At 53.4% G+C, this 115343-nt stretch carries 114 protein-coding genes, 1 tRNA gene and 1 riboswitch (2 of these 116 only partly in view); of the genes, 57 read left to right on the forward strand and 58 right to left on the reverse strand.

The genetic code is table 11. From position 1 onward, the window contains the following. Positions 1-514 carry the end of a sodium-potassium/proton antiporter ChaA gene (chaA, locus tag AOY24_RS05060; protein ID WP_043000486.1) on the forward strand. It extends 587 nt beyond the left edge of the window, so the window shows 514 of its 1101 coding nt (coding positions 588-1101); the start codon falls outside the window, past its left edge; it ends in the stop codon at positions 512-514. 53 nt (positions 515-567) lie between these two features. Here chaA and kdsA read toward each other — a convergent pair whose 3' ends face one another. From kdsA to hemA, 6 genes are read right to left on the reverse strand one after another with little or no spacing between them, the layout of a single operon-like run. Next, entirely contained in the window at positions 568-1422 is an 855-nt protein-coding gene (gene kdsA, locus AOY24_RS05065; RefSeq protein ID WP_043000485.1) for a 3-deoxy-8-phosphooctulonate synthase, read from the reverse strand. Between the two features lie 36 nt (positions 1423-1458). Beyond that, entirely contained in the window at positions 1459-2268 is an 810-nt protein-coding gene (gene sirB1 / locus AOY24_RS05070; RefSeq protein ID WP_043000484.1) for an invasion regulator SirB1, read from the reverse strand. A gap of 3 nt (positions 2269-2271) precedes the next feature. Then, the gene (gene sirB2, locus AOY24_RS05075; protein WP_054176258.1) at positions 2272-2664 is read right to left on the reverse strand and encodes an invasion regulator SirB2; all 393 of its coding nucleotides are present in this window, start codon (positions 2662-2664) and stop codon (positions 2272-2274) included. Continuing rightward, positions 2661-3494, reverse strand: coding sequence for a peptide chain release factor N(5)-glutamine methyltransferase (gene prmC / locus AOY24_RS05080; RefSeq protein ID WP_054176259.1), 834 nt, complete (start codon positions 3492-3494; stop codon positions 2661-2663). The genes sirB2 and prmC overlap by 4 nt, the downstream gene beginning before the upstream one ends. Next, positions 3494-4576 carry a peptide chain release factor 1 gene (gene prfA, locus AOY24_RS05085; protein ID WP_054176260.1) on the reverse strand — a complete coding sequence of 361 codons (1083 nt, stop codon included), beginning with the start codon at positions 4574-4576 and terminating at the stop codon, positions 3494-3496. The genes prmC and prfA overlap by 1 nt, the downstream gene beginning before the upstream one ends. 37 nt (positions 4577-4613) lie before the next feature. Then, a complete protein-coding gene (hemA, locus tag AOY24_RS05090; RefSeq protein WP_054176261.1) occupies positions 4614-5870 on the reverse strand; it encodes a glutamyl-tRNA reductase in 1257 nt (418 codons plus the stop codon). 201 nt (positions 5871-6071) lie between these two features. Between hemA and lolB the strand changes: the two genes are divergently transcribed. The 12 genes from lolB (at position 6072) to AOY24_RS05150 (ending at position 17805) form a co-directional block, all read left to right on the forward strand. After that, entirely contained in the window at positions 6072-6695 is a 624-nt protein-coding gene (lolB, locus tag AOY24_RS05095; RefSeq protein ID WP_054176262.1) for a lipoprotein insertase outer membrane protein LolB, read from the forward strand. Continuing rightward, positions 6692-7543: a 4-(cytidine 5'-diphospho)-2-C-methyl-D-erythritol kinase gene (gene ispE / locus AOY24_RS05100; protein WP_043000478.1), complete on the forward strand. Its 852-nt coding sequence runs from the start codon at positions 6692-6694 to the stop codon at positions 7541-7543. The genes lolB and ispE overlap by 4 nt, the downstream gene beginning before the upstream one ends. Before the next feature lie 266 nt (positions 7544-7809). Further along, a complete protein-coding gene (prs, locus tag AOY24_RS05105) occupies positions 7810-8757 on the forward strand; it encodes a ribose-phosphate diphosphokinase (RefSeq protein ID WP_001518537.1) in 948 nt (315 codons plus the stop codon). A 137-nt stretch (positions 8758-8894) separates the two neighbouring features. After that, on the forward strand, positions 8895-10574 hold the full coding sequence (gene dauA, locus AOY24_RS05110; RefSeq protein ID WP_071888393.1) for a C4-dicarboxylic acid transporter DauA: 1680 nt from the start codon (positions 8895-8897) through the stop codon (positions 10572-10574). Between the two features lie 147 nt (positions 10575-10721). Further along, a complete protein-coding gene (locus AOY24_RS05115; protein WP_043001918.1) occupies positions 10722-11231 on the forward strand; it encodes an N-acetyltransferase in 510 nt (169 codons plus the stop codon). 161 nt (positions 11232-11392) lie between these two features. Then, positions 11393-11621, forward strand: a riboswitch (cobalamin riboswitch). A gap of 219 nt (positions 11622-11840) precedes the next feature. Continuing rightward, positions 11841-12893, forward strand: coding sequence for an ABC transporter substrate-binding protein (locus AOY24_RS05120; RefSeq protein WP_054176263.1), 1053 nt, complete (start codon positions 11841-11843; stop codon positions 12891-12893). 65 nt (positions 12894-12958) lie between these two features. Beyond that, entirely contained in the window at positions 12959-14026 is a 1068-nt protein-coding gene (locus tag AOY24_RS05125) for an iron ABC transporter permease (RefSeq protein WP_054176351.1), read from the forward strand. After that, the gene (locus AOY24_RS05130) at positions 14023-14838 is read left to right on the forward strand and encodes an ABC transporter ATP-binding protein (RefSeq protein ID WP_054176264.1); all 816 of its coding nucleotides are present in this window, start codon (positions 14023-14025) and stop codon (positions 14836-14838) included. The genes AOY24_RS05125 and AOY24_RS05130 overlap by 4 nt, the downstream gene beginning before the upstream one ends. A 10-nt stretch (positions 14839-14848) precedes the next feature. Then, positions 14849-15289 carry a pseudoazurin gene (locus tag AOY24_RS05135; protein ID WP_043000473.1) on the forward strand — a complete coding sequence of 147 codons (441 nt, stop codon included), beginning with the start codon at positions 14849-14851 and terminating at the stop codon, positions 15287-15289. A 14-nt stretch (positions 15290-15303) separates the two neighbouring features. Then, positions 15304-15855, forward strand: coding sequence for a ubiquinol-cytochrome c reductase iron-sulfur subunit (gene petA / locus AOY24_RS05140; RefSeq protein ID WP_054176352.1), 552 nt, complete (start codon positions 15304-15306; stop codon positions 15853-15855). 1 nt (position 15856) lies between these two features. Beyond that, positions 15857-16996, forward strand: a complete 1140-nt coding sequence (locus AOY24_RS05145) for a cytochrome b N-terminal domain-containing protein (RefSeq protein WP_054176265.1) — start codon at positions 15857-15859, stop codon at positions 16994-16996. Between the two features lie 5 nt (positions 16997-17001). Further along, positions 17002-17805, forward strand: coding sequence for a cytochrome c1 (locus tag AOY24_RS05150; protein WP_044267231.1), 804 nt, complete (start codon positions 17002-17004; stop codon positions 17803-17805). A 69-nt stretch (positions 17806-17874) separates the two neighbouring features. On the opposite strand, the gene ychH is transcribed toward AOY24_RS05150, so the two are convergent. Further along, positions 17875-18153 (reverse strand): stress-induced protein YchH, encoded by a 279-nt coding sequence (gene ychH, locus AOY24_RS05155; protein WP_012132144.1) that lies wholly within the window; start codon positions 18151-18153, stop codon positions 17875-17877. 274 nt (positions 18154-18427) lie between these two features. Between ychH and pth the strand changes: the two genes are divergently transcribed. Next, positions 18428-19012 (forward strand): aminoacyl-tRNA hydrolase, encoded by a 585-nt coding sequence (pth, locus tag AOY24_RS05160; RefSeq protein ID WP_043000471.1) that lies wholly within the window; start codon positions 18428-18430, stop codon positions 19010-19012. A gap of 116 nt (positions 19013-19128) precedes the next feature. Next, the gene (gene ychF / locus AOY24_RS05165) at positions 19129-20220 is read left to right on the forward strand and encodes a redox-regulated ATPase YchF (protein ID WP_043000470.1); all 1092 of its coding nucleotides are present in this window, start codon (positions 19129-19131) and stop codon (positions 20218-20220) included. A 98-nt stretch (positions 20221-20318) separates the two neighbouring features. Here the strand turns inward: ychF and AOY24_RS05170 are convergent, their stop codons facing one another. After that, entirely contained in the window at positions 20319-21992 is a 1674-nt protein-coding gene (locus tag AOY24_RS05170) for a methyl-accepting chemotaxis protein (protein ID WP_054176266.1), read from the reverse strand. An 887-nt stretch (positions 21993-22879) separates the two neighbouring features. On the opposite strand from AOY24_RS05170, the gene AOY24_RS05175 reads away from it, so the two are divergent. Continuing rightward, complete coding sequence (locus tag AOY24_RS05175; RefSeq protein WP_044257678.1) at positions 22880-23359, forward strand: Rrf2 family transcriptional regulator; 480 nt, start codon at positions 22880-22882, stop codon at positions 23357-23359. Between the two features lie 64 nt (positions 23360-23423). Here AOY24_RS05175 and oqxB read toward each other — a convergent pair whose 3' ends face one another. Together oqxB and AOY24_RS05185 are read right to left on the reverse strand one after the other, a co-directional pair. Continuing rightward, on the reverse strand, positions 23424-26579 hold the full coding sequence (gene oqxB / locus AOY24_RS05180) for a multidrug efflux RND transporter permease subunit OqxB (protein ID WP_054176267.1): 3156 nt from the start codon (positions 26577-26579) through the stop codon (positions 23424-23426). Positions 26580-26603: 24 nt separating this feature from the next. Continuing rightward, positions 26604-27779, reverse strand: a complete 1176-nt coding sequence (locus AOY24_RS05185) for an efflux RND transporter periplasmic adaptor subunit (RefSeq protein WP_044263763.1) — start codon at positions 27777-27779, stop codon at positions 26604-26606. A gap of 336 nt (positions 27780-28115) precedes the next feature. On the opposite strand from AOY24_RS05185, the gene AOY24_RS05190 reads away from it, so the two are divergent. The 3 genes from AOY24_RS05190 to gap all read left to right on the forward strand — a co-directional run bounded on the left by AOY24_RS05190 (position 28116) and on the right by gap (position 30744). Then, a complete protein-coding gene (locus tag AOY24_RS05190; protein ID WP_043001911.1) occupies positions 28116-28469 on the forward strand; it encodes a helix-turn-helix domain-containing protein in 354 nt (117 codons plus the stop codon). A gap of 205 nt (positions 28470-28674) precedes the next feature. Further along, on the forward strand, positions 28675-29655 hold the full coding sequence (locus tag AOY24_RS05195) for a GlxA family transcriptional regulator (protein WP_054176268.1): 981 nt from the start codon (positions 28675-28677) through the stop codon (positions 29653-29655). Positions 29656-29733: 78 nt separating this feature from the next. Continuing rightward, entirely contained in the window at positions 29734-30744 is a 1011-nt protein-coding gene (gene gap / locus AOY24_RS05200) for a type I glyceraldehyde-3-phosphate dehydrogenase (protein WP_043000460.1), read from the forward strand. A gap of 387 nt (positions 30745-31131) precedes the next feature. Here the strand turns inward: gap and AOY24_RS05205 are convergent, their stop codons facing one another. Continuing rightward, on the reverse strand, positions 31132-31443 hold the full coding sequence (locus AOY24_RS05205; protein ID WP_043000459.1) for a hypothetical protein: 312 nt from the start codon (positions 31441-31443) through the stop codon (positions 31132-31134). Between the two features lie 614 nt (positions 31444-32057). Between AOY24_RS05205 and AOY24_RS05210 the strand changes: the two genes are divergently transcribed. Further along, entirely contained in the window at positions 32058-32774 is a 717-nt protein-coding gene (locus tag AOY24_RS05210; protein ID WP_043000457.1) for a YebC/PmpR family DNA-binding transcriptional regulator, read from the forward strand. 236 nt (positions 32775-33010) lie between these two features. On the opposite strand, the gene dhaR is transcribed toward AOY24_RS05210, so the two are convergent. Continuing rightward, positions 33011-34915, reverse strand: a complete 1905-nt coding sequence (dhaR, locus tag AOY24_RS05215; protein ID WP_054176353.1) for a dihydroxyacetone kinase operon transcriptional regulator DhaR — start codon at positions 34913-34915, stop codon at positions 33011-33013. Between the two features lie 240 nt (positions 34916-35155). Here dhaR and dhaK point away from each other — a divergent pair, with 240 nt between their 5' ends. The 4 genes from dhaK to AOY24_RS05235 all read left to right on the forward strand — a co-directional run bounded on the left by dhaK (position 35156) and on the right by AOY24_RS05235 (position 40122). Next, positions 35156-36226: a dihydroxyacetone kinase subunit DhaK gene (gene dhaK, locus AOY24_RS05220; RefSeq protein ID WP_054176269.1), complete on the forward strand. Its 1071-nt coding sequence runs from the start codon at positions 35156-35158 to the stop codon at positions 36224-36226. Between the two features lie 10 nt (positions 36227-36236). Next, positions 36237-36869 (forward strand): dihydroxyacetone kinase subunit DhaL, encoded by a 633-nt coding sequence (gene dhaL / locus AOY24_RS05225; protein ID WP_044257671.1) that lies wholly within the window; start codon positions 36237-36239, stop codon positions 36867-36869. Positions 36870-36879: 10 nt separating this feature from the next. Beyond that, positions 36880-38313 (forward strand): dihydroxyacetone kinase phosphoryl donor subunit DhaM, encoded by a 1434-nt coding sequence (gene dhaM / locus AOY24_RS05230; protein ID WP_054176270.1) that lies wholly within the window; start codon positions 36880-36882, stop codon positions 38311-38313. A 102-nt stretch (positions 38314-38415) separates the two neighbouring features. Continuing rightward, positions 38416-40122 (forward strand): alpha,alpha-trehalase, encoded by a 1707-nt coding sequence (locus AOY24_RS05235; RefSeq protein ID WP_054176271.1) that lies wholly within the window; start codon positions 38416-38418, stop codon positions 40120-40122. Positions 40123-40175: 53 nt separating this feature from the next. Here AOY24_RS05235 and AOY24_RS05240 read toward each other — a convergent pair whose 3' ends face one another. Together AOY24_RS05240 and AOY24_RS05245 are read right to left on the reverse strand one after the other, a co-directional pair. Then, positions 40176-42287 (reverse strand): TonB-dependent siderophore receptor, encoded by a 2112-nt coding sequence (locus tag AOY24_RS05240; RefSeq protein WP_054176354.1) that lies wholly within the window; start codon positions 42285-42287, stop codon positions 40176-40178. 122 nt (positions 42288-42409) lie between these two features. Further along, the gene (locus AOY24_RS05245; RefSeq protein WP_054176272.1) at positions 42410-42664 is read right to left on the reverse strand and encodes a GlsB/YeaQ/YmgE family stress response membrane protein; all 255 of its coding nucleotides are present in this window, start codon (positions 42662-42664) and stop codon (positions 42410-42412) included. 203 nt (positions 42665-42867) lie between these two features. Here AOY24_RS05245 and AOY24_RS05250 point away from each other — a divergent pair, with 203 nt between their 5' ends. Continuing rightward, the gene (locus tag AOY24_RS05250; RefSeq protein WP_054176273.1) at positions 42868-43602 is read left to right on the forward strand and encodes a flagellar brake protein; all 735 of its coding nucleotides are present in this window, start codon (positions 42868-42870) and stop codon (positions 43600-43602) included. Here the strand turns inward: AOY24_RS05250 and emtA are convergent, their stop codons facing one another. Next, positions 43603-44214 carry a membrane-bound lytic murein transglycosylase EmtA gene (gene emtA, locus AOY24_RS05255; protein ID WP_042318553.1) on the reverse strand — a complete coding sequence of 204 codons (612 nt, stop codon included), beginning with the start codon at positions 44212-44214 and terminating at the stop codon, positions 43603-43605. 138 nt (positions 44215-44352) lie between these two features. Here emtA and ldcA point away from each other — a divergent pair, with 138 nt between their 5' ends. Then, complete coding sequence (ldcA, locus tag AOY24_RS05260) at positions 44353-45267, forward strand: muramoyltetrapeptide carboxypeptidase (RefSeq protein ID WP_043000447.1); 915 nt, start codon at positions 44353-44355, stop codon at positions 45265-45267. A gap of 97 nt (positions 45268-45364) precedes the next feature. Then, positions 45365-47101, forward strand: a complete 1737-nt coding sequence (locus tag AOY24_RS05265; RefSeq protein WP_043000446.1) for a potassium/proton antiporter — start codon at positions 45365-45367, stop codon at positions 47099-47101. Between the two features lie 100 nt (positions 47102-47201). Here the strand turns inward: AOY24_RS05265 and dadX are convergent, their stop codons facing one another. Together dadX and AOY24_RS05275 are read right to left on the reverse strand one after the other, a co-directional pair. Continuing rightward, positions 47202-48272 carry a catabolic alanine racemase DadX gene (dadX, locus tag AOY24_RS05270; protein ID WP_054176274.1) on the reverse strand — a complete coding sequence of 357 codons (1071 nt, stop codon included), beginning with the start codon at positions 48270-48272 and terminating at the stop codon, positions 47202-47204. Between the two features lie 12 nt (positions 48273-48284). Further along, positions 48285-49583, reverse strand: a complete 1299-nt coding sequence (locus AOY24_RS05275; RefSeq protein WP_044257663.1) for a D-amino acid dehydrogenase — start codon at positions 49581-49583, stop codon at positions 48285-48287. 328 nt (positions 49584-49911) lie between these two features. Between AOY24_RS05275 and AOY24_RS05280 the strand changes: the two genes are divergently transcribed. Continuing rightward, a complete protein-coding gene (locus AOY24_RS05280; protein ID WP_043000443.1) occupies positions 49912-51444 on the forward strand; it encodes a SpoVR family protein in 1533 nt (510 codons plus the stop codon). A 33-nt stretch (positions 51445-51477) separates the two neighbouring features. Here AOY24_RS05280 and fadR read toward each other — a convergent pair whose 3' ends face one another. After that, complete coding sequence (fadR, locus tag AOY24_RS05285; protein WP_042318544.1) at positions 51478-52197, reverse strand: fatty acid metabolism transcriptional regulator FadR; 720 nt, start codon at positions 52195-52197, stop codon at positions 51478-51480. A 222-nt stretch (positions 52198-52419) separates the two neighbouring features. On the opposite strand from fadR, the gene nhaB reads away from it, so the two are divergent. Both nhaB and dsbB read left to right on the forward strand, forming a co-directional pair. After that, positions 52420-53964, forward strand: coding sequence for a Na(+)/H(+) antiporter NhaB (gene nhaB / locus AOY24_RS05290; protein WP_043000442.1), 1545 nt, complete (start codon positions 52420-52422; stop codon positions 53962-53964). Between the two features lie 141 nt (positions 53965-54105). Beyond that, a complete protein-coding gene (dsbB, locus tag AOY24_RS05295) occupies positions 54106-54636 on the forward strand; it encodes a disulfide bond formation protein DsbB (protein ID WP_043000441.1) in 531 nt (176 codons plus the stop codon). Between the two features lie 222 nt (positions 54637-54858). On the opposite strand, the gene AOY24_RS05300 is transcribed toward dsbB, so the two are convergent. The 3 genes from AOY24_RS05300 to AOY24_RS05310 form a co-directional block, all read right to left on the reverse strand. Further along, positions 54859-55305: a YcgN family cysteine cluster protein gene (locus AOY24_RS05300; protein ID WP_042318693.1), complete on the reverse strand. Its 447-nt coding sequence runs from the start codon at positions 55303-55305 to the stop codon at positions 54859-54861. Between the two features lie 92 nt (positions 55306-55397). After that, on the reverse strand, positions 55398-56057 hold the full coding sequence (locus AOY24_RS05305; protein WP_044257661.1) for a fumarylacetoacetate hydrolase family protein: 660 nt from the start codon (positions 56055-56057) through the stop codon (positions 55398-55400). Positions 56058-56125: 68 nt separating this feature from the next. Beyond that, a complete protein-coding gene (locus AOY24_RS05310) occupies positions 56126-56419 on the reverse strand; it encodes a YcgL domain-containing protein (RefSeq protein ID WP_043000439.1) in 294 nt (97 codons plus the stop codon). Between the two features lie 126 nt (positions 56420-56545). Between AOY24_RS05310 and minC the strand changes: the two genes are divergently transcribed. Genes minC through minE form a run of 3 tightly spaced genes read left to right on the forward strand, consistent with a single transcriptional unit; the run spans position 56546 to position 58359 of the window. Further along, positions 56546-57253 (forward strand): septum site-determining protein MinC, encoded by a 708-nt coding sequence (gene minC, locus AOY24_RS05315; RefSeq protein ID WP_043000438.1) that lies wholly within the window; start codon positions 56546-56548, stop codon positions 57251-57253. Positions 57254-57276: 23 nt separating this feature from the next. Next, positions 57277-58089 (forward strand): septum site-determining protein MinD, encoded by an 813-nt coding sequence (gene minD, locus AOY24_RS05320; protein WP_043000437.1) that lies wholly within the window; start codon positions 57277-57279, stop codon positions 58087-58089. A gap of 3 nt (positions 58090-58092) precedes the next feature. Then, positions 58093-58359, forward strand: a complete 267-nt coding sequence (gene minE, locus AOY24_RS05325) for a cell division topological specificity factor MinE (protein ID WP_043000436.1) — start codon at positions 58093-58095, stop codon at positions 58357-58359. A gap of 103 nt (positions 58360-58462) precedes the next feature. Here the strand turns inward: minE and AOY24_RS05330 are convergent, their stop codons facing one another. Both AOY24_RS05330 and zinT read right to left on the reverse strand, forming a co-directional pair. Further along, on the reverse strand, positions 58463-59263 hold the full coding sequence (locus AOY24_RS05330) for an aminoglycoside adenylyltransferase family protein (RefSeq protein WP_054176275.1): 801 nt from the start codon (positions 59261-59263) through the stop codon (positions 58463-58465). Positions 59264-59340: 77 nt separating this feature from the next. Further along, positions 59341-59991 carry a metal-binding protein ZinT gene (gene zinT, locus AOY24_RS05335; protein WP_043000434.1) on the reverse strand — a complete coding sequence of 217 codons (651 nt, stop codon included), beginning with the start codon at positions 59989-59991 and terminating at the stop codon, positions 59341-59343. Positions 59992-60156: 165 nt separating this feature from the next. Here zinT and uspF point away from each other — a divergent pair, with 165 nt between their 5' ends. Then, complete coding sequence (gene uspF, locus AOY24_RS05340; protein ID WP_054176276.1) at positions 60157-60585, forward strand: universal stress protein UspF; 429 nt, start codon at positions 60157-60159, stop codon at positions 60583-60585. 29 nt (positions 60586-60614) lie between these two features. On the opposite strand, the gene AOY24_RS05345 is transcribed toward uspF, so the two are convergent. Continuing rightward, a complete protein-coding gene (locus AOY24_RS05345; protein WP_054176277.1) occupies positions 60615-61475 on the reverse strand; it encodes a LysR family transcriptional regulator in 861 nt (286 codons plus the stop codon). Positions 61476-61666: 191 nt separating this feature from the next. On the opposite strand from AOY24_RS05345, the gene blaSED reads away from it, so the two are divergent. Then, the gene (blaSED, locus tag AOY24_RS05350; protein WP_054176278.1) at positions 61667-62557 is read left to right on the forward strand and encodes an SED family class A beta-lactamase; all 891 of its coding nucleotides are present in this window, start codon (positions 61667-61669) and stop codon (positions 62555-62557) included. Positions 62558-62616: 59 nt separating this feature from the next. Here blaSED and AOY24_RS05355 read toward each other — a convergent pair. The 4 genes from AOY24_RS05355 to AOY24_RS05370 all read right to left on the reverse strand — a co-directional run bounded on the left by AOY24_RS05355 (position 62617) and on the right by AOY24_RS05370 (position 64953). Continuing rightward, positions 62617-62691 (reverse strand) — tRNA-OTHER (locus tag AOY24_RS05355). A gap of 178 nt (positions 62692-62869) precedes the next feature. Continuing rightward, entirely contained in the window at positions 62870-63499 is a 630-nt protein-coding gene (locus AOY24_RS05360) for a transcriptional regulator (protein WP_043000430.1), read from the reverse strand. Positions 63500-63551: 52 nt separating this feature from the next. After that, positions 63552-64532 (reverse strand): threo-3-hydroxy-L-aspartate ammonia-lyase, encoded by a 981-nt coding sequence (locus tag AOY24_RS05365; RefSeq protein ID WP_043000429.1) that lies wholly within the window; start codon positions 64530-64532, stop codon positions 63552-63554. Positions 64533-64563: 31 nt separating this feature from the next. Further along, positions 64564-64953, reverse strand: coding sequence for a RidA family protein (locus AOY24_RS05370; protein ID WP_043000428.1), 390 nt, complete (start codon positions 64951-64953; stop codon positions 64564-64566). Positions 64954-65181: 228 nt separating this feature from the next. Between AOY24_RS05370 and AOY24_RS05375 the strand changes: the two genes are divergently transcribed. Further along, positions 65182-66018, forward strand: a complete 837-nt coding sequence (locus tag AOY24_RS05375; RefSeq protein ID WP_044257654.1) for an MBL fold metallo-hydrolase — start codon at positions 65182-65184, stop codon at positions 66016-66018. Between the two features lie 64 nt (positions 66019-66082). Here AOY24_RS05375 and AOY24_RS05380 read toward each other — a convergent pair whose 3' ends face one another. From AOY24_RS05380 to AOY24_RS05410, 7 genes are all read right to left on the reverse strand, one after another. Beyond that, entirely contained in the window at positions 66083-67348 is a 1266-nt protein-coding gene (locus AOY24_RS05380; protein WP_044263724.1) for a Y-family DNA polymerase, read from the reverse strand. Between the two features lie 390 nt (positions 67349-67738). Further along, positions 67739-68158, reverse strand: a complete 420-nt coding sequence (locus AOY24_RS05385) for a translesion error-prone DNA polymerase V autoproteolytic subunit (RefSeq protein ID WP_043000425.1) — start codon at positions 68156-68158, stop codon at positions 67739-67741. 253 nt (positions 68159-68411) lie between these two features. Continuing rightward, entirely contained in the window at positions 68412-68594 is a 183-nt protein-coding gene (locus tag AOY24_RS05390; protein WP_012132688.1) for a DUF1869 domain-containing protein, read from the reverse strand. A gap of 2 nt (positions 68595-68596) precedes the next feature. Further along, positions 68597-68959 carry a DUF1971 domain-containing protein YeaR gene (gene yeaR / locus AOY24_RS05395; protein WP_054176279.1) on the reverse strand — a complete coding sequence of 121 codons (363 nt, stop codon included), beginning with the start codon at positions 68957-68959 and terminating at the stop codon, positions 68597-68599. Positions 68960-69126: 167 nt separating this feature from the next. Beyond that, positions 69127-71103 carry an acyltransferase family protein gene (locus tag AOY24_RS05400; protein WP_054176280.1) on the reverse strand — a complete coding sequence of 659 codons (1977 nt, stop codon included), beginning with the start codon at positions 71101-71103 and terminating at the stop codon, positions 69127-69129. Positions 71104-71232: 129 nt separating this feature from the next. Further along, a complete protein-coding gene (leuE, locus tag AOY24_RS05405; protein ID WP_043000422.1) occupies positions 71233-71871 on the reverse strand; it encodes a leucine efflux protein LeuE in 639 nt (212 codons plus the stop codon). A gap of 94 nt (positions 71872-71965) precedes the next feature. Continuing rightward, positions 71966-72883 (reverse strand): LysR substrate-binding domain-containing protein, encoded by a 918-nt coding sequence (locus AOY24_RS05410; protein ID WP_054176281.1) that lies wholly within the window; start codon positions 72881-72883, stop codon positions 71966-71968. A gap of 103 nt (positions 72884-72986) precedes the next feature. On the opposite strand from AOY24_RS05410, the gene AOY24_RS05415 reads away from it, so the two are divergent. Then, positions 72987-74072 carry a tartrate dehydrogenase gene (locus tag AOY24_RS05415; RefSeq protein WP_043000420.1) on the forward strand — a complete coding sequence of 362 codons (1086 nt, stop codon included), beginning with the start codon at positions 72987-72989 and terminating at the stop codon, positions 74070-74072. A 44-nt stretch (positions 74073-74116) separates the two neighbouring features. Here AOY24_RS05415 and rnd read toward each other — a convergent pair whose 3' ends face one another. From rnd to AOY24_RS05440, 5 genes are all read right to left on the reverse strand, one after another. Then, the gene (rnd, locus tag AOY24_RS05420; RefSeq protein WP_082010091.1) at positions 74117-75244 is read right to left on the reverse strand and encodes a ribonuclease D; all 1128 of its coding nucleotides are present in this window, start codon (positions 75242-75244) and stop codon (positions 74117-74119) included. A 231-nt stretch (positions 75245-75475) separates the two neighbouring features. Next, entirely contained in the window at positions 75476-77161 is a 1686-nt protein-coding gene (gene fadD / locus AOY24_RS05425; protein WP_061070023.1) for a long-chain-fatty-acid--CoA ligase FadD, read from the reverse strand. A 204-nt stretch (positions 77162-77365) separates the two neighbouring features. Next, positions 77366-77947 (reverse strand): Slp family lipoprotein, encoded by a 582-nt coding sequence (locus AOY24_RS05430; RefSeq protein ID WP_044264737.1) that lies wholly within the window; start codon positions 77945-77947, stop codon positions 77366-77368. A gap of 59 nt (positions 77948-78006) precedes the next feature. Continuing rightward, complete coding sequence (gene tsaB, locus AOY24_RS05435; protein WP_044257648.1) at positions 78007-78702, reverse strand: tRNA (adenosine(37)-N6)-threonylcarbamoyltransferase complex dimerization subunit type 1 TsaB; 696 nt, start codon at positions 78700-78702, stop codon at positions 78007-78009. Positions 78703-78759: 57 nt separating this feature from the next. Further along, entirely contained in the window at positions 78760-80670 is a 1911-nt protein-coding gene (locus AOY24_RS05440) for an ATP-dependent DNA helicase (RefSeq protein ID WP_044257647.1), read from the reverse strand. A 129-nt stretch (positions 80671-80799) separates the two neighbouring features. Between AOY24_RS05440 and AOY24_RS05445 the strand changes: the two genes are divergently transcribed. Continuing rightward, a complete protein-coding gene (locus AOY24_RS05445; protein WP_043000414.1) occupies positions 80800-81144 on the forward strand; it encodes a RidA family protein in 345 nt (114 codons plus the stop codon). Between the two features lie 7 nt (positions 81145-81151). On the opposite strand, the gene AOY24_RS05450 is transcribed toward AOY24_RS05445, so the two are convergent. Continuing rightward, positions 81152-81331 (reverse strand): YoaH family protein, encoded by a 180-nt coding sequence (locus AOY24_RS05450; RefSeq protein WP_043000413.1) that lies wholly within the window; start codon positions 81329-81331, stop codon positions 81152-81154. Between the two features lie 73 nt (positions 81332-81404). Here AOY24_RS05450 and pabB point away from each other — a divergent pair, with 73 nt between their 5' ends. From pabB to AOY24_RS05470, 4 genes are all read left to right on the forward strand, one after another. Continuing rightward, positions 81405-82766, forward strand: coding sequence for an aminodeoxychorismate synthase component 1 (pabB, locus tag AOY24_RS05455; RefSeq protein ID WP_054176282.1), 1362 nt, complete (start codon positions 81405-81407; stop codon positions 82764-82766). Between the two features lie 3 nt (positions 82767-82769). Then, on the forward strand, positions 82770-83348 hold the full coding sequence (locus AOY24_RS05460) for a CoA pyrophosphatase (protein ID WP_043000411.1): 579 nt from the start codon (positions 82770-82772) through the stop codon (positions 83346-83348). Positions 83349-83533: 185 nt separating this feature from the next. After that, entirely contained in the window at positions 83534-84898 is a 1365-nt protein-coding gene (sdaA, locus tag AOY24_RS05465) for an L-serine ammonia-lyase (RefSeq protein ID WP_044327141.1), read from the forward strand. Between the two features lie 151 nt (positions 84899-85049). Continuing rightward, the gene (locus AOY24_RS05470; protein ID WP_054176283.1) at positions 85050-86648 is read left to right on the forward strand and encodes an EAL domain-containing protein; all 1599 of its coding nucleotides are present in this window, start codon (positions 85050-85052) and stop codon (positions 86646-86648) included. Between the two features lie 6 nt (positions 86649-86654). On the opposite strand, the gene yoaE is transcribed toward AOY24_RS05470, so the two are convergent. Continuing rightward, a complete protein-coding gene (gene yoaE / locus AOY24_RS05475) occupies positions 86655-88214 on the reverse strand; it encodes a CNNM family cation transport protein YoaE (RefSeq protein WP_043000408.1) in 1560 nt (519 codons plus the stop codon). Positions 88215-88656: 442 nt separating this feature from the next. On the opposite strand from yoaE, the gene manX reads away from it, so the two are divergent. The 5 genes from manX (at position 88657) to mntP (ending at position 92852) form a co-directional block, all read left to right on the forward strand. Further along, positions 88657-89625: a PTS mannose transporter subunit IIAB gene (gene manX / locus AOY24_RS05480; protein WP_043000406.1), complete on the forward strand. Its 969-nt coding sequence runs from the start codon at positions 88657-88659 to the stop codon at positions 89623-89625. 58 nt (positions 89626-89683) lie between these two features. After that, a complete protein-coding gene (locus AOY24_RS05485) occupies positions 89684-90484 on the forward strand; it encodes a PTS mannose/fructose/sorbose transporter subunit IIC (RefSeq protein WP_042318487.1) in 801 nt (266 codons plus the stop codon). Positions 90485-90496: 12 nt separating this feature from the next. Next, entirely contained in the window at positions 90497-91348 is an 852-nt protein-coding gene (locus AOY24_RS05490) for a PTS mannose transporter subunit IID (RefSeq protein WP_043000405.1), read from the forward strand. Positions 91349-91409: 61 nt separating this feature from the next. Next, positions 91410-91868 carry a DUF986 family protein gene (locus AOY24_RS05495; RefSeq protein ID WP_043000404.1) on the forward strand — a complete coding sequence of 153 codons (459 nt, stop codon included), beginning with the start codon at positions 91410-91412 and terminating at the stop codon, positions 91866-91868. A 417-nt stretch (positions 91869-92285) separates the two neighbouring features. Beyond that, on the forward strand, positions 92286-92852 hold the full coding sequence (gene mntP, locus AOY24_RS05500; protein WP_043001909.1) for a manganese efflux pump MntP: 567 nt from the start codon (positions 92286-92288) through the stop codon (positions 92850-92852). On the opposite strand, the gene rlmA is transcribed toward mntP, so the two are convergent. The 6 genes from rlmA to mgrB form a co-directional block, all read right to left on the reverse strand. After that, the gene (rlmA, locus tag AOY24_RS05505) at positions 92849-93658 is read right to left on the reverse strand and encodes a 23S rRNA (guanine(745)-N(1))-methyltransferase (RefSeq protein ID WP_044326810.1); all 810 of its coding nucleotides are present in this window, start codon (positions 93656-93658) and stop codon (positions 92849-92851) included. The genes mntP and rlmA overlap by 4 nt on opposite strands. Positions 93659-93721: 63 nt before the next feature. Then, positions 93722-95467, reverse strand: coding sequence for a peptidoglycan glycosyltransferase FtsI (ftsI, locus tag AOY24_RS05510; protein ID WP_044264810.1), 1746 nt, complete (start codon positions 95465-95467; stop codon positions 93722-93724). Positions 95468-95687: 220 nt separating this feature from the next. Continuing rightward, on the reverse strand, positions 95688-95897 hold the full coding sequence (cspE, locus tag AOY24_RS05515; protein ID WP_001062678.1) for a transcription antiterminator/RNA stability regulator CspE: 210 nt from the start codon (positions 95895-95897) through the stop codon (positions 95688-95690). 12 nt (positions 95898-95909) lie between these two features. Further along, on the reverse strand, positions 95910-96053 hold the full coding sequence (locus AOY24_RS23545; RefSeq protein WP_043000402.1) for a DUF2627 domain-containing protein: 144 nt from the start codon (positions 96051-96053) through the stop codon (positions 95910-95912). Positions 96054-96709: 656 nt separating this feature from the next. Next, positions 96710-96997 carry a YebO family protein gene (locus AOY24_RS05520; RefSeq protein WP_043000401.1) on the reverse strand — a complete coding sequence of 96 codons (288 nt, stop codon included), beginning with the start codon at positions 96995-96997 and terminating at the stop codon, positions 96710-96712. A 74-nt stretch (positions 96998-97071) separates the two neighbouring features. Beyond that, positions 97072-97215: a PhoP/PhoQ regulator MgrB gene (gene mgrB / locus AOY24_RS23555; protein WP_042318479.1), complete on the reverse strand. Its 144-nt coding sequence runs from the start codon at positions 97213-97215 to the stop codon at positions 97072-97074. A 160-nt stretch (positions 97216-97375) separates the two neighbouring features. Between mgrB and AOY24_RS05530 the strand changes: the two genes are divergently transcribed. Continuing rightward, a complete protein-coding gene (locus AOY24_RS05530; RefSeq protein WP_043001907.1) occupies positions 97376-97615 on the forward strand; it encodes a YobH family protein in 240 nt (79 codons plus the stop codon). Positions 97616-97726: 111 nt separating this feature from the next. Here AOY24_RS05530 and kdgR read toward each other — a convergent pair whose 3' ends face one another. Beyond that, on the reverse strand, positions 97727-98518 hold the full coding sequence (gene kdgR / locus AOY24_RS05535; RefSeq protein ID WP_043000400.1) for a DNA-binding transcriptional regulator KdgR: 792 nt from the start codon (positions 98516-98518) through the stop codon (positions 97727-97729). A gap of 176 nt (positions 98519-98694) precedes the next feature. Between kdgR and AOY24_RS05540 the strand changes: the two genes are divergently transcribed. Then, the gene (locus AOY24_RS05540; RefSeq protein WP_043000399.1) at positions 98695-100068 is read left to right on the forward strand and encodes an MFS transporter; all 1374 of its coding nucleotides are present in this window, start codon (positions 98695-98697) and stop codon (positions 100066-100068) included. 45 nt (positions 100069-100113) lie between these two features. Here the strand turns inward: AOY24_RS05540 and htpX are convergent, their stop codons facing one another. The 4 genes from htpX to AOY24_RS05560 form a co-directional block, all read right to left on the reverse strand. Next, complete coding sequence (gene htpX, locus AOY24_RS05545) at positions 100114-100995, reverse strand: protease HtpX (RefSeq protein WP_042318474.1); 882 nt, start codon at positions 100993-100995, stop codon at positions 100114-100116. A 192-nt stretch (positions 100996-101187) separates the two neighbouring features. Then, on the reverse strand, positions 101188-103236 hold the full coding sequence (gene prc, locus AOY24_RS05550) for a carboxy terminal-processing peptidase (RefSeq protein ID WP_054176285.1): 2049 nt from the start codon (positions 103234-103236) through the stop codon (positions 101188-101190). A 19-nt stretch (positions 103237-103255) separates the two neighbouring features. Continuing rightward, positions 103256-103942 carry an RNA chaperone ProQ gene (gene proQ / locus AOY24_RS05555; RefSeq protein WP_054176286.1) on the reverse strand — a complete coding sequence of 229 codons (687 nt, stop codon included), beginning with the start codon at positions 103940-103942 and terminating at the stop codon, positions 103256-103258. A 97-nt stretch (positions 103943-104039) separates the two neighbouring features. Further along, a complete protein-coding gene (locus AOY24_RS05560) occupies positions 104040-104537 on the reverse strand; it encodes a GAF domain-containing protein (protein ID WP_043000396.1) in 498 nt (165 codons plus the stop codon). 130 nt (positions 104538-104667) lie between these two features. On the opposite strand from AOY24_RS05560, the gene yebS reads away from it, so the two are divergent. The 5 genes from yebS to AOY24_RS05585 all read left to right on the forward strand — a co-directional run bounded on the left by yebS (position 104668) and on the right by AOY24_RS05585 (position 110714). Beyond that, the gene (yebS, locus tag AOY24_RS05565; RefSeq protein ID WP_043000395.1) at positions 104668-105951 is read left to right on the forward strand and encodes a membrane integrity lipid transport subunit YebS; all 1284 of its coding nucleotides are present in this window, start codon (positions 104668-104670) and stop codon (positions 105949-105951) included. Beyond that, the gene (locus tag AOY24_RS05570) at positions 105920-108553 is read left to right on the forward strand and encodes a PqiB family protein (protein WP_054176287.1); all 2634 of its coding nucleotides are present in this window, start codon (positions 105920-105922) and stop codon (positions 108551-108553) included. The genes yebS and AOY24_RS05570 overlap by 32 nt, the downstream gene beginning before the upstream one ends. Positions 108554-108630: 77 nt before the next feature. Next, positions 108631-110070, forward strand: a complete 1440-nt coding sequence (rsmF, locus tag AOY24_RS05575) for a 16S rRNA (cytosine(1407)-C(5))-methyltransferase RsmF (protein WP_082366170.1) — start codon at positions 108631-108633, stop codon at positions 110068-110070. A 114-nt stretch (positions 110071-110184) separates the two neighbouring features. Then, positions 110185-110421, forward strand: a complete 237-nt coding sequence (locus AOY24_RS05580) for a YebV family protein (RefSeq protein WP_161215572.1) — start codon at positions 110185-110187, stop codon at positions 110419-110421. Positions 110422-110522: 101 nt separating this feature from the next. Beyond that, entirely contained in the window at positions 110523-110714 is a 192-nt protein-coding gene (locus AOY24_RS05585; protein WP_043000391.1) for a YebW family protein, read from the forward strand. On the opposite strand, the gene pphA is transcribed toward AOY24_RS05585, so the two are convergent. From pphA to yobA, 4 genes are all read right to left on the reverse strand, one after another. Further along, positions 110715-111377: a protein-serine/threonine phosphatase gene (gene pphA, locus AOY24_RS05590; RefSeq protein ID WP_043000390.1), complete on the reverse strand. Its 663-nt coding sequence runs from the start codon at positions 111375-111377 to the stop codon at positions 110715-110717. It lies immediately after the preceding gene. Positions 111378-111786: 409 nt separating this feature from the next. Next, the gene (locus AOY24_RS05595; RefSeq protein WP_043000379.1) at positions 111787-112125 is read right to left on the reverse strand and encodes a YebY family protein; all 339 of its coding nucleotides are present in this window, start codon (positions 112123-112125) and stop codon (positions 111787-111789) included. Between the two features lie 16 nt (positions 112126-112141). Next, positions 112142-113014 carry a copper homeostasis membrane protein CopD gene (gene copD, locus AOY24_RS05600; RefSeq protein ID WP_054176289.1) on the reverse strand — a complete coding sequence of 291 codons (873 nt, stop codon included), beginning with the start codon at positions 113012-113014 and terminating at the stop codon, positions 112142-112144. A 2-nt stretch (positions 113015-113016) separates the two neighbouring features. Then, positions 113017-113391: a CopC domain-containing protein YobA gene (yobA, locus tag AOY24_RS05605; protein WP_044326804.1), complete on the reverse strand. Its 375-nt coding sequence runs from the start codon at positions 113389-113391 to the stop codon at positions 113017-113019. 137 nt (positions 113392-113528) lie between these two features. Here yobA and AOY24_RS05610 point away from each other — a divergent pair, with 137 nt between their 5' ends. From AOY24_RS05610 to exoX, 3 genes are all read left to right on the forward strand, one after another. Then, positions 113529-113759: a DNA polymerase III subunit theta gene (locus AOY24_RS05610; protein ID WP_042318454.1), complete on the forward strand. Its 231-nt coding sequence runs from the start codon at positions 113529-113531 to the stop codon at positions 113757-113759. Between the two features lie 108 nt (positions 113760-113867). Next, entirely contained in the window at positions 113868-114530 is a 663-nt protein-coding gene (locus tag AOY24_RS05615) for a carbon-nitrogen hydrolase family protein (RefSeq protein WP_054176290.1), read from the forward strand. A 23-nt stretch (positions 114531-114553) separates the two neighbouring features. Beyond that, positions 114554-115216 (forward strand): exodeoxyribonuclease X, encoded by a 663-nt coding sequence (gene exoX, locus AOY24_RS05620; RefSeq protein WP_043000375.1) that lies wholly within the window; start codon positions 114554-114556, stop codon positions 115214-115216. Here exoX and ptrB read toward each other — a convergent pair. After that, on the reverse strand, positions 115198-115343 hold the final stretch of the coding sequence (gene ptrB / locus AOY24_RS05625) for an oligopeptidase B (RefSeq protein ID WP_054176291.1). The gene runs 1930 nt beyond the window's last position; 146 of the gene's 2076 nt are visible here — the last part of the coding sequence; the start codon falls outside the window, past its right edge — the gene reads right to left on this strand; it ends in the stop codon at positions 115198-115200. The two genes, exoX and ptrB, sit on opposite strands and share 19 nt — an antisense overlap.

The following is a 115343-nucleotide window of genomic DNA, read 5'->3' on the forward strand; positions in this document are numbered from 1 at the left end:
GTTTGTTTATGAGCACGAAGATGACAGCGACGACGACGACCCGCATCACGGTAAGCCCTCTGCGCACAGTAATGTGTGGCATGCCGTCTGGCTGGTGATTCATCTGATTGCGGTCATTGCCGTCACCAAGATGAACGCAAACCCGCTGGAGACACTGCTGACCGAACTGAACGCCCCGGTCGCCTTTACCGGCTTCCTGGTCGCGCTGCTGATCCTCTCTCCGGAAGGGCTTGGGGCGCTGAAAGCAGTGCTGAATAACCAGGTGCAGCGCGCCATGAATCTGTTCTTCGGTTCAGTGCTGGCCACTATCTCTCTGACGGTACCGGTGGTAACGCTGATTGCGTGGGCGACGGGGAATGACCTGGTGTTCGGCTTAGACGCACCAGAAATGGTGGTGATGGTAGCGTCACTGGTGCTGTGCCATATCTCGTTCTCAACGGGGCGCACTAACGTACTGAACGGTGCGGCGCATCTGGCGCTGTTTGCCGCCTATCTGATGACGATCTTTGCCTGATCCCTCAGACGAAAAAAACCCCGCTGCGGCGGGGTTTTCTGTTTCTGCGTGACTTAGTTCTCAGTGTCGAGCTCGTCGAAGCTTTTCACCAGATCGTCAACCGCTTTCATCTGCACCAGGAACTGTTCCAGCTTCGCCAGCGGTAGCGCGGATGGGCCGTCGCATTTCGCGTTGTCCGGATCCGGATGCGCTTCAATGAACAGACCGGCCAGACCGACCGCCATACCGGCACGCGCCAGCTCAGTCACCTGACCACGACGGCCACCAGACGCTGCGCCAAACGGGTCGCGGCACTGCAGCGCGTGGGTCACGTCGAAAATCACCGGGCTGTTGCCAGAAACTTTCTTCATCACGCTGAAGCCCAGCATATCGACAACGAGGTTGTCATAACCGAAGTTTGCCCCACGGTCACACAGGATCACCTTGTCGTTACCACCTTCATGGAATTTATCCACGATGTTGCCCATCTGACCCGGGCTCACGAACTGCGGTTTCTTCACGTTGATGACCGCGCCGGTTTTCGCCATCGCTTCCACCAGATCGGTCTGACGCGCGAGGAACGCCGGTAACTGAATCACATCTACAACGTCAGCGACAGGCTGCGCCTGGCTGGCTTCATGAACGTCGGTGATCACTTTTACGCCAAAGGTCTGCTTCAGTTCCTGGAAGATTTTCATCCCTTCTTCCAGGCCCGGTCCACGGTAGGAGTGGATAGAGGAACGGTTGGCTTTATCAAAAGAGGCCTTGAACACGTAAGGGATACCCAGTTTCTGGGTAACGGTCACGTAGTGCTCACAAATGCGCATCGCCAGATCGCGCGATTCCAGCACGTTCATCCCGCCAAACAGCACGAACGGCAGATCGTTTGCTACCTTGATGTCGCCAATGCTAACCACTTTTTGTTTCATAGGATCGCCTTAATGATGAGTAAGAATGTCGATAAATTAATGCAGGACAATTTGCTTATGCGAGATGTTATTAATCTGCGCACGAATCATTTCGCTGATCGGGTCTTCCGGACACTGCTCAACGAAATAGCTTAAATCGGTCAGCGCGACATGTTCACATTCCAGTTGCGCATAAATTAAGCCCCGGTCACGTATTTCATACGGATCTTCCGGGTTAAATTGCAGTAACGCTTCGCTCGCTCGCAGCGCCAGCTCCATCTGTTGTTCTTCCATTAAGGAAGATTTCAGCGTGTCCAGCAGCTTGCGAATCACTTCCGCGTTATCCGCTTCATCCAGGTCCTCGTTAAATAACTCAGCGACCGGACTGATATTCCCCTTCAGCCACACTTCCAGCGTATGCTCATTCAACGTTTCCCCGTTAAACGGGTTGATGAGCCACATCTCGCCTTCCAGCGACTCGATACGCAAAATAAGCTGCGTCGGGAATATCACCGGCACCAGTGGTAATGACAATCGGTTGGCAATCCACAGTAAAATTGCCCCCAGTGACACCGCACTGCCCTGGCGGTTCTTCAGTACCTGGTCAAGCCATAGCGCGTCGGACAAGCGGTAAACGCCGCGGGTGTCAGTAAAGCCCCACTCGCCGTAGAAAAGTGCCAGCAATTTTTCCAGTTGCTCATCCTGAGACAAAAGCTGGCTAATTTCTTCTTGCGCCAGGCTGACCAGACGTTCCAGCTCGTCATAGACAGTTTGCGAAGGGAAATCCAGGCGGATCGATTCCGATGCCAGGATCATCCCGTCGCACAATGGCGCTTTGTTAAATTCGAAATCAGCTAACGACCTCATGACTTACCCCAGTAACGGTATTTTTGTGGTGGCGAGTTTAATGATGATGTACAGCACCACCAGCGCCAGCGGGAACGCGATTAATCGCGCCTGCCGACTGCGCGCCCGACGGTAATCGAGCGCAATAAAACCCAAAACGATGTAAATGATAACTCCAAACAGCTTCTCAGTCAGCCATGTCCCCTGCTCCGTGAATGGCAGGATGTGCGTTTTAGCGATCAACCCCATACCAGTGAGCAACAAAACGGTGTCAACAATCGGCGGTACGACGCGCGTCCAGCGCGCGTGAGCCCGCGCAGAATGACATTCACTCCACCCATAACGCAGCACAAACAGACTAACGGAAAGCGCAATGCTAGCGAGGTGAACCCCTAACAGGAGCGTAACGCTGTTCATACGGGCTTGCATCCGAGCGTAAGACGCTCGTTGTCGCCATAATCGCGACAGGTTTCTACCGCCTGGTAGCCCGCGCGATTAAAGGCGTCACGCACCACGGCGCCCTGCTGCCAGCCATGCTCGATCAACAGAAAACCGCCCGCTTCCAGCCGCGTGCGAGATTGCTCGATGATGTGCACAATGTCGGCCATTCCGCAGTCACCGGCGACCAGGGCGCTCAGCGGTTCGAAGCGGACATCGCCCTGCGCCAGATGCGGATCCTGCTCGTCAATGTACGGCGGATTGCTGACAATCATCGCAAACTGCTGCCCCGGCAAGGCGCTAAACCAGTCGCTTTGCAGAATATGGACATTGTTGATAGCCAGATGAGCCGCATTACGCTGCGCCAGCGCAACGGCATCCGGCATTCTGTCAACCGCCGTGACCTCGCAGTCAGGGCGCTCAGACGCCAGCGCCAGCGCAATCGCACCGGTGCCAGTACCCAGATCGAGAATGCGGCACGGGGTTGTTGGCAGTCGCGCCAGCGCCTGCTCCACCAGACATTCGGTATCCGGACGCGGGATCAACGTGGCCGGTGAAACAAACAGCGGCAACGACCAGAATTCCCGCACGCCAGTTAAATGTGCGATCGGTTCCCCCCGTTGACGGCGAGCCAGCAGCGTCGCCAGTTGCGCCTGCTGGGCGTCGGTCAACGTCGTTTCGCCAAACGCCAGTATCCAGGTGCGCCCTTTTCCGGTCACGAATTCGAGTAAGATCTCGGCATCGCGACGCGGGCTTTCACTCTCCTGTAGCTGGCTTATCGCCTCACGTAACCAGTGCTGAAAATCCATTATTCCTGCTCGGACAGCGCCGCCAGCTGATCGGCCTGGTATTCCTGCACGATCGGCTCAATCAGCATATCCAGTTTGCCTTCCATTGCTTCATCCAGACGGTAGAGCGTCAGGTTGATGCGGTGATCGGTCACACGCCCCTGCGGAAAGTTGTAGGTCCGGTTGCGATCGCTGCGGTCGCCGCTGCCCAGCAGGTTACGACGCGTTGACGCTTCGGCCTGCTGACGCTTCGCCACTTCTGCCGCGCGAATACGCGCGCCGAGCACCGAGAGCGCTTTGGCTTTGTTCTTGTGCTGCGAACGTTCGTCCTGACACTCCACCACAATGCCGGTCGGCAGGTGAGTAATACGGATCGCGGAGTCGGTGGTGTTAACGTGCTGACCACCCGCCCCGGAGGAACGGAAGGTATCAATACGGAGATCGGCCGGGTTGATATCCGGCAGTTCGGCTTCCGGCAGCTCCGGCATCACCGCCACGGTACAGGCAGAGGTGTGGATTCGGCCCTGCGATTCCGTTGCCGGTACGCGCTGCACACGATGCCCGCCGGACTCAAACTTCAGTCGACCATAGACGCCGTCGCCGCTGATCTTGGCGATAATCTCTTTATAGCCGCCGTGCTCGCCTTCGCTGGCGCTCATGATCTCCACGCGCCAGCGGCGTGTTTCGGCATAGCGGCAGTACATGCGGAACAGATCGCCGGCAAATAAGGCCGCTTCATCACCGCCAGTCCCGGCGCGAACTTCCAGAAACGCATTGCGTTCATCGTCCGGATCTTTCGGCAGTAACAATACCTGTAGCTGCTGTTCCAGTTGTTCACTCTTGTCTTTCGCTTCGCGCAGTTCTTCCTGCGCCATTTCACGCATTTCAGGATCGTCGAGCATCATTTGTGCTGTTTCGATATCGTCCTGAATCTGTTGCCAGTCCGTAAAACAGCGAGAAACATCGCTTAGCTGTGCATACTCGCGCGACAGTGCGCGAAAACGTTCCTGGTCTGCGATGGTTCCCGCATCACCCAGCAGCGCCTGAACTTCTTCATGGCGTTCATGCAGGGCTTCCAGTTTGGCAACGATAGAAGGCTTCATAGGCGTAAATGCACCTTGTAAAAAGAAGGGTGTGTTGCTACTCCAGCCCGAGGCTGTCGCGCAAGATATTCAGGCGTTCGTCATCCCCGTCACGGGCGGCCTGCTGAAGAGATTTGGTTGGTGCATGGATCAGGCGGTTGGTCAGTTTCCATGCCAGATCCTGCATAATGGCCTGCGCGTCACCGCCCTGTTCCAGAGCAGCAAGCGCTTTTGCAGTCAGTTCATCCCGTACATGCTCAGCCTGACTCCGGTATTCACGAATGGTTTCACTGGCGCCCTGAGCACGCAGCCAGGCCATAAACTCGCTGGTTTCCTGCGCGACAATCGTTTCGGCTTCCACTGCCGCAGCTTTGCGCTGCGCCAGGTTGTGCGAAATGATGCTTTGCAGATCGTCAACGCTATAGAGATAAGCGTTCGCCAGTTTACCGACTTCCGGTTCGACATCGCGCGGAACGGCGATATCCACCAGCAACATCGGCTGATTGCGGCGGCTTTTCAGCGCACGCTCCACCATCCCTTTACCAATGATAGGCAGCGGGCTGGCGGTTGAACTGATGATAATGTCAGCTTCCCGCAGACGTTCATCGATGTCGCTGAGTGCGATCACTTCAGCACCCACTTCATCGGCCAGAACCTGCGCCCGCTCACGGGTGCGGTTGGCGATAATCATCTTCTGCACTTTGTGTTCGCGCAGATGGCGCGCCACCAGTTCGATGGTTTCGCCCGCGCCGACCAACAGCACAGTGACCGTGGAAAGTGATTCAAAGATTTGGCGCGCCAGCGTACAGGCGGCAAACGCAACGGACACGGCGCTGGCGCCGATATCGGTTTCGGTACGAACCCGTTTGGCAACGGAGAACGATTTCTGGAACATACGTTCCAGCGCGCTGGCGTTCAGGTGGCCTTTTTGTGAATCCGCAAACGCTTTTTTCACCTGGCCGAGGATCTGTGGTTCACCGAGTACCAGCGAATCCAGACCACTGGCGACACGCATCAGATGGCTGACTGCATCGTTATCCTGGTGCCAGTAGAGACTGCTGCGCAGATCGTCTTCATCAAGATTGTGGAAATCACATAACCAACGAATCAGCGCTTCCTGCAGGTTATCCTGCTCTTCCACGCTCAGATACAGCTCCGTGCGATTACACGTCGACAAGACCACGCCGCCCTGCACCATTGGCTGCGCAAGCAGGCTTTCCAGCGCCTGATCGAGCGTATCTGGCGAAAACGTTACGCGTTCTCGCAGCGATACAGGTGCCGTCTTATGGTTAATGCCGAGCGCTAAAAGGGTCATGTCTGCGGGAGTAGTACCAGCGTTGATATGGTTAGTCTGCTCGCATCATACAGGATGCGCGGAATCAATAAAAGAGAGTGCCCCCTTTTGGAGTAATCGCTTATTGCTTAAATTAAGATAACGTGAACGTAGACGATATACCCGCGCGGCGCTAGCATTAAGGGTTATTATTGCAACGTATCACAAGGATTCGTCATCATTATGACCCTGCCTGATTTTCGCCTGATCCGCCTGCTTCCGCTGGCAACCCTGTTTCTGACCGCCTGTACGATCAACGCGCCGAAAGGCCCGGGGAAAAGTCCGGACTCTCCTCAATGGCGGCAACATCAGCAGGAGGTTCGCCAGTTAAATCAGTATCAAACGCGCGGCGCGTTTGCCTATATTTCCGACGAGCAGAAGGTCTATGCGCGCTTTTTCTGGCAGCAGACCGGCCAGGATCGCTATCGCCTGCTGCTGACCAACCCGCTTGGCAGCACCGAGCTTGAACTGAACGCGCAGCCGGGTAACGTGCAATTGATGGACAATAAAGGCCAGCGCTATATCGCTGACGATGCCGAAGAGATGATCGGCAAGCTGACCGGTATGCCTATCCCGCTAAACAGCCTGCGTCAGTGGATCCTTGGCCTGCCGGGCGACGCGACCGACTATAAACTCGACGACCAGTACCGCCTGAGCGAAGTGAACTACAGCCAGGACGGAAAAAACTGGAAAGTGGTCTATAGCGCGTACGACAGCAAAACCTCCCCGGCAATGCCGGCCAATATGGAACTCTCCGACGGTGCTCAGCGTATCAAGCTGAAAATGGATAACTGGATTGTAAAATGATGACCCAGTGGCCCTCTCCGGCAAAACTGAATCTGTTTTTATACATCACCGGACGACGTGCGGACGGTTATCACACGCTGCAAACGCTGTTTCAGTTCCTCGATTATGGCGACACCCTCAGCCTGGAACCGCGTCGCGACGGCGAAATTCATCTCCTGACGCCGGTTGACGGCGTGGCACATGAAGACAACCTGATCGTCCGTGCCGCGCGACTGCTGATGAAAACAGCCGCAGAGCGCGGTCGGCTGCCAGCCGGTAGCGGTGCGGATATCCGTATCGAAAAGCGTCTGCCGATGGGCGGAGGCCTGGGCGGCGGATCGTCGAACGCGGCAACTGTGCTGGTCGCGCTAAACCATCTCTGGCAGTGTGGTCTGTCGCTGGACGAACTGGCCGAGCTCGGTTTAACGCTCGGGGCTGACGTGCCGGTGTTTGTCCGCGGACACGCCGCCTTTGCCGAAGGCGTCGGAGAGATCCTGACCCCGGTGGAACCGGCCGAAAAATGGTACCTGGTGGCTCATCCTGGCGTCAGTATTCCAACGCCGATGATTTTTAACGATCCCGACCTCCCCCGTAATACGCCAAAAAGGTCAATAGAAACGTTATTAAAATGTGAATTCAGCAATGATTGCGAGGTTATCGCAAGAAAACGTTTTCGCGAGGTTGATGCGGCGCTTTCCTGGCTGTTAGAATACGCGCCGTCGCGCCTGACTGGTACAGGAGCCTGTGTCTTTGCTGAATTCGATACAGAGTCTCGTGCCCGGCAGGTGCTTGAGCAAGCCCCGGAATGGCTCAATGCCTTTGTGGCGAAGGGTGTCAACCTCTCTCCACTGCATAGAGCGTTACTCTAACTCATTGAAGTTTCAGTACGTTGGCGAGATGACGAATTGCCAGACGCATACATCAGTATGTGACTGGTGTGAGGCCTTGAACCCAGCGCGCATAAAACATAAATGATGACGGGTAAGCCGGGCAAGCTGAGTTTCGGTGACAACGTCACCCTGTTCCAGACGTTGCATCGCGCTCGTTAATACACCGCATGGAGAGAGTCCTGCCTGGCCCGCACAGTTTTTGGCAAACTCTTTCCACCAATGGACGCATGCCTGAGGTTCTTCTCGTGCCTGATATGAAGCTTTTTGCTGGTAACGCCACCCCGGAACTAGCACAACGTATTGCCAACCGCCTGTACACTTCTCTCGGCGACGCCGCTGTAGGTCGCTTTAGCGACGGCGAAGTCAGCGTACAAATTAACGAAAATGTACGCGGTGGTGATATTTTCATCATCCAGTCCACTTGTGCTCCAACGAACGACAACCTGATGGAATTGGTCGTTATGGTTGATGCCCTGCGCCGTGCTTCCGCAGGCCGTATCACCGCCGTTATCCCTTACTTTGGCTATGCGCGCCAGGATCGTCGTGTACGTTCCGCTCGTGTGCCGATTACGGCAAAAGTTGTCGCTGACTTCCTGTCCAGCGTCGGCGTTGACCGCGTTCTGACCGTTGACCTGCATGCTGAACAGATCCAGGGCTTCTTCGACGTACCGGTTGATAACGTATTTGGTAGCCCAATTCTGTTAGAAGATATGCTGCAGCTGAATCTGGATAACCCGATTGTGGTTTCTCCGGACATCGGTGGCGTCGTGCGTGCCCGCGCTATCGCTAAGCTGCTTAATGACACCGATATGGCGATCATCGACAAACGCCGTCCGCGTGCAAACGTCTCTCAGGTGATGCACATCATCGGTGACGTAGCGGGTCGTGACTGCGTGCTGGTTGACGATATGATCGACACCGGTGGTACGCTGTGTAAAGCAGCTGAAGCGCTGAAAGAACGTGGTGCAAAACGCGTATTTGCTTATGCCACTCACCCGATCTTCTCAGGCAATGCGGCAAACAACCTGCGTAACTCTGTGATTGATGAAGTCGTTGTCTGCGATACCATTCCGCTGACCGACGAAATCAAAGCACTGCCGAACGTGCGTACGTTGACCCTGTCGGGTATGCTGGCCGAAGCGATTCGTCGTATCAGCAACGAAGAATCGATTTCTGCTATGTTCGAGCATTAATCGAACCCGGCTCAAAGACCCGCTGCGGCGGGTTTTTTTGTCTGTAACCTTTATTTGTATGACTTATGCCTCCTTCACCTGCCAACCCGCCATTTCATTGAGTTGACAGATGATGCGCTCATGGATGAAACATTATTGTGAACAGAATTTTTTCCTCACATGTGATGCCTTTCCGCGCCCTCATCGACGCTTGTTGGAAAGAAAAATATACCGCCTCACGGTTTACCCGTGATGTGATTGCCGGGATCACCGTCGGGATTATTGCTATCCCGCTGGCGATGGCACTGGCTATCGGGAGTGGTGTCGCGCCGCAGTACGGACTTTATACCTCCGCTGTGGCCGGGATTGTTATTGCCTTAACCGGGGGCTCGCGTTTTAGCGTCTCAGGCCCGACCGCCGCGTTTGTGGTGATCCTCTACCCCGTTTCACAACAGTTTGGGCTGGCAGGCCTGCTTGTCGCGACGCTGATGTCCGGGGTCTTCCTGATCCTCTTTGGCCTGGCCCGCTTTGGCCGCCTGATTGAGTACATCCCGGTCTCAGTTACCTTAGGTTTTACCTCAGGGATTGGTATCACCATTGGTACCATGCAAATCAAAGATTTCCTCGGTTTGCAGATGGCCCACGTTCCGGAACACTATCTGCAAAAAGTCGGCGCGCTATTTATGGCTCTGCCGAGCATTAACCTGGGCGATGCCGCCATCGGGGTGGTCACGCTGGGCACGCTGATGATGTGGCCGCGTTTGGGCATTCGCCTGCCGGGCCACCTGCCCGCCCTACTCGCCGGCTGTGCTGTCATGGGGATCGTCAACCTGCTGGGCGGCCACGTTGCCACCATTGGTTCTCAGTTCCACTATATTCTGGCCGACGGCTCACAGGGCAACGGGATACCGCAACTGCTGCCGCAACTGGTGCTGCCGTGGAACCTGCCGGATTCTGATTTCACGTTGAGTTGGGATTCCCTGCGCGCCCTGCTTCCGGCGGCCTTCTCAATGGCCATGCTGGGGGCAATCGAGTCCCTGCTCTGCGCCGTGGTACTCGACGGAATGACCGGCACGAAACACAAAGCCAACAGCGAGCTGATTGGTCAGGGCCTGGGTAATATTGTCGCCCCCTTCTTTGGTGGGATTACCGCAACGGCGGCGATTGCCCGTTCGGCGGCAAACGTCCGCGCTGGCGCAACATCCCCTATTTCCGCCGTGATCCACGCGCTGCTGGTGATCATGGCGCTGCTGGCGCTGGCACCGCTGCTCTCATGGCTGCCGCTGTCGGCGATGGCGGCCCTGCTGCTGATGGTGGCCTGGAACATGAGTGAAGCGCACAAAGTTGTGGATTTGCTGCGTCATGCACCCAAAGACGACATCATTGTGATGATGATGTGTATGTCACTGACAGTGCTGTTTGACATGGTCATTGCCATCAGCGTCGGGATTGTACTGGCCTCGTTACTGTTTATGCGCCGTATTGCACGCATGACGCGACTGGCAGCGGTTAACGTCGAGGTCCCCGATGATGTACTGGTGCTGCGCGTGATCGGCCCACTGTTCTTTGCAGCCGCTGAAGGATTGTTTACCGATCTGGAGTCACGCATCGAAGGAAAACGCATTGTCGTACTGAAATGGGACGCGGTACCGGTGCTGGACGCAGGTGGTCTGGATGCCTTCCAGCGCTTTGTGAAAAGATTGCCAGAAGGCTGCGAACTGCGCGTAAGTAACCTTGAGTTCCAGCCGCTGCGCACGATGGCGCGCGCTGGCATTAAGCCGATTCCGGGTCGTCTGGCCTTTTTCCCGAACCGCGACGCGGCGCTGGCTGATTTATAATCTTTTTGCGCTTACCGGTCTGTTCCTGTACAGGCCGGTAACATTTTCCGCTCTGTCCCCTGTTTTTCCCCTCCCGTGTTGTTATTATCAGCTTTCAGTTTCTGCAAATAAGAGTGACAACTCGTGATTTCATTTACGCTACGTGAAATGACCGGAGAAGATATTCCGGCGGTTCAGTTATTTCTGATTCAACATCTGAATGAATTTTTTGCGGCTGACAGACCTGCCCCTACTCCCGGGCAGGATGTTTTTAACCTGCAACAGCAGTATATTCAACAGCAGCGCAATGTATTGCTGTGCGCCTGGAGCGAAAAGCAGGAACTCATTGCGACCCTGGCCGTCTGCCAATATGACGACCGTATAGCCGAACTTCGCGGACGCTATATTTTGACAGAAACGGCAGAAATTTGTCGCTGCTATGTGGACAAACGTTACCGCAGAAAAGGTATTGGACGTCAGTTACTCGCTTTTGCTGAAACATTCTGCGAGCAGCAGCGGTACAACTTATTATACTTACATACCCATCATTTTTTACCGGGAGGTTATTCATTCTGGCGACGTAATCATTTTCAGGTTGTGATGGATATGCACGATGACTGGCAATTAGTGCATATGGAGAGATCACGTAAATCACGCATGAATAAGAATATTACTTGATCAATGTCAATCAATTCTCATTTAGCTTTTCATTATTACATTTCGACATCCGCAATTTCATCCTCAAAAAAAACATAACACATTGATACACAACAACTAAAATTTATCCCACTCAATAAAATTCGTCTTTCCCCTTGCGATTGATCTTGTTAACAAATGCCGATACAGTCTTTTTCGACAGTATTTCATTGCACCAACATTGTAATGAATAGGAACATGGTGCGGATTATTGCAATCCCATTCCATGACTGCCCCCGCAACTGTAGGCGGATACAGAATATCCTCGTGCAGCATATTTTGTTGCAGGTCACTGTAAAGCGAATCTTTATGGGAAGGCCGATATTCTGATTACCGTGAGTCAGGAGACCTGCTGTCAAATTTATACCCCATTGAGTGGACGGGATGGTCCATGTGATGAATTATTTGATATTAGGCACCGTGAAAGAGTGAATCAGATCCTTGACTGAACCGCTGACTTTCTTTATTTGCATAACGTCATGCATAAATTTCACGATGTCCTGTCATCTATCGTCATGAACTCTCCCGATATATGGAACGATATAATCCATGACCAGACGTTCAGATTCTGGCATGAACGGGATGATAATAATGCACGCTAATGTTACCTCTTTACCTTATAAAAAAATGCTTCTGGTTGTTGCTGGTGCCGCACTGTTTCTCACCTCAGGTCTTTCTCATGCAGCCAAAACGGAATATCCATTGACGATAAAAAACTGTGGTCGGGATATGACATTTCACGCAGCGCCAAAACGTGTTGCCACCGTAGGACAAAACAGCACTGAGATCCTGTATGCGCTGGGCCTGGCCGATCGCGTGGTAGGCACATCGCTGTGGTTCGGGCCCGTTCCCGACGCGTATAAGGCGGCAAATGACAAGATTGCGGTTATTGCGCAGAACATCCCCAGCTTCGAAGGCATCATTGCCAAAAAACCGGATCTGGTCGCCAGCCAGTTCGAATGGCAGATCGGCCCTGCGGGCACGGTGGCGTCTTATGAACAGTTCAGCGAACTGAAAGTCCCGGTCTATACCGCACCGGCAGACTGCGCGAAAGATAACGAAGATGGCGGTGACGGCGTGCGCAAAGGCATGTTTGATATCGCAATGGTCTATCAGGAAGTGGCCGACTTAGCGAGGATCTTCGACGTTCAGGATAAGGGCGAAGAACTGATTGCCAGCCTCAAAGCACGTGAAACGGCAGCGAAGAACAAAATCGCCGGGATGGACAACAGCGTCTCCGCCGTTTTCTGGTTCTCCAGCGCCGACCTGCAATTGGATCCGTATGTCGCCGGGAAATTAGGGCCTGCTGCCTGGATTGCGCAGACCCTGGGTATCAAAAACGTCATTGATTCCGCAGAGGAGTGGCCAACGGTCGGTTGGGAAACCATCGCCAAAGCCCAACCGACAGTGATTGTGCTGGGGGAAATGAGTCGTCGACGTTTCCCGGCCGATGACTGGCAGGTGAAAATGGATTATTTGAAATCCGACCCGGTCACCCAGCTGATCCCCGCCGTTAAAGCCGATCATTTACCAGTGATTGATGTACAGACCATGAATGCCGGAATCAGAACGATTGACGGTGTTGAAAAACTGGCTGACGCCCTGGTTGAGTATGGCTTAGCGCATCCACAAGCCGCGCATTAACCCTCGTTTCGCGCCAGTTCCTGACGGGGCCGGCGCGTGTTATGCACTCCGAAACGCAGGTGACTATGAGCGATTTACGCAGGACGCGTCACGCCGTTAGTCGGCTGGCGGTCAATGTTTGCGGCCACGCCCTCTGGGTTAGCGTGCTGATGTGCGGCGTCCTGCTGGCAGGGATCGCCATTGGCGAGACGTTTATTCCCTGCCAGCACGTATTCAACACGCTGGCAAACCATCTGTTTGATACCGATTATCCGGTTGATGCGCTGGATGCCGGGATCGTCTGGAACTATCGCCTGACCCGTGCGCTGGTCTCCGCCAGTTGTGGCGCCTGCCTGGCCGTGTCCGGCGTGGTTTTACAGTCGTTACTGCGCAATGCGCTTGCCGAGCCGTATCTGCTGGGCATTTCCGCAGGCGCATCAACCGGTGCGGTGCTGGTTGCGCTGACCGGACTGGGCGCCGGGATGATCAGCATGTCGTTCGGCGCATTTGTCGGTGCCCTGACTGCCTTTTTGTTTGTGGCCCTTCTGGCGGTAGCGGCAGGCGGCAGACAAGGCGGGGGGGTGACGACGCAAATCATTCTCGCCGGGATTGCCAGTTCCCAGTTATTCAATGCGCTGACCTCGCTGATCATCACCCGTTCAGCTAACGCGGAACAGGCACGCGGCATTATGTTCTGGTTACTCGGGAATCTGAGCGGCGTCCGCTGGCCGGATGTGGTACTGGCGATCCCCACAGCGTTAGTTGGCGTTGCGATATGCTTCTGTTATGCCCGCCATCTGGATGCCTTCTCTTTTGGCGCGGAGTCCGCCGCCTCACTGGGGATTCCGGTAAAACGCACACGTGGCGTGCTGATTGCCGCCGTAACGGGTATGACGGCCATTATGGTCTCCATCGTCGGCGCAATTGGCTTTGTGGGACTGGTGATCCCTCACGCCGCCCGTCTGCTGGTAGGCCATCAGCACCATCGTTTGCTGCCTGTCAGCGCGCTGATCGGCGCCATTTTCCTGATCGTCGCCGATGTTATCTCCCGCACGCTTCTCCCCGGACAAGTTCTGCCTATCGGCGTTATTACGGCCCTGGTCGGTGCGCCCGCGTTCTCCATCATCCTGATCAGAGGAAACCCGACCAAATGACCGTCAATCCTGTACCGACTCCGGTTGCCATCCGCGACGCGATAATTCAGGCGAAAAGTCTGCACTGGCAGGTGAAAGGCAAAGTGATCGTCAATGACGTCTCACTCAGCGTGGCGCCGGGTGAGTTTGTCGGCATTATCGGCCCCAATGGTTCCGGGAAAACGTCGCTGATTTCATTGCTGGCCGGTCTGCTGAAGCCCACCGCCGGTCACATCCTGTTGCAGCAAAAAGCGCTGCATCGCTATTCACGTCGTCAACTGGCGCAGCAGGTCGCGCTGGTTGAGCAGCAGGCAGAAACCAGTGAGCGCCTGACCGCGATACAGGCCGTCTCGCTGGGGCGAACCCCGTGGCTGAGCCTACTGAATCCGTGGTCGGACAACGATGACGATATCGTCCAGACCATGCTGGAGAAAGTCGATCTTCAGCATCTTCGCCATCGCTGCTGGCACACCTTTTCCGGCGGCGAAAAACAACGCCTGCATATTGCCCGCGCGCTCGCTCAGCAGCCACAACTGCTACTGATGGACGAGCCCACTAATCACCTCGACATTCAACATCAGATTGGCCTTCTCAGTCTGGTGAAACGCGAAAAACTGACGGTTGTCGCCGCTCTCCACGATCTCAATCATGCTGCCATGTTCTGCGATCGCATCATCGTGATGAACGCCGGTCGTCTGGAAATGCAGGGCCGTCCCTGCGCCATTTTCACCCGCGAGAATCTCCGCGCCTGGTTTGGCATTGACGCCATCGTCGAGCGCGATCGCCATGGTGCGAACTGTTTTATTCGTTATCAAAGACCTGAAGAAACCTAAGGAAGCCCCCATGAACTCTCTGAAAAAGAGCCTGAACGTATTGTGTTTGCTGGTCCTCACCGCCTCTGCCTTCGCACAAACCCACGAAGTACTGATGAAGAATCGCGGTTCAGCAGGCCCCATGGTCTATGAGCCAGACTACCTGGAGATTCAGCCTGGTGATACGGTGAAATTTATCCGCAAACATAAGAGTCACAACGCAGCCTCGATTGCTGAACTGTCACCTGCGGGCTACCCGGGATTTATCGGCAAAATCGATGAGGAGATCGCAGTGAAGTATGACAACGCGGGCTTCTACGGCATTAAATGCACCCCGCATTATGCGCAAGGGATGGTCATGCTGATTAAAGTCGGCAACGCCACCCTGCCGGACAGCTATCGCGCGTTTACGGCCCCCGGGATCGCTAATAAGCGCTTCCAGGATATCTATTCGCGTATTGATAAACAGTAAGGGAGAGCGCTGTGGTGGTGGAGAACGAACAGCCGGATAAAGACATTCAGCAGCAACGACGCAACTGCCTGTGCAAATTGACAAAATTTGTTGGCGCAGCGGGAGTGACCGCCGCCGTCTGGCCGTTAATTTCCGCATTAGGGCCGGACGAAACAACGCGCGGAGAAAATGAGCCAATAGACGTCTCGCTGGCGGGGATCGCCGCAGGACAAACCCTCAGACGCATCTGGCAAGGGAAGCTGATCCTCATCCATCATCGCACGCCGGAAGAGATCGTCGCGGCCCGCGCGGGTGACCACAGAGCGCTTGTCGATCCGCAATCGGACAGCGAACGGGTCGCGTCTGACTATCCGCAGTGGCTGGTTGTTCAGGGGTATTGTCCGCATGCCGGCTGTGTTCCCAATACCAGACCCGGTGGACAGGGCTGGATTTGCCCGTGTCACGGTTCGGAGTTTGATACGTCCGGACGGGTCACCCGCGGCCCTGCAACCACTAATCTGGCCGTTCCTGAGTTTGCCTTTCATCCTGATGGTCTGACCGTGCGTATAGGCGCTAAGGACGTGTGAGATGATCCGCTGGCGCATTCCTTTCCCGCGCTCCATCGCCGGTGTATGGCTGTTTGCCGTTGGTGCGATCCTGCTGGTGATGCTGGGAATACAGATCCTGACCGGTATCGTGCTGGCGATGTTTTACGTCCCGACGACATCGCTGGCGTTTGATTCCATCATCCACATCATGCGCGCGGTCAGTCACGGAGAGTTGCTGCGCAATATGCACGCCATCGGCGCATCGCTGTTTTTCTTTGCCTGCTATTTGCATATTTTCCGTGGCATGTATTACAGCGTCTACCGCAGACCGTATGTGACGATGTGGATGGTTAGCGTCACGTTGTACGTGCTGCTGATGATCACCGCGTTTCTTGGCTACAGCCTGATTTGGGGGCAAAAGAGCTACTGGGCAGCGACGGTGATCACCAGTTTCGCCCGCGTTATTCCGGTAGTGGGCGACGGGTTGTATACCTTGCTGGTAGGCGGCTATGTGCCTGACACCCCTACGCTTGGGCGCTTTTACGTCCTGCACTTTATTCTTCCCGTTGTGGTCGTGGTGATGACGATTTTCCACGTCCGTACGGTACAGTCGGCCTTTGCTCACGCGATGAAACGGGCCTTCAGCGAGAAAGCGTCTCGTCGTCTGCTCTTCGATTACCGAATCACGGATGCAGATGCTATTAAAATCACGTTATTCCTGATGCTGTTCACCTGGTTTTTGTTCTTCGCGCCGCACTATCTGAGCAGCGCGGATAACTTCATCCCGGCGGATCCCACGGTGACTCCGGCGATTGTTGCCCCGGAGTGGTACTTTCTCCCCTTCTTTTCCATTCTGCGCTGCTTCCCGAACGAACTCGTCGGGCTGGTGGCGATGTGCGGCGCGGTGCTGATCTTCTATTTTCTGCCGTGGCTGGATACCTCCCGCGCACGTTTTCGTCACTACAGCAAATGGGTGAAATGGGGTTTCTGGCTGTGGGTGCTGAACGTCTGTTTTCTTGGGTGGCTGGGATCAAAAGCCCTGGTTGGCCCCGATCTGACGGAGGGCATTCGTAATGAAGAGGGATGGATCCGCGCGGTCTCGCAACTGTCGACAATCGGCTATTTCGCCTGGTTTTTACTGGTGCTGCCCTGTCGTCGTTTTCTGGAAAAGCAGGACTGAAGATGATGAGACAATTACTCAGATGCAGCATGCTGTGGGTGGTACTCTGCGCGATGAGCCCCACATTCGCGCAAGAGCCTGTTCCCACGCGCCAGGAGTGGAGCTTCAGCGGTCTCTCCGGAGAATATGATAAGGCGCAATTGCGACGCGGTTTGCAGGTCTATGAAGAGAAGTGTCGGGCCTGTCACGGCATGAAATACCTGACGTTTCGCACGCTGACCAAACCCGGCGGCCCGGAACTAACGACAGAAGACGCGAAAAATCTCGCCAGCGGCTATGTCTTTCCGATTATTCAGGATGACGGTCAACCCGGTGAGCGGGACGGCACCCTGAACGACAGCTTTATTTCGCCTTATCTCAACGATCAGGAAGCGAGACACCTGAATAACGGCGCCCTGCCCGTGGATTTAAGTTATATCGTTCGCGCCCGAACCTACGATCGCGGCTTTCCGCAATTTCTGCTGGACGCGTTTATTCCCTACACTGAGCAAGGCGCGGATTACCTCTTCGCGCTCTTAACCGGTTATCTGCCTGATGACCCGGAACTGAAGGCGAATCGTTATTATCCTGGTGGGGTGATTAACATGCCAAAACCGCTGGCGGACGGCGAAATCGAATGGCAGTCAGAATCGCATGTCGCGCAAACTGAAGAACAATACGCACGGGATGTCACCGCCTTTCTGACCTGGGCGGCCGATCCCGACCTGACGGCGAGAAAACATCAGGGAATGTACGTCATGGGGTATCTCGCCATCATGCTGGCGTTATTATGGATGATGCTGCGGATGAAAAGACGCGCACAACAATAACGTGATAAAGAAATCGCAAACCGTGACCAGTCAGCCTGATGCTGGCTGGTCATTATCTTGCAGGGAACGTTAACTGTGACGACGATTATCGTTACGGCGGCAACGTTTGTCGTAATGGCGCACCCACCAGTAGCGGTCGCTGACTTGTTCATGCCCCCCTACGCGGGCACCCGCCAGCCACAAAATGGCGCCGACGAAGATACTGAGCACTGCACCATGTGCGAAAAATTGTGGCAGGTTAAATTGCGGCAACTGGTTTAAAATGGAGTAACCCACACCAACCACCATAACCACTAACCCCAAACCCATGAGCACATTACCGAGTAACGAAGCGTTTTTGCGTTTCATGTGTCACCTCCGGAACTTTTGGGTTGCTTCAGGGAATACCCCTAATCCATATGTGTAAAGTATAGACAACGCACCACTTTGGTAGTGCGCCTGCGATCACAATTACACCCCATTATTCAACAAATCTTTACAAATAAGCCTCTGAACACCTTGACTTTCCAATAATCAATACAGGCAATTATTCAGTTTCCGGGTAAAGTGACACGGTGCTTTGTCAAGCGGGGCGACAGACAGTAAACTACGCGCCAGTTATTGAAACACTCAGGATAAAAACGTGACGATTAAACTGATTGTCGGCCTGGCGAACCCCGGCGCTGAATATGCAGCCACCCGACATAATGCGGGCGCATGGTACGTCGATTTACTGGCAGAGCGGTTGCGTGCTCCTCTGCGCGAAGAGCCGAAATTCTTTGGCTACACCTCCAGAGTCAGTCTGGAAGGTGAAGATGTCCGTTTATTAGTTCCCACCACGTTTATGAATCTGAGCGGCAAAGCGGTCGGCGCAATGGCGAGTTTTTATCGCATCAATCCCGACGAAATTTTAGTGGCCCACGATGAACTGGATCTTCCCCCTGGCGTGGCAAAATTTAAACTCGGCGGAGGTCATGGCGGACACAACGGGCTGAAAGACATTATCAGCAAGCTCGGCAATAACCCTAACTTTCATCGCTTACGTGTCGGAATCGGTCATCCGGGCGATAAAAACAAAGTTGTCGGCTTTGTATTAGGCAAACCGCCTGTTTCAGAACAGAAGTTAATTGACGACGCGATTGACGAAGCGGCGCGTTGCACTGAGGTATGGTTCAAAGACGGTTTGACCAAAGCAACGAATCGATTGCACGCCTTTAAAGCGCAATAAGCAGTGATGTGCGGCATTTTTGCCGTACGCTGTGTATAATAGGCAAAGTTATTTCCATTTCTACAATCTGTTTTCTACAACAGGTTGATTATTAAGATATTAAGGTGATTTAAATCATGGGATTCAAATGCGGTATCGTCGGTTTGCCCAACGTCGGGAAATCTACCCTGTTCAACGCGCTGACCAAAGCCGGTATTGAAGCGGCAAACTTCCCATTCTGTACGATTGAGCCGAATACCGGCGTCGTGCCGATGCCCGACCCGCGTCTGGAGCAACTGGCTGAGATCGTTAAACCGCAGCGTATCCTGCCGACCACAATGGAATTTGTTGATATTGCCGGTCTGGTAAAAGGCGCGTCCAAAGGTGAAGGTCTGGGTAACCAGTTCCTGACCAACATTCGTGAAACCGAAGCGATTGGCCACGTGGTGCGCTGCTTTGAAAACGACAACATTATTCACGTTTCGGGCAAAGTGAACCCGGCGGAAGATATCGACGTGATCAACACCGAGCTGGCGCTGGCTGATCTCGATACCTGCGAACGCGCTATTCACCGCGTACAGAAGAAAGCCAAAGGCGGCGATAAAGACGCAAAAGCCGAGCTGGCCGCGCTGGAAAAATGCCTGCCGCAACTCTCTGAAGCTGGCATGCTGCGTTCTCTGGATCTGACTGACGAAGATAAAGCGGCGATCCGCTACCTGAGCTTCCTGACGCTGAAGCCGACCATGTATATCGCCAACGTGAACGAAGACGGTTTCGAAAACAACCCGTATCTCGATCAGGTACGTGAAATTGCCGCGAAGGAAGGTTCCGTCGTGGTTCCGGTGTGCGCCGCCGTTGAAGCGGACATCGCTGAACTCGACGATGACGAGCGCGACGAGTTCATGCAGGAACTGGGGCTGGAAGAACCGGGCCTGAACCGCGTGATCCGTGCTGGCTACAAGCTGCTGAACCTGCAGACCTACTTCACTGCTGGTGTGAAGGAAGTGCGTGCATGGACTATTCCTGTCGGCGCCACCGCACCGCAGGCGGCAGGTAAAATCCATACCGATTTCGAGAAAGGCTTTATCCGCGCACAGACGATCGCGTTTGACGACTTCATCACCTACAAAGGTGAACAAGGCGCGAAAGAAGCCGGTAAAATGCGTGCTGAAGGGAAAGATTACATCGTTAAAGATGGCGATGTGATGAACTTCCTGTTCAACGTCTAAATAAAATTTGTTGTCTCATGAGATTTCGCTGAATCTCATGAGAATCACAAAAAACTATAAAATCCACGCAATTGCGTGGATTTTTCGTATTAGGGTGCTCAGAACGTTTCCCAGTTGTCTGTTTCTGAAGCTATCTTTTTGGACACTACATATTTTTCGCCATTATTCCTCTCCCTCTGGCGACTAACACGTTTTTCTGAGGTCATGTTTACTGGTTGTATCCCTTCCTCATTCAAACTGAACACGCTCACCATATCCTGGAGTACACGAGACTGCTCCTGCATTGAAGAGGCAGCTGCAGCTGACTCTTCAACGAGCGCGGCATTTTGCTGTGTGGTGGTATCAATCTGTCCCATCGCACTGTTGATTTGGGCAATCCCATCACTCTGCTCCCGACTCGCTTGTGCGATTTCCTCAATCAGTTGAGTCATGTTCTGGACGTTGGAAACAATTCCCATCATGCCAGCATCTGCTTTTTCAACCAGATTGCGGCCAGAGGCAATACGGGAGACAGAATCATCGATCAATTCCTTAATTTCACGGGCAGCTGACGCACTGCGTTGTGCCAGTGTTCGGACTTCTCCAGCCACCACAGCAAAACCACGTCCGGATTCACCCGCTCGCGCAGCTTCTACTGCTGCATTCAGCGCCAGAATATTGGTCTGGAAGGCTATACCATCAATAACCTGGATGATGTCCGCCATTTTTGATGAGGAATCGTAAATTTCCTGCATCCGGGAAGACACTTCACTCATAACGGCGCCATTCTGTTTCACGACAGAGGCTGTCTCACTCACGTAACGATGCGCCTGCGCCGTGTTTGCTGCAGTATTGTTAATAGTTGCCGTCAGCTCTTCCAGCGTCGAGGCAGTCTCTTCTACCCCTGCCGCTTGCTCTTCCGTGCGAGAGGCCAGATCGGTGTTACCACTATTAATTTCAGCCGCGGCTAACGCAATGCTGTCAGCCCCTTCACGAACCTTGCGTACCGTATTACGCAGACTCTCTGTCATTTCCCTCAGGGAGAGCATCAGTTGTCCAGGCTGGTCTCGGGATTCCACTTTGACGTCGATACCCAGATTACCGGACGCCACTTCCCGAGCCACATTAACGGCTGACAGCAATGGGCGAGTTATCCCACGTGTGATAAACCACGCTAACAGACTGCCGACGACAATAGCGATGACGCCAAGAACAATCAGAGCCTGAATTGCCGCCGAGCCATTCTCCTGAATGGACCCACTGGCTTCATCAATTTGTGCTTTATCGTAATTTTCCAGTGCTTTTACGCTGCCGGAATAGACCTCCATGGCGGGAATGAGTTTCTGGCGAATAAATGCATTGGTGGCATCACCATTCCCTTGTTCACTGATGCGAATCGCCTCATTGCGGATATCGATGTACAGCTTTCTTTTATCCCCCACGGTCGCCAGGAGTGACTTACCCGTATCAGAGACAATTAATTCTGCCAGTTCCTTCTGAATGGCACTCACCCGCTCTGACATTACCTTCATCTTTGACTGGGCAAATTTTTTAATTCCATCATCAGAGGAAGTCAGTACAGATAGCCCCATCGCACCATTATAGTCAATTGCCGCCCCCCACGCCCCCGTGAGTCGCTCCAGCACCAACAACCTGTCCGTAATAGCATGGGTTTCTTTCAATATGCCATTTAATTTAACGATCCCCGTTACAGCCATAATAACGACAAGGGTGAGAACAATACTGAAGCCAACTCCCATTCGGGTACCAACACCAAAATCATTTATTTTCATTTGCTATCTCATACAAAAAAAGTCACCTTTTCCCTGCCACCCGTTGAAAAAACCAGAACAATGCCGGGAGCGTTCGACTTAAGGGCGGAGTCAAGCTAACATATTGAAATTGATCATGTTTTAAACATGTGCCAGCGTATCTATCGGCAGAAAGGGAGAGGACTTTAACGTGACCATTCTCTTAGAAAAACATTGACATTGTGAAACGAGACAGGAAATCGCGTGTAAAACAAACCGTATCATGTTGTTTTTTAATTGAAAAAGACAACTCAATTTTTATCGCATAATTTCATACCGGAAACAAAAGAATAAAAAAACAACAACCGATTCCATATTAATCTAATGATACACCCTCAACCCACTTCCATTAATTGCATCGAAAATAGTTAACATTGATACTAACGTATTCCGATAAAAAGAAAACACCACTATTCTTAAACGACAGGCTTTAATCCATTGAAAGTTTCAGAAAGGATAGACTGATATTTTTACTCCAAACACCTGAATTGATGATATTTTGCCCCCCTACGTATAGCGTACATTTGGTGTTATAAGTGAACGCAGATTCGGCGATATTGTTCAGGCAAAGAAACTCACCACTAAATATGAGTATGGCTATAACGAATACAAACCACGTTCAGCACTGATTTATCTGACGTCATCTGGGTTTATAACAATGTGTAAAACAGGGTTTCACTCCTTTGGTTCGATAACATCGTTTCAGTGTCTGATTCTCTGGACTGAGATCTCAGGCTGTTCGTCTGGCATGTCAGGTCAAATGTTGACTGCTTCAAAAAAATTACCGTTTTTGTTATATTGATGCTTACTGATTATCCACCTCCGCGGTGCCAAAAAGAACAAGATTCACCGCAACCCAGGACAATAAAATGTTAGATTACCGCTTCCCGACAGCTTTGCAGATGGTTCTCAGCGTAGCGATGGCGGAGCAATCGGGTGAACGTTCGACAAGTGCAATTCTGGCCTATGGTCTGGAAGCAAATCCGAGCTTTATTCGCAAATTAATGGTTCCGCTCACGCGAGACGGTATCATCGTCTCAACGCTTGGCCGCAACGGTTCTATTCATCTTGGTCGCCCGGCGGAAGAGATCACCCTGCGTGATATCTACCTTTCTGTTATTGAAGATAAAAAGCTATGGGCATCGCGTCCTGACGTACCGGCTCGCTGCGTGGTCAGCGCCAACGCTTGCTGGTACTTCAAATCTATCGCCGATGAAGCGGAGCAAGCTTCGTTAGAGGTATTAGCTCGCCATACCGTGGCAAGCGCGCTGGAGAAGGTCAAAAAAGCCGATACCAGCGGGTGCGATCCGGTCCCTGAGATTGATACCCAGTCTAAAAAAGCGCATTAATTATTTCCTTAACCGCAAAAAACCGCCTTAACGGTGAAGGCGGTTTTTTGTTATGTGCAATTCCTTAAGAAACCGGCAAAACATCCCTTATCGGTTTACCGCGCGTAACGAACTTACGCAGCGTCACGTAAAACACCGGCGTCAGGAACAGACCAAACAGCGTCACGCCCAGCATCCCGGAGAAGACCGTGATCCCGGTTACGCCGCGCACTTCTGCGCCCGCGCCATGGCCAAGGATCAGCGGAATGGTCCCGGCAATAAAGGCGATAGAGGTCATCACAATCGGGCGTAAACGCAGGCGGCACGCTTCCAGCGCGGCTTCCATGATGCCTTTGCCCTGAATTTCCAGCTCGCGGGCAAACTCCACGATAAGAATCGCGTTTTTACAGGCCAGCCCCATCAGCACCACCAGCCCCACCTGCACGAACACGTTGTTATCGCCACCGGTCAGCCAGACGCCAAACAGCGCGGAGAGCATGGTCATCGGGACGATAAGGATCACCGCCAGCGGCAGCGTCCAGCTTTCATACAGCGCCGCCAGGACCAGGAACGCCAGCAGCACCGCGACCGGGAAGACGATCAGCGCCGTGTTGCCCTGGGTGGCCTGCTGGAAGCTTAGATCCGTCCATTCAATGTTCATCCCGTTCGGCAGGATCTGCTTAGACATCGCGTCCAGCTGCGTCATCGCCTGCGCAGACGAGAGCACGCGCGGGTCGGCATCGCCAATCAGATCCGCCGCCGGGTAGCCGTTGTAGCGGATTACCGGATCCGGCCCGTAGGTGGTCGTGATTTTCACCATACTGCCAATTGGCACCATTTCGCCCTGGCTATTACGGGTGCGTAAATTGGCTATGTCTTCCACGCTGTCGCGGAACTGCCCGTCAGCCTGCGCCATCACGCGCCAGGTACGGCCGAACTGGTTGAAGTCATTCACGTACGACGAGCCCAGATAGGTTTGCAGCGTACCGAAAAGGTCGGTCAGCAACACGCCCTGCGCTTTCGCTTTATCACGATCGACCTGTACATTCAGCTGCGGAACATTAGCCTGATAAGTTGAGATCGGAAAATGCATTCCCGGCGTCTGCATAATCGCCCCGGACATGGTATTCACCGCGTTTTGCAGCGCGCCATAACCCAGACCTGCGCGATCCTGGATATACAGCGAATACCCGGAGCCCTGCCCCAACCCTAATATCGGCGGCGGCAGAATGGAGAAGCCAAAACCTTCCTGAATTTGCGCAATTTTCGCGTTGATCTCCGCGTTAATTTCCGCCGCGGAATGTTTACGCTGATCGAACGGCTTCAGGCCGAAGAAGACCGTCCCGGTATTCGGCGTGTTGGTGAACTGCAGCGCGTTCAGCCCCGGGAACGCAACCGCATAGTCCACGCCTTCGGTATTCATCCCGATTTCGCTCATTTTGCGGATCACCGCGTCGGTGCGCGCCAGCGACGAACCTTCCGGCATTTTCACGCCGCCAATCAGATACAGCTTATCCTGCGTCGGGATAAACCCGCCGGGCACCGCTTTAAACATGACGCCTGCGGCACAAAGCAGCAGCAGATACACCGCAAATACCGCGCCGCGTCGTCCCAGCGTTTTACCCACCAGCCCCTGATAGCCGTTCGAGCTGCGGTGGAAAAAGCGGTTAAACGGACGGAAAATCCAGCCGAACAGACGATCGATTAGCCGGGTCGGGAAATCTTTCGGCGCGCCGTGCGGTTTTAACAGCAGAGCCGCCAGCGCCGGAGAGAGCGTCAGCGAGTTAATGGCAGAGATGACCGTGGAAATCGCGATCGTCACCGCAAACTGCTTGTAGAACTGCCCGGTGACGCCCGAGAGAAACGCCATCGGCACAAACACCGCACACAGCACCAGCGCAATCGCAATAATCGGCCCGGACACTTCTCGCATCGCCTGATGCGCTGCCGCAAGCGGCGCAAGCCCCTCTTCAATGTTTCGCTCGACGTTTTCCACCACCACGATGGCGTCGTCCACCACGATACCGATGGCTAATACCAACCCGAACAAACTCAGGGTATTCAGCGAGAAGCCCAGCAGGTAGAGTATGCTGAAAGTACCCACCACCGACACCGGCACCGCGATCAGCGGAATAATCGACGCGCGCCAGGTTTGCAGGAACAGGATCACCACCAGCACCACCAGCACCACCGCTTCCAGTAGCGTTTGCACCACCGCACGGATCGAATCACGCACAAAGACCGTCGGATCGTAAGGTGCCGCCCACTTCATATCTGCCGGGAAGCGCGTGGACAGTTCGTCCATTTTCGCGCGTACCGCGTTAGACAAATCAATGGCGTTCGCCCCCGGCGTCTGGAAGATACCAATCCCGACCGCGTCTTTATTGTTCAACTGGGAACGCAGCGCATAGCTGCCGGACCCCATTTCGATACGCGCCACGTCGCGCAGGCGGACGACCGTACCGTCCTGCGTCGTTTTCAGGACAATATTGCCAAACTCTTCTTCCGTATGCAGACGGCCCTGGGCGTTAATGGAGATCAGGAAATCGCTCTCTTTCGGCAGCGGCTCGGCACCAAGCTGCCCGGCGGACACCTGTATGTTTTGCTCCTGCATCGCTGTCACCACATCCGACGCGGTCAGCCCGCGCGCCGCCACCTTGTTGGGATCCAGCCAGATGCGCATCGCGTATTCACCCGAGCCGAAAATCTGGATCTGGCCGACGCCCGGCAGGCGCGCCAGCTCGTCCTTCACCTTCAGTGTGGCGTAGTTACGCATATACAGGGAGTCGTACTTACCGTTGGGCGAAAACAGATGCACCACCAGCGTCAGCGTCGGGGACTGTTTCTGGGTGGTAATGCCCAAACGCCGCACGTCTTCCGGCAGACGCGCTTCGGCCTGCGCAACGCGGTTTTGCACCTGCACTTGCGCCTGATCCGGGTCGGTTCCCGGACGGAAGGTGACGGTGGTCACCAGCACGCCGTCGGAGCCCGCGACGGACTTCATGTACATCATGTTCTCAACGCCGTTGATCGCCTCTTCCAGCGGCGTCGCCACGGTCTCGGCAATCACTTTCGGGTTGGCGCCGGGGTATTCCGCGCGCACCTGCACGCTTGGCGGCACGACGTCAGGATATTCGCTCACCGGCAGCAGCGGGATGGCGATTAACCCGGTGATAAAAATCAGAATCGACAGGACGGCGGCAAAAATCGGCCTGTCGATGAAAAAGCGGGAAAAGTCCATGGGTTGGATTCTCAGGTCAAGGGATCAGTTGAGGGCGCTGCTGGCGGTCATGGCAACGGTTTTGGCGTTAACCGGCATACCCGGCATAAACACTTTTTGTAAGCCCTCGACGATGACTCTGTCGCCAGGGTTCAGTCCCTGCTGCACGATGCGTAAGCCGGCGGCGAGACGCCCCGGCGTAATATCACGACGCTGTGCTTTACCCTCTTTATCCACGATATACACGTACTTACGATCCTGATCGGTCAGCACCGCTTTGTCGTCAATCAGCGTGGCTTTGAATTCCGCGCTACCCGGCAGGCGTACGCGGGCAAAAAGTCCCGGTGTGAACTGACGCTGCGCGTTATCCAGCAGCGCGCGCATACGGATGGTGCCGGTACTCGGCGTCAGCTGGTTATCCAGGAAGTCCACTTTGCCCTGATGGGGATAGCCCTCCTCGCCCGTCAGGCCAATCTCAACCGGCAGCGCCGTGTGATGGCTGGACGCCCCCTGCCCGCTGCGGGCCAGATTTTGATAGTGGAGATAGGTTGACTCGTCCACGTCAAAATAGACGTAAACCGTCTTCTGCGAGACCACCGTGGTGAGGACGCTGGCGCTGTCGCCCGCAGTCACCAGGTTCCCGCTGGTGATCAGCGCCCGGCTGGCGCGACCGTCAATAGGCGCGGTGACTTTGGTGAAGTCCAGATTCAGCTGCGCGGCGTCAACCGCCGCCTGGGCAGCGCGAATATCGGCCTGCGCCTGGGTGGCGGCCGAACGGCGCTGCTCCCACTCTTCGCGGGATACCACATTCGTGTTGACCAGTTTATCGGTGCGGTTCGCCTCACTTCGTGCCAGGCTTGCCTGCGTTTTTGCTCTTGCCAGGTTCGCCTGCGCCTGTTCCAGCGCCGCGCGATAGGTTCGGTCATCAATCGTGAACAGCACCTCGCCCTTTTTCACTTCCTGACCGTCGGTGTAATTCACTTTATCAATGTAACCAGAGACGCGGGGGCGTAGCTGGACGCTCTCCACCGCTTCAATCCGACCGTTAAAGCTATCCCACTGGCTAATGGATTTTACGACCACGTCAGCAGCACTGACGGCGGGCGCAGGCGGCGCGGCGTTTTGCGCGACGCTGTTATCACATCCGACAAGCAACATAGAGAGCAACATCGCCCCCAGCGCGCTCGGATAAACGTTACCCCAGGTTTTTTGCAGGCTCATTATTTTTATTCCGGTATTGGTAGCCGCCGGGCAAGACGCTGCGGGAGACGCCGCGCCACCTCCTTTGTCCGGTAGCTGACTTAAGGCCATTTGTGTCGTTCATCGCCACAAAACTGTAACAGTTGCAAATACACTATCGCGGCGATTGTAGGAAGGCGCTTAACTAAGTGCAAGAATAATTGTTGCACTTTATGTGCTATTTGAGCGGATGTGAAAAGACCTGTTTCAGGCAGGGATTTAAATGTAACAATAAAACTTGCAATTATTTTCAAAAGGAGCCACCTTTAAATGCAACAGATAAAGATGCTTTTTGATACGCAGCCCGGGGGAAGCGAGATGAACACTGGCGCATTTATTCACGATTTACTCGACTGGATCAATAACAACCTTGATAACCGCCTGGACATCGACACCGTTTCCAGACGAGCCGGTTATTCGAAATGGCACCTTCAGCGCATCTTCAAAGAACATACGGGTTATCCCATCGCCGGGTATATTCGCGCGCAAAAGCTGCGAAAATCGGTTGAACGCTTAACCCACAGCGACGAACCGATTTTGAACGTGGCGATCGCGTTGGGCTTTGACTCTCAGCAGTCATTCAACCGCAGCTTCAAGCGTCAGTATGGTCAGGCTCCCGGCGCATGGCGCCGCAATGCCGGTTGCCCGTTGAGTAAACGCCAATGTCAGTAATGCCTCTGTCGGGGGTCAGGACCACCGCGAATGCCTCTACGCCAGCCTGATGAATTGATTGACCCTCTCTTCGCCGCTTATTGTCACGATTCACCGCCCGTTTACTGGCGGTCAGAGGCGGGACAGTCTCTGCGGCAGGGATAAGACCGCTTCCATCTGCGTCTGTGCTGTTGACTTATTCTGTAAAAAGATTACTTTTCAGGACATGAAGAAGATACTCATCATTGTCCCCGATGGCGGTATGCTGTTTGAATCCGCTGGTATTGCCGACATTCTGATGCAGGCCAATCGCCTGCATCCGGAAGGTGCTACGGACATCTGTTACCAGGTGCAGTTAGCAACAACTCAACCGCATCAGGTGATCCATGGTCAGTCTGGTTTAAATTTACTGGCAGATCATCGCCTGCATGAAATTGACCCTCGTGAGCCTCTGGATACCATCATTATCACCGGCAGAGGTCAAAATCCGCAGGAAGGGATTGCAGTGGTTGACTGGCTGCGCCTTGCCGCTCCCCATGCCCGCCGCATTGCATCCATTTGCGGCGGCGCGATGCTGCTGGCGCAAACCGGACTGCTGGACGGCAGACGAGCCACCACCCACTGGAAGCTACTGGAAACCATGCAGGCAGAATTCCCTCAGGTGCGCGTCGAAGGCGGTCCGCTTTATATTCAGGACGAACACATCTGGACGTCAGGCGGAGTCAGTTCCGGCTTTGACCTGACGCTTGCCCTGGTTGAAGAGGACTACGGCTTCAGTCTGGCACGCGACATCGCTCAGGACTTCGTCATGTACCTGCGCCGACCCGGAGGCCAGTTGCAGTTTAGCCGCTACAACCTTCAGCAGATCAGTACCCAGGGCCCCATTAGCGATCTACAGGCCTGGCTGCTCGAAAACCTCACCGCCGACCTCAGTGTGGATAAACTGGCGGCAAAAGTCGCCATGAGCCCGCGTAATTTCACCCGCGTGTTTACCCGGGAAACCGGCGCTTCGCCGGCCCGTTACGTCGCCGAAGCCCGTCTGGCTGCTGCACGACAGCGTCTGGAGCAGACCAACGAGACGCTGGATCGTATCGCTGAACAAACGGGATTTGGCAGCAGCATTAACCTACGGCGACTGTTTGAAAAACAGCTCCAGCTCACCCCGGGAGAATATCGTCAGCGCTTTCACTGTCGTAAAATGGCGTAAAGTGATCCTTTTTTGTCATTTACGCCAACTGATGACCGACCTACATTACCTTCAGAGACAACAGATAAGGAGTTAATCATGGTAAAGGTCGGCATTAACGGTTTTGGCCGTATCGGACGCAACGTACTGCGTGCAGCGCTGGGTAACCCGGATATTCAGATTGTGGCAATCAACGATCTGACAGACAGTAAGACACTGGCGCATCTGCTGAAATACGATTCGCTGCTCGGAAAACTCGATGCCGACGTCACCGCCGGTGAAGGGCAGCTTGTCGTTGACGGTAAACCCATTACCGTGTTCAGCGAACGCGACCCCGCCAACATCCCATGGCGTCAAAGCGAAGTTGATATTGTTATTGAAGCAACCGGCTTCTTCACTGACCGTGACAAAGCAGCGGTGCATATCCACAGCGGTGGCGCAAAGCGCGTGATTATCTCCGCCCCCGGTAAAAACGAAGATTTAACCATCGTGATGGGCGTTAACGATGGCCTCTACTCCCCGGATAAACACGTCGTGGTCAGCAACGGTAGTTGCACCACTAACGGTCTGGCACCTGCCGCGCAGGTTCTGCACCAGCATTTCGGTATTAAGCATGGTCTGATGAACACCACCCACGCCTATACCAACAGTCAGGCGCTGCATGACCAGCCGGAAAAAGACCTTCGTGGCGCTCGCGCCGCCGCACTGTCGATTGTGCCTTACTCCAGCGGTGCCGCGAAGGCGCTTGGCAAAGTCATTCCTGAGCTGGATGGTCGTTTGACCGGCTACTCGCTGCGCGTACCGGTTCCGGTGGTTTCCATTGTCGATCTAACCGTAACGCTTGAGCGGGATGTGACGACGGAAGAGGTCAATAATGCGTTTCGTGAAGCCGCCGCAGCGGGACCACTGAAAGGGATCCTCGGTTACAGCGATGAACCACTCGTGTCAAGCGACTACCAGGGCGACCCGCGTTCTTCCATTATCGACGGCCTGTCGACGCTGGTGATTGGCGGAAATATGGTCAAAATTCTGGCGTGGTATGACAATGAATGGGGATTCTCCAACCGCCTCGTCGACCTGGCACTGTTGATGGCAAGGCGTGAACACTAATCCCCTGCTATCGCCCCCTCAAAAATCCACGCCTGGCGTGGATTTTTAATTGCTGCCGCTTACCTGGCGGTGCAATCTGGGTGAACAGCCCATCAGACGTTTAAAGACTTTACCAAACGCACTGTCAGACTCGTAATCCAACGCGTTGGCAATCAGTACGACGATGTTTCGGTATTTTTCAGACGATCGCAGGCCAACAACATGCGCTAACGCATAGGGTAGTCCATCGACATGCTGCCCACATTTTCTTTGAAATGTTGGGCAAAACTCGTCGCCAGGGGAAATCAATATCACGTCGGCTATGTGCCATGAGCGGACGTTGCTGATAGTAATTAGTACGGGTGTTATTCAACTTCCGGGTTACAGACAGGTTGCCCCGACATGGGATTAAAGGGGTGAGACGGACTCAACAACATGCTGGAAAACGTAAGGATCAGAAAGTAGTTCAAATTCTTCGTCATCCGGGTAGGTGACCGCCACGTGATAGTTTTCTCCAGCAAACGCCTTCACCGACTGGAGATCCTGCCAGTAGGTAGCAAGAAAAAAATGTTCCCAACCACCCTGCGTTTCTCTGCGAACAAACGCGCCTATGTTTCCTGGGATGCTCTTTGAATGCTCTACTCCTGTTTTCTCCAGATGCATAGCAAAGCCATCCGCATGTTCAAGTGGAACGCAGCCGTGCCAGGTTCTTACAATCATTAGTTTTATCTCCTGTTATGAGAAATATAACCCTATCACCAAAAGGTATTTCATGGTGTAGTTAATGAAGAGTATTTCTTCTGATAGCGAGTTTTCAGGCGCTTCTGACCTTCGTTTATCGTTCATAGCAGACCTGAGGACCAGCCAGTNGGCCCAGCCAGTCTATCCTCTGCGAGCCAACAGCAGACGTGAACGTGTTATATAAGGCGAAGGCGGTACTTGCATGAATGCCATTTGAAATGACAACCTTCATAATCCGATCTCTCCTGTGGCCTGCACAATGCCAAATCCAGCATTTTTGATAGCTGTTTAGTTAATGCGTTATCGAAAGCCTTTAAAAAGGTATTTTGCCAGCTTAATCACTTTTGTTTCTCTTGTCGTATGTATTATTGCTGCGGTTCAACAATTAAGAATAGAAAAAGAATCAGAAACATTTCGAATATAGTTTATCCATAATATTAACAATTGATAGTATTAAAACAACACTCCATGAAATGGGATATTTTTATTTCTCATAGACGAGAATTTACATATCATGATATAATGTGCGAGGAAAAGCACGCAGGTTATTAACCTGTATGCTTTGTGATTAAATTTTCGAGGGGACTATTCCAGTGGGACGTAAATGGGCCAATATTGTTGCTAAAAAAACGGCTAAAGACGGTGCAACATCTAACGTATATGCAAAGTTCGGTGTAGAAATCTATGCCGCGGCTAAACAAGGTGAACCAGACCCTGAATTAAACACATCTTTAAAGTTCGTTATTGAACGTGCAAAACAAGCACAGGTCCCAAAACACGTTATTGATAAAGCCATTGATAAAGCTAAAGGTGGCGGAGATGAAACATTCGTGCCAGGGCGTTATGAAGGCTTTGGCCCCAATGGTGCAATGGTTATCGCTGAAACGTTAACGTCGAATGTTAACCGTACGATTGCTAATGTCCGCACAATTTTCAATAAAAAAGGCGGCAATATCGGCGCGGCAGGTTCTGTAAGCTATATGTTTGACAATACTGGCGTGATTGTATTTAAAGGAACAGACCCTGACCATATTTTTGAAATTTTGCTTGAAGCTGAAGTTGATGTTCGCGATGTAACCGAAGAAGAAGGAAACATCGTTATTTATACTGAACCTACAGACCTTCACAAAGGAATTGCAGCGCTAAAAGCAGCAGGGATTACTGAATTCTCAACAACAGAATTAGAAATGATTGCTCAATCTGAAGTTGAACTTTCACCAGAAGATTTAGAAATCTTTGAAGGTCTTGTTAATGCCCTTGAAGATGACGATGATGTTCAAAAAGTCTATCATAACGTTGCAAATCTCTAATTAAGAATGAAAGGAATCTGCCATTATGGCAGGTTTTTAACCTTATCACGTTGTTATAACGAAGCATATTTAGCCGGGTATCAGGGATAGTGTCCATCGACCCGTTGGACTCACCGTTCAGAACAGACCCGTCTCCCTGGTACCAGACTGCAGATCGCGCAAAGGGCACCCGTGATGGGTCCCCTTTGCCGCAACCTACAAAAATCGCCTTCACTCTCCTGCAACAATCCCGCTTATCAGGGACTCAACTTAAAATGCGCGGCGTTAATATTGTATTGCTTCATTTTTCGCCACAAGGTGGTGCGGCCAATTTTCAGCAGGCTGGCCATCTCCTGAATCCGCCCACCGGTCACCCTTGCCGCGTGAATAATGGCGTCTTTCTCAATATCACTGAAAGCGACGCTGGCAGAGAAACGATCGGTCGCGGGTTCTGAGGCACGATGCTCGTTAAAGAGATATTCCGGCAGATGGTTCAGGTGAATACGCCCGTTGTCACTTCTCAGCGCCGTATTTTCAATGACACTGTTGAGCTCGAAGTCATTCCCCGGCCAGTCGCAGGCAATCAGCGGAGTCAGCACATCGTCATCCATAAACAGGCGGGTCGAAAAGCGTTTTTCCAGGCGACGCAGGCGGTGATTCACCAGCGAAGGAATGCTGTTACGCCGCTGTCGCAGCGGTGGAATCATTATTTCAAAGGCGTGCAACGCGTAATAGAGCTGGCGGCTAAAGCGGTTTTGTTCCACCAGCCGCGCCAGATCCACCGTTGTGGCGGCAATCACTTTCACGTCAACTGGCACCACACGCCGCGCGTCCAGGCGAGTGATCACCCCTTGTTTAATCACCTGTAACAACGCCGACTGCAGTTCTGGCGCCAGATACTCAATTTTTTCCAGGTACAGCGTACCGCCGTGCGCCAGTTCCAGGCGGCTCAACCGCCCTTCGCTGTCGTCATCCGCCGTACTGGCGATAAAATCCCGTACCTGATCGGCATACAGCTGACAGTTCACCGCAATATACGGGCCTTCTGCCCGTTCGCTGGCATTATGAATAGCCTGACTCAGCAACTCTTTACCCACGCCCTCTTCGCCGCATAACAACACCGGAAAACTGCCCCGCGCCGCCTGACGACCAAAATGAACGATACGCTGGGTCTGCGGATCGTCCTGCGCCATCTGCGCGAAGGTATGGCTCACTTTACCCAATTGACTGGTCATCAACTGGCGCATCTTCTCCACCGGATGCAGCAGCAGAATAAAACTGGTGCCCTGCGTTTCGACAATCGGTTTGAGGGTAATCACGGTATCAACGAACTGATGCTGGCTTTCAAATGTCGCCTCAACATGATGCAGCGGACGCTGATGGCGGATCGCACGCACCAGCAGGCTGGGCAGCGTCAGGAGTTCATTGAGGTTTTTGCCATGGGCAGCCGTCACATCAAGATGCAGTAGCCGTGCCGCCTGAGCATTGATGAATTGCAGACTGCCCTGCGCGTTCCAGGTCATCACGCCGTCATCCATGCTCTCCAGCAAACCGTACAGTTGATTGAGATGACGGTTTGATTCGGCAAGCAGGCTGTCGGTGAGCAGCGAGTTTCCCACTTCACGCGCAATCGCCAGGGTTAATGGCAGATCGGCAGGCGATGCGTGATCTGCCGGACAGCCCAGCGCAATGGATCCTAAGAGGCGTCCATGGTTGTCGAAAACAGGCGTTGAGCAAAAACACCACGCACCGAGCGCATGTTTAAAATGGTGATCGGGCAGCGTTTTTACCGGTTGCCCTACGACAGAGGCCAGCGACAGCGCGCAACTGCCAATGATGCTTTCGGCACAATAGGTGCCGTCGACAAAACCGAGTTCCGCCAGTTGCCCGAGCGTTTTTGGATCGCCACAGCGGCTCAGCACACACGCACTCTCATCCAGAATGAACAGCGCACACTTTCGCGGCGCCATGTATTCCCATGCGTCCTCCAGCGCCGCCTGTCCAAGCGTGAGCATCGCCGTCTTACGCCGACAAATCGAATCAAACGTCAGTCCCTGTGCCCGGTGCGGTTGCGCCCAGAAATCACGCTGCATTATTTTGCCGCAGCGTAGCCACGAGTCGCGAATAAATTCAGGAATATTCGATTCATCGCTTATGTTCACGCTGTTATTCACTGTCTGTTTTCCCTCATTTCAGGGTGCGGTCGCTCGCAATTCTGCGGTATCTCGCGCTTTTACGTTCCGTTATGGAACATTCATCAAAATAAATGTTCTCTTTTGGAACATAACATCGATGAATTTTCTTTTTCGCGCGCTGGGGCACAATTACGTTATCGGCAGCGAGCGGTCGCCGTGGCGTTGTACACCATCGATCCCCTGGAGCCTAAGACCCGGAGCAAGAGAATGAAAAAGCTGATTAACCGTGTGGAAGACGTACTGAGTGAACAACTGGCTGGCCTCGCAAAAGCGCACCCGTCGCTGACCCTGCATCAGGATCCGGTGTATGTGACCCGTGCAGATGCCCCCGTTCAGGGCAAAGTCGCGCTGCTTTCCGGCGGTGGCAGCGGGCATGAACCCATGCACTGCGGCTATATTGGTCAGGGCATGCTGTCTGGCGCCTGCCCCGGCGAAATTTTTACCTCCCCAACGCCCGACAAAATGTTTGAATGCGCCATGCAGATTGACGGCGGCGAAGGCGTGCTGCTGATCGTGAAAAACTACACCGGCGATATTCTTAACTTCGAAACCGCCACTGAACTGCTGCACGAAAGTGGCGTGAAAGTCACCACTGTGGTGGTGGATGACGACGTGGCCGTCAAAGACAGTCTCTATACCGCCGGACGACGCGGCGTCGCCAACACCGTGCTGATTGAAAAACTGGTCGGGGCGGCGGCAGAGCGCGGCGATTCCCTGGAAGCGTGTGCGAAACTTGGCCGTAAACTTAATAATCACGGCCATTCGATCGGTATCGCCCTCGCTGCCTGTACGGTTCCGGCCGCCGGTCAGCCCTCTTTCACCCTTGCCGACAATGAAATGGAGTTCGGAGTCGGGATCCACGGCGAGCCCGGCATCGACCGTCGCGCTTTCGTCTCCCTCGATCAGACCGTTGACGAGATGTTCGATACCCTGCTGGAAAACGGCAACTATAGCCGCACGCTGCGCCACTGGGATCCCGCTCAGGGCGTCTGGCAGGAGGATAAGCAAGGCAAACAGCCTTTGCAGCGTGGCGATCGCGTCATCGCGCTGGTCAATAACCTCGGCGCCACGCCGCTTTCTGAACTGTATGGCGTCTATAACCGCCTTGACGAACGCTGCCAGCAGGCGGGTATCGTTATCGAACGTAATTTGATTGGTTCGTACTGTACGTCACTGGATATGACCGGCTTTTCCATCACCCTGTTAAAAGTAGATGACGAGACGCTGGCACTCTGGGACGCACCGGTTCATACCCCAGGCCTGAACTGGGGCAACTAAGGAGAGCGTCATGTCACTGAACAGAGAACAAATTGTGAGTTGGCTTTATCGCTGCGGGGAGATTTTCAGCAAAGAGAGTGATTATCTCACCGGGCTGGATCGCGAGATTGGCGATGCCGACCACGGTTTGAATATGCATCGCGGCTTTAGCAAAGTGGTCGAAAAATTACCGTCCATTGCGGATAAAGATATTGGGTTCATTTTAAAAAATACCGGGATGACGCTGCTGTCAAACGTCGGGGGAGCCAGCGGCCCGCTGTTCGGCACCTTTTTTATCCGCGCCGCGCAGGTCACTCAGGCGCACCAGAGTTTGTCGCTAAATGAACTCTATCACATGATGCGTGAAGGCGCCGATGGCGTGATCAGCCGGGGTAAAGCCGAGCCGGGTGATAAAACGATGTGCGATGTCTGGGTGCCGGTGGCGGAGTCACTGCGCCAGTCGAGCGAACAGAACCTCTCCGTCACCGCCGCGCTGGACGCCGCCGCCGTTCAGGCTGAAGCCGCCGCGCAAAGCACAATTACGATGCAAGCCCGCAAAGGTCGCGCCAGCTATCTGGGCGAGCGCAGCATCGGGCATCAGGATCCGGGCGCAACCTCGGTGATGTTTATGATCCAGATGCTGGCAGCCGCAGCAAAAGAGTAAGGACAGTAAGATGGTAAACCTGGTGATAGTCTCTCACAGCGCCCGCCTCGGTGAGGGGGTGGGCGAACTGGCGCAACAGATGTTAATGGGCGGCGACTGTAAAATCGCCGTTGCCGCCGGTATCGACGATCCGCAAAACCCCATCGGTACCGACCCTATCAAGGTGATGGAGGCGATCGAGTCTGTTGCTGATACCGACCACGTGCTGGTGATGATGGACATCGGCAGTGCCCTGCTCAGTGCGGAAACGGCGCTGGATCTTCTCGACCCGAGCATTGCCGGGAAAGTGCGACTGTGCGCCGCGCCACTGGTTGAAGGGACGCTGGCGGCAACGGTGAGCGCCGCCGCGGGCGCGGATATCGAAAAGGTCATCGCCGATGCGACGAACGCCCTTGAAGCTAAGCGCGAGCAACTGGGTTTACCCTCTTCTGCTGATGAGCGCCGCATGACTCCGGTTTTTAGCGCACCGGACGCAGCGGCAAAATCAGTGTCCGTGGTGATCAAAAACCCTAACGGTTTGCACATTCGTCCGTCGTCCCGGCTTGTGGCAACGCTGTCAGCCTTTGACGCGGATCTGCTGCTGGAAAAAAATGGCAAGTGCGTCACGCCGGATAGCCTTAATCAGATATCGCTGTTGCAGGTTCGCTGTAATGACACGATCCGTCTGCTGGCAAGCGGAGCGCAGGCGGATGACGCGCTGGCCGCATTTAGCCAACTGGCTGCGGAGAACTTCGGTGAATCGCTGGACGATGTCGCAATTACCGCATCGTCGACGGAGAAGATTACGGGCAGCGCGTTCTGTTACACCCCAACGCTGCCGCCGGTTCGACAAGCCTCGGATCTCAGTCCCGTTGCAGAACAGGCGCGACTGCGTAACGCACTGGATCTCACCCTGCTCGATCTGATGACGCTGCTCACCCGCATGGAAGAACACTGGCCTGGTGACCTGGCGGCCATTTTCTCTGGTCACCATATGTTGCTGGACGATCCAGAGCTGTTTGATACCGCCTGCGGGATCCTGCGTAGCGAACACTGTACGGCAGAATATGCCTGGCAGCAGGTGCTGAGCAGCCTCAGCATGCAGTATCGGCAACTGGATGATGCCTATCTGCAGGCGCGCTACATCGATATCGACGATCTCCTGCATCGCACGCTACGTCATTTGCTGCAAAGCCCGCTGACGTTGCCTGATTTCACCGCGCCTGCCATCCTGGTCGCCGACAATCTGTTTCCCTCAACGGTGCCGGAATTCGACCCGAACGTGGTGAAAGGCATTTGCCTGCGTGAAGGCAGTCCGCTCGCGCATGGCGCCTTGATCGCCCGCGAGATGGGCATCGCCTGGATATGCCAGCAGGGCGACGCACTTGACGATGTGCAGACGGGTGAGCGGTTGACCCTTGATGTGGCGCAAAATCGCGTCGTCAGGGAAAGGAAAACCCTGTAACGTCGCAAAAAAAGGAGGGTAACAACGCGCCGGGGGCGATCCTGGACTACGATTTTCTCATGGTAGATACCGTTTTTCGGTACGCACTAAGGAGATGAATCAATGCATACCCCTGCTTTTTGCACGTCTGGTTCGCTGTCGTGGGTCATAAAATTAGCGGTTTCCGGCACCCTTCTGTCCTTCTCTTCACTGTCTGTGCACGCAGAAGAGATGCCGGTTACCCCGCCGCAACCGCCGGATATTTTGCTCGGCCCGCTGTTTAACGATGTGCAGAATGCCAGACTGTTCCCCGATCAAAAGACCTTTGCTGATGCCGTGCCAAACAGCGATCCGCTGATGATCCTTGCGGATTACCGGATGCAAAAAAATCAATCCAGTTTCGATTTACGCCACTTTGTGAGCGTCAACTTCACGTTGCCAAAAGAGGGAGAAAAATATGTTCCGCCGGAAGGACAATCGCTGCGTGAACATATCGACGGGCTGTGGCCAGTATTAACACGCTCTACCGAAAGCGCGGGAAAATGGGATTCGTTGCTGCCGCTACCTGAACCTTACGTGGTACCCGGCGGGCGCTTCCGGGAAGTCTATTACTGGGACAGCTACTTCACCATGTTGGGACTTGCCGAAAGCGATCACTGGGACAAAATTGCCGATATGGTGGCGAACTTTGCCTGGGAGATTGATGCTTTCGGTCATATCCCCAACGGCAACCGCACCTACTATCTGAGCCGTTCCCAGCCCCCCTTCTTCTCCCTGATGGTGGAACTGCTGGCGCAGCATGACGGCGACGATGCGCTGAAAAAATACCTGCCGCAACTGCAAAAAGAGTATATCTACTGGATGGAAGGCGTCGAAACGCTGCAGGCAGGTCAACAGAACAAACGGGTGGTGAAACTGGATGATGGCACCATTTTGAACCGCTACTGGGATGAGCGGGATACGCCACGACCGGAATCCTGGGTTGAGGATATCGCCACGGCAAAAAGCAATCCAAACCGTCCGGCCACCGACATTTATCGCGATCTGCGCGCTGCGGCGGCATCCGGCTGGGATTTCAGTTCGCGCTGGATGGATAACCCACAGCAGCTCGGTACGCTGCGGACCACCAGCATCGTTCCGGTGGATCTTAACGCGCTGCTGTACAAGATGGAAAAAATCCTCGCGCGCGCCAGCAAAGCCGCGGGGGATGAAGCAAAAGCCAGCCAGTACGATTCGCTGGCGAACGCCAGACAGAAAGCGATTGAGCACTACCTGTGGAATGACAAAGAAGGCTGGTATGCGGATTACGATCTGAAGAGCAAGCAGGTGCGTAATCAACTGACCGCTGCCGCCCTGTTCCCACTGTATGTCAACGCGGCCTCGAAAGATCGCGCCAGCAAAATGGCCGTGGCCACTCGCGCGCATCTGCTGCAGCCGGGCGGGCTTGCCACCACCTCGGTGAAAAGCGGACAGCAATGGGATGCGCCAAACGGCTGGGCGCCGTTGCAGTGGGTCGCCACCGAGGGCTTACAGAACTATGGACAGAGTGAGGTGGCAATGGAGGTAAGCTGGCGTTTTCTGACCAACGTGCAGCACACTTACGATCGCGAGCAAAAGCTGGTGGAAAAATATGACGTCAGCAGCACCGGAACCGGCGGTGGCGGCGGTGAATATCCGTTACAGGATGGTTTTGGCTGGAGCAACGGCGTCACGCTGAAGATGCTCGACCTGATCTGTCCGAAGGAAAATCCATGCGACAACGTGCCGGAAAAACGTCCTGTGACTCGCCAGACCTCCACCGAACCGACACAAAAACAGGCAACGCCGTAATAGCCAACGCCTGACCGGCCTGGAAATACCAGGCCGGTTTTCGCTTCACGCAATCAGAAACGGTAGCTTGCCCCGACCTGAACGGTACGATCACGACCAATCCAGCAATTGGTGCTGTCGTAGCAACTGAAGGTTTCTTTGTTGGTGATATTCTGCGCGCTGGCTTTTAACGTCACGCCGCGCAATGAAGGCAGCGCCTCGCCCAACTGATATGACACGGCGAGATCGTACTGCGTTGTGCCTCCGAGTTTACCGCTCTTGTTATCCGGCGCAATTTCCATCGGCCCGGTATAGCGCGCCCCTGCGCCCATTGTTAGCCCGCGCAGTATGGTCGCATCGAAGGTGTAATCGCCCCACAGATTAAACGCATTCTCCGGCACCTGTGTCGGGCGTTTGCCTTCGTATGTTTCGTCTTCAGTATTGATCGCATGAGTATAGGCGTAGTTGGCAACCAACGTGACGTTGTCACCTGGTCGGCTAATCACCGACAGTTCCGCGCCTTTTGATTCGATCTCCCCGGTCTGCCGATAATCCCAGGTTGGCGTGGCGGAAAGAACATTCTTCTGACGGATGTTAAACACGGATGCCGTCAGCGTGGTCGCGTAATCGGCCAGCAGGTATTTCACCCCGCCTTCCAGTTGTTTGCTGGTTGTCGGCTTCACCTCTTTTGACGTCAGCGTGCCCTGCGGTGAAATCGGTTTGAAGCCTTCGGAATAACTGATAAACGGTGAAATACCGTTTTCAAAGGCATAAAGCGCGCCAAAACGTTTGGTCACCCGGTCCTGGGCGATCCAGGTTTTCTCATCATTTTGCAGCGCGTCGGTCGTCGTTGACCGATAGTCGTCGTAACGCAGACTGGCCAACAGATTTAAGCTGCCAAACGCCACCTGATCCTGCAAGTAGTAGCCATTTTGCTGATAAGAAAGGCGGTTTTTCTGTGCGGTGTACAACCCCAGATCGGCAGTATGCACCTGATGGAAATCCGGGTCGCGCATGTCGATTCCCGGCGTGGCGCTGGCGTAACGGTAGAAGTAATGGCTGTCGAGTTTCTGATAATCAAAACCGGCCAGAATATGGTGCTGCCAGTCGCCCAGCGTGACAGTTTTCGTTACCTGGTTGTCAATGTTGAAACTTTTCAGATCTTCATCGGTGGTATAGGCAAAGCGGTTCAGCATCCAGACCGGGTTTGTGCCATTGCCGGTTGAATAGACGCTGCGCTGGTGCGTATCAACATCAAAATAGCGCGCCTGCTGACTGAATCCCCAACCGCTGTCAAATTCATGTTCGAAATGATAACCCACCATCCACTGACGCTGCTTAAAGCCACTCCACTCATCACCGGCGTAATCACGGCGATCGGCATACCCCGAGCGCAAATAGGCAATCGGTAACGGGTTTGACGGCGACAACGACGGTGTATTTTGCACCAGCGCATCCAGCGTCAGGCGCGTTTTGCTGTCTGGTTGCCAGGTGACGGAGGGCGCCAACAGATAGTCTTCATAACGGGTGGTGCGCGGTTGATCGTCGCCCTCCGTCGCCTTGCCCAGCAGACGGTAATTCCAGTCGCTGTCGCTGATTTTGCCGGTGGAATCCAGATAGCCTTCTTTCAGATTTCGCGTACCGGTATTAAAGCCGATCTCCGTTTTTTGTTCAGCCTGCGGTTTTTTGCCCTGAATATTCACCAGTCCTCCTGGCGAACCGCTGCCATACAGCACAGAGGCGGGCCCTTTCAGAATATCGACGCTTTCCACCAGCAGCGGGTCGATACGTGCTTTGGTGTTGCCAGTGACGTTGTACGGCAACTGCAGGCCGTTGTAGTACTCCTGATCGACAGAGAAACCGCGAATCTTGTACTCGCTCAGGTAGGAGGTATTGCCGCGCATTTCTGTCGACACCCCCGGCGCATAGCGCAGGATCTCGTTGACGGAATTCGCATGACGTAACGCGATCTCGTGATTATCGATGGTATTAATCACCTGCGGCGTTTTACTTTCCGGGACAGCAGATTTGGTGGCGCTGTTAGTCCAGGCAGGCAGCAGGCTCTCCTGACCTGTCGCTGAAACGACAATAGTCGATTCGTTGGTGTCCGCCGCATATGACAATGTGGTCAGAGCCAGTGAGATACAGCCAGAAAGCGCGCAAAGTCGAAAACAAGAAGTTGTCATAGTGAGAATAATTATCAGTTTAAATTGGAATGCCAATTATTCTCATTTCAAAGGGTAAATCAAGAGAGGAATTGAAGGGGAATACCATTAAAAACACGGCTCCCGCAGGAGCCGTATTGTTATTAATCGCGGCGTACGAGCCGGTATACCACCAGCACCACAATGGCGCCCACCACAGCGACCAGGAAACTGTGAAGGTTAAAACTACTGATCGTGCCGCCAATACCAAACATGGTCGCCAGCCATCCGCCCACTACAGCACCGACGATGCCGAGTATACAGGTCAGGATGAATCCGCCGCCGTCACGTCCCGGCATGATCAATTTGGCGATAACACCGGCAATCAAACCAAATACAATCCAGGCAATAATTCCCATGTTCAGACCCTCTTTTCAGGGAAACCACACGCAACCGTTTCTTGCGCTTGTCCGTTAAGTATAGGCAACCCCTTGATCCCCGTTGTTTCTGCGAGGCTGAATTATTTGTCTTTGGTAAAAAAAATCACGCGTTTGTATTAAGTTCTCCTGCGTCTTGCCGATAACCGTTCGATAGACTGTCAGGCAGCCAGGAGGCATTCCGCGTGAGTCATTACAATGAGCAGTTCCTGAAGCAAAATCCGTTGGCGGTGTTGGGGGTTCTTCGCGACTTAAACAGCAACCAGGTGCCTTTGCGCGTCTCCTGGTCCGGCGGACAATTCATCAGCAAGATCCTTGACGTCTCGGCCGAAAGACTGGTGATGGATTTTGGCAGTCAGCAAAAAGAAAATCTCGCCGTGCAAAAAGCGCGCAATATTACCTTTACCGCCGAAACCCAGGGCGCGAAGGTCGAGTTTACTCTTGAGCAGTTGCACAGCGGTGAGTATCAGCAGCTTCCCGCCTTTATCACCCCGCTCCCTCCGGCGCTATGGTTTGTGCAACGACGGGAATACTTCCGCATCTGCGCACCGCTCCATCCTCCCTACGGTTGTACGGCACAGATGCCGGATAACAGCACCCTACGTTTTCGTCTGTACGATCTTTCCCTCGGCGGAATGGGTGCTCTGCTGGAAGGCCCGAAACCGTCAGGTCTCACCGAAGGGATGCGTTTTTCGCCGGTGGCATTGGATATGGGGGAATGGGGGATGTTTCACTTTGACGCACAGCTGATTTCCGTCACCGAACGCAAAGTGATTGACGGCAAAAACGAGACCATTTCCACTCCCCGCCTGAGCTTTCGTTTTCTCAACGTCGGCCCGGCGGTGGAGCGGGAACTTCAGCGGATTATCTTTTCCCTTGAGCGCGAAGCGCGCGAAAAATCAAATAAAGTGCGCGACTAATTACATCGCATCCAGCGCGCGCTGCAATTTATAGATGTAGCGCGGCGCCTGAGGCGCAGGATGATTATCCGCGACGTGTTCAACGAACTCATCAGCGCTGAGATCGTTGATTTTGTTAATTGCTTTTTTCCGGTCGGAAGAGAACGTGCGTAGCAGTGCGCCTGCGCCGTTAGCGTAGGAGACGACCAGCGCGTACTGCATCACCTGTGGATCCTCAATGCCGGCGAGCGGGCCAGTCTCCAGAATACTCAGGTAGGCAGCGCCCATTGAGATATTCCGTTCCGGGTTTTTCAGTTCACTGGTCGTAGGCTCGCCGCTCCAGCCCATCCGACGATAGACATCGCGTCCTGAAGTTGACGCTTTTAATTGCATCAACCCTATCGCATTCGATTTGCTGACCGCATTGGGATTCCCGCCTGACTCAATGGCGATAATCGCCGTAATCAATTGTGGGCTAACGCCCCACGCCGCACCGGCTTTTTCACTGATCGGCATCCATTGCATGGCACGTTTTACCGGCACTTCCGCGTTCCACGGGGGATTTTTATAATCTTGTTTTGAACTACAGCCTGCAAGCAGCACAATTAAAAAAGCAAACCATCTCAATTTCACGTCTTCTGTCCTTATCGCCGGAACGCTTTGTTACTAAAACCACCGTTATAAACCGGATAAGCAAAGCACCCTCCGGCAAAACGTTCTACTATAAGCGGCATGATATACATTTGGTTTCTGTTGTAGCAAGGAATTGCCATGTCCCGGTTTCACTTAATTGCCCCCTCGGGCTACTGCATCAATCAGCACGCGGCTTTACTTGGTATCCAGCGCCTTAAAGAGGCCGGTCATCAGGTCGATAATACGGCGGTGGTCAGTCGTCGCCATCAACGCTTTGCGGGTACGGATTCGGAGCGTCTGGCGGACGTGAACGACCTTGTGCATCTCACCGCGCCGGACACCATCGTCATGCCGGTGCGCGGTGGCTATGGAGCGAGCCGTCTACTGCAACACATCGACTGGCAGGCCCTTGCCGCCCGACAACAGCGGGATCCGCTGCTTATTTGCGGACACAGTGATTTTACGGCGATCCAGTGCGGTCTGCTGGCGCTGGGCAATGTCATCACTTTCAGTGGTCCAATGCTGGCGGCGAACGTTGGCGCGCCGGAGCTGAATACCTTTACGCAAACCCATTTCTGGCAGGCATTGCGTCACGCGCAGTACACGGTGGAATGGCAAGGCGATGGTCCGGCCTGTCACACGCAAGGAACGCTGTGGGGCGGTAATCTGGCGATGCTGATTTCGCTCATCGGTACCCCGTGGATGCCCAAAATAGAAAACGGCATTCTGGTACTGGAAGACATTAACGAGCACCCTTTTCGCGTTGAGCGCATGTTATTGCAGTTGGTTGACGCCGGTATATTGAACCGGCAGAGCGCCATTGTGCTGGGCAGTTTCAGCGGTAGCACCCCGAATGAGTATGATGCCGGTTACGATCTTAACACCGTGTATGCGTTTTTACGTGAACGCCTCTCTATTCCCCTGATAACTGGACTCGATTTTGGTCATGAGCCGCGAACCGTTACGCTGGCGTTGGGCGCGCATGCCGTATTGCAAAACAGTCAAAACGGTACACAACTGACGATCTCGGGTCATCCCTTTCTGAAATCATAAAAAAAAACGGCTGCAGGACTAAGTAACGCCCGGATGTAGCCGTTAATATGATAATGTCAATGCACCAAAAAATTCCTGATTGAGGAGTAATCGAACGTTGGACGCCGCGGCAATAATCAGTCTTTTCATTTTGGGGTCCGTCCTCGTTACCAGCAGTATCTTACTCAGTTCATTTTCATCACGCCTTGGCATTCCGATTCTGGTTATCTTCCTGGCCATTGGCATGCTGGCGGGCGTCGATGGCGTCGGCGGCATCCCGTTCGATAATTATCCCTTCGCCTATATGGTCAGTAACCTTGCGCTGGCGATTATTCTGCTCGATGGCGGGATGCGCACGCAGGCCAGTTCGTTTCGCGTCGCGCTGGGCCCGGCGCTTTCTCTGGCGACCGTTGGCGTCCTGATCACCTCCGGGTTAACCGGTATGATTGCCGCCTGGCTGTTTAATCTCGATCTGATTCAGGGTCTGTTGATTGGCGCCATTGTCGGTTCAACAGATGCGGCGGCGGTTTTTTCCCTGCTTGGCGGCAAGGGGCTGAACGAGCGTGTCGGCGCGACGCTGGAAATTGAATCCGGCAGTAATGACCCGATGGCAGTATTTCTGACCATTACGCTGATCGAGATGATTCAGCAACACGAAACCGGCTTAAGCTGGATGTTCGCTGTCCACATTATTCAACAGTTTGGTCTGGGCATCCTGCTTGGGCTGGGCGGCGGCTATCTGCTACAGCAGATGATTAATCGTATCTCTCTGCCCGCCGGACTCTACCCGCTATTAGCCCTGAGCGGCGGGATTCTGGTGTTTGCCCTGACCACGGCGCTGGAAGGCAGCGGGATCCTGGCGGTCTATCTGTGCGGTTTTTTACTGGGCAATCGCCCTATCCGCAACCGCTATGGTATTTTGCAAAACTTCGACGGACTGGCCTGGCTGGCACAGATCGGCATGTTCCTTGTGCTCGGACTGCTGGTGAATCCTTCTGACCTGTTGCCGATTGCTATTCCGGCGCTGATTCTTTCCGCCGGGATGATTTTCATTGCCCGTCCACTCTCTGTATTTATCGGACTGCTGCCGTTCCGCGGTTTTAATCTGCGTGAACGCGTGTTTATTAGCTGGGTGGGTCTGCGCGGTGCGGTACCGATCATTCTTGCCGTCTTTCCGATGATGGCGGGTCTGGAAAATGCCCGTCTGTTCTTTAACGTCGCTTTCTTCGTAGTGCTGGTGTCACTGGTTTTGCAGGGGACGTCGCTCTCCTGGGCGGCGAAAAAGGCGAAGGTGGTGGTACCACCGGTCGGTTGGCCGGTCTCACGCGTGGGTCTGGATATTCATCCGGACAATCCGTGGGAGCAGTTTGTCTATCAGCTCAGTGCCGACAAATGGTGTGTCGGCGCGGCGCTGCGCGATCTGCATATGCCTCAGGAAACGCGTATTGCGGCGCTGTTTCGTGACAATGTGCTGTTTCATCCCACCGGCAGCACTCGTCTGCGTGAAGGCGATGTGCTGTGCGTCATCGGGCGTGAACGCGATCTCCCGGCGCTGGGCAAACTGTTCAGCCAGTCGCCGCCGGTGGCGCTGGATCAGCGCTTCTTCGGCGACTTTATTCTGGAAGCCAACGCCAAGTATGCCGATGTGGCGCTGATTTATGGTCTGGATGACGGAACGGAGTACCGCGATAAGCAGCAAACGCTGGGTGAAATTGTTCAGCAACTGCTGGGTGCCGCCCCGGTCGTCGGCGACCAGGTCGAATTTGCCGGGATGATCTGGACGGTTGCCGAAAAAGAGGATAATCAGGTGCGCAAAGTCGGTGTCCGCGTTGCCGGGGATGAAGACGAAGAATAGTGACTCTGCCGGCACTTATCTGGCCTACTGAGACACCGCGTAGCGTGTGCTGTAGGCCGGATCAGGCGCATCGCGCCGGCATCCGGCAATACCATAAAAGTTACACCGTCACAACAGGAACGCGCAACGCCAGCGAACACATCAGCTCATAACCCACCGTTCCAGCTGATTGCGCCACGTCGTCAATTTTGATCTCTTTGCCCCACAGCTCCACCGGCGTTCCGATGCCCGCCTGCGGGCATGCCGTCAAATCCACCGCCAACATATCCATTGACACTGTCCCCACCGTCGTGGTCCGGACACCGTCCACCAGCACCGGCGTGCCGCTAGGCGCATGGCGCGGATAGCCATCCGCATAGCCAGCCGCCACGATGCCAATGCGTTGCTCGCCTCTGGCGGTATAACGTCCGCCATAGCCGACGCGGTCTCCCGCTTTTAGTGTCTGTACACCAATGATTTCGCTGCTCAGCGTCATCACTGGCTTCAGTCCGGTATTGGCGATATCGCGCCACTGACCTGACGGCGAAGCGCCATAGAGAATAATGCCCGGGCGTACCCAGTCAAAATGTGCATCAGGATGCCACAGCGTGGCCGCGGAGTTTGACAGCGAACGCCGGCAATCCAGCCCTTCCGCAGCCTGCTCGATGCGCGCCATTGCATTGTGGATCCCGTCAGGGTGCTCAGCGTCGGCAAAATGCGACATCAGCGTCATTTCACCGACGTTCGGCATCGCGCGCAGTTGCTGCCAGACGGTTTGCAGCCGTTCCGGCTGGAATCCCAGGCGGTTCATGCCGCTGTTAACCTTCACATAGACATCCAGCGGCGCCTTAAGCTTCGCATTCTGGATCGCTTTGAGCTGCCAGTTGCTGTGCACGCAGGTGGTCAGACGCCAGGTGTCATACCGTTCCAGATCTTCAGCGTGGAAAAAACCTTCCAGCATCAGGATCGGCCCTTTCCAGCCGCGCTCACGCAGGGTGACCGCCTCTTCCAGATTCAACAGGGCAAAACCGTCGGTGTTGCCCAGCGCACTCCAGATACGTTCTATGCCGTGTCCATAAGCATTGGCTTTCACCACTGACCAGACGCGGGCGTCCGGTGCGGCCTGACGCACAATGCTCAGGTTTTGTTTCATCGCCTGCAGGTCAAGGCTGGCCAGTATAGGGCGGGTCATCTCTCGTCCTTCTTAGTTATGTGCGCCGTGCAGATGTTGGGGACGTGAAGGCGTAAAGCCTGCGTGGTAGCGCGCCACGCTCAAATCGTCATACGGAATGGCGGGCGTGCGACCTGACAATATATCGCTCAGCAACTGCCCTGAACCACAGGCCATCGTCCATCCCAGCGTACCGTGTCCGGTATTTAACAACAGATTTTTGAAGCGGGTACGTCCCACAACGGGCGTACCGTCCGGCGTCATTGGCCGCAGACCGGTCCAGAATGTCGCCTGCTCAACATGCCCCCCGCGCGGGTAGAGATCGCGCACCACCATCTCAAGCGTTTCCCGACGCGGCTGGAGCAGTTCGGTATTGAAACCGACAATTTCCGCCATCCCCCCCACGCGGATGCGCTGGTCAAAACGGGTAATGGCGATTTTGTAAGTTTCATCAAGAATAGTCGAAACCGGCGCGCCGTCCTCTTCCGCCACCGGAATCGTCAGCGAATAGCCTTTCAGCGGATAGACCGGAATATCGACAATCCCTTTCAGCATCGCCGTGGAGTAAGACCCCATCGCCATGACGTACGCATCAGCTTTAACGATCTCATCACCACATTTCACGCCGTAAATCTGTTCGCCTTCGCAGAGCAGTTTATCCACCGGTGTGTTGAAGCGGAATTTGACGCCCGCCTGTTCGGCCATCTGCGCCAGACGCTGGGTAAAGAGCTGGCAGTCGCCGGTTTCGTCATTCGGCAGACGCAAGCCACCGGTCAGTTTGTGCGCCACTTCCGCCAGCGCCGGCTCGACTTCCGCCAGTCGACTGGCTTCCAGCAACTGATACGGCACACCGGCGTCTTCCAGCACAGCGATGTCGCGCGTGGCGTTCTCATACTGCTGCGCGGTACGGAACAGTTGCAGCGTCCCGCCCTGCCGCCCTTCATACTGGATACCGGTCGACGCACGTAGCGCTTTCAGGCAATCACGGCTGTATTCCGCCAGACGTACCATCCGCCCTTTGTTTTCCATGTAGTGGCTGGTGTCGCAGTTGCGCAGCATCTGCCACATCCACTTTAACTGGAACTGTGTCCCGTCAAGACGAACGGCCAGCGGCGCATGGCGCTGGAACATCCATTTAATCGCTTTCAGCGGTACACCCGGCGCAGCCCAGGGCGCGGCATAGCCCGGAGAGATCTGCCCCGCATTCGCCGCGCTGGTCTCCAGCGCCGGGCCGGGTTCACGATCGATGACGGTAACATCATGTCCAGCCTGACTCAGATACCAGGCGCTGGTCACGCCAACGACGCCACTTCCCAGTATGACAACTCGCATAGCCACTCCGTTAACAGTAACAGTAAAAGAACAATCATCTAATTACATCTTGATAACCCAGATGAAAATATTATTCAACATATGGCTTTTTTATGGTGACACATCTCACATATAGCAGGTAGAACAGTGAACTCTCTGCTTTGGTATCTCCTGCTGTGGGTTATTTTTATCCAGCAGAAAATATCGTGACTACCCCGTAATCTGGCGAGTCGACCAGCGGAAATCGCAAAGAAAATATTTCTTCACTGACACGGTTTTTAACCGGGTGTTCTATGCTTGAAATGAGGTGCTCCACACAGAGAGTGCCGCCAACAATGAGGGTGCGCGAATGGCTACGATTGATTCCATGAACAAGGACACCACACGCTTGAGCGATGGACCCGACTGGACGTTTGATCTGCTGGATGTCTACCTGGCGGAAATAGATCGGGTGGCGAAACTCTACAGACTGGATACCTACCCGCACCAGATTGAGGTCATTACCTCCGAGCAGATGATGGATGCATATTCCAGCGTCGGAATGCCGATTAACTATCCTCACTGGTCGTTTGGTAAAAAATTCATCGAGACCGAACGACTGTATAAGCACGGTCAGCAAGGGCTGGCCTATGAGATTGTGATCAACTCCAACCCGTGTATTGCATACCTGATGGAGGAGAACACCATTACCATGCAGGCGCTGGTGATGGCGCACGCCTGTTACGGACATAACTCGTTCTTCAAAAATAACTATCTGTTCCGCAGCTGGACTGATGCCAGCTCCATTGTTGATTACCTGATCTTCGCGCGTAATTACATCACTCAGTGCGAAGAGCGATACGGCGTGGACGAGGTTGAGCGATTGCTCGACTCCTGCCACGCGCTGATGAACTACGGCGTTGATCGCTATAAACGCCCGCAGAAAATCTCCCTCCAGGAGGAGAAGGCCCGCCAACAGAGTCGTGAAGAGTATCTGCAAAGCCAGGTGAACATGCTGTGGCGTACCCTGCCGAAAAAAGAGGAAGAGAAGACGATTGCCGAAGCGCGGCGCTATCCCTCAGAACCGCAGGAAAATCTGCTCTACTTTATGGAAAAAAATGCCCCGCTGCTGGAGTCATGGCAGCGCGAGATCCTGCGCATCGTGCGCAAAGTCAGTCAGTATTTTTATCCGCAAAAACAGACGCAGGTGATGAATGAGGGCTGGGCCACGTTCTGGCATTACACCATCCTGAACCACCTGTATGACGAGGGGAAAGTCACCGAACGTTTTATGCTGGAGTTTTTACACAGCCATACCAACGTGGTGTTCCAGCCGCCTTATAACAGCCCGTGGTACAGCGGCATAAACCCTTACGCACTGGGTTTCGCTATGTTCCAGGACATCAAGCGCATCTGCCAGTCGCCGACGGAAGAAGATAAGTACTGGTTCCCGGATATCGCCGGTTCCGACTGGCTGGAAACGCTGCATTTTGCCATGCGCGACTTCAAAGATGAGAGCTTCATCAGCCAGTTCCTGTCGCCGAAGGTGATGCGCGATTTTCGCCTCTTTACGGTGCTGGATGACGATCGGCATAACTATCTGGAAATCTCTGCCATTCATAACGAAGAAGGCTACCGCGAAATCCGCAACCGCCTCTCGTCGCAATATAATCTGAGCAACGTAGAGCCGAATATTCAGGTCTGGAACGTGGATCTGCGGGGCGATCGTTCCCTAACCCTGCGTTATATTCCGCACAATCGCGCGCCGCTGGATAAAGGCCGCAAAGAGGTGCTCAAGCATGTGCATCGGCTGTGGGGATTTGATGTGTTGCTGGAACAGCAAAACGAGGACGGAAGCGTGGAACTGCTGGAGCGCTGCCCCCCCAGAATGAACAGCCTGTAAACAAAAACCCCCTCATCGTGAGGGGGTTCGTTTTTAGCGGCCCTGAATGGCTAAATCGCCAGGCAGGTTTTTCTGCATCCGGTGCCAAATCTCGCCGCTGTCGTGACCGTAACGACGCACCGTTTCGTATACCTGATCGTGCGCGCCCTGCAGGCACAGTTGCGACAGCTTATGGTAGAAACCCAGCGCCAGGCTGCGCGCTTCCGGATTGGCAAAATAGTGACGACCAATGCGGGTATACAACCCTTTCATGCCGTTCAGGATCAGACCATAAATCGGGTTGCCGGAGGCAAATGCCAGACCACGGAAAATGTTGTAATCGAGATCGGCAAACGCATCGGCGTGATCGGCCACTTCCTGCGCGGTCGCCAGCACTTCCTGCGCTTTGTCAGGATGCTGACGAAACGCGGTACGAATGAAGATGGTGGAGATGTTGGTCCGCACCGACAGCAGATTGTCGATCAACTGCGGGACGCTTTCGTGATCGAGACGCGCCAGCGTTTCAAGAATATTCAGTCCGGAGGTTTCCCAGAAATTATTCACCTTCGTCGGTTTGCCATGCTGAATGGTCAACCAACCGTCTCGCGCCAGGCGCTGCAGCACTTCACGTAAAGTGGTACGTGTCACCCCAATCAGTTCGGAGAGTTCTCGTTCTGCAGGCAAGATAGTGCCAGGAGGGAAGCGGTTATTCCAGATACTTTCAATGATGTACTCTTCCGCGAAACCCGCCGGGCTCTGCGCCTTAATGACCATAGTGAGATTTCCATTACACAGCAAAACATAGTTACACTCATCATACCAGACGGGTTACATGCCCGATAGGAGACACAACGAAGAAAAAGTGGATCAAGGCTTCATTTTCTTGATAACGCTGGCTGTCTGGGGTGAAAGGCTTGCCTGCATTCAGACTGACCGTTACTCTTTGTCGCTAACCATAAAAACATCATTTCAATAAATAAGGTAAGGGAAACCATAATGGAACTCTCATGGGGCCGCGCGCTCTGGCGCAACTTTTTAGGCCAGTCGCCAGACTGGTACAAGCTTGCGCTACTGATCTTCCTGATAGTTAATCCACTGATTTTCATCATCAACCCGTTTGTTGCGGGCTGGTTGTTGGTGGCGGAATTCATCTTCACGCTGGCGATGGCGCTGAAGTGTTATCCACTGCTACCGGGCGGTTTGTTAGCCATTGAAGCAGTTATCATCGGGATGACCAGCGCCGCGCATGTTCGCGAAGAGGTGGCAAACAATCTGGAAGTTTTACTGCTGCTGATGTTCATGGTCGCGGGCATCTATTTTATGAAGCAGCTGTTGCTGTTTATTTTTACCCGGCTGCTGCTGAGCATTCGTTCTAAAATGCTGCTGTCGCTGGCGTTTTGTGTGGCGGCGGCCTTCCTTTCCGCCTTCCTTGACGCACTGACCGTGGTAGCGGTAGTGATCAGCGTCGCCGTCGGGTTCTACGGCATTTATCACCGCGTGGCCTCTTCCCGCGGCGATGATAGCGACATCCTGGATGACAGTCACATTGATCAACACTACAAAACAGTGCTTGAGCAATTCCGCGGCTTTTTGCGCAGTCTGATGATGCATGCCGGGGTGGGTACCGCTCTGGGCGGCGTGATGACGATGGTGGGCGAGCCGCAGAACCTGATCATCGCCAAAGCCGCTGGCTGGCACTTTGGCGACTTCTTCCTGCGGATGTCGCCTGTTACCGTTCCGGTACTGATTTGCGGCCTGCTCACCTGTGTACTGGTTGAGAAACTGCGCTGGTTTGGCTATGGCGAAACACTGCCGGAAAAAGTGCGTGACGTATTGCAGCAGTTTGACGATCAGAGCCGCCATCAGCGTTCACGTCAGGACAGAGTAAAACTGATTGTGCAGGCGATTATCGGCGTCTGGCTGGTGATTGCCCTGGCGCTGCATCTGGCGGAAGTGGGACTGATTGGCCTCTCCGTGATTATCCTCGCAACGTCGCTGACCGGCGTGACGGATGAACATGCCATTGGCAAGGCGTTCACCGAATCTCTGCCATTCACCGCGCTGCTGACGGTCTTTTTCTCCATTGTCGCGGTGATTATCGACCAGCATCTCTTTTCGCCGATTATTCAGTACGTATTGCAAGCCTCAGAGCACGCGCAACTGACGCTGTTCTATCTCTTCAACGGCCTGCTCTCGTCGATCTCGGATAATGTTTTCGTCGGTACTATCTACATTAACGAGGCCAAAGCGGCCATGGAAAGTGGTGCGATCTCCCTGCAGCAATACGAGCTGTTAGCCGTTGCGATCAACACCGGGACAAACCTGCCATCCGTGGCGACGCCGAACGGTCAGGCGGCATTCCTGTTCCTGCTCACCTCCGCACTGGCACCGCTGATTCGCCTCTCCTATGGTCGGATGGTCTGGATGGCTCTGCCCTATACCATCGTGCTGACGCTAGTCGGCCTGCTGTGCGTCGAGTTTACCCTGACGCCAATGACCGAGTGGATGATGCAAACCGGTTGGTTAGCTACACTTTCATAACAACTAACCGGGCATTTCACTGCCCGGTTTGCCTTTTTGCGTGATATTTCTCCAATTACACAATATTTGAGTTTCTCCTGGTGGCGCGGTAATCGAATTGGTTTACACTGCCGTGTCTACGCATGTTGCAGGGAAATTATTATGTTGCGATATTTGAACCAGTGCTCACGGGGTCGGGGCGCGTGGTTATTGATGGCTTTTACTGCCTTAGCGCTTGAACTGGTCGCGCTGTGGTTTCAGCACGTTATGCTGCTTAAGCCGTGCGTACTGTGCATCTACGAACGCTGTGCGCTGTTTGGCGTCATGGGGGCCGGTCTGGTTGGGGCTATTGCGCCTAAAACACCGTTGCGCTATGTGGCGTTGATTATCTGGATCTACAGTGCCTGGCGTGGGGTTCAACTGACATGGGAACATACCATGATCCAGTTACACCCTTCCCCGTTCATGACCTGTGATTTCATGGCTCGCTTCCCTGCCTGGTTGCCACTGGACAAATGGTTACCACAGGTGTTTGTTGCCTCTGGTGATTGCGCCGAGCGTCAGTGGGAATTTTTATCTCTGGAAATGCCGCAATGGCTATTAGGCATTTTCGTTGCCTATCTGGTCGTCGCGGTTCTGGTGCTGATTGCTCAGCCGCTTAAACCGAAAAGACGCGATCTGTTCGGTCGTTAATCTCAGACGCTCCCAGCCGGGAGCGTGAGAGCGATGACAAACTTCATCCCGATACCGGACAAGCAAAGTTCACCTCATTAAAAACCCGGAAAACAATTCATCGATTTTCGGCTGATAACCACAAAGAAGGAAAAACCACGTCTTTTCCTTCTTTGTCAGCAGTCTGACGCTCCCAACCGGGAGCGTTTTTTTTGCCGTTAGCCTGAAATCAGACCGGGCGGTTTAGTCCGCCCATGACGGTTTGTTGAGAATATGGTCCTGCCAGTCATGGACTTCTGACTCTCTTACCGCAATGTGACGCACCGAAATTCGCTCGCCGTGCATTGCCGCTTTCGACCCCGTCAGCAGCGGGTGCCATTCAGGCAGTCCTTTCCCTTCCGCCAGCAGACGATAGGCGCAGGTCATCGGCAACCATTCAAAGGTGGGCAGGTTATCACGCGTTAGCTTGATACAGTCAGGCTCGTACTCGAACCGACGTTCGTAATTGCGACACTGGCAGGTTTTGATGTTGAGCTGGCGGCAGGCGACGTTGGTGAAATAAATCTCGTCGGTATCCTCGTCCATCAGCTTATGCAGGCAGCACTGACCGCAGCCATCACATAACGACTCCCATTCGGCATCGGTCATTTCATCCAGGGTTTTACGTTGCCAGAAAGGTAAATCGCTCATCAGGGTATCCGCCATTGCTATAAAGCTGCACCTTATAACCAGTCTGGCACGTTGATGCAAGTTTTGCCGCCTAAAAAGGCGGCAAGCAGGCGTTACAGGACGCGGGTTGTCAGGGTGTGACCGTTAAAATTGACCACCAGCTCGTCGCCGCTGGCGAGCGGTCCGACGCCTTCCGGGGTGCCGGTCAGCACGACGTCACCCGCTTTGAGGGTAAAGAATTTGCTCATATAGGCGATTAAGGGGACGATTTTATGGATCATATCCGCCGTTGTACCCTGCTGGCGAACCTCGCCATTGACCGTCAGACCCAGCGGCGTCGCCTGCGGATCGCCGTTAAATTCTGCGACCGGAATGAATCCGGATAACGGGCATGAATTATCAAATCCTTTTGCCTTCTCCCAGGGCTGCCCGGCCTTCTTCATTTTGCCCTGGATATCACGCAGCGTCAGATCGAGCGCCACGCCATATCCAGCGATAGCCTTACGAACATGCTCTTCGGTCGCCTGACGCAGCGTCGCGCCGATCAATACCGCCAGTTCGACTTCATGGTGCACCGAGCCCATATCCGTCGGAATGACCAGCGGTTGGCGCAAATCACACAGGGCGGTTTCCGGTTTGATAAACAGCACCGGCTCATCCGGCGTGACGCTGCCCATTTCCTTGATGTGGTTGGCGTAGTTGCTCCCCACGCACACCACTTTGCTTACCGGGTAGTCAAGCAGCGCACCCTGCCAGTTATGATGTTGATACATTCATTTTCCCCTAATTTGTCATCGTTGACTTCAGGAATGGCACCGACAGGTATGACGCCGGGTACCGTTTATTTATCGGTTTCTGGATTGTTTTGTGAGGCGTTGAAACGATGTTGCTTCAATAAATCTTCGGGTGGCGGAGGCAGTTGTAAATAATATCCCTGCTCCGTTAAGGCTTGTTTTACTTTATCCAGCGAGGCGTTGACTAACTTTTTGCTACCATCTAACGGCAATATCATTGCCAGCTGTGGTTGACCAAATCCTTTCATCAGTTCTTCAGGCACACGTGAGAAATCGTCTTTTTTTTCGACATACAAATAGGTCTGGTCACGCTTAGCACTTCTGTAGATCACACAAAACATACATTTTACTCTGAATTAAACGGATGGCGACTTGCCTCAATATAATAGTGACTATAACATGCCTTCTGGACTTCGGAATATCACTCCACATCGGGGATGATAAATAGCAAATTGAGTAAGGCCAGGATGTCAAACACGCCCATCGAACTTAAAGGCAGTAGCTTCACCTTATCAGTGGTTCATTTACATGAAGCAGAACCCGAGGTTATTCGTCAGGCGTTAGAAGACAAAATCGCTCAGGCTCCTGCTTTTTTAAAACATGCTCCTGTGGTAGTGAATGTCAGTAGCCTTGATGCGCCGGTAAACTGGCCGCAGTTGCAGAAGGTGGTGGCGTCGACGGGATTGCGTATTGTTGGCGTCAGCGGTTGTAAAGATGCCCGGCTCAAAGCTGAAATCGACAAAATGGGCCTTCCTTTACTCACTGAAGGTAAAGAGAAAATGGCGCGTTCCGCTCCGGCTGAACCCGTTGCTCCCGCCGCTGTAGTGCAAAACGCTACTCCCGTCACAAAAACGCGATTTATTGATATACCCGTTCGTTCCGGTCAACGCATTTATGCACCACAATGTGATCTGATTGTTACAAGTCACGTCAGTGCTGGCGCTGAGCTGATCGCCGATGGCAATATTCATGTCTATGGCATGATGAGAGGCCGCGCGCTGGCAGGGGCAAGTGGTGACCGGGATGCGCAAATTTTTTGTACCCATCTGACGGCAGAACTGGTGTCTATCGCAGGTGTTTACTGGCTGAGTGATAAAATCCCAGCAGAATTTTATGGCAAAGCGGCACGTCTGCAGTTAGCAGATAACGCTTTGACAGTTCAACCGTTGAATTGATCCCTTTTTAACAAGGAATTTCTATGGCACGCATTATTGTAGTTACTTCGGGTAAAGGGGGCGTTGGCAAGACCACCTCCAGCGCGGCCATCGCTACTGGTTTGGCCCAGAAGGGAAAGAAAACTGTCGTTATTGATTTTGATATCGGCCTGCGTAACCTCGATCTGATCATGGGGTGTGAGCGTCGGGTTGTTTATGATTTCGTCAACGTCATTCAGGGTGATGCTTCACTCAATCAGGCGCTCATCAAGGACAAGCGCACTGAGAATCTCTTTATTCTTCCGGCCTCTCAGACGCGCGATAAAGACGCATTAACGCGTGAAGGCGTGGCAAAGGTTCTCGACGATCTGAAAGCAATGGATTTCGAGTTTATCGTTTGCGACTCCCCTGCGGGGATTGAAACTGGCGCGCTGATGGCGCTCTATTTCGCTGACGAAGCGATTATCACCACCAACCCGGAAGTCTCCTCGGTACGCGACTCTGACCGTATCCTGGGTATCCTGGCGTCTAAATCGCGCCGTGCCGAAAACGGTGAAGATCCGATTAAAGAACATCTGCTGTTGACGCGCTACAATCCAGGCCGTGTTAACCGTGGCGACATGCTCAGTATGGAAGATGTGCTGGAGATCCTGCGCATTAAACTCGTCGGAGTTATCCCGGAAGATCAGTCTGTTCTGCGCGCCTCTAACCAGGGCGAACCGGTCATTCTGGACATCAATGCAGACGCAGGTAAAGCGTATGCCGATACGGTAGATCGTCTGTTGGGAGAAGAACGTCCTTTCCGCTTCATTGACGAAGAGAAGAAAGGTTTCCTCAAACGCCTGTTCGGAGGATAAGTTATGGCATTACTGGATTTTTTTCTCTCGCGGAAAAAGAGTACAGCGAACATCGCGAAAGAGCGATTGCAGATTATCGTTGCTGAGCGTCGTCGTAGTGACGCTGAGCCGCATTATTTACCGCAGTTGCGTAAAGATATTCTTGAGGTCATTTGTAAGTATGTACAAATTGATCCGGAAATGGTCACCGTTCAGCTTGAACAAAAGGACGGCGATATTTCCATTCTCGAACTTAACGTTACATTGCCGGAAGCTGAAGAGTTGAAATAAACGCTCTTCTCAGATAATTCCTGATAAAAAAAGGCAGAGCAATCTGCCTTTTTTATTATCAGCCATTTTTCTGTTGCGGCAACACGATGCCTGAAATATGGCATCACTTATCCACGAGCGATAACTGTTCGGCTATTTTTGCTTTTGCATAGCAGACAAAGCGCGAAACAGCGGGCATTATCTCTGCCCAGTCAACGCTTGCCTGTCCCAGATAGTCGAGCCGCGCGGCTGCAAGTAGAGAAGCGTGCTCGTCCGGGAGATAAGGCATTAACCAGTCTGCCGCGCTGTCTTTCGCGGTAAAACCGCCTGTCGCCACGCTGTACCAGATGCGCGCCAGGGTCAACACGATATTGCGCTCGTCGCCCTGTAAATCACCATTGTCCTGCCAGAGCGTCAGCGTCTGACGGAATGTCTCCCGAATGTCGTTTTCCGGGACCGGCTCAAAAAGCAAATCCGCACGCTCGCCGGTTAAAGCCATGCTGGCACTACGCACCTGAGTCAATAAAATCGCCAGATCGCTATCCTGCTGTGCGGGTTCATACTTCCCGGCGTGAATATCCTCGCGCAACCACTCGCCAAACTGCATTTCCCGTCGGGGGGGAAAACGCCAGGGCACCACATCGGTATGCACCACAACCGTCACCTCAAGCGCCCGCCAGAGCGTCGACGTACCAGGCCAGGCTGACACCGACAGGAGTTCCTGCATCAGCGCTTCTCGCTGTGCCGTCGTCAGCGGCACACGCGTGGTGACCAGCAAATCAATGTCGCTGTAAGGTTTTAACCCACCTTCAACGGCAGATCCGTACAGGTGAATGGCCAACAGATCCTCTTCAAAGATCCGTTCAATGATGGCCGTCGCCTTTTCCAGTTGTTTCCGAAGGGTATCCGGAATCTTCAATGTCATCGCCTCACCGTCATCATGTCAGGTGCCACCTTAGCGCGACAGGAAGCCCGCTGACAAGCAACGGGCTGAGCCTGAATTTAGTGGTGCAGCATTTCGTCTACCACGGCCTGCGCCTTGAGTTGATAAGGATAGTAGGTTGGCCAGTTATCCATCTCTTCCAGTAGCGCCTGCTGTGAGGTATTGCCCATAAAAATATGGAAGTGGTTCGACGCCCGCGGCGCAATAATATGATCGCTGAACTGCACAAACTTCGGCGCTTTACTGTTTGCGTCTTTGCATTCAAACAGATAACGCACCCCTTTTTTACCTGAGGTGTAGGTCAGGATCTTGTACCCGGCATAGTCATACTGACAGGAAGCCACCTGCTTACCGGTATGAAACTCCATCACGCCATTTTCGATACCAATGGTGTCGACTTCCGTCGCATAGCCTTTCCGGTAATAGGCTTTCACCTCTTCCGCCGTTTTCCCCTTATCCTTTGCCGCCTTCTGTTTGAAAACCGGATCCAGCTCACCGCTGACCAGATAAGGATAAACGGATTGCCACATGCCATCCCAGTCGGTAAGCGCCCTGTCCTTAACATTGCTATCCGCAAATTCGCCTTCCGCTGCTTTCTGTTCCATCTCCGTCAACGGCACACCATGCGCGTGATCGCCATGGGCGAAGGCATAACTGCTGAACCACAACATTCCCAGAGAAACAGATAATTTTTTCCAATGAATAGCCAACGTCGTACCCTCAATCAAATGAACAAGATGAAATGTTATATTATAACAATAAAATTTATTCAACACTGTTACGCGTAAATGAAGGAAACTTGATCTGTTCACTTTTTATGCAATAACCAGATTCGATATACTGAAACCGGAGACAAAAAACAGGAGGTAATGACTATGTATCGTTCTGTTCTGGTGCCCATTGATATCTCAGAAGCCGATCTCACCCGGCAGCTTATTCCTCAGATCAAAATCCACGCCAAAACGGCAAAAGTCCATTTTCTGTCAGTCATTCCCTCAGTCCCCTTTTATGCATCCCTGGGGCTCGCCTACTCTGGCGAACTCCCGGATAAAAATGGACTGCAGACGAAGGCATTACAAAAACTCAACGAGATTGTGAAGCAATTCGATATCCCTGAAGGACGGGTACAGACGCATGTGGTATACGGCCCCCCGAAGGATCAGATCCTGAAGCTGGCGGATACCGTCAGTGCTGACCTGGTGATCATCGCGTCACACCAGCCCGGTATTTCAACATATCTGTTAGGTTCTACCGCCGCCGCCGTTGTGCGTCACGCGCACTGTCCGGTGCTGGTCGTTCGCTGAGCCGCAAACGGGAGTCTGCGGGCTCCCGTTTATGCCATTTTCACGATCCAGTCGCGGAAGATTTCCATCGCGGGCGTCATCGGTTTCGACTTCAGATGGGTGAGCCAGTAACCGCCCATTTGGATCTCAATGTCAAAGGGGCGAACGAGTTGTCCGGCCGCCAGTTCTCTGGCAAACATCACTGCCGGAACCAGTGCCGCACCGCCGGTATGGATAACCGTTTCAACCATCAGACGTGAGGAGTCAAAAACGGCACCATTGATCCGCTCTGCCGTCACACCTGCTGCAGCAAACCAGTTATCCCACTCATCTACCCGATATGAACGCAGAAGATTCTCTTGCAAGAGATCGGCTGGCCGCCTGAGCCGTAGGGCCGTTTCTGGCGTGCACAGGACAGTCAGCGGAGCCTCAAACAGCATTTCGTTATGGGTGGCGGGCCACAAGCCATTGCCAAAGCGGATGGCAAAATCCAGTCCCTCAGCCGCCAGATTCACAACGTTATTATTTGTACGCAGGCGTAGCTCAACGAACGGATGCGCCTGCCGGAATTGATCAATGCGCGGCAGTAACCAGCCAACGGCAAAGGTACCGACTGCAGCAACCGTGAGCACTTCACGATATTCCCCACCCTCAAACTGACGAAAAATGGTGTCGATTTGACCAAAGGCGTCGGTCAGGACGGCAAACAGTGCCTGCGCCTCATCCGTCATCTCCAGCCCTCTGGGCAGACGTTTAAACAGCACTCTGTTCAGGCGATCTTCCAGGATACGTACCTGCTGGCTGACGGCGGCCTGCGTGACACAAAGTTCCAGTGCCGCACGAGTAAAACTCAAATGGCGAGCCGAAGCCTCAAAGGCCCGTAGGGCATTAAGCGGAAGATTAGAGCGCATAATAAAGACTCATAAGATTTTCTTTATCCCAGGGTAAATTCTTCTCGCTTGTTAAGCAAGCGCAGAGAGCGGATAGTTCTGGCATCGCAAACACATCATGCGCCTTTAATTCTCTTTCTTCTTTTGTCTGTTTGAGCGGAAAAATAAAGTGCGTGCATTGATCAATTTACTGATTATCAAGGATGTTATTTATGTTTAAAAAACGAGGTCATCAGACGGTACTTATTGCCGCCGTGCTCGCTTTCTTTACTGCCAGTTCACCGCTTTTGGCTCGCACGCAGGGGGATCCCGCACAGGTCCAAGAAAAGCTGGCAGCATTAGAAAAACAATCGGGTGGTCGACTGGGCGTTGCGCTGATTAATACCGCCGATCGTTCGCAAATTCTTTATCGCGGTGATGAGCGCTTTGCCATGTGCAGCACCAGTAAGACGATGGTCGCTGCCGCGGTATTAAAACAGAGTGAAACTCAGCACGATATTTTGCAGCAGAAAATGGTCATCAAAAAAGCCGATCTGACGAACTGGAATCCGGTGACGGAAAAATATGTCGATAAAGAGATGACATTAGCGGAGCTAAGCGCTGCCACGCTGCAATACAGCGATAATACGGCAATGAATAAATTACTTGAGCACCTGGGCGGTACCAGTAACGTCACGGCTTTTGCCCGCTCAATTGGCGACACGACGTTTCGTCTGGACCGGAAAGAACCCGAGCTGAACACTGCCATCCCTGGCGATGAGCGCGACACGACCTCGCCGCTGGCGATGGCGATGGCGAAAAGCCTGCACAAACTGACGCTGGGCGATGCGCTGGCTGGCGCACAGCGTGCACAGCTTGTCGAATGGTTGAAAGGCAATACGACCGGCGGTCAGAGCATTCGTGCCGGACTCCCTGAAGGCTGGGTGGTTGGCGATAAAACCGGAGGCGGTGATTACGGCACAACCAATGATATCGCGGTGATCTGGCCCGAAGATCGTGCGCCGCTGATCCTCGTCACCTACTTTACACAGCCACAGCAGGACGCCAAAGGGCGTAAAGATATTCTGGCCGCCGCTGCAAAGATTGTGACGGAAGGGCTTTGAGCCCGGCGGGTAAGCGAAGAAAGCAAAAAGGCCCAGACAGATGTCTGGGCCTTCAAATTTGGGCCGCCATCGAGGCCTCGAACCCCGTTCCCTACAACAAAAGTCGTTCGCTCTTCCAGATGAGCTAATGGCGGTCTGCCGGTTTTTATTTCCGATTGAGAATCTACTCATTATCAGAACCGGGCGAGATAATACATAACTCAAATTACCCCTGCAATAGGTGTGGATGACTTTCCCTTATTATTACCGTTCGTTTGCTCATTATTCATGCTGGGCAATATATAAGAGATGATATATCGCACACCGGCGAATTCACCCGGACTGGCGCGCATAGAGGTAGGCTGTCGCCCGTGACACCCCTAAATGCTGTGCCACCGTATCCATGGATTTACGCACATTCAGCAATCCCTCTTTGCGTAACTGTTGGATCAGAACCTTTCTGTCTTCCGTTTTAAGCGCGCGCGCCGTGGTGGCGCGTTTCGCGGCAAAGTCATCGATGCGCTGGCGAATGACTTCAGTGCTCCCGGGGTCAAGATGTTCACGCACCGGTGAACTCTCTGTTTCGGTAAAACGCGCCAGCGCGCTTTGCATCCCCCGGAAAAGCGTCATATCGACATTAAGGCATAATGCGGCGACGTAATTACCCTTTTCATCCTTAATGCCAATAGACGTACTTTTTACCGGACGGCCATCAGCAAACTGATTGCCGTAGTTCGCAATAATTTCAGGAAAATCTGGAGAGGCAATCCTTGCCAGCCCGAGTTCCGTCGCCGGTTGTCCCGCCTCACGACCGGATAAATTATTATGTATCGACATAATCGCATGCTCAGGATCCTTGAGATCATGAACAACCACTTCGCAAAAAGGAGAAAACGTTTCGCTTAATCCCTTCGCGATAGTGTCAAGTTGGCTGAGAAGCGAATTCTCGTCGTTTTTTGGCATGCCGGTCTCCCACATTGATGCCCGTTGTCATTATTGCTATCCGTTTACAGCCTCACGAAACGGATTTCCCGGCCAGAAACTCACCGTAGCGCGCGATATCCACATTGCCGCCGCTGATGATAATGCCGACTTTTTTCCCGCTGAGTTCTGCTTTTCTCGCCCTTGCCGCTGCAAAGCCAAGACAGCCCGTGGGTTCTGCGACGATTTTCATACGCTCGGCCATAAACCTCATCGAAGCAATTAATTCATCGTCTGAAACGGTCAGAATATCATTGACGTATTTTTGAATCAGAGGGAACGTATAGTGCCCCAGATGTTGCGTCTGTGCACCATCAGCAATCGTTTTTGGCGTATCGATGTGAACGATTTTTCCGCTTCGAAAAGACTGCTGTCCGTCGTTACCGGCTTCAGGCTCCACGCCATAAATTATGCAATCTGGCGAAAGTTGCCGGGCGGCCAGTGCTGAACCTGAAAGTAAACCACCGCCCCCCAGACAGACAAAAAGAACATCCAGCGGACCAACCTCTTCAATTAACTCTTTGGTGGCCGTGCCCTGACCGGCGATAACATGCGGATGATCGTAGGGAGGGATGAGCGTCAGTCCCTGTTTCTCAGCCAGTTCACGGCCAATCTGTTCACGATCTTCCGTATAGCGATCGTACATAACAACATTGCCACCATACCCTTTGGTTGCCGCTACTTTCGCGGCTGGCGCATCATGAGGCATGATGATTGTCGCCGGAATACCCAGCAATTTAGCTGACAGCGCTATCGCCTGAGCATGGTTTCCGGAAGAAAATGTCACCACGCCAGCAGCACGTTGTTCCGGCGTAAACTGGCGTAATGCATTCATCGCCCCACGAAACTTAAAGGCTCCCATACGCTGTAGGTTTTCACATTTAAAGAAAACGTCAGCGCCAAATTCCGCATTGACGGTCCGGGAGGTCATCACCGGCGTCTTGTTTGCATATCCTTCAATACGCCCTGCGGCGGCGGCAACATCAGCATATTCCGGGAGTGTAATCTCAACCATTTTTTCACCTGTATAGCGTTAAGCGTCGGGCTTATTGCGCCAGCGCGAGTGCTTCTACTTCTAAGGCAGAACCATAATGCAGTTCTGCCACCCCAGCAACGACACGAGATGGACGGAAATCGCCAATCCATTCGGCGTAAATGTCGTTAAACGTCGGCCACTGGTTGATATCTGTCACATAGACACGTACGGAAACCAGATGCTGACGGGAGACACCGGCCCCCTTCAGACAGGCATCGACATTTTCCAGAACTTGTCTGGTCTGTTCCTCAAAAGACGCCCCCGCCTTTTTCTCACCATGCGGGGTGATTGGCAGTTGCCCTGAGATAAAAACAAATCCCCCTGCTGTCACGCTCGCCGAGTAGTGTCCAGCGGGAGGAAGCCCATGGGATGTTGTGTTCAATGTGATATCCGGGTGCATGTGCATCTCTCCTGCGTTCCATAGCTAATACATAATGTATTAATTTATACTTTTTGTATAGGTCGTTTATACACCACATTGCGCTGTGCGACTACCCCTTGTTTTGACGTCCGCCGTTTCCGCTCCTCGCTTATGTGACAGAGATCGCGGTTATGATTTGCGTCAGAAAATCAAAAGGTTCGATAATGGCCTCAATCGATATAGTGAATCCGAATGGGATGCAGAGTGATGAAATTAACCATACTGGTAGATAACAATACTTACATTGACAGGTATTTGACCGGAGAACCTGGCGTTTGCTATTACATTGAATGCTCAGGCTTAAAACTTCTTTTTGACGTTGGCTATTCTGATATTTTTTTAAAAAATGCACAGATCCTGGATATCGATCTTACGCACATTGATAAAATTGTATTATCACATGGACATAACGATCACACCTGGGGGTTAAACCATTTATTCCAGCATTACGACAGACTTCCATCATCTCCAGCAAAGAAAGTCGATATCATCGCCCACCCCGCCGCATTTACGCCTAAATTTTATGAGTCGAAACCCATTGGGATGAACCATAATGCCCTTTGTTTTGATTACTTCTTTAATATCGTCAGTTCCACACAACCCCTGAAATTATCCGAAGACATCACTTTTTTAGGGCAAATCCCCCGCCTTAACCATTTTGAAGCGCAAAATCCGGTAGGCCACACACATAATCATGATGGTGAGTTAACGGCTGATTACGTGATTGATGATAGTGCAATGGCAATTAAGACAAAGGATGGACTGGTGATTGTCACCGGATGTTCCCACGCCGGGATTTGTAATATTATTGAGCACGCAAAATCAGTCACTGGAGAATCGAAAATTGCTTCCGTTATAGGCGGCTTTCATCTCCTTAATGCTGATGAATCCTTACTCTCGGAAACCGGGAAATATCTTAGCGCATTGTCGGCTACTACGCTTTATCCCAGCCATTGCACCGATCTTGCCGCAAAAATCCATCTGTCCCGTTATGTGGATCTCAAAGAAACGGGCGTGGGACTCACGCTGACTTTCCCCATGTAGGAGCAGATTATGTGAAGGGAGACCGTGTTTTCTGTCTCCCGATGATTCATACCTGCAGCGACGATCACCTGACCACCAGCAGATCGGAAAAACGCGTGGTGTAGCGCGGAGAAAGCATCTGCCGTCTTAACTGCCATGGTGGCTGAATCCCCTGCCCGACAAAGTACAGCGTTCCTCTTCCCTGTTTGGCATTGAGCGTATCCAGAACTTCCATCAACTTCTCGCTGCCGGGACGCGGTGCGTTATCATCGAACAGATTGAGTTGCGCCACGCCCTGACTGAAAAAATCACCGAGCATGACTCCAGCCTTCTGATAACGATGCCCCTCTTTCCAGATAGCGTCCAGGCATCGCGTGGCTGCGCTGATGATGTCCCGGCTGTCCTGTGTCGGTGTCAGCAGTTTTACGGACGCGCTATTGCCGTACCAGGTTTCATTCGGCGCAAACGGCGACGTTTTCACAAATGTCGAAATGAACCGGCAATACTGATGCTCACTCCGGAGCTTCTCCGCCGCGCGCGTCGCATAAGCACAAATCGCCTGGCGCATCTGTTCGTATTCCGTAATGCGCTCGCCGAATGAGCGACTAAAAACGATCTCCTGCTTCGCGGGCGCAAACTCCTCAAGCGCCAGGCAAGGCTCACCGCGTAACTCCCGCACGGTTCTTTCCAGTACGACATTGAAGTGCTTGCGTATCACCGCGATGTGCGTATCCGCCAGATCGAGTACCGTTTCTATGCCCATCGCGGTCAGCTTTTTACTGATACGACGACCAACGCCCCACACCTCATCAACCGGCAGAGCCGCCATCAGTTTTCGCTGCCGTTCGAGATTCGACAGATCCACAACGCCACCCGTCTGCTGCGGCCACTTCTTCGCCGCGTGGTTGGCCAGCTTGGCCAGCGTTTTTGTCTGTGCAATCCCCACGCCGAGTGTCAGATGTGTCCGCTTTAAGACCGTGTCGCGGATCTCTTTGCCAAAATCCGTGAGATCCCGACAGTTTCGGACTCCCGTCAAATCGCAAAAGGCCTCATCGATACTGTAAATTTCAACGCGTGGTGATAGCGCTTCGAGCGTCGACATGACCCGATTGCTCATGTCGCCGTAGAGTTCATAATTCGAACTGAAACACACCACCCCATGACGCCGGAACGCCTCTTTTTGCTTGAAATAGGGCGCTCCCATGACCACCCACGGTTTCGCTTCGGGACTACGGGAAATCACGCAACCATCGTTATTTGACAGCACAACAACCGGTTTGCCTTTCAGATCGGGCCGAAACACCGTCTCACAGGACGCATAAAATGAATTCACATCGCATAACGCAAACACGTCACACCCCATAGAAACTGTATTTATATACAGTATTATTTAAGATATTTTTTAACTTGCAAGCAAAATTCTGGCGCTTTTTTTAGTGGATTGTTCTGCCTGAAAACGTGGTCGGTTATCCACAGAAACGGTGCATAACCCTGTGGGTGAGTGACATGACGTTGTTAATCAAGTTTGTTCGCATGCCGTATCCCTACGTCAGTCGGATATCTCCGTTCCTCTCCGTAACAACGTAAACCGAAGTGGGTATGTCTGCTCACAAAACAGGCAGGTTAATTACTCATTAACCTGCCTGCCATTGGGATACCACTTAAGGCCACCGGGGAATCACAAAGAAACCAGCCGTGTACGGTTTGCAACGCCTGGGGGACGAACAATACGCAGCAATAGTTAACTCACTGCCTTTACAATAAATGTCACGACGCCAAAAATCGCCAGGGCGTCCTCACTGCCGATGATGATGGGAGAATAGGCGCTGTTCATAGGGTTAAGCTGAACGGTAGGTCGCAACTGCAACCGCTTCACCGTGAATTCCCTCTCCACCGCCGCAATCACGATATCTCCGTGGCTGGCAGTACGTGAACTGTCCACCACCAGCAGATCGCCGTCGCCGATCCCCGCATCGATCATCGAGTCGCCAGCAGCCCTGACGAAATAAGTCGAACTGGGATGCTGAACAAGTAATTTGTTGAGATCGATACTCTGCTCAACGTAATCGGCCGCCGGACTGGGGAATCCGCACGGAACCCGATCGCTGAAAAGTGGAAAGGTAATGACTTCATGCCATTCCGCAGGTCTGTACAACGTCATAATGCACACCTTTAATACTGTTTTTATATACAGTAATTTCAACTCCGACAGGGATCAAGTCATTGGCAACACGCCGCTGCGCAAAGCGTCGCCACATTGTGCGTAACCATTTATTGATCCTACAAATATACGGTTTGTAAATTTTTGCGCTGAGTGACGACGTCCGCCGTTTCAGGACAGGTGTGGGGGAGCATTTCCGGAAAGCGAAAAAAAACCGGCGATGACAGCCGGTTTCCTCTCTGCATAGCGTGACTTACCAGCCGCAGACGTCGTGCTCATTTTCCGTATCGTAGGAACGCACGGTATTGACGAGATCTTTCACCACTTCAGCGGCGACGTCAGGCACCAGTAAAGTCATTGGCGCTTCGGTTTCGTAATCGACAGAGACGCCATTACTGTTGTTCGTCACAGTGACGGTATAGGTTGCTTTGCCCATGATTATTTCTTCCCGGTATGAATGACTTTTCGTTGATTCGCGCTTTCCATCAGTACCTCTGGCGCGACGAAAAAGTCGATATTGAAATAGGTGTCATCGCTCATCACTTCGATGTTGTGCCACTTTTCCGGTGGGAACACACCAAACTGGCCCGCTTCAATGATCATCACTGTTTCGGCTTTTGGACTGTGTTCATCCGCATATCCGAGATATTTGACCGCCCCCTGCATCACCGACAAACGGGGATAAACGCCCGGTCGGGTTCCTTTATCAAGGTGGCGTTCGAAAATTCCGGCAGGTGCCGTTTCTTTGTTCCAGAACGGCGTGGCACGTGTGTGAATATGATTTTGTGGAATCTGAAGCATGTCCTTCCCTCTTCCAGTCGGTAGGATGCGATTGTGAGTAAACCGCTGTTCCAGAAAGGTTACGCCTCATAACTGGCATTTTAAATACACCAAAGGGGGCAAGTGACATTCATCACTGGTTTTGTCTGACAGAGGAAAGCCTGTCTCCAGGCTTTCCTCCTGCTATATTATCGACCAGGTGTTTTTAATGGATTGCCAAATTGCTCCAGATACACCTCCCCCAACGCTTTCGTGGCGTAATCATTTAAATGACCGACGTCACGATACAGCGGTATGCCCTCAATTTCCGTCCTGCACAGCCCGTCAGGACATTGCACATTTTTGGGATCGACAATAATCAACGATGGGAAGCGGGCCTGTAACGTGGCAAAAAACGGTTCCGTCCAGACACTTTTATTAATCTGTGGATTCGGGTTGCATGCCTGAGGCTCATACTCTCCCCGCGTCTTAAAATGTTCATAAAAACAGGTCAGGAAGTTCTTCGGCATCGGGAACATCGTTTTCACCAGTACCGGCTGCGCCCCGGCATCAATAATGTCCTGTATTGCCTGTTCCGTGGCTCGGGTGAGAATATTGATAGATTCCGCAGGCGATGGGGAATCCTTAATCTGCGATCTGACCCTGAATGCCGCATAGTTTTCCCAGACCTGAGAAATGATCACATATTTATACTTATGGTTTCGGATCGCTTCATAGTATTTTTTGACATTCTCATGACAGGCCCGGTAATAATCGCCTTTATAAGTATAGAGATCGTCGTGATACACACGGGGAATCGCCAGGCACAGTGAAGTCGCTTTCATATCAACAGCAACATGCGCATTTTTCCCCATAATATCGAAGAAATTCCAGTACTGATTAGAGTGCGAATCGCCCATCAGGAGCGCTTTCTCAGAAGCGGTTTTATCCCCCACCACACAAGCCATATCGGTTCCTGTGACGTTTTCGTTCATACAATCCTGACGCTGCTTTATCTTCGTCTCTTTGAGCACATGGTTGATATGACTTAACGACTCGCCGAATCGTAGATAGCTAAATCCGTCAAAACGCTTACTGACCGACATCAGGGTAATAATGGCAATCAGTGGGATAACCACCAGCAGAATCAGCGTTTTTTTCAACGACTGACGAGGCTTCCGGTAGGGTTTCTCGATGAAATAATATGATCCCATCGCCAGCAACACAGCCAGACCCAGACCAGCCATTCTGGCATAGACACTGGTAATACCGATGTAGTGCAGTGTCGCGAAAATCGGCCAATGAAAGAGATAAAGCGAATAGGAGATCGTGCCAAGCCAGACCAACGGCGGGAATGACAGCAATTTACAGGTCAGAATATTTTGCTGGCTACCGGTGAAAATTAACACCGCGGTACTGACGCAAACGATCAGGGTGTAAGCATTGGGATAACCCAGAATGACATCACTTCTGACGCTAACAAACAATATTGCCGCCACCGCAATGAACGAAAGGCTATTAAGCGCGATCTTGTTTATTTTTTGTGCCATCGGGAGATAAATACAGGCACAGACACCGAGCATGAACTCAAAGAGTCGGGAGGCGAAGAAATAATACGTTTTCGTCGGATGCGCACCTGAGTAGTGCCAGGCGATATAGATGCCTGCAATCGTCAGCAATGGCGCCAGGTAGTTAAGCGCCCGTTCGTGCGTTTTTTTACGGATGACGTAATAGATTACCGGGAAAAAGACATACCATTGCCACTCGATGGATAAGGACCAGGTGTGAAGCAACAGCATGGCGTTTGAATCAGGCGCTGCATAGGCGGTTGTTTCATCGCCAAAATAGCGGTTTGAGACAATCAGCAGCGTCTGCTTTATGCTTTTGAGAAAAGAGGCATAATCTTCAGGCAACCAGAATAGCGACGCAATGACAACGCAGAGCAGCATCATTGTCAGCATTGCTGGCTGCAATCGCCATATTCTACGCAAATAAAAATCGCTAAAGCTGAAATGCCCCGCATCCATTCGGTCTTTTATTATCGATGCGATGAGAAAGCCTGAAATGACGAAGAAAATATCGACCCCGATGAAACCGGATGCAAATAGCGAAAATCCGGCGTGAAATAACACCACCAGCAATACGGCAATCGCCCTTATGCCGTCAATATCAGAACGATACTTCATCGATTATCCTGCGAACGAAATATAAAGTGCGGATTTTACATGAGATTATTCAAAAGTGAACCGCCAATGACACGCTGTTTTGTTGTCGTTTACCTCAATAAAAAACCCGCCGATGGCGGGCTCCATGGCTTACGACTGTAGGGTCGCCAGCCGTGCGGCGAAACCGACAAAAATCAGGCCAATCAGCGAGTTTCCGATCTTCGCCAGTTTCTTTTTAGTACGAATGTACTGGGTGACAAAGGCGCCCGAGATAATCAGGAAGCTCAGGTAGCAGAAGCTCACCACTTCAAGCGTGATCGCTAAAATAAAGAATGACAGTCCCGCGTGCGGCGCATTCACATCAATAAACTGCACAAAAAAGGAGACGTAGAACAGAATGGCTTTTGGGTTCGTCAGGCTCAATACCAGCGCACGTTTAAAAATGGCGCCAAAGGGAACCGCGTCTTCAGTTGTCTCACCGCTTTTTGCTTTAAGCGTGGCATAGAGGATTTTTGCGCCCAGATAAAGCAGGTAAAAGGCACCGAGATAGCGGACGATATTAAACAGCACTGGCGTCGTTTTAATCAGCGTCGCCACCCCGGCATACGCCAGAAACATGAGCACCGCGTCACCAATAAATACCCCGCTTGCCGCAAGGTAACCGCCCTTCATTCCACGTCCGACGCTGTTTTTCAGCACAAATATCGTGTTCGGTCCCGGAACCAGGACAATAAAAATAGCCCCGACCAGATAAGTCCAATAATTCAGTACACCATACTCTGCAAACACGTTAACCTCTTCTTCCTGAAACCACTTTTTCGCTTAACTGCGAAACAATATGCTAACGGATGCACCAGTCCAAGGGAAGCGCTTATCCCCCGCTTTATTTCAGTGAGAATGCCGGATAGCGCTCGGCAAAATAGTGGCGTAAGAATTCCACCGTAATACGCACTTTGGCTGACGTCGCCAGTCGTGAAACATACACCGCCCAGATATTGGCCGGTTGGTAATACTCCGGCAGGACATGCACCAGATGACCGCTGGCAATGTTATCGCAGACATCCCACCAGGAGCGCAGCGCAATCCCCTGTCCGTCCAGACACCACTGATGCACAATCTCACCATGATTCGATGACAGCGGCCCGGTCACCTTAATGGCGTGCTCCCCCTCTTTATTCTGCAATTGCCAGATCCCAAAGGGATGGTCACGCTCTTTGATCACTAAGCAGGAACAGGTAGCAAGATCGGCAAGCTGTTTTAGCGTACCGTGCTGTGCCAGGAACGACGGCGATGCACAAAGGATTCGGTAGTTCGTTCCCAGCTTGCGGGCGATCAAATTTGGCGCAATGTCGTCGCCAATACGGATATCGAGATCGACACCTTCATTAGCCAAATCCACCAGCCGGTCTTCCACATCAAAGCGCAACTCCAGTTGCGGATACTGTCTTGCCAGGGCGGACAGCGCAGGAGCCACCACCTGTCGACCAAAACCAAAACTACTGATGATGCGCAGCATCCCTTGCGGAACCTGCCGGACATCAGAGAGTTCATCCATCATCTGATCGACATCATGCAGAATACGCTGCGCCCATTCATAGATGCGCTCACCCTCTTCCGTAATGGTGACGCGACGCGTGGTGCGGTGCAGCAGAACCACATTCAGGTTCTGTTCAAGCAGCGCAATGCGTTTACTGACATAGGCGGGTGAGACCCCCAGTTCCTGGGCGACGGCAGCGAATCCCGCCCGACGGGCGACCAGCATAAAGACGCGTAAATCAGTCAGCAGAGGAGGATTATTCATGATCTGTGTTTTATGTTTCACCAGTTAGGGAGATTAACTGTGGATCAGTCAATTATAGGATAAGGAGGAAGTCAATTTTGCTACCCTACAAGTGAGAACTGGTATGAAAAAAACCTGTCGTATTGCCGCCATTGCTGGTGATGGCATCGGTAAGGAAGTGCTGCCAGAAGGCATTCGCGTTTTGCAGGCCGCCGCCAGACGTTGGGATCTGTCGCTCAGCGTTGAGACGTTCGAATGGGCCAGTTGCGATTATTACCTTGAGCACGGGAAAATGATGCCGGATGACTGGCGCGAACAGTTATCCTCCTTTGACGCCATTTACTTTGGCGCCGTCGGCTGGCCGGAGACGGTTCCGGACCATATTTCCCTGTGGGGGTCGCTGCTGAAATTCCGTCGGGAATTCGATCAGTATGTGAACCTGCGCCCGGTTCGCCTCTTCCCCGGCGTGCCCTGCCCGCTGGCCGGCAAGAAGCCTGGCGATATTGATTTCTACGTCGTGCGTGAAAACACTGAAGGGGAATACTCTTCACTGGGCGGACATATCAACCCAGGCACTGAGCATGAAGTGGTCATCCAGGAGTCCGTTTTCACCCGTCGGGGCGTGGATCGTATTCTGCGCTATGCGTTTGAATTAGCCCAAAGCCGCCCGCGTAAGACGCTGACGTCGGCGACCAAATCCAATGGTCTGGCAATCAGTATGCCGTTCTGGGATACACGCGTAGAAGCCATGGCGCAGCACTATCCCGATATCCGCTGGGACAAGCAGCACATTGATATTCTTTGCGCCCGTTTTGTGATGCAGCCGGAGCGCTTCGATGTGGTGGTCGCCTCGAATCTGTTTGGCGACATTCTTTCCGATCTCGGCCCGGCCTGTACCGGCACCATTGGCATTGCCCCCTCGGCTAACCTGAACCCTGAGCGTAACTTCCCCTCGTTGTTCGAACCGGTACATGGTTCCGCACCGGATATTTATGGCAAAAACCTCGCCAATCCGATTGCGACCATCTGGGCGGGGGCGATGATGCTGGATTTCCTCGGTGCAGGAGAAGCGAAGTACACTGCCGCGCATGACGGAATTCTGGCAGCGATTGAGCACGTCATTGCCACTGGCCCTAAAACGCCGGATCTGAAAGGCAGCGCATCGACGCAGCAGGTCGGTGATGCCATTTGTAAGGTGTTAGAGTCGTAAAACCATCGTGCCGGATGCCGCTAATGACATCCGGCAACAGCCGCTTATTGCGGGTATTCCTGTAATAGCGTATTGAGCTTCGTCGCCATTAACGCCGCACGCCAGCCGGAAATGAGTTCAGGTTCCGTTGTCTGCGGCTTTAACTTCCAGTGCCAGTTGAGCAGCTGGTTGATCTGACGACGTGACGCCAGCAGCTCTGCGCTGACGTGATGTTCCGTACTCACTTCCGTCACCAGCGCCTTGATCGCCTTAAACGCTTTGCGATAACCCGGCATATCCATCAGATTCAGCAGCGGTTCCGGCAGCGCCTCTTCCGGCAACGCCTGCGCTTTGGCAACCAGCGAGAGCAGCGTTTTGCCGTGGAAGCGAATTTCACTGCCAGAAAGCCCCAGGCTGTCGAGTTCGCCCATGCTGCCGGGCATATAGCGCGCCACGGACCACAGGTGCTCTTCGCGAACCACGAAGTTAACAGCCAGATCGCGCTCACGCGCTTTACGCAGACGCCAGTCGGCAAGCAGTTGCAGGCAGGCCAGTTGACGCGTGCGTAGCTGCCAGGCGTTGGTGATCTCGCGCCAGGCATCTTCCGGTGCCAGGATCTCCTGACGACGGGTTTGCATCAGACGACACTCATCCAGCGCCGCAGGCAACCAGCCCGCCGCCTCGGTTTCCGCCATCAGTTTCCCGGCAATCGGTAACAGATACCAGACGTCGGCTGCCGCGTATTCGCACTGGCGCTCAGTCAGTGGACGCGCCAGCCAGTCGGTACGTGACTCGCTCTTATCCAGCGCCACGCCGGTGAACTCTTCCACCATTGATGCAAAACCCCACGACAGGGGACGACCACAAAATGCCGCCAGGATTTGGGTATCGATCAGCGGCTGCGGCAGTTCGCCAAACGCATTCAGAAAGACTTCCAGATCTTCACTGCCCGCGTGCAAAAACTTGGTGATGGCGGTATCGCGCAGAATCGCTTTCAGCGGCGACCAGTCGCTAATGCCATGCGGATCAATCAGCGCGACATGTTCGCCGTCAAACAGCTGAATCAGGCCCAGTTGCGGATAATAGGTGCGGGTACGAACAAATTCGGTATCCAGGGCAATCGCAGGAAACGCACGGACCGCTTCGCACAGGGTCGCCAGCGCGTCGTCAGTGGTGATCATTTGGTAATTCAAATTGCATTCTCTTCGGTTTACGCCAAAAAAAACGCCGGATTCACCCGGCGTCAGATTGCTGACAAAGAAGAAAAAAGCGTGGTTTTTCCTTCTTTGTGGTTATCAGCCGAAAATCAATAAATTGATTTTCCTGGTTTTTAATAAGGTGATCTCGGCTTGTCCGGTATCGGCATAAGGTTTGCGATCACTCTCACGCCGGATTCACCCGGCGTTTGACGTGTTGCTTAACGCTCAGCCCTTATTGTCCACTTTGGCACGGGCTTCGTCACGCAATTCTCGACGTAAAATTTTGCCGACGTTTGATTTCGGCAGTTCATCGCGGAATTCAACCAGTTTCGGGACTTTATAGCCCGTGAGCTGACGGCGGCAGAAAGTGACCAGCGCCTCTTCGGTGAGTGAAGCCTCTTTTTTCACCACAAAAATCTTCACCGCTTCGCCGCTGCTGCCGGACGGAACACCGACGGCAGCCACTTCCAGCACGCCCGGATGCTGCATCACCACATCTTCGATCTCGTTCGGATAAACGTTAAATCCGGAGACCAGAATCATATCTTTCTTACGATCGACAATGCGCAGGAAGCCTTCATCGTCCATGACTGCGATATCACCGGTGTGTAGCCAGCCGTCTTTGATGATTTCATCGGTCGCGTCCGGACGCTGCCAGTAGCCCAGCATCACCTGCGGCCCTTTCACGCACAGTTCACCCGGCTGATCCGGCGACACTTCGTTGTCGTCATCGTCCACCAGTTTGGCTTCGGTCGATGGCACTGGCAGGCCGATGCTGCCGCTGTGATAATCAATATCGTGCGGGTTAACGCTGACCAGCGGCGCGCATTCGGTCAGGCCATACCCTTCAAGCAGATACTGTCCTGTCAGTTTTACCCAGCGTTCTGCCACCGCCTGTTGCACTGGCATGCCGCCGCCCGCAGAAAGATGCAACGAAGAGAAATCCAGTTGCTGGAACTCTTTATTGTTCAGCAAGGCGTTAAACAAAGTGTTCACGCCGGTCATCGCGGTAAACGGATACTTCGCCAGCTCTTTAACCAGCCCCGGAATGTCGCGCGGGTTGGTGATCAGCAGGTTCTGCCCTCCCAGCTCGATAAAAAGCAGGCAGTTCATGGTCAGGGCAAAAATGTGGTACAGCGGCAACGCGGTCACCACCAGTTCTTTACCCGGATGCAAAAGCGGTCCGTAAGTGGCTTTCACCTGCTCCAGGTTAGCCAGCATATTGCGGTGCGTCAGCATCGCCCCTTTCGCCACTCCGGTCGTTCCGCCGGTGTACTGTAAAAACGCCAGGTCCTCAGAAACCACTTCCGGTTTAACATACTGCATACGGTACCCGGCGTGCAGCGCACTGCGAAAAGAGATCGCATCCGGCAGATGATATTTCGGTACCAGTCGTTTGATGTACTTCACTACGAAGTTCACCAGCGTGCCTTTAGCCGTGGAAAGCTGATCGCCCATACGGGTCAGAATGACGTGCTTCACGCTGGTTTTGTCTACCACCTTTTCCAGGGTATGGGCAAAGTTGGAGACAATTACAATCGCCGCCGCGCCGCTGTCGTTTAACTGATGCTCCAGTTCACGCGGGGTATAAAGCGGGTTGACGTTCACCACAATCATCCCGGCACGCAAAATGCCAAACAGCGCCACCGGATATTGCAGCAGGTTTGGCATCATCAGCGCGACGCGATCGCCCTTTTTCAGTCCCAGCCCCTGTTGCAGGTAAGCTGAGAAGGCGCGGCTACGCTCCTCCAGCTTGCGGAAGGTCATTACCTCCCCCATGTTCATAAACGCGGGCTGATCGGCATAACGCGCGACAGCATGTTCAAACAGTTCCACCAGGGATTGATAACGGTCAGGATTGATCTCCGCAGGCACATCTGCGGGGTAACGGTTTAACCAAACCTTCTTCACTGCATCACCTCTAAAATGAGTGTTCGTCGTCATCTCAACCCCAGATAATAAACAAGTCGTTAACATAATATTAACTCAGCGTACCAGTTTATTAATTACTCAACTGAAAGGTTGCGAAGCGCGTCACTATTTATTTTTGTTATGACGTTAATAAAACAGAAACAGCGGACCAGCCGCTGTTTCTTTTACTGATAATACAACGCATTACTCTGTGACGATCGTTTGAACCTGTGCAGGACCAGGGTTGTACCATCCCCAACCGCCATAGCCATACGGCCAGCCTCTCCCGCCGTAGAACCACGGGTCGATCGGTTGTGGTGGCATCACCACCTGCTGAGCAAGCCGCCAGCGTTTGTAGCCCGTCACGTCCATGGTCATGAATTTGTACGGCGTGCTACCCACTTTACCTTCAACGGTACCCGTAATCGGCCCAACGACGGTCACCAGTTGCCCCCGGAAATCAACCGGGTCGAGGAAGCCATTCACATTGGCGTATATACGACCACGCGACGGTTCGCCCAGAATCGGTCGCGCCCCGCTATCGAGCGGAACAGTGGCAATTTCCAGACGGGTTTTTCCCTGCTGGTTTTGAATCTCCACCACTTTACCGCCAAAGCGCGCTTCCTGTCCGACATACAGCTGCGGGGCATTCATCACCCGCACCAGATCGTCCTGCGGCGTGGGGCTGGAGCCCTTAATCGCCTCCGGAACCGTGACGCACCCGCTTAACATGAGGGCGATGGCGCCCGCGAGCAGGCCTTTCACAACTTGTTTTTGAACCGCCATACTGCGACTCCTTTTCTCAAACGGCTAACCCGATGTTTTACGGGTCATACTACTGAGATTCACTCTTTTCCGGGAAGTTTCTTCCAGGCCACGTTGTTACGTAAATAAACCGGTTCCGCGTGTTCGACCGCCACGGTTTTACCGTCAGCCAACATCTGGCAGGCGATCGGCAACATATCTTCCGCGGCGGGCAGCAGGACGTCACCGTCGCGCAGCGCCAGTCCGCTCTCTTTGCCAAGTTCAGGCCAGGCAGGCCAGCCCGTCCCGACAGTCACCCATTCGCCGGAAAGCTGTTGTAAGCGCTCGGTGACCTGCTCAGGCTTCAACACGGCCTCGGTTTCTTCACCGTGCCAGACGCCCTTTTCATCACGCTGATACTCGGCCCAGTAGACCTCGCCCATTCGCGCATCAATGGCCGCCAGAACGCGAGTCGCGCCGGTTTTACGCCATGCGCCCTGCGCCATTGTCGCCAGCGTGGAGACGCCAATCATCGGCAGGTCAGCACCTAACGCCAGCCCCTGGGCGATGCCAATTCCGATGCGCACGCCAGTAAAACTGCCCGGCCCGCGCCCGTAGGCCAGCGCATTGAGTTCAGTCAGAGAGGTGCCGTTAGCGGCAAGGATATCCTGCACCATCGGCAGGATGCGTTGAGTATGTTCTCGTGGGCAAAGCTCAAAATGAGCAGAGTGAGTACCGTCGTTCCACAGCGCCACAGAACAGGCTTCTGTGGCGGTATCGATAGCCAGAATTCGCATGAGTCTTCGTGCTTAGATCAATAAAATGGCCCGCATCTTACCATACTCCGTAACAAATTACTCGGAGGATGGTATTGCGAGGAATCGCACAGCACGGGCGATATCCCGGGTGCGCGGCGCCGGCGGCAGGCTGGCAAGAAACGTCGCGCCGTAAGGTCGCATCACCAGTCGATTGTCACAAATCACCAACACGCCACGGTCATCGGCATCACGGATCAAACGACCGACGCCCTGCTTCAGCGTAATCACCGCGTCGGGCAGTTGCACCTCATCAAACGGATCGCCGCCACGTAAACGACAGTCTTCCATCCGTGCCTTCAGTAGCGGATCGTCTGGCGATGTAAACGGCAGTTTGTCGATGATCACCAGCGACAGCGTATCGCCGCGCACGTCCACCCCTTCCCAGAAGCTGCTGGTCGCCACCAGCAACGCGTTACCCGCGCTGACGAACTGTTGCAGCAGTTGGCCTTTGCTGGTTTCACCCTGCAACAGCACCGGAAGCGTCATGGTAGCGCGGAACTGCTCCGCCAGATCGCGCATCATCGCATGCGAGGTACAGAGCATAAAGCAGCGCCCGTTGTTCGCTTCGATGATCGGTCTTAACATTGCCGCCAGCTGTCGCGCCGCGCCCGGTTGATTGGTTTGTGGCAGATTACGCGGCACACAGAGCAGGGCTTGGCGGGTGTAATCAAACGGACTCGGCAACAGCATTGATTCCGCTTCTTCAATCCCCAGACGCGCCGTAAAGTGATGCAGGTCATCATTCACCGACAGCGTTGCCGAGGTGAAAATCCAGCTTCCTGGCTTCTGCGCCATCACCTCTTTGAACTTGTCCGCCACCGTCAGCGGGGTCAGCGCGAGGGTAAAATTGCGCGAGGTACATTCGTACCAGTAGCTATAACCGGGCTGGTTGATCTCTTTCAACCGTTTGAGACGTGCGCGATACAACGTAGCGCGCTCAAACGCGGCATCAAGCAACGCCGAACGTCCAAGGGACAATTTCGCCACGTCGTAACACAGCTCCAGCGTATCATCGAGCAGTAAAAACGCGCGCTGCACCCGCTGATCGGCCAGCAGTTCACGCAGGTTGCCGCGATATCCCGGCTCACCCAGTTGCAAGCGGAAATCCTGCGCGCTTTGCGCCAGACGGTCGGCGCATTTCTGTAACTGCTGGGTGTCTTTCAGCTCGGTACGATAGGCAATGGTGATGTCCTTCGCCAAATCCATTAGCTGACGACTGGAGAGCGACTGGCCAAAATACTGGCTGGCGATGTCCGGTAGCTGATGAGCTTCATCGAAAATCATCACCTCCGCCTCCGGGATCAGCTCACCGAAACCGCTCTCTTTGACCACCATATCGGCCAGAAACAGGTGATGGTTCACCACTACCACGTCCGCGTCCATCGCCTTTTTACGTGCTTTCACCACAAAACAGTCTTTATACAGCGGGCAGTCGCTGCCGAGGCAGTTGTCGTTGGTGCTAGTGACCAGCGGCCAGGCCTGAGAATCCTCGGCTACGCTGACACAGGTACTGATGTCGCCATCTTCGGTCTGATTCGACCACGAGCGCAGCAGGATCACATCGCTTAAGGTCTGAACAGGCAGATCGCCACCCGCCAGCGCCTGCTGTTCAAGGCGCTCCAGGCATAAATAGTTTGAACGTCCTTTCAACAGGGCCAGCCTTCCGGTGTACTTCAGCGCTTTAGCCACCGTTGGCAGATCGCGGCTGTATAGCTGATCCTGCAACGCCTTCGAACCGGTCGAGATAATCACTTTCTTTTTTGCGCGCAGCGCCGGTGCCAGATAGGCGTAGGTTTTCCCTGTCCCCGTTCCGGCTTCTACCACCAGAGGCTGTGATTTTTGGATGGACTGAGCGACGGCCATCGCCATCTGCCGCTGTGGTTCGCGCGGTTTGAAACCCGGTATCGCTTTAGCCAGTTGACCTTCTGGTGCAAAATCGTCCGTCACACTACCCCCTGTTGATTTGAACAGGGATTATGTCAGGCCGCAGCGGCTTACGCCAGTTGAAGAGGTGACGCCGCCCTGACAATATGGCAGTCTTGCCATTTTATGCAGAACGTAAAAAAGGAAGGCTTTATGACTATCATCCGTATTGATGCCGAAGATCGTTGGTCTGACGTGGTGATCCACAACAACACGCTCTACTACACTGGCGTACCAGCAAACCTTGATGCCGATGCCTTCGAGCAGACCGCCAACACGCTGGCACAGATTGACGCCGCGCTGGAACAGCAAGGCAGCAACAAGTCACGCATTCTTGATGCCACCATTTTCCTTGCCGATAAGCATGATTTCGCAGCGATGAACAAAGCCTGGGACGCCTGGGTTGTGGCCGGTCATGCGCCGGTACGCTGCACGGTTCAGGCTGGATTAATGAACCCGAAATATAAAGTTGAGATTAAAATCGTCGCCGCGGTGTAAGCCGGGGCTACTCGTCTTCGTCTTCAAAACGCGCCACAATCCGCTCACCGGTATGGGTGGCGCGCAGCTCTTCGGCCACCAGCGCAATCGCCTGACCGCTGCTCATACCCTGTGACATCAGTTCCTGAATACGCTCAACCGCTTTCTGTTGCTGTTCGTGACTGAGTGAAGGTAAACCTGCAAACATCGTTAACTCCTGCTAAATTGTCTGCGCTAATTATTTCATGCAACCCGGAACATAGCCAGTACAGTCAGGATCAATGAAGACGTTATCTCCCGCTATTATCACGCTCCCCTGGCGTCAGGACGCCGCCGAACAGTATTTCGCGCCAATAAGCCATCTGCCGTGGGCGATGCTGCTGCATTCCGGTCACGCGGATCACCCACATAGCCGTTTTGACATTGTGGTAGCCGATCCGCTTTGCACCGTGAAAACGCACGGCGAAACCACGCAGATTCGCGATGCGCAAGGCTGTCGTCTTACTCATGACGATCCGCTGGCCGTACTGCAAAGCACACTGACCGCGCTGAATCTTCAGCCGCCAGTGAACGCCGATTTACCGTTCCAGGGTGGCGCACTGGGGTTATTTGGCTACGATCTGGGACGCCGCTTCGAATCTTTGCCCAGCCATGCCCGGCAGGATATCGCGCTGGCGGACATGGCGATAGGCCTCTACGACTGGGCGCTGATTGTCGATCATCAGTGCCAGACCGTGAGCTTACTCAGCCACACGGACGCCCACGCCAGACTCGCCTGGCTGGAAAGCCAGCAACCTCCTGCGCATGTGCCGTTCAGGTTAACCACCGACTGGCAATCGAACATGACGCGTGAGCAATACGGCGAAAAATTCCGCCAGGTGCAGGCGTATCTGCACAGTGGCGACTGCTATCAGGTCAATCTGGCCCAGCGTTTTCAGGCGTCTTATCAGGGCGATGAGTGGCTGGCCTTCGCGCGGCTCAATCAGGCGAACCGCGCCCCGTTCAGCGCGTTTTTACGCCTGGATGACGGCGCCATTCTGAGCCTGTCGCCTGAACGGTTTATTCTTCTGGCTGATGGCGACATTCAGACCCGCCCCATTAAGGGCACCCTGCCGCGATTGCCGCAGGAAGAGGCAGACCGGAAACAGGCGCAGAAACTGGCGAACTCAGCAAAGGATCGGGCGGAAAACGTAATGATTGTCGATCTGATGCGCAACGACATTGGTCGCGTGGCGGTACCGGGTTCGGTGAAGGTGCCGGAACTGTTCGTGGTTGAACCCTTCCCGGCGGTGCATCATCTGGTCAGCACCGTGACCGCGCGGTTACCCCCCACACGGCATGCCAGTGACCTGCTCCGCGCCGCGTTTCCGGGCGGCTCGATTACCGGGGCACCGAAAGTGCGCGCCATGGAAATTATTGATGAGCTGGAACCCCACCGCCGTAACGCCTGGTGCGGCAGCATCGGTTATCTGAGCGTCTGCGGCAATATGGATACCAGCATTACCATCCGCACCCTGACCGCCGTGAACGGTCAACTGTACTGTTCCGCTGGCGGCGGTATTGTCGCCGATAGCGAGGAACAGGCGGAATATCAGGAAACCTTTGATAAAGTGAATCGTATCCTGCAACAACTGGAGAACTGAGACATGGAGAACAAGAGCCTGACGCTGGATGATTTTCTATCGCGCTTCCAACTTTTGCGCCCGCAGATTAATCGCGAGTCGCTGAACCTGCGCCAGGCCGCCGTGCTCATTCCTGTGGTTCGCCGCCCCCAGCCAGGGCTGCTGTTGACCCAGCGTTCGGTGCATTTACGCAAACACGCCGGGCAGGTGGCCTTCCCCGGCGGCGCGGTTGACAGCACCGACGCCTCTCTCATTGCCGCCGCGCTGCGTGAAGCCGAAGAAGAAGTGGCAATCCCGCCAGAAGCCGTTGATGTGATCGGCGTGCTGCCGCCGGTGGACAGCGTGACCGGCTTCCAGGTCACGCCAGTAGTGGGCATTATTCCGCCTAATCTGCCTTACCGCGCCAGCGAAGACGAGGTTTCCGCCGTCTTTGAAATGCCGCTGGCGCAGGCGCTGCATTTAGGCCGCTATCACCCGCTGGATGTCTGGCGTCGCGGGGATTCGCATCGCGTGTGGCTTTCCTGGTATGAGCATTATTTCGTCTGGGGAATGACCGCCGGAATTATTCGTGAACTGGCGCTACAAATTGGTGTGAAGCCCTGACTATACTTATCTTTACGCGCAGAAGACACAACCTGAAACTCCCGTCACAACATTAGTAAAAACGCAGTTACCCATTAGTTTAATTCATGTGAATAGTTAAGCCGATCCCCGCGTTCCCTCTTACACTATGCGCAGTTATTACATCGTTTCTGGAAGTTTCCAGTCACCCTGTCAGGAGTATTATCGTGATTAGTCTATTCGACATGTTTAAGGTGGGGATTGGTCCCTCATCTTCCCATACTGTAGGGCCTATGAAGGCGGGTAAACAGTTCGTCGATGACCTGGTCGAAAAAGGATTACTGGATAGCGTTACTCGTGTTGCCGTCGACGTGTATGGTTCACTGTCGCTCACGGGTAAAGGTCACCACACCGATATCGCCATTATTATGGGTCTGGCAGGCAATGAGCCAGCCACCGTGGATATTGATAGTATCCCAGGTTTCATCCGCGACGTAGAGGCGCGCGGTCGCCTGCTGCTGGCGCACGGTCAGCACGAAGTGGATTTCCCCCAAAACGACGGCATGCGTTTTCATAACGGCAACCTGCCGCTGCACGAAAACGGCATGCAGATCCATGCGTATAACGGCGATGTCGTCGTTTACAGCAAAACCTACTACTCCATCGGCGGCGGTTTTATCGTCGATGAAGAGCACTTTGGTCAGGATGCGGCAAATGAGGTAAGCGTTCCTTATCCGTTCAAATCTGCAACCGAGTTGCTGGAGTACTGCAACAACACTGGCCTGTCCCTTTCCGGACTGGCGATGCAGAACGAACTGGCCTTGCACGACAAAAAAGAGATTGAAGAATACTTCGGTCATGTCTGGCAGACCATGCAAGCCTGTATCGATCGCGGTATGAATACCGAAGGCGTATTGCCGGGTCCACTGCGCGTTCCGCGTCGCGCCTCTGCGTTGCGTCGGATGTTGGTTTCCAGCGATAAACTCTCTAACGACCCGATGAATGTGATCGACTGGGTGAACATGTTCGCCCTCGCGGTCAACGAAGAGAACGCGGCAGGCGGTCGGGTGGTCACCGCGCCAACCAATGGCGCGTGCGGTATCGTGCCAGCCGTTCTGGCCTACTACGATCACTTTATTGAGTCCGTCAGCCCCGATATTTATACCCGCTACTTCCTGGCGGCAGGCGCCATCGGCGCGTTGTATAAGATGAATGCCTCGATTTCGGGAGCGGAAGTCGGCTGTCAGGGCGAAGTGGGCGTGGCCTGCTCAATGGCGGCCGCCGGTCTTGCGGAACTGCTGGGCGCGAGCCCGGAGCAGGTGTGTGTCGCCGCTGAAATTGGCATGGAGCATAACCTGGGACTGACCTGCGACCCGGTTGCCGGTCAGGTGCAGGTACCGTGCATTGAACGTAATGCAATTGCCTCTGTAAAAGCGATCAATGCCGCACGGATGGCGATGCGTCGTACCAGCGCACCGCGCGTCTCACTGGATAAAGTCATCGAAACGATGTACGAAACCGGTAAGGATATGAACGCCAAATACCGCGAAACCTCACGCGGCGGCCTGGCGATTAAAGTTCAGTGTGACTAAACACCTCAGCAAGCAACACTAATACTTTTTCCTCGCCCATCTGCAACGGATGGGCGAAATTTTGCCCCCTTTCTCGTCTGCTCGCCAATTCCCCACTACACTTGCTCTGTTACGGTTGGCTTTTGTGGCTGACGGTTATCAGGCGGCCCGCATGCAGACAGCACAACGGATCATAAAAAAATATCGTCGTAAACGTTTTATCCTGTGCATACTTTGCGCGCTCATTACGCTCATCCTGACCCTGGGCGTCCGATTTATTTCACAGCGCAATTTAAATCACCACCACACCGTTACCTTTGCCTCCAGGGCGGTCGCCACGCTCGATGAAGTACTACGTCCGTTGCAGAATGGCCGCGATATCCTGTTACCACTGATTGGCCTTCCCTGCTCCGCTACGCATCTCCCGCTGCGCAAACAAGCTGCCAGACTGCAAACGGTACGCGCAATTGCCCTGGTCCAGCGCGGCATACTGTACTGTTCCAGCGTCTTTGGCTATCGCAATATCCCGGTTCATCAGCTTCAGCCCGACCTCCCTACCGCAAACGCGCAACTGCTGTTGTCCACCGATCCACTGCTGATTAAAGGCAGCCCGATTCTCGTCCAGTGGTACCCGGCCTCTCCCGACGGAAAGGACGGAATACTGGAGATTATCAATATCGACCTGCTTACCAGGCTGCTGCTGGAACCGCGTAAGCCGCAGATTACCGCTGCCAGCCTGACAGTCGGCAACCGACATTTAATTTACGGGAGCGGCGTAGTACAGCGCCTGCCTGCGCTCATCGATGAGCAACGCTATCAACTCACCTCACAGCACTATCCCTTTACTATTAGCGTGACCGGGCCAGCAGCAGAAGCGCTGGCGTTCAAAGCCCTGCCCGCGCAGCTGCCGCTGGCATTATTGCTCAGTCTGCTGGTGGGCTATCTGGCGTGGCTGGCCACCGCCAGTCGAATGAGTTTTTCCTGGGAGATTAACCTCGCGCTGGCACAGCGCGAATTTGAGCTTTTTTGCCAGCCGCTACTGAACGGGCGGACCGGACAGTGCATGGGAGTGGAGATCCTGCTGCGCTGGAATAATCCGCGTCAGGGGTGGATTTCACCGGACGTCTTTATCCCGATTGCCGAAGAGCATCACCAGATCGCACCGCTGACGCGTTATGTGCTAGCGGAAACCATTCGGCAACGTCATTTTTTCCCCATGAGCAGCCAGTTTCATATTGGTATTAATGTCGCTGCCAGCCATTTTCAGCAGGGGGAATTGCTAAAAGATCTCGATCAGTACTGGTTCAGTCAGCAGCCCATTCAGCAACTGGTGATAGAACTGACCGAGCGGGATGCGCTGCAGGATGTTGATTACCGAATCGTTCACGCGTTGCAACGGCAAAACATCAAGCTGGCGATCGATGATTTTGGAACCGGCAACAGTTCGTTGTCATGGCTGGAAAAGTTGCACCCTGACATTCTGAAAATTGATAAGTCCTTTACCCATGCGATTGGTACTGATGCGGTCAATTCAACGGTGACCGACATCATCATCGCCCTTGGGCAACGACTAAATATCGAACTGGTCGCGGAGGGAGTTGAAACGCAGGAGCAGGCGCAGCATCTGCGTCGCCACGGTGTGGATTTACTGCAGGGATTTTTATTTGCGAAGCCGATGCCGCTGCGCGATTTTCCGCAGTGGCTGGCGGGCAGTAACCCGCCGCCGCCCAGGCATAACGGACGCATCGCGCCCGTTATGCCCCTGCGTTAGAGAGGATTATTCCTCTTCTTCTTGCGCAGGTTGTTCTTTAACAATTCGCACCAGATCCACGCGGTAGTCATTAGCGTCGACAATGGTAATGCTCAGCGGAGGAACCTCGATCACATCGCCCGTACGGGGAATGTGACCCTTAGCCGCAATCACCAGTCCCGCGACCGTGGCGATGTCTTCGTCTTCATCAACCAGGTTATCCACCGCCAGCGCCTGTTGCAGGGCATGCAGATCGGTGCCGCCTTTGACTAACCAGCCTTCGCCGTCAACGGTAATTTCCGGCGTTTCATCAGCATCCGGGAACTCACCGGCAATGGCTTCAAGGACATCCAGCGGCGTAACCAGCCCCTGCACCACGCCAAATTCGTTGGTGACGATAACAAAGCTACCGCGTGCACGACGCAGGACACCCAACAGGTTGATAGGGTCCAGCGTTTCCGGCACCACGATAGCCGGTGTAGCCGACGCAATAGCCGCGACGTCAACGCCCTCTTCCAGCGCCACCAGCAGCTCTTTCGCCCGCACGATACCGATGATCTCATCCAGTTCGCCACGACACACCGGGAACAGGCTGTGCGGCGAGGAGAGCAACTGCTCGCGGATCTCATCAACGCTCAGATTAGCATCCACCCAGCTGATTTCACCGCGCGGAGTCATGATGCCGCGCAGCGAGCGCTGTGCCAGCGTCAGCACGCCGTTAATCATATAGCGTTCTTCTTCCGCAAATGCTCCTTCCGGGATCGGAACGGCGGCCTGGCTGTCGGATTCATGCGCTACTGCCGCCTGACGTTTACCCCCCATCAGACGCAGGATCGCGTCAGCCGTGCGCGCACGCAGCGGCAGTGTTGACTGATGGCGAATAAAGTTGCGACGCGCAATCTGGTTAAACACTTCGATAATGATCGAGAAGCCAATTGCGGCGTACAGGTAGCCTTTCGGAATATGGAAACCAAAACCTTCGGCGACCAGGCTCAGACCAATCATCAGCAGGAAGCTCAGACAGAGCACCACCACCGTCGGATGTTGGTTGACGAAACGCGTCAGCGGCTTGGACGCCAGCAGCATCACCGCCATCGCGATCACAACCGCCGCCATCATCACAGGCAGATGGTTCACCATACCGACGGCAGTAATCACCGCATCCAGCGAGAATACCGCATCCAGGATAACGATCTGCGTCACGACCACCCAGAAACTGGCATAACCTTTACCATGCCCGGAATCGTGTTCGCGGTTTTCCAGCCGTTCATGAAGTTCCGTCGTGGCTTTAAACAACAGGAAGATACCCCCCAGCAGCATGATCAGATCGCGACCGGAGAAGGTGAAGTCCATGACGGTGAACAGCGGTTGGGTCAGGGTGACCATCCACGAAATAATAGACAGCAAGGCCAGACGCATCACGAGCGCCAGGGATAAACCAATCAGACGCGCTTTGTCACGCTGCTTCGGCGGCAGCTTATCCGCAAGAATCGCAATAAAAACCAGGTTATCGATACCCAAGACAATTTCCAGGACGACAAGCGTGAGCAAACCCGCCCAAATCGAGGGGTCCATTAAGAATTCCATGACAAGCTCCTGCTTAAGGAATGGTTAACAGGCGATAAAACACAGTGCAGATAAAACGTGTGGCAAGACATGCCAGACTGGCAGGCGCGATGCGGCCTGAAAGTGAAATGACGTCGGTGACGATCCATACAGCGGGCTAGTGCCCTATACTCCTGGTTAGTTAAACAGAACGTAAACATAACAGAGGCAACCTGTTTTTGGCAAAGATTTACCTTCCTTTGCAAAGTGTTGTAACAGGGATATTTTACTCTACGAAATTTCTCATTGCCGAAAACTAAATTACGGATCTTCATCACATAAAATATTTTTTTCGATATCTAAAATAATTCACGGACATCATATGTTTTTCATTGTAACCCTTATCTGAATCGATTCTGTTGCGGACGGCGATTCAAATACATCTCTCACGTTGATGTGTTAACGATAATAAAGGAGGTAGCAAGTGACCATTGCTATTGTTATAGGCACACATGGTTGGGCTGCAGAGCAGTTACTCAAGACAGCAGAAATGCTGTTAGGCGAGCAGGAAAACGTCGGCTGGATCGATTTCGTGCCCGGCGAAAATGCCGAAACGCTGATTGAAAAGTACAACGCTCAGTTGGCAAAACTCGATACCAGTAACGGCGTGCTGTTTCTCGTCGATACATGGGGAGGCAGTCCGTTCAACGCTGCCAGCCGCATTGTCGTCGACAAAGAACAGTATGAAGTGATTGCCGGGGTGAACATCCCTATGCTGGTCGAAACGCTGATGGCGCGTGACGACAACCCAAGCTTCGATGAACTGGTCGCGCTGGCAGTTGAAACCGGTCGCGAAGGCGTGAAAGCGCTGAAAGCGAAACCGGTGGAAAAAGCCGCCCCTGCCCCCGTCGCAACGGCCCCCAAAGCCGCGGCTCCGGCAAAACCAATGGGACCGAACGATTATATGCAAATCGGTCTTGCCCGTATTGATGACCGTTTGATCCATGGTCAGGTGGCTACCCGCTGGACCAAAGAAACCAACGTGACCCGCATTATCGTAGTCAGCGATGAAGTGGCGGCAGACACCGTGCGTAAAACGCTGTTGACGCAGGTGGCGCCTCCTGGCGTGACCGCTCACGTGGTGGATGTTGCCAAGATGATTCGCGTTTACAACAACCCGAAATACGCGGGCGAACGTGTAATGCTGCTGTTCACCAATCCGACCGATGTTGAACGCATTGTCGAAGGCGGCGTAAAAATCACCTCCGTAAACATTGGCGGCATGGCTTTCCGTCAGGGTAAAACGCAGGTCAACAACGCCATCTCTGTCGATGAGAAAGACATCGAAGCCTTTAACAAACTTAATGCCCGCGGTATTGAGCTTGAGGCGCGTAAAGTGTCAACCGATCAGAAACTGAAAATGATGGATTTGATTGCCAAAGTGGGCAAGTAACCCCTGGCATTGAATGAGCTTTCACACTTAAGGCTGTTATAGCAATAGGAGAAGTACAATGGAGATTACCACTCTTCAGATTGTGCTGGTGTTCATCGTCGCATGTATCGCGGGTATGGAGTCGGTACTCGATGAATTTCAGTTCCACCGCCCACTGGTGGCCTGTACGCTGATTGGTGCCGTTCTCGGGGATATGAAAACCGGTATTATCATCGGTGGTACCCTGGAAATGATCGCCCTTGGCTGGATGAACATCGGTGCTGCCGTTGCACCTGATGCCGCACTGGCGTCCATTATCTCTACCGTTCTGGTTATTGCGGGTCACCAAAGCATCGGTGCCGGTATCGCGCTGGCGATTCCGCTGGCTGCAGCAGGCCAGGTTCTGACGATCATCGTTCGTACTATCACCGTGGCATTCCAGCACGCGGCGGATAAAGCGGCGGAAAACGGTAACCTGACAGCGCTCTCCTGGCTGCATGTCTCTTCCCTGTTCCTGCAGGCGATGCGTATCGCTATCCCGGCGGTTATCGTTGCGATTTCCGTAGGCACCAGCGAAGTTCAGGGCATGCTGAATGCGATTCCGGAAGTGGTGACTGGCGGTCTGAACATCGCCGGTGGCATGATCGTTGTGGTCGGTTACGCGATGGTTATCAACATGATGCGTGCAGGCTACCTGATGCCGTTCTTCTACCTCGGCTTCGTGACTGCGGCATTTACTAACTTCAACCTGGTTGCTCTGGGTGTGATTGGTGCGGTCATGGCCATCCTCTACATCCAACTGAGCCCGAAATATAACCGCGTGGCGGGTGCACCAGCACAGGCTGCGGGTGACAACTCCCTCGATAACGAACTGGACTAGCAGGTGAGCGAAATGGTTGATATGACTAAAACTACCACTGAGAAAAAACTCACACAGAGTGACATTCGTGGCGTGTTCATTCGTTCTAACCTGTTTCAGGGTTCATGGAACTTCGAACGTATGCAGGCGCTGGGTTTCTGCTTCTCCATGGTACCGGCTATCCGTCGCCTGTATCCAGAGAACAACGATGCGCGTAAGCAAGCCATCAAGCGTCACCTGGAATTCTTTAACACCCATCCGTATGTAGCCGCGCCGGTGCTCGGCGTAACGCTGGCGATGGAAGAACAGCGTGCTAACGGCGCAGAAATTGACGATGGTGCCATTAACGGTATCAAAGTCGGTCTGATGGGCCCGTTGGCAGGCGTGGGCGACCCGATTTTCTGGGGTACTGTGCGTCCGGTATTCGCCGCGTTAGGTGCGGGTATCGCGATGAGCGGCAGCCTGCTCGGTCCCTTGCTGTTCTTCATTCTGTTCAACGCAGTCCGTCTGCTGACCCGTTACTACGGTGTCGCCTACGGTTATCGCAAAGGTGTCGATATCGTTAAAGATATGGGCGGCGGCTTCCTGCAGAAACTGACTGAGGGGGCGTCAATCCTCGGCCTGTTTGTCATGGGGGCGTTGGTGAACAAGTGGACGCATGTGAACATCCCACTGGTGGTTTCAACTATCACCGGTCAGGATGGGCAGACACGTGTTACCACCGTACAGACCATTCTCGACCAGTTGATGCCGGGTCTGGTTCCGCTGCTGCTGACCTTCGCCTGTATGTGGCTGCTGCGTAAGAAAGTCAACCCGCTGTGGATTATCGTTGGCTTCTTTGTCATCGGTATCGCGGGTTATGCGCTCGGCCTGTTGGGTCTGTAAGACTGTAGTACACTACCGGGGCCTATAAGGCCCCTTTTTTTATCTGGAGGAACAAGGATCAATGACTATCACGGACCTGGTGCTGGTTTTCTTTATTGCCGCGTTACTGGCTTATGCCATTTACGATCAGTTCATCATGCCACGCCGCAATGGCCCGACTTTGCTTGCTATTCCCCTGCTGCGCCGAAGCCGCGTCGACAGCATCATCTTCATTGGCCTCATCGCAATTCTTATCTACAACAATGTCACCAGCCATGGGGCAATCATCACCACCTGGTTATTATGTGCTCTGGCCTTAATGGGGTTTTATATTTTCTGGATCCGGGTCCCTAAGATCCTCTTCAAACAGGATGGATTTTTCTTCGCCAACGTCTGGATAGAATATAACCGCATTAAAGCGATGAATTTATCGGAAGATGGTGTTCTGGTGATGCAATTAGAGCAACGGCGTCTGCTTATTCGTGTACGGAATATCGACGATCTGGAAAAGATATATAAACTTCTCGTTTCCTCTCAGTAAGTTAGAGGTATAGCCTGGGCTTTATTTTTCGCAATTTACTTGCAGTTAAAAACATAGCTAAGGCTATAATACGACAGCGCAAATGTTATTTATTTTAACGTTCTATCTACCAATAAACCCAAATGAAAATCGTTTTCAATTAGAGATCAAATAATATTTCTCCGTTGTTGTTTTATATTCTCAAAATATGTTAAGGTTGCGCCGTCATTTGGGGAGTAGCCGATTTCCAGACTCCGGAAATGTACGTGTCAACATACTCGTTGCAAAACGTGGCACGTACGGACTGAAATCTCTTTCAGTCAGGCGAGACCATAGGCACATCAACTGCTATGCATACTGTATGAACCCCGGGTTCAGGTGTGCATGTTTACTGGGGGCAGTGGTGTGTTTTATGGAAACCCCGGTCAGGACGCTGTCATGAATATCACCGCCACTATTATTCTCGCTTTTGGCATGTCGATGGATGCTTTTGCCGCATCAATTGGCAAAGGCGCGACCCTGCATAAACCCAAATTCTCTGAAGCCCTGCGTACCGGTTTAATCTTCGGCGCAGTTGAAACATTAACGCCGCTGATCGGTTGGGCGCTCGGTATGTTAGCCAGCAAATTCGTGCTGGAATGGAATCACTGGATTGCTTTCATCCTGCTGGTCTTTCTGGGCGGACGAATGATCATTGAGGGATTTCGCGGCGCGGATAATGAAGATGATGAACCACTGCGCCGTCACGGTTTCTGGTTACTGGTCACCACCGCTATCGCCACTAGCCTCGACGCTATGGCGGTCGGCGTGGGTCTGGCGTTCTTACAGGTCAATATTATCGCGACGGCACTGGCTATTGGCTGTGCCACGCTTATCATGTCCACACTGGGGATGATGGTTGGTCGCTTCATTGGCCCGCTGCTTGGCAAACGGGCTGAAATTCTGGGCGGGGTGGTACTGATCGGTATCGGCGTCCAGATCCTCTGGACGCACTTTCACGGTTAATCCGCACGCTGCCAGAGGTGAAGACGAAAATCTGTCTGGCAGTTAAACACTTCTGTACTCGCCAGACGTTCCCAGACCTCCGGCTTTGCCCGCCAGGCAAAAGGCGTCATCTGCAATAGCGCTACCGCTTCCTTTCCGTTCAGGCGCATCGGATACGCCAGTGCGATATCCTCCAGCAGGGTGAACCCTTCCAGTTGCTCAGCATGCGGCGCATGGAGTCGGACCTCATCGTAAATCAACCCTTTCAGCTCCATTAAATGGCGCGGTCCCGGCGTTGCCGTCATCACCCACCCCTGCGGTTTGACCACGCGCGCCAGCTCTTGCGCTTTACACGGCGCGTAAATCCGCACAATGGCGTCCTGGCTTGCATCTGCAAACGGCAAACGATGGCTTGAGGCGACGCAGAATGTTACCTGCGGATAGCGTCTGGCCGCCGCTTTAATAGCCACTTTCGCCACGTCCAGTCCATAGGTGGTCGCCGTCGGCAACGCATCGGCAAAGGCATGAGTGTAATACCCTTCCCCACAGCCGATATCAAGAATCGAGGTTGCCGACGCGTCGAGACGCGCGGAAAGCTGCTCAACAATAGCATCACGCAAGGGTTGATAATGTCCGGCATCCAGAAACGCACGCCGTGCCTGCATCATCTCCGCGCTGTCGCCCGGATCGCGTGAACGCTTATGCTGTACCGGCAACAGGTTAACGTATCCCTCTTTTGCCACATCAAACTGATGCCGCTGCGGACAGATAAAACTGTTATTAACGTGCGCAAGGGGCTGGTGACAAAGTGGACAGGAAAACGACATAACAACTCCGGCAGGTAAATTCAGGGCGCAAGTGTAACGCGATTTACGCCCCGGGAGAATCACTTAGCGCGTGGAGTGTGTCGGCGAATTGCTCTGCATCACCAGCAAATGGCTGGAGTCGGCGGGCATCCCATCCGGTTTGACGTTTTCCAGTCGCAGCACATCGCCCATTATCTGGCTGAAAACCGGTGCCGACACCGCGCCACCGTAATAGGCCCCGTTCTGCGGATCGTTGATCACTACCACCAGCGCAAACTTCGGGTTGCTTGCCGGTGCCACCCCTGCGGTGTAAGCCACATATTTATCAATGTATTTACCGTCAGCGCCGATCTTCTTCGCCGTCCCGGTTTTAACCGCCACGCGATAATCCCGGACCGCCGCCTTCGTCCCACCGCCCCCCGGCAGGGCGACGCTTTCCATCATGTGCGCCACCTGTCTGACCAGCGCTTCCGACATGACACGCTTGCCGATAACGGGCGGGTCGATGCGCGTGATAGAGAGTGGTCGGTACAGGCCAAAACTGCCAATCGTGGCATAGACGTGCGCCAGTTGCAGCGGCGTCACCATCAGGCCGTAGCCAAAGGCAAAGGTCGCGCGATCCAGATCGCTCCAGTAACGACGTTGCGGCATCACCCCCTGGCTCTCACCGGTGAGTCCCAGCCCCGTGGGTTGACCAAAACCAAAGCGGCGATAGGTATCGACGACACGCTGGACGGGCATTGCTAATGAAAGATGCGAAACCCCGGTGTCACTCGATTTTTGCAAAATGCCGGTCAGCGTCAGTTCCGGATAAAAGCCCACATCGCGAATCCGATGCCCGTCGAGGTAAAACGGATGCGTGTCGATCACGCTATCAGGCTGGACAATCCCTTGCTCAAGCGCCGTCATGATAACCAGCGGTTTCACCGTCGAGCCCGGCTCGAAAGTATCGCTAATCGCACGATTGCGAAAATCATCAAGCACCGCACCATCACGATTGTTGGGGTTAAAATCGGGGAAGCTGGCCATCGCCAGGATCTCACCGGTGGCAATGTTCACCAGCACGGCGGCGCCGGATTCCGCTTTGTTCCAGCTAACCGCATTGTCCAGCGCATCCTCGGTGACGGTCTGCAGCCGCTCATCAATGCTGAGTTGTAGTTCATGCGCCGGCACAGGATTAACTTCCGTGATGTTTTCAATCACGTGACCGAATTTATCTTTGCGGACCAGGCGGCAGCCCGGCTTTCCGATTAACTGTGCGTTAAAACTTTTCTCAACCCCTTCAATGCCCTGCCCGTCGATATTGGTGAAACCAATCAGATTCGCCGCGACATGTCCTGCCGGATAAAAGCGCCGGGACTCTTCGCGCAAATTGATGCCGGGCAGGTTCAGCTTATCGATCCACTGCGCCTGTTGAGGAGAGACCTGACGCGCAAGATAGATAAACCTTGCCGACGGATCGTGGTTAACGCGCGCCGCCAGGTTCGTGAGTGAAAGATGTAGCGTGTTGGCCAGCGCCTGCCAGCGTTCGTTGTCGCCTACGCCTCCTTTGCTCAATAACGTGTGGGGGTCAGCCCACACCGCATTCACCGGTACGCTGACCGCCAATGGTCGCCCCTGCCGATCGGTGATCATTCCACGCGGCGATGCCGTGGTGACTTCACGCAATGAGCGCATATCTTCTTGTTTGACCAGACGGTCGGGTTCAACAATCTGCAACCAGGCAACGCGCCCTAGCAACAGTCCCAGGCTCAGCAATATGGCGATACAAAGCAGCGCAAAACGCAGCGGTGTGAAACTTCGCACCGTACCATCATTTTTCTTTTTCACCTGTTCTCCGGCAAACATGATATTCAGGTGACTGATTTAACGGGAATAACGGCGGGAAAGCGGTGAAAACTATGCTAATAACATCACGGCTTTGCAACAAAGCGCTAACGGAGGAGGCATTCAGACATACTTTGAAGGAAGATGAATGAAAAAGCCCCGCATCAGCGAGGCTTTAAATCTGAGGTTGATGCGCAGATGCGCTTCAAATCAGTGGTGTCGATCAGATAGCTGTTACGTTAACAGCAGCCGGACCTTTCTGGCCGTCCTGAATTTCGAACTCAACGTTCTGGCCTTCAGCCAGAGTTTTGAAGCCATTACCCTGGATAGCGGAGAAGTGTACGAACACGTCTTTGCTGCCATCAGCCGGAGTAATAAAGCCAAAACCTTTAGACTCGTTGAACCACTTAACTTGACCTTTAATCTTTGCCATTTGCAAAATTCCTTAGAGTGTTTTCTTCGCCCGCAGGCATAACATAGATAAAACTGAGACATTACTGCTTGAGGCACTAATATAAGGCTCGGCAGAGAAGCGGTATTCAACGACAACGTGTTTACTCAGGACTTCTTTACTGAAAATGCCACACATAAACAGAACTGTACCTCGTTTAACCCAAAACGTGTTATCACATACAACGTTAATTATGGCAAGCCATTTTTAAACGTGTCTCGATCGGTCGCACAAATCTCGCCAGTCGATACAGAGTATCTGCACAGTTATGCGTCAATCCTCAAGCCGATATATTCCCGCGCGCTCGCTGAGTCCTTACCAGACCCGCAGCGCGGCGGGATCTTTTCAACCATAGCTCAATAACTTCGCGACTTCCAGATCGTTGCGATGTCAAAACGTAGCAATCTGCGGTTATCACAAATTCTGCTTTGTTATGCATAATTTGTTTCAACGCAAAATGGCCCGATATCATAATAACGCCACATTTCGCTCCATCTTGATATCTACTGTTCTTATGCACTCATTTAATGAAAGAATGATGACAATGCACAAAAATAGGGAAAGAAACGTTTCGCTTATTATAAAGCCGATCATTCTCACAAAACGGGGAAGATCACATTATTAACGTATGGAAAAATATAACTACGTGTGTGCTGGCAATAACTCGCACAATGACACAAAAAGGAACGGATATAGCGAAGCGGCATGCGACTGCACTAATAGGGTGCAGGATAACAAACCAGGAAGGAAAGACTGGCGAGACGCCAGCCCCTTCGCTTCCTGTTACACGAGGATTAACGTTCTGCGACCAGACGGATGATATCCTCATCCTCTTGCGGGTCATTAGCCTTAGGCGATGCCTCTGCCACTTTTTCCGGCTCGTTCGCTTCACAGAGACGACGCAATAGTGCATTTTGTCGCTTCTGCTGGTCTAACAACGCTTCAAGCAGCTCAATCTGCTCATTGGTTCGCGAGCTCGCACGGTTGATAAAGAACCACAGCACCAGCCCAACAACCAGAACCCCCACCGATACAATCAACGACGCAAAATTAAGCACGCCGGAATTCAGGACTTCGTTCATTTCACCACCTCAATGTAGACGCGCCATTTTACCACCGCGCCACAGGAAGGAAATCAACGGATGAAAAAATGATCTCACCATGGGATAAATTTATTGATGGCGCAAATTCCGCTGAAAAATTGTACATCCTGGTCACACATGATGTTGAACACCTGGGCCCACAGCAGCAGACACACAAGCACTACCACCACCAGAATTATCCATCGAAACTTTTTCACTCCACTCTCCGCATCAACATCTTATGCCACCAAATTATCATGCGTATCTTAAACCAGGACTAACTACAGCAGACATTCGCGATTTTTTAAGAATCATTTACTTGTATCAATGAGCGTAAGCGCTAAGCTCAATCTAACTTATAGAAGAAAAGAGGTCATAATGCGTTTGATTATTCGCGCTATCGTGTTGTTTGCGCTTGTATGGATTGGATTATTACTCAGTGGGTATGGTGTGCTGATAGGCAGTCAGGAGAATGCTGCCGGGCTGGGGTTGCAATGCAAGTATCTCACCGCGCGAGGAACCGCCACCGCGCAATATGTTCATACCGATAGCGGTATCATCGGATTAACGGATTGTCCGATATTGCGTAAGAGTACCGTGGTCGTCGATAACGGTTAATATCCCGTCGTCGTGAGTCGCGCCTGGCGTATTGCTTAAGCAAAATATCACAAGATTAAAGCGGCCGGCGAAAATGCCGGCCGTTTCTTGACTATCGACAGCATGACATCGTCAGAACGGATAATCGTTGTAACCCATCTGCTCAGAGATTTTACGCGCCGCGGTATGCAGCATTGAAACGTAGTCATGCAATTTTTCTTCAGAAAAACGCAGCGTGGGGAAGGAGATACTCAGCCCCGCAATCACGACGCCGAAACGATCGAATACCGGTACGCCAATGCAGCGTAAACCTTCTTCTTGTTCTTCGTTATCTTCGCCATAACCCTGTTCGCGGACTTTATCCAGCACCGGCAGCAATGCTTCCGTGGTGGTGATAGTGCGCCCGGTACTGCGCTTGTACTCAACGCCGTCCAGAATCTGCTTCACTTCGTCACGATCGCGCCAGGCCAGCAGCACTTTACCAATCGCGGTGCTGTAAAGCGGGTTGCGGCGACCCACACGCGAATACATGCGCAGGTTGTACATCGAATCAATCTTATGAATGTAGACGATGCTGTCTTCGTCCAGCGCGCCGAGGTGCACCGTCTCTTTCGTCAGACGAGAGAGTTCACGCATCTGGATGTCCGCACTGCGGATAAGGTCAACATTCTGTAGCGCGCGAGCGCCCAGTTCAAACAGTTTCAGCGTCAGAGAATACTTCTCGGATTCACCTTCCTGTGACACATATCCCAGTGTTTTCATGGTCTGTAAAAAGCGATAAACGGTGCTTTTTGACATCATGACGCGTTGTGATAACTCGGTAATCCCTATTTCGCGCTCTTCACCCAGCGCCTGCAGAATGCCAAAAACCTTCAGCACGGAAGATACAGAATCAGGCTGTTTATCCAGATCTGCGTTAGCCATCTATCACCTCATTACGAGTGTTTTATAAAAATCAGAACGATTTTTTATTATAATTTCATGGCCAGGCCCCCGCAATCCATCTTTGCTTACTTCGTTACAAATCTGCGATATAAAGCCTGAATATCAATGCTAAAATCACTACCCTGATCATATTCTTCGCAAAAACTATCAATCACATGAATAAATCCCAGGCCGACGGCCTGCCGCTTCCACAGCGATATGGTGCTATTTTAACCATCGTTATTGGTATTTCGATGGCCGTACTGGACGGCGCCATTGCCAACGTGGCGCTCCCCACGATAGCCACTGACTTACACGCTTCAGCCGCCAGCTCAATATGGGTCGTCAACGCCTATCAGATCGCCATTGTCGTCTCGTTACTGTCGCTGTCGTTTCTCGGCGATATGTTTGGCTATCGACGCATCTACAAATGCGGACTAGTGGTTTTTCTGCTGGCCTCACTGTTTTGCGCTCTCGCGGACTCGCTACAAATGTTGACGATGGCGCGCGTCGTTCAGGGTTTCGGCGGCGCTGCGCTGATGAGCGTCAACACGGCGTTGATTCGTCTGATTTATCCTCAGCGCCATCTGGGTCGCGGGATGGGTATCAACTCCTTTATCGTTGCCGTCTCTGCGGCCGCAGGCCCAACCATCGCGGCCGCTATCCTCTCAATTGCCTCGTGGAAATGGCTGTTTCTGATCAATGTGCCGTTAGGGATTATTGCGTTGATCCTGGCAATGCGCTTTCTGCCGCCTAATGGCTCACGCAGCAATAAACCGCGTTTTGACCTCCCCAGCGCCGTGATGAATGCGCTGACGTTTGGTCTGTTGATCACCGCACTGAGTGGTTTTGCACAGGGACAACCCATGACGCTGATCGGGGCCGAAGTGGCGGCAATGATGGTTGTGGGCTATTTCTTTATCCGTCGTCAGCTTTCATTACCGGTACCATTATTGCCGGTCGACCTGCTGCGTATTCCTCTTTTTTCACTGTCGATTGGCACCTCAATCTGCTCTTTCTGCGCGCAGATGTTGGCGATGGTCTCCCTGCCCTTCTATCTGCAAACGGTACTGGGGCGGAGTGAAGTAGAAACCGGTTTGTTGCTCACCCCCTGGCCGCTGGCAACGATGGTCATGGCGCCGCTGGCCGGGTATCTGATTGAACGCGTCCATGCCGGTTTACTGGGCGCGCTGGGCCTGCTGGTGATGGCAAGTGGACTGTTTGCCCTGGTATTACTTCCTGCCGTGCCGTCCGATCTGAATATCATCTGGCCGATGATTCTCTGCGGCGCCGGGTTTGGTTTATTTCAATCCCCCAATAACCACACGATCATCACCTCTGCGCCACGTGAACGCAGCGGCGGCGCCAGCGGCATGCTGGGCACCGCCCGTCTGTTAGGACAAAGCTCAGGTGCGGCGTTGGTTGCGCTGTTGTTGAACCAGTTCGGAGATAACGGCACGCATGTTTCTTTGCTGATGGCAGGGATTCTGGCGACCGTGGCAGCGGTGGTGAGCGGTCTACGCATCACACAGCCCCGGGTACAGGCGTAAAAAAAAGCGCGTCCATGGACGCGCTTTCTCTTCTTACCGACAGGCTTACTTCAGGTATTCCCCACTGCGCAGCGCTTCGATACGTTTATCCAGCGGCGGGTGAGTCATAAACAGTTCGCTCAGCGATTTACCTTTACCATTGATACAGAAGGCCATCATGCTGGATGCTTCCTGCGGTTCGTAGCTGGTTTTCAGACGCTGCAGCGCAGCAATCATCTTTTCACGGCCGACCAGTTTGGCGGACCCCGCATCAGCGTGGAATTCACGGTGACGAGAGAACCACATGGTAATGATGCTCGCCAGAATACCGAACACCAGTTCCAGTACCATTGCGACCGCAAAGTAGATCATCGGGTTGCCATTGCTGCCTTCGCCTTCATCACGGTTACCACCGAGAAAACCAGCGGCGATCTGCGCCAGAATGCGCGAGATGAAGATAACAAAGGTGTTCACAACCCCCTGGATCAGCGTCATGGTAACCATGTCACCGTTCGCGATATGGCTAATTTCGTGAGCAATAACGGCTTCAGCTTCATCCGGGCTCATGTTTTGCAGCAGACCGGTACTGACCGCAACCAGAGAGGCATCACGGCGCGCCCCGGTGGCAAACGCGTTAATGTCCGGCGCATGGTAGATAGCGACCTGCGGCATGGCGATACCGGCCTGACGCGCCTGCGTGGCGACCGTATTCATCAACCAACGCTCTCTTTCGTTACGCGGTTGCTCGATCACTTCCCCACCGACGGAGCGTAAGGCCATCCACTTTGACATCAGCAGTGAAACGAAGGAACCACCGAAACCGAACAGCAGCGCCATAATCATCAGGCCCTGAACGCTGCTCGACTGAATCCCTGTCAGGCTCAGCACCAGCCCGAAAACGACCATGACGGCCAGGTTCGTCAACAGGAAAAGCGCGATTCGCATCATAATTTTCTTTTAACCTCAACTTAACAAAACGCACTATGCGATTACCCACATCGTATGGGTCGTACGGCTATTTTCAAGCATCAATGCCCGGTAAGTCACCAGAAAGACACAACTTTACATTTTTCTGCATCAGGCTGACGACTTCATGCGCTTGTTAAAAAAACAGGCACAATTTCTTGTGCCTGTATGAGGTTATTTCGTTGCGGTCGGTTGTACCGCGGGCTTCGCTTTCTCGAGCGTCGCCAGATCCAGCGCAATCTTCACCGTTTCATCAAGATACGGATCCGGTTCCTGGTAATCTTTTGGCAGGTCGTCCAGTTTCTTCAGAACCGGTTTTCCTTCTCGTTTAAACCGGTCATTGATTCGCGCCAGGCGCAGCGCATCATCTTCGTTATTCTCTTTTTCACGCTGTGCGTAATTCAGAGATACGATGTTGCGTTTATCCTTCATCGCATTGAAACGGGCGATATCCTTCATGATGTACTGGAACTCAGGATCCTGCGCGATACGCGCGTTATGATCTTTGAGTAATTCAGGGCCGAACGGCGTCAGATCGTCTGATTTCACATACGTTGCGGCATCGATGCTATCCCACGGCAACGCATTATCTTCAAATTTCTCACCGGTTTCGGTCTCTTCATTCCCCGTCGGCATGATGATATCCGGCGTGACGCCTTTACGCTGAGTACTGCCGCCATTCACACGATAGAACTTCTGGATCGTGTACTGAACGGAGCCCAGTGCGGGCCATTCTGGACGCAGCATCTGATCGTAAATACGATTCAGCGAACGATACTGCTGCACGGTACCTTTACCGAAAGTCGGCTCACCAACAATCAGTGCACGACCGTAATCCTGCATGGCCGCGGCGAAAATTTCCGATGCCGACGCGCTGAAGCGATCGACCAGAACCACCAGCGGGCCTTTGTAATACACAACGCCATCGGTATCGCTGTCCTCACGGACTTTACCGTTGTTGTCACGAACCTGAACCACCGGACCGGAAGGAATAAACAGACCGGACAGCGAAACAGCCTCCGTCAGCGCCCCGCCGCCGTTGGTCCGCAGATCGATGACGATGCTGCTGACGTTCTGTTTTTCCAGTTTCTGCAACTGAACTTTGACATCGTCAGTCAGGCCAACGTAGAAGCCCGGGATATCCAGTACGCCGACTTTCTCTTTACCTACCGTCTTCACAGACATTTTAACGGCGCGGTCTTCCAGACGGATACGCTCACGCGTCAGTGTGACAATACGGGTTTTTGTGCCTTTGCCGGCAGGCAGAACTTCAAGACGAACCTTGCTGCCTTTTGGCCCTTTGATAAGCGCAACCACATCATCCAGGCGCCAGCCGATCACATCGACCATGCTCTTACCGGTCTGACCCACACCGACAATGCGATCGCCGACGCTAATCGCCTTGCTCTTCGCCGCCGGACCGCCAGCCACCATGGAGTTAATGACCGTATAGTCATCGTCCATTTGCAGCACGGCACCAATCCCTTCAAGGGACAGGCTCATCTCGGTATTAAACTGCTCGGTATTGCGTGGCGAGAGATAGTTGGTATGCGGATCGATTTCCCGCGCAAACGCGGTCATCGCCAGTGAGAAGACATCTTCACTGTTAGTTTGCGTCAGACGACGGATCGCGGATTTATAACGACGCATCAGCGTCTCACGAATTTCTTTATCGTCTTTGCCGGTCAGTTTCAGACTTAACTCATCGAACTTCACCTTGCCGTCCCACAGCGCATTCAGCTCAGCCTCATCTTTTGGCCAGGGTGCTTTGCTGCGATCGAGATTGAAGGTGTCAGTCCCGGTGAAGTCCATCGGACGTTCCAGCACTTTCAGTGCGTACTGAAAACGCTCGAAGCGGCGTTTTTGCGCCAGATTATAGAGATCGTAAAAAACGTCGAGCTTACCCGAACGCAATTCGTCACCCAGTTGCCCTTTCTTCTTCGCAAACTGTTCGACATCCCCCGCCAACAGCACGTTGTGGCTGTAGTCGAGTAAATTCAGATAGCGGTCGAAAATTTTGGCGGAAAAGGCCGAATCGAGATCGAACTGACGGTAGTGAGAACGCGTAAAACGCGACGTGACGCGTTCACTCACCGTCGCGTGCTGGGTTTCTTCCTTAAGAACAGGAATCTGATCGGCACGCGTAATGTCGTCCACTGCGAAGGTCTGGCCTGCTATTGCAAGCAGGCCAGCTAACGCGGTAAGCCTAAAAAATGTGTTCATGCCAGGCCTGGCCTCCGTTTCAGAACACCAGGTGTTCTGCGCGTACAATCAAAGACATACCCGAATTCAGCTGTACACGGACGCCATCTTTGGTGATTTCTAATACGGTGGCATCCATCGCATCGTTGCCCGCTTTCACCTTCAGAGACTGTCCAACGCTCAGCGCTGAAATATCCGAAACCGGAGTCAATTTCTCTTCACGAGGTGCGCGAGACGCTTTCGCGGCAGGTTTTTCAGCACGCGGTTTACGCTCAGTCGCTTCTTTGCGGCGTGGTGCAGGACGCGGCTTACGTTCACGACGCGGAGCGTCTTCAGTTTCCCCTGCAGCAGCGGCAGCTTCACGTTTTTTCGCTTGCTGTTCTGCACGCTGCGCCTGAACGCGAGCTTTCGCTTCTTCAAGCTGCTTACGCGCATGTTCAACGTGCTGCTCATCCAGCTCACCGCACGGGTTGCCGTCGAGATCGACACGCGTTGCGCCCGGCTTAACGCCGTACAGATAACGCCAGCTTGAAGTATAAAGACGTAAAGCGGAACGAAGTTGCGTTTTGCTGAGGTTCATTTCGCCCTCAATACGCTCTACCAGATCCTGAAAAATGCCAATTTTCAGTGGGCGCGCTTCGCCTTCCGCACTAAAACACTGCGGAAAACGCTCGGCCAAAAACGCGATGACTTCTTTACTGCTATTCAACTTAGGTTGATTTTCCATGAAATTTCCTGATTACAACGGACGTAGCCAACAAGCAGCAGGCATGAACAGGCGTCATTATAATGACGCCATCAGTAATTGCTACGTTATCCGTTGATTATCCTGCGACGCTCGCAAAGAATTTTTTGTAATCCGTCATTGCAAGCACGGTTTCAAGCTGCGCAACGAGCCGGCGAAGCCCCTCTTCATCCTCAGCGGTGAAGCGCCCAAACGCCGTACTGTCGATGTCCAGCACGCCAATAATATGACCATTGACGGTTAATGGCAGGACAATTTCCGCATTACTGGCCGCATCGCAGGCGATGTGACCATCAAAGGCGTGAACGTCGTCAACCCGCTGCACCTGGTTGTGGGCAACGGCTGCGCCGCACACACCGCGACCCACCGGGATTCGTACACAGGCAATTTTGCCCTGAAACGGACCTAATACCAGCGTATCGCCCTCAAGCAGGTAAAACCCGGCCCAGTTCACTTGCGAAAGACGTTCGTATAACAGTGCGCTGGTGTTCGCCAGCGTGGCCAGAAAACTGGTCTCTCCTGCCATTAATGCCTGGAAATCGCGGTTCAGTTCCGCGTATAGCTCTGTCTTGTTCATTATATAATCACTTAGTTGTCTTACTCTGATACTGCCAGCCTATTAAAATAAGCATTAAATGCGTTAATGCTCAAGATCATTCCCGTCATGAGTTAAGATTACATAAATCTAACACTTTGATTCGCGATACATGGCTCTCAAGACACCCCAGATCACGCCGACAAAAAAAATAGCGATCCGATCCATCAGCGAAGCACTGCCTCGTGCGCACTATCAGCGTTGCCCTCAGTGCGATTTGCTGTTTAGTCTGCCGAAGATGCGTTCTCACCAGAGCGCATACTGTCCCCGCTGCCAGGCGAAAATTCGTGATGGCCGCGACTGGTCGCTGACGCGGCTGGGCGCGATGGCGGTCACCATGCTGTTGCTGATGCCCTTCGCCTGGGGCGAGCCGCTGCTGCACATCTATCTGCTGGGCATCCGTATTGATGCCAATGTGATGCAGGGGATCTGGCAGATGACAAAGCAAGGCGATCCCATTACCGCGGCGATGGTGCTGTTTTGTGTCGCGGGCGCGCCGCTGATCCTCGTCACCGCAATTGCGTATCTGTGGTTCGGCAATATTCTCGGTATGAATTTGCGCCCGGTGCTGCTAATGCTGGAAAGGCTTAAAGAGTGGGTGATGCTGGACATCTATCTGGTGGGCATTGGTGTGGCATCGATCAAAGTTCAGGATTACGCTTTTTTGCAGCCGGGCGTAGGACTTTACGCCTTTATTGCGCTGGTGGTCCTGAGCATCCTGACGCTGTCGCACCTGAACATCGAACAACTATGGGAACGTTTTTATCCGCAGAGACCGGCAAAGCGTCCGGATGAGCAGTTGCGCGTTTGTCTCGGCTGCCATTTTACCGGCTATCCGGACCCGCGTGGCCGCTGCCCGCGCTGCCATATTCCTTTACGCGAGCGCAGAAACCAGAGCATCCAAAAATGCTGGGCGGCATTGTTGGCATCGATTGTTTTGCTGCTGCCTGCTAACCTTCTGCCTATCTCGGTTATCTACGTGAACGGCGGACGACAGGAAGATACGATCATGTCCGGTATCCTGTCGCTGGCGAACAGCAATGTCGCCGTGGCCGCCGTGGTCTTTATCGCCAGTATTCTGGTGCCATTCACTAAAGTGATCGTCATGTTTACGCTGCTACTCAGCATTCAGTTCAAATGCGAACAGGGTTTACGCACGCGAATGCAACTCTTGCGTCTGGTCACGTGGATCGGTCGCTGGTCGATGCTGGATCTTTTTGTTATCGCTTTAACCATGTCGCTGATTAACCGCGACCAGATTCTTGCTTTTACTATGGGACCGGCTGCGTTTTATTTCGGCTCAGCGGTCATTTTGACTATTCTTGCAGTGGAATGGCTGGACAGCCGCTTACTTTGGGATGCACATGAGTCAGGAAACGCCCGCTTCGCAGACTGAAGCGCAGATTAAAACGAAACGCCGTATCTCACCATTCTGGCTACTCCCGCTGATCGCATTAATGATTGCGGGATGGCTGATATGGAACAGCTATGAAGATCGCGGTAACACTGTGACCATCGACTTCATGTCTGCGGATGGCATTGTCCCGGGCCGTACGCCTGTTCGCTATCAGGGCGTTGAGGTGGGTACGGTTCAGGACATCAGCCTGAGCAAGGATTTACGCAAAATTGAGGTGCGGGTCAGCATCAAGTCCGACATGAAAGACGCGCTACGCGAAGAGACGCAGTTCTGGCTGGTGACGCCTAAAGCGTCGCTCGCAGGCGTCTCTGGCCTCGATGCGCTGGTCGGCGGCAATTATATCGGCATGATGCCCGGTAAAGGTAAAGAGCAAGATCATTTCGTCGCCCTCGACACCCAGCCGAAATATCGGCTGGATAACGGCGATCTGATGATACATCTCAACGCGCCCGACCTCGGATCGTTGAACAGCGGCTCGCTGGTTTATTTCCGCAAAATCCCGGTCGGTAAAGTCTACGACTACAGCATTAACCCGAACAAACAGGGCGTCACCATCGACGTGCTGGTTGAACGCCGCTTTACCAATCTGGTGAAAAAAGGCAGTCGCTTCTGGAACGTTTCCGGCGTGGATGCTGACGTCAGCCTGAGTGGTGCGAAGGTTAAACTGGAAAGTCTGGCGGCCCTGGTGAATGGTGCAATCGCCTTTGACTCACCCGATGATTCAAAAACGGCAGAGCAAGATGATACCTTCGGCCTGTATAAAGATCTGGCCCACAGTCAGCGCGGCGTCATTATTAAACTTGAACTGCCGAGCGGCGAAGGACTGAAGGCTGATTCTACGCCCCTGATGTATCAGGGGCTCGAAGTCGGCCAGCTCACCAAACTGGATTTACAATCCGGTGGCAAAGTCACCGGTGAAATGACCGTTGACCCCAGCGTCGTAGCGCTGTTACGCGACGGCACGCGCATTGAACTGCGCAGTCCCAAGCTCTCGCTCAGTGACGCTAATATCAGTTCGTTACTGACGGGTAAAACCTTTGAACTGGTGCCCGGCGCCGGTGAACCGCGCAGCAAGTTCGTGGTCGTCCCCGGTGAAAAAGCACTGCTCCACGAACCGGACGTCCTGACCTTTACCCTGACCGCGCCTGAAAGCTACGGTATCGATGCAGGTCAACCGCTGATCCTTCACGGCGTCCAGGTGGGCCAGGTGATCGAACGTAAGCTGACCAGCAAAGGGGTCGAGTTTATTGTGGCGGTCGATCCGCAACATCGTGGCCTGGTCCAGGGTGACAGCAAATTCGTGGTCAACAGCCGCGTGGATGTCAAAGTAGGTCTGGATGGCGTGGAGTTCCTCGGCGCCAGCGCCAGCGAATGGATCAGTGGCGGTATTCGCATATTGCCCGGCAGCAAAGGGGAAATGAAGTCAAGCTATCCGCTGTATGCCAACCTGGAAAAAGCGGTAGAGAATAGCCTGAGCGATCTGCCGACCACTACCCTGAGCCTGCGTGCGGAAACATTGCCAGACGTGCAGGCCGGCTCCGTGGTGCTGTATCGTAAATTTGAAGTGGGTGAAGTGATTACCGTACGCCCGCGCGCCGACGCCTTTGACATCGATCTGCACATCAAACCGGAGTACCGCAACCTGCTGACCAGCAATAGCGTCTTCTGGGCCGAAGGTGGCGCTAAAGTGCAGCTCAACGGCAGCGGGTTGACCGTGCAGGCCTCTCCCCTGTCACGTGCGCTGAAGGGGGCGATCAGCTTTGATAACCTCAGCGGCGCCAGCGCCAGCCAGCGCAAAGGCGACAAGCGCATTTTGTATGCTTCCGAAACCGCCGCACGTGCGGTTGGCGGGCAGATTACCCTTCACGCCTTTGATGCCGGGAAACTGGCGGCAGGAATGCCCATTCGCTACCTCGGTATTGATATCGGACAGATCCAGACGCTTGAACTGCTCACTTCGCGCAACGAGGTACAGGCGAAGGCAGTATTGTATCCGGAATATGTGCAGACCTTCGCCCGTGGCGGGACGCGCTTCTCTGTGATTACGCCGCAAATCTCGGCCGCTGGCGTGGAACATCTCGACACGATCCTGCAACCCTACATCAACGTCGAGCCGGGTCGGGGTAATCCGCGCCGTGACTTTGAACTGCAAGAAGCGACCATTACCGACTCACGCTACCTTGACGGGCTGAGTATTGTGCTCGAAGTTCCCGAAGCGGGCTCGCTGGCGATCGGTACGCCGGTACTGTTCCGCGGGATTGAAGTTGGTACTGTCACCGGCATGACGCTCGGTACTCTGTCTGACCGCGTGATGATCGCCTTGCGCATCAGTCAACGCTACCAGCACCTGGTCCGCAACAACTCCGTCTTCTGGCTGGCGTCCGGTTACAGTCTGGACTTCGGCCTGACGGGCGGCGTAGTGAAGACCGGTACCTTTAATCAGTTTATTCGCGGCGGCATTGCCTTCGCCACGCCGCCTGGCACTCCGCTGGCGCCGAAAGCGCAGGCGGGTAAACACTTCCTGCTGCTGGAAAGTGAACCGAAAGAGTGGCGTGAATGGGGCACCGCGCTGCCACGTTAGTATCAGGCTCCGGCGTGCTCGCGCCGGAGCCTTTATGCTACACTGAGCGCTTGTTTTTCTGCCGGTGGTACTCCCCCGTGACTCAACACGCTGTTTATTTTCCTGACGCCTTTTTAACGCAAATGCGCGAGGCAATGCCTGCGCATCTCTCTTTTGACGATTTTCTCGCCGCTTGCCAGCGTCCGTTACGCCGCAGCATCCGCGTGAATACGCTTAAGATTTCAGTGGCCGATTTTCTCACCTTAACCGCCCCGTATGGCTGGTCGTTGACGCCCGTTCCCTGGTGCGAAGAAGGTTTCTGGATTGAGCGTGAGGATGAAGATGCGCTGCCGCTCGGCAGTACCGCCGAGCATCTGAGCGGTCTGTTTTATATTCAGGAAGCCAGTTCCATGTTGCCGGTTGCCGCCCTGTTTGCCGACGATAATTCCCCCAAACGCGTGATGGACGTTGCTGCCGCGCCTGGCTCAAAAACCACGCAAATCGCTGCGCGCATGGGTAATCAGGGCGCGATCCTCGCGAACGAATACTCAGCCAGTCGGGTGAAAGTGCTGCATGCCAATATCAGTCGCTGTGGGATCAGTAACGTGGCACTGACCCATTTTGACGGCCGCGTATTTGGTGCAGCGCTGCCGGAAATGTTCGATGCGATTTTGCTTGATGCACCTTGCTCGGGTGAAGGTGTCGTGCGTAAGGATCCGGATGCGCTAAAAAACTGGTCCGTTGAGAGCAATCTTGAGATTGCCGCAACCCAGCGCGAACTGATCGAAAGTGCGTTTCACGCCCTGCGCCCTGGCGGTACGCTGGTCTATTCAACCTGTACGTTGAATCGTGAAGAAAACGAGTCGGTGCTGGCCTGGCTGAAAGAGACCTGGCCGGAGGCGGTGGAATTTTTACCGTTGGGCGATCTTTTTCCTGAGGCGAATCAGGCGCTGACGGCAGAAGGTTTCCTGCATGTGTTCCCGCAGATTTATGACTGCGAAGGATTCTTCGTCGCCCGCCTGCGTAAAACGGCCTCCATTCCCGCACTGCCAGCACCGAAGTACAAAGTGGGCAACTTCCCCTTCACCCCCGTCAAAGGTCGCGAAGCCGCGAATCTGACCCAGGCAGCTAATGCCCTCAGTCTGCACTGGGGCGAAAACCTGCGCCTCTGGCAGCGTGATAAAGAGGTCTGGCTTTTCCCGGCGGAGATAGAACCGCTGATCGGCAAAGTCCGTTTCTCCCGGCTCGGCATTAGGCTGGCTGAAACGCATAATAAAGGTTATCGCTGGCAGCACGAAGCGGTCATCGCGCTGGCTGATGTCAATCATCGCTGTGCGTTTGAACTGTCTCAGCCGGAAGCCGAAGAGTGGTATCGCGGTCGCGATGTCTACCCGCAGACCGTCCCCACCACTGACGATGTGCTGGTGACCTTCCAGCATCAGCCGATTGGCCTTGCCAAACGGATCGGCTCGCGCCTGAAAAACAGTTACCCGCGTGAACTGGTTCGTGATGGCAAATTGTTTACCGGTAACGTCTGAAATCAGAAAATTTGCGCATTTTTTGACTGGCGCTTTTGCCTGCGTTGACTACGCTGAAAAATGGACGGCCTAACTGGTCGTACCACAATCAGCGAATTAACGGAGAGCACGATGATGAAAACCAGTGTGCGCATTGGCGCCTTTGAAATTGACGATGCCGAGTTACACGGCGAGTCGCCGGGAGACCGAACGTTAACCATTCCGTGTAAATCTGATCCGGATTTATGCATGCAACTGGATGCCTGGGACGACGAAACCAGCGTTCCGGCCCTACTGAATGGCGAACATTCGGTTCTTTTCCGTAAACACTACGATCGTAAGTCTGATGCCTGGATCATGCGTCTTGCCTGATTCAAAAAGAACCCGTCTGCCGGCGGGTTATTTATTTCCCCCTTCCCGCTTGCGTTAATTCCTCCTACACTTTTGTTATGGCTGTACAAAATGAGGATAGGATGTTCGCACTGGTTCTGTTTGTCTGTTATCTGGATGGTGGTTGCGAAGATATCGTAGTGGATGTTTACGATACAGAGCGGCAGTGCCTGTATTATATGGACGATCAACGGATTCGTCAGGGCGGCTGCTTTCCGGTTGAGGATTTTATCGATGGATTCTGGGCGCCCGCCCAGCAATACAGCGACTTTTAATCACTGTAGTTGTACCAGCGTTAACTCGCCGCCGAATACCGCTCCCGTATCGATGTAGTGCAGATTGTCGCTGTCTACACGTTGACGCAACGGCGTATGGCCAAACCAGAAATGGTCAGCGCCGGCGATAGCTGTCCCTTCTCCTGCCAGATGCGCACTCAGTCGCGCGCGTCGCCACAACACCTCCGTAAGGTTAACCGGCTTTTGCCACTGATAAATATCTTCCGGGTAATCGGCGTGGGCGACCACATGGGTCGCCTCGCGGCAATGCAATTCCAGGATCCACGGCAGATGCTGGCAGTATTCCAGTGCCAGCGTTGCATGATGCCGTTTCTGCTCAGGCAACGCCGTAAACCAGCCGCCACCATTCATCGTCCACAACGACCACTGTGACGTGCGCAATGCATCTATCGCCATCTGCTCATGGTTCCCTCTGACTGCCACCATCCAGCGCTTATGCAGCAACTGCAAGCAGCGCAGACTGTCAGGACCGCGATCGATGAGATCGCCCACAGAGACCAGTAAATCTTGCCAGGGATCAAAGCGACAGGCCCGCAGCTTTGCCATCAGCAGCGCAAAACAGCCGTGGATATCCCCGACCACCCAGATGTGTCGCCACTGTGCCCCTTCGATCATTTGGTAGCTTTTTTCAGGCTGTTTCATGAGAGTTTTTGTCCTCAGTCACGCCCTAACACAAATTTAACAATAGCAGCAAAAAACGCTGGACGTTTATGCCCGGGTGTGGGTATGGTTTACTCAGAATGATAAGTGCGAAACGCCATTAGGCTCAGGAAAAGTACACGTTCTGCAGATAAAAAGAGACCGAATACGATTCCTGTATTCGGTCCAGGGAAATGGCTCTTGGGAGAGAGCCGTGCGCTAAAAGTTGGCATTAATGCAGGCTAAGTCGCCTTGCCTTTTAAGAATAGATGACGACGCCAGGTTTTCCAGTCTGCGGCTTGCACGGCTGGAAAAAAACGGCGCTGATCACTGGCTGAAATGTAAAAACCGCAAGACGCTTTACAAAAGACTTGCGGTTTTTTATTGGAAATCAGAAAGATACTTTTGGTAACTAACAGAGCTTTTCCGCTCGTTCGATAAACGGTGCCAGACTCATTTTTTCACCCGGTTTTGCCGGATCGTCAATCTGAATCACCGACAGGGGCTGCGCATTTGTTTTACCGCTCGCCACCTGCTCTTGTGCAACATCGTTTAACGGATACTGAACAAGCGTGCTGGGGTTAATCACATACAGCGCGTTTCCTGGCCGACAGGTCAGCATCACCTCTTCACGATTGAACGCCCATTTATCTTTACCGATTTCAAAACGGCTTACGGTGATGACCTGCGGTGCCGCCAGCGCAACCCCTGAGCTAGTCAGAAGCAGCAAAGAGAGAATCACTTTTTTCATGAATTTTGCCTGTCCTTCAGAACGGTTCCAGCGTCGCAAACACACTGACGATTGCCAGCACGACGGCGCCAACTCCCCATTCGATCTTCGTCATCCAAATAAAACACCGATTGATGCGTCGACTATCCTGCCGCATTCGTGGTACGAGAAGATACCGATTCGCCAGTGCGATTGCCACCATTAGCAGGACAAGTGCACATTTTAGCAAAAGCAGTTGCCCCCAGGCGGTCTGCCATGGCAGGGAAAAACCCTGAATAAACAGCACATTGGCGATACCAGTGAGTAATACTCCCGCCACGGCAAGATGCCCATAGCGAGAAAAACGCATCATGGTGTAAACCGCCTGTTGCTGCCAGCGTCCTTTTGCCATGTGCATGCAATAAATCACCGGTAGCAGTCCTCCAAACCAGGTTGCAGCGCAAATCAGATGCATTGCATGGTTTGTCTGCTGGAGCGCACCAATAACCCCCGAGTGCAGTGTGGCATGCCCAACCCCCGTCAGCAGGGCAAACTGTGCGAGAGTTAAGAGCAGTAATAGTCGCGCTAAATCACGCGGCACAATCAACGCGACAACCAACGTAACCAGCGCCAGAACGATTTGCCAGAGCCACACACCGCCAAACTGAGTTTGCAATACCGCGCCCCAGACAGACACAGAGATAACATCCGGCCAGCCAGAGCCCATAAGCCCACCCTGGACTGCCAGCATCAGTAATGCACTCACAAAACCCCATAACGCAGCATGTTGTTGCAGGCGCAGGAAGCGTCTGCTCATCAGACGGCGGATCGATGCCGGCGCAAGCCATGCGCCGTAGAGCGCAGAGCCAAACACCAGCATCAGGGCGGTAAAATGGATGAAGCGGAGAACAACCCACGTCAGCGTCAGCATGTTTATTTCACACTAAAGGTGTACTGCCCTTTGGTTTTGTGCCCATCGACAGACACCACGTGCCAGTTCACCGTGTATTGACCCGGCTTCAGCGTTTCATCAAGCGGGACGATGAGCTGTTTTTTATCCTGTTCGTTACGCTTTGCGGGACGGGTTCTGATTCCCTCTTGTTTTGGACCGGTAATTGTCGCCCCGCTGAATCCGGGCTCAATACCTTCAGAGAAATTAAGCGTCAGCGCCTGCGGCGCGGCGGTTACCTCGGCATCCGCCGCGGGATACTGATGTGTCAGATGCGCATGCGCCCACACGGTGGGGGTTGCCAGAGCGGCTGCCAGAAAAAGGAGCGTATAGCGGAAAGTACGTGCAGGAGAGACCATATCAACTATTCCCTTTTGTAATGACTTATCCTGAGAGGATAACCTTCTATAATGTTCACGTCGACAATCATCAATTGCGGCTTGCCATTGTGGTCGACTCTTAGTAACTTCTGCGCGCAAGATCGAAGGAGAAGCCCATGCACAAAAATCTGGCTCAGCTTGAACAAGCTGAAATGGACAAAGTAAACGTAGATCTGGCCGCTGCCGGCGTCGCGTTTAAAGAGCGCTACAACATGCCCGTTGTCGCTGAAGTGGTAGAACGTGAGCAACCTGCACATCTGCGCGACTGGTTTCGCGAGCGTCTGATCGCCCATCGTCTGGCGTCCGTTTCGTTGTCCCGTTTACCGTATGAGCCGAAACCTAAATAATTTTTCGGCGTGAAGTTACATATCCTTACATATTGCCTGCTACAGTATAAGTGCATTCTTATTCTATGATTTAAGGATGATTGTAGACACTATGAAAAGGAAGTCATTATGTCACGCTGGAAAATCGCTGCTGCACAGTATGAACCGCTAAAAACATCTGTTCGTGAACATATCACTCATCACCTGAATTTCATCGACGCAGCAGCCCGGCAACAGTGCGAACTGTTGGTGTTTCCCGCCCTCTCCTTACTCGGTTGCATGGACGAATCGCAGTGCCTGCCTGCGCCGCCGGATATCGATATCAGTCTGCTACAACCGCTCTCTCAGGCCGCCCACGCGCACCGCATGACGATCATTGCCGGTCTTCCGGTCGAACATAACAACCGTTTTGTCAAAGGGATTGCCGTCTTCGCACCATGGATAACCTCACTGCGTCTGTTTCCTCAAAGCCACGGTGCGTGTCTTGGTAAGGGCCTGAAAGCCATCAGCGTGGTGGATGAGCAACCGGAAGGTGTCGATATGGATCCGGCGTTTTCTCTGTTTACTACCAGCCAAAGCGTCAGTGAGCCGGAATTGCTGACCTCCACGTCGCAGTTACAACGTTTCTCGCATCAATTCTCGATTGCCGTACTGATGGCCAATGCGCGAGGAAGTAGCGCATTATGGGATGAAAGCGGGCAATTAATTGTCCGCGCCGACCGTGGTTCGCTGTTATTAACGGGGCAGCGCACAACGCAGGGTTGGCAAGGTGATATCATTCCATTACGCTAATCGTTTTCGGTCAGGAGTTTTACATGCTGCGCATCATCGATACTGAGACCTGTGGCCTGCAGGGCGGGATTGTAGAGATCGCCTCTGTTGACGTGGTTGACGGTAAGATCGTGAATCCTATGAGCCACCTGGTGCGCCCTGACCGGCCAATCTCGCCACAGGCGATGGCCATTCATCGCATTACCGAAGCGATGGTGGCAGATAAGCCGTGGATTGAAGAGGTTATCCCCCACTATTACGGCAGCGAATGGTATGTGGCGCACAACGCCAGCTTTGACCGTCGTGTGCTGCCAGACATGCCAGGCGAGTGGATCTGCACCATGAAACTTTCCCGCCGCCTCTGGCCAGGGATTAAGTACAGTAATATGGCGCTCTATAAGTCACGTAAACTGAACGTGCAAACGCCTGCGGGTCTGCATCACCACCGCGCACTCTATGACTGCTATATTACCGCCGCGCTGCTCATCGATATTATGAATACTTCCGGCTGGACGGCGGAGCAGATGGTCGATATCACCGGGCGGCCGGGGTTACTGACCACCTTCACCTTTGGTAAGTATCGCGGCAAAGCCGTTTCCGATGTCGCAGAGCGCGATCCGGGCTATTTGCGCTGGTTGTTTAATAACCTCGACAGCATGAGCCCGGAGCTGCGTTTAACCCTCAAACACTATCTGGATAACGCCTGAACAGCGCCGTTACCGGGCAATGTTCCTTGTGCTAGACCAATCAGGAATGCAAATTCCAGCGCCACGCCTTCCCAGGATTTATAACGACCTGACTTACCGCCGTGTCCGGAATCCATATCGGTGCACA

Source organism: Citrobacter sp. CtB7.12 (assembly GCF_001297795.1).
GTDB lineage: Bacteria > Pseudomonadota > Gammaproteobacteria > Enterobacterales > Enterobacteriaceae > Citrobacter_A > Citrobacter_A amalonaticus.

What these genes read in the sequence shown, in the direction of transcription:
- dsbB (WP_043000441.1), top strand. Translation starts at nt 54,106, where the DNA reads ATGTTGCGATATTTGAACCAGTGCTCACGGGGTCGGGGCGCGTGGTTA.
- hemA (WP_054176261.1), bottom strand. Translation starts at nt 5,870, where the DNA reads ATGACCCTTTTAGCGCTCGGCATTAACCATAAGACGGCACCTGTATCG.
- AOY24_RS05360 (WP_043000430.1), bottom strand. Translation starts at nt 63,499, where the DNA reads ATGCCAAAAAACGACGAGAATTCGCTTCTCAGCCAACTTGACACTATC.
- minC (WP_043000438.1), top strand. Translation starts at nt 56,546, where the DNA reads ATGTCAAACACGCCCATCGAACTTAAAGGCAGTAGCTTCACCTTATCA.
- AOY24_RS05595 (WP_043000379.1), bottom strand. Translation starts at nt 112,125, where the DNA reads ATGAAAAAAGTGATTCTCTCTTTGCTGCTTCTGACTAGCTCAGGGGTT.
- AOY24_RS05530 (WP_043001907.1), top strand. Translation starts at nt 97,376, where the DNA reads ATGCGTTTGATTATTCGCGCTATCGTGTTGTTTGCGCTTGTATGGATT.
- AOY24_RS05185 (WP_044263763.1), bottom strand. Translation starts at nt 27,779, where the DNA reads ATGAGCCTGCAAAAAACCTGGGGTAACGTTTATCCGAGCGCGCTGGGG.
- dhaL (WP_044257671.1), top strand. Translation starts at nt 36,237, where the DNA reads ATGTCACTGAACAGAGAACAAATTGTGAGTTGGCTTTATCGCTGCGGG.
- AOY24_RS05495 (WP_043000404.1), top strand. Translation starts at nt 91,410, where the DNA reads ATGACTATCACGGACCTGGTGCTGGTTTTCTTTATTGCCGCGTTACTG.
- AOY24_RS05115 (WP_043001918.1), top strand. Translation starts at nt 10,722, where the DNA reads ATGACCGGAGAAGATATTCCGGCGGTTCAGTTATTTCTGATTCAACAT.
- copD (WP_054176289.1), bottom strand. Translation starts at nt 113,014, where the DNA reads ATGCTGACGCTGACGTGGGTTGTTCTCCGCTTCATCCATTTTACCGCC.
- ldcA (WP_043000447.1), top strand. Translation starts at nt 44,353, where the DNA reads ATGTCCCGGTTTCACTTAATTGCCCCCTCGGGCTACTGCATCAATCAG.
- AOY24_RS05450 (WP_043000413.1), bottom strand. Translation starts at nt 81,331, where the DNA reads ATGTTTGCAGGTTTACCTTCACTCAGTCACGAACAGCAACAGAAAGCG.
- lolB (WP_054176262.1), top strand. Translation starts at nt 6,072, where the DNA reads ATGACCCTGCCTGATTTTCGCCTGATCCGCCTGCTTCCGCTGGCAACC.
- AOY24_RS05240 (WP_054176354.1), bottom strand. Translation starts at nt 42,287, where the DNA reads ATGACAACTTCTTGTTTTCGACTTTGCGCGCTTTCTGGCTGTATCTCA.
- AOY24_RS05310 (WP_043000439.1), bottom strand. Translation starts at nt 56,419, where the DNA reads ATGTTTTGTGTGATCTACAGAAGTGCTAAGCGTGACCAGACCTATTTG.
- AOY24_RS05195 (WP_054176268.1), top strand. Translation starts at nt 28,675, where the DNA reads ATGAAGAAGATACTCATCATTGTCCCCGATGGCGGTATGCTGTTTGAA.
- AOY24_RS05400 (WP_054176280.1), bottom strand. Translation starts at nt 71,103, where the DNA reads ATGAAGTATCGTTCTGATATTGACGGCATAAGGGCGATTGCCGTATTG.
- AOY24_RS05305 (WP_044257661.1), bottom strand. Translation starts at nt 56,057, where the DNA reads ATGTATCAACATCATAACTGGCAGGGTGCGCTGCTTGACTACCCGGTA.
- AOY24_RS05430 (WP_044264737.1), bottom strand. Translation starts at nt 77,947, where the DNA reads ATGGCGGTTCAAAAACAAGTTGTGAAAGGCCTGCTCGCGGGCGCCATC.
- AOY24_RS05345 (WP_054176277.1), bottom strand. Translation starts at nt 61,475, where the DNA reads ATGCGCTCTAATCTTCCGCTTAATGCCCTACGGGCCTTTGAGGCTTCG.
- AOY24_RS05580 (WP_161215572.1), top strand. Translation starts at nt 110,185, where the DNA reads ATGAAAACCAGTGTGCGCATTGGCGCCTTTGAAATTGACGATGCCGAG.
- AOY24_RS05125 (WP_054176351.1), top strand. Translation starts at nt 12,959, where the DNA reads ATGAGCGATTTACGCAGGACGCGTCACGCCGTTAGTCGGCTGGCGGTC.
- AOY24_RS05245 (WP_054176272.1), bottom strand. Translation starts at nt 42,664, where the DNA reads ATGGGAATTATTGCCTGGATTGTATTTGGTTTGATTGCCGGTGTTATC.
- AOY24_RS23545 (WP_043000402.1), bottom strand. Translation starts at nt 96,053, where the DNA reads ATGTGTGGCATTTTCAGTAAAGAAGTCCTGAGTAAACACGTTGTCGTT.
- yeaR (WP_054176279.1), bottom strand. Translation starts at nt 68,959, where the DNA reads ATGCTTCAGATTCCACAAAATCATATTCACACACGTGCCACGCCGTTC.
- sirB2 (WP_054176258.1), bottom strand. Translation starts at nt 2,664, where the DNA reads ATGAACAGCGTTACGCTCCTGTTAGGGGTTCACCTCGCTAGCATTGCG.
- AOY24_RS05145 (WP_054176265.1), top strand. Translation starts at nt 15,857, where the DNA reads ATGATCCGCTGGCGCATTCCTTTCCCGCGCTCCATCGCCGGTGTATGG.
- pphA (WP_043000390.1), bottom strand. Translation starts at nt 111,377, where the DNA reads ATGAAACAGCCTGAAAAAAGCTACCAAATGATCGAAGGGGCACAGTGG.
- AOY24_RS05170 (WP_054176266.1), bottom strand. Translation starts at nt 21,992, where the DNA reads ATGAAAATAAATGATTTTGGTGTTGGTACCCGAATGGGAGTTGGCTTC.
- AOY24_RS05560 (WP_043000396.1), bottom strand. Translation starts at nt 104,537, where the DNA reads ATGAACAAGACAGAGCTATACGCGGAACTGAACCGCGATTTCCAGGCA.
- AOY24_RS05175 (WP_044257678.1), top strand. Translation starts at nt 22,880, where the DNA reads ATGTTAGATTACCGCTTCCCGACAGCTTTGCAGATGGTTCTCAGCGTA.
- ychH (WP_012132144.1), bottom strand. Translation starts at nt 18,153, where the DNA reads ATGAAACGCAAAAACGCTTCGTTACTCGGTAATGTGCTCATGGGTTTG.
- AOY24_RS05120 (WP_054176263.1), top strand. Translation starts at nt 11,841, where the DNA reads ATGCACGCTAATGTTACCTCTTTACCTTATAAAAAAATGCTTCTGGTT.
- AOY24_RS05540 (WP_043000399.1), top strand. Translation starts at nt 98,695, where the DNA reads ATGAATAAATCCCAGGCCGACGGCCTGCCGCTTCCACAGCGATATGGT.
- gap (WP_043000460.1), top strand. Translation starts at nt 29,734, where the DNA reads ATGGTAAAGGTCGGCATTAACGGTTTTGGCCGTATCGGACGCAACGTA.
- exoX (WP_043000375.1), top strand. Translation starts at nt 114,554, where the DNA reads ATGCTGCGCATCATCGATACTGAGACCTGTGGCCTGCAGGGCGGGATT.
- kdgR (WP_043000400.1), bottom strand. Translation starts at nt 98,518, where the DNA reads ATGGCTAACGCAGATCTGGATAAACAGCCTGATTCTGTATCTTCCGTG.
- AOY24_RS05585 (WP_043000391.1), top strand. Translation starts at nt 110,523, where the DNA reads ATGTTCGCACTGGTTCTGTTTGTCTGTTATCTGGATGGTGGTTGCGAA.
- tsaB (WP_044257648.1), bottom strand. Translation starts at nt 78,702, where the DNA reads ATGCGAATTCTGGCTATCGATACCGCCACAGAAGCCTGTTCTGTGGCG.
- AOY24_RS05370 (WP_043000428.1), bottom strand. Translation starts at nt 64,953, where the DNA reads ATGCACCCGGATATCACATTGAACACAACATCCCATGGGCTTCCTCCC.
- AOY24_RS05375 (WP_044257654.1), top strand. Translation starts at nt 65,182, where the DNA reads ATGAAATTAACCATACTGGTAGATAACAATACTTACATTGACAGGTAT.
- dhaM (WP_054176270.1), top strand. Translation starts at nt 36,880, where the DNA reads ATGGTAAACCTGGTGATAGTCTCTCACAGCGCCCGCCTCGGTGAGGGG.
- yobA (WP_044326804.1), bottom strand. Translation starts at nt 113,391, where the DNA reads ATGGTCTCTCCTGCACGTACTTTCCGCTATACGCTCCTTTTTCTGGCA.
- AOY24_RS05490 (WP_043000405.1), top strand. Translation starts at nt 90,497, where the DNA reads ATGGTTGATATGACTAAAACTACCACTGAGAAAAAACTCACACAGAGT.
- ispE (WP_043000478.1), top strand. Translation starts at nt 6,692, where the DNA reads ATGATGACCCAGTGGCCCTCTCCGGCAAAACTGAATCTGTTTTTATAC.
- ychF (WP_043000470.1), top strand. Translation starts at nt 19,129, where the DNA reads ATGGGATTCAAATGCGGTATCGTCGGTTTGCCCAACGTCGGGAAATCT.
- AOY24_RS05130 (WP_054176264.1), top strand. Translation starts at nt 14,023, where the DNA reads ATGACCGTCAATCCTGTACCGACTCCGGTTGCCATCCGCGACGCGATA.
- AOY24_RS05150 (WP_044267231.1), top strand. Translation starts at nt 17,002, where the DNA reads ATGAGACAATTACTCAGATGCAGCATGCTGTGGGTGGTACTCTGCGCG.
- AOY24_RS05470 (WP_054176283.1), top strand. Translation starts at nt 85,050, where the DNA reads ATGCAGACAGCACAACGGATCATAAAAAAATATCGTCGTAAACGTTTT.
- yoaE (WP_043000408.1), bottom strand. Translation starts at nt 88,214, where the DNA reads ATGGAATTCTTAATGGACCCCTCGATTTGGGCGGGTTTGCTCACGCTT.
- prc (WP_054176285.1), bottom strand. Translation starts at nt 103,236, where the DNA reads ATGAACACATTTTTTAGGCTTACCGCGTTAGCTGGCCTGCTTGCAATA.
- rlmA (WP_044326810.1), bottom strand. Translation starts at nt 93,658, where the DNA reads ATGTCGTTTTCCTGTCCACTTTGTCACCAGCCCCTTGCGCACGTTAAT.
- blaSED (WP_054176278.1), top strand. Translation starts at nt 61,667, where the DNA reads ATGTTTAAAAAACGAGGTCATCAGACGGTACTTATTGCCGCCGTGCTC.
- AOY24_RS05280 (WP_043000443.1), top strand. Translation starts at nt 49,912, where the DNA reads ATGGCTACGATTGATTCCATGAACAAGGACACCACACGCTTGAGCGAT.
- AOY24_RS05390 (WP_012132688.1), bottom strand. Translation starts at nt 68,594, where the DNA reads ATGGGCAAAGCAACCTATACCGTCACTGTGACGAACAACAGTAATGGC.
- prmC (WP_054176259.1), bottom strand. Translation starts at nt 3,494, where the DNA reads ATGGATTTTCAGCACTGGTTACGTGAGGCGATAAGCCAGCTACAGGAG.
- AOY24_RS05520 (WP_043000401.1), bottom strand. Translation starts at nt 96,997, where the DNA reads ATGAACGAAGTCCTGAATTCCGGCGTGCTTAATTTTGCGTCGTTGATT.
- uspF (WP_054176276.1), top strand. Translation starts at nt 60,157, where the DNA reads ATGTATCGTTCTGTTCTGGTGCCCATTGATATCTCAGAAGCCGATCTC.
- AOY24_RS05330 (WP_054176275.1), bottom strand. Translation starts at nt 59,263, where the DNA reads ATGACATTGAAGATTCCGGATACCCTTCGGAAACAACTGGAAAAGGCG.
- AOY24_RS05385 (WP_043000425.1), bottom strand. Translation starts at nt 68,158, where the DNA reads ATGACGTTGTACAGACCTGCGGAATGGCATGAAGTCATTACCTTTCCA.
- AOY24_RS05415 (WP_043000420.1), top strand. Translation starts at nt 72,987, where the DNA reads ATGAAAAAAACCTGTCGTATTGCCGCCATTGCTGGTGATGGCATCGGT.
- AOY24_RS05235 (WP_054176271.1), top strand. Translation starts at nt 38,416, where the DNA reads ATGCATACCCCTGCTTTTTGCACGTCTGGTTCGCTGTCGTGGGTCATA.
- AOY24_RS05275 (WP_044257663.1), bottom strand. Translation starts at nt 49,583, where the DNA reads ATGCGAGTTGTCATACTGGGAAGTGGCGTCGTTGGCGTGACCAGCGCC.
- AOY24_RS05300 (WP_042318693.1), bottom strand. Translation starts at nt 55,305, where the DNA reads ATGAGCGATTTACCTTTCTGGCAACGTAAAACCCTGGATGAAATGACC.
- fadR (WP_042318544.1), bottom strand. Translation starts at nt 52,197, where the DNA reads ATGGTCATTAAGGCGCAGAGCCCGGCGGGTTTCGCGGAAGAGTACATC.
- yebS (WP_043000395.1), top strand. Translation starts at nt 104,668, where the DNA reads ATGGCTCTCAAGACACCCCAGATCACGCCGACAAAAAAAATAGCGATC.
- dhaK (WP_054176269.1), top strand. Translation starts at nt 35,156, where the DNA reads ATGAAAAAGCTGATTAACCGTGTGGAAGACGTACTGAGTGAACAACTG.
- cspE (WP_001062678.1), bottom strand. Translation starts at nt 95,897, where the DNA reads ATGGCAAAGATTAAAGGTCAAGTTAAGTGGTTCAACGAGTCTAAAGGT.
- AOY24_RS05485 (WP_042318487.1), top strand. Translation starts at nt 89,684, where the DNA reads ATGGAGATTACCACTCTTCAGATTGTGCTGGTGTTCATCGTCGCATGT.
- AOY24_RS05460 (WP_043000411.1), top strand. Translation starts at nt 82,770, where the DNA reads ATGGAGAACAAGAGCCTGACGCTGGATGATTTTCTATCGCGCTTCCAA.
- AOY24_RS05445 (WP_043000414.1), top strand. Translation starts at nt 80,800, where the DNA reads ATGACTATCATCCGTATTGATGCCGAAGATCGTTGGTCTGACGTGGTG.
- minE (WP_043000436.1), top strand. Translation starts at nt 58,093, where the DNA reads ATGGCATTACTGGATTTTTTTCTCTCGCGGAAAAAGAGTACAGCGAAC.
- pabB (WP_054176282.1), top strand. Translation starts at nt 81,405, where the DNA reads ATGAAGACGTTATCTCCCGCTATTATCACGCTCCCCTGGCGTCAGGAC.
- proQ (WP_054176286.1), bottom strand. Translation starts at nt 103,942, where the DNA reads ATGGAAAATCAACCTAAGTTGAATAGCAGTAAAGAAGTCATCGCGTTT.
- htpX (WP_042318474.1), bottom strand. Translation starts at nt 100,995, where the DNA reads ATGATGCGAATCGCGCTTTTCCTGTTGACGAACCTGGCCGTCATGGTC.
- dadX (WP_054176274.1), bottom strand. Translation starts at nt 48,272, where the DNA reads ATGACCCGCCCTATACTGGCCAGCCTTGACCTGCAGGCGATGAAACAA.
- prfA (WP_054176260.1), bottom strand. Translation starts at nt 4,576, where the DNA reads ATGAAGCCTTCTATCGTTGCCAAACTGGAAGCCCTGCATGAACGCCAT.
- sirB1 (WP_043000484.1), bottom strand. Translation starts at nt 2,268, where the DNA reads ATGAGGTCGTTAGCTGATTTCGAATTTAACAAAGCGCCATTGTGCGAC.
- oqxB (WP_054176267.1), bottom strand. Translation starts at nt 26,579, where the DNA reads ATGGACTTTTCCCGCTTTTTCATCGACAGGCCGATTTTTGCCGCCGTC.
- AOY24_RS05570 (WP_054176287.1), top strand. Translation starts at nt 105,920, where the DNA reads ATGAGTCAGGAAACGCCCGCTTCGCAGACTGAAGCGCAGATTAAAACG.
- nhaB (WP_043000442.1), top strand. Translation starts at nt 52,420, where the DNA reads ATGGAACTCTCATGGGGCCGCGCGCTCTGGCGCAACTTTTTAGGCCAG.
- kdsA (WP_043000485.1), bottom strand. Translation starts at nt 1,422, where the DNA reads ATGAAACAAAAAGTGGTTAGCATTGGCGACATCAAGGTAGCAAACGAT.
- AOY24_RS05205 (WP_043000459.1), bottom strand. Translation starts at nt 31,443, where the DNA reads ATGATTGTAAGAACCTGGCACGGCTGCGTTCCACTTGAACATGCGGAT.
- mntP (WP_043001909.1), top strand. Translation starts at nt 92,286, where the DNA reads ATGAATATCACCGCCACTATTATTCTCGCTTTTGGCATGTCGATGGAT.
- AOY24_RS05190 (WP_043001911.1), top strand. Translation starts at nt 28,116, where the DNA reads ATGAACACTGGCGCATTTATTCACGATTTACTCGACTGGATCAATAAC.
- AOY24_RS05365 (WP_043000429.1), bottom strand. Translation starts at nt 64,532, where the DNA reads ATGGTTGAGATTACACTCCCGGAATATGCTGATGTTGCCGCCGCCGCA.
- AOY24_RS05615 (WP_054176290.1), top strand. Translation starts at nt 113,868, where the DNA reads ATGTCACGCTGGAAAATCGCTGCTGCACAGTATGAACCGCTAAAAACA.
- AOY24_RS05410 (WP_054176281.1), bottom strand. Translation starts at nt 72,883, where the DNA reads ATGAATAATCCTCCTCTGCTGACTGATTTACGCGTCTTTATGCTGGTC.
- AOY24_RS05135 (WP_043000473.1), top strand. Translation starts at nt 14,849, where the DNA reads ATGAACTCTCTGAAAAAGAGCCTGAACGTATTGTGTTTGCTGGTCCTC.
- AOY24_RS05610 (WP_042318454.1), top strand. Translation starts at nt 113,529, where the DNA reads ATGCACAAAAATCTGGCTCAGCTTGAACAAGCTGAAATGGACAAAGTA.
- minD (WP_043000437.1), top strand. Translation starts at nt 57,277, where the DNA reads ATGGCACGCATTATTGTAGTTACTTCGGGTAAAGGGGGCGTTGGCAAG.